77 protein-coding genes, 3 tRNA genes and 4 pseudogenes are annotated in these 96,945 nt (G+C 67.7%); 51 read left to right on the plus strand and 33 right to left on the minus strand.

Translation table 11 applies throughout. From position 1 onward, the window contains the following. The first annotated feature begins 93 nt into the window (after window positions 1–93). The 3 genes from ACV229_RS33030 to ACV229_RS33040 all read left to right on the plus strand — a co-directional run bounded on the left by ACV229_RS33030 (window position 94) and on the right by ACV229_RS33040 (window position 2,605). A complete protein-coding gene (locus ACV229_RS33030) occupies window positions 94–447 on the plus strand; it encodes a DUF4212 domain-containing protein (RefSeq protein WP_448087292.1) in 354 nt (117 codons plus the stop codon). Next, the gene (locus ACV229_RS33035) at window positions 441–2,456 is read left to right on the plus strand and encodes a sodium:solute symporter family protein (protein ID WP_448087293.1); all 2,016 of its coding nucleotides are present in this window, start codon (window positions 441–443) and stop codon (window positions 2,454–2,456) included. The genes ACV229_RS33030 and ACV229_RS33035 overlap by 7 nt, the downstream gene beginning before the upstream one ends. Window positions 2,457–2,515: 59 nt before the next feature. Next, window positions 2,516–2,605 (plus strand) — tRNA-Ser (locus ACV229_RS33040). Window positions 2,606–3,009: 404 nt separating this feature from the next. On the opposite strand, the gene ACV229_RS33045 is transcribed toward ACV229_RS33040, so the two are convergent. The 6 genes from ACV229_RS33045 to ACV229_RS33070 form a co-directional block, all read right to left on the minus strand. Further along, complete coding sequence (locus ACV229_RS33045) at window positions 3,010–3,546, minus strand: lipocalin-like domain-containing protein (protein WP_448087294.1); 537 nt, start codon at window positions 3,544–3,546, stop codon at window positions 3,010–3,012. Window positions 3,547–4,237: 691 nt separating this feature from the next. Then, a complete protein-coding gene (locus ACV229_RS33050; protein ID WP_448087295.1) occupies window positions 4,238–4,636 on the minus strand; it encodes a hypothetical protein in 399 nt (132 codons plus the stop codon). Between the two features lie 183 nt (window positions 4,637–4,819). Continuing rightward, entirely contained in the window at window positions 4,820–5,647 is an 828-nt protein-coding gene (locus ACV229_RS33055; RefSeq protein ID WP_448087296.1) for a YncE family protein, read from the minus strand. A gap of 146 nt (window positions 5,648–5,793) precedes the next feature. Next, window positions 5,794–6,123: a hypothetical protein gene (locus ACV229_RS33060; RefSeq protein WP_448087297.1), complete on the minus strand. Its 330-nt coding sequence runs from the start codon at window positions 6,121–6,123 to the stop codon at window positions 5,794–5,796. Window positions 6,124–7,212: 1,089 nt separating this feature from the next. Then, entirely contained in the window at window positions 7,213–8,025 is an 813-nt protein-coding gene (locus ACV229_RS33065) for an alpha/beta fold hydrolase (protein WP_448087298.1), read from the minus strand. 73 nt (window positions 8,026–8,098) lie between these two features. Continuing rightward, entirely contained in the window at window positions 8,099–8,695 is a 597-nt protein-coding gene (locus ACV229_RS33070; RefSeq protein ID WP_448087299.1) for a hypothetical protein, read from the minus strand. Window positions 8,696–8,918: 223 nt separating this feature from the next. On the opposite strand from ACV229_RS33070, the gene ACV229_RS33075 reads away from it, so the two are divergent. The 9 genes from ACV229_RS33075 to ACV229_RS33115 all read left to right on the plus strand — a co-directional run bounded on the left by ACV229_RS33075 (window position 8,919) and on the right by ACV229_RS33115 (window position 16,530). Continuing rightward, entirely contained in the window at window positions 8,919–9,497 is a 579-nt protein-coding gene (locus ACV229_RS33075) for a hypothetical protein (RefSeq protein ID WP_448087300.1), read from the plus strand. A gap of 46 nt (window positions 9,498–9,543) precedes the next feature. Next, entirely contained in the window at window positions 9,544–10,170 is a 627-nt protein-coding gene (locus tag ACV229_RS33080) for a LysE family translocator (RefSeq protein WP_448087301.1), read from the plus strand. Window positions 10,171–10,308: 138 nt separating this feature from the next. After that, window positions 10,309–10,743, plus strand: coding sequence for a hypothetical protein (locus ACV229_RS33085; RefSeq protein WP_448087302.1), 435 nt, complete (start codon window positions 10,309–10,311; stop codon window positions 10,741–10,743). A 431-nt stretch (window positions 10,744–11,174) separates the two neighbouring features. Next, a complete protein-coding gene (locus tag ACV229_RS33090; protein ID WP_448087303.1) occupies window positions 11,175–12,257 on the plus strand; it encodes a toxic anion resistance protein in 1,083 nt (360 codons plus the stop codon). A 10-nt stretch (window positions 12,258–12,267) separates the two neighbouring features. Beyond that, window positions 12,268–13,017, plus strand: coding sequence for a VWA domain-containing protein (locus tag ACV229_RS33095; protein WP_448087304.1), 750 nt, complete (start codon window positions 12,268–12,270; stop codon window positions 13,015–13,017). A gap of 45 nt (window positions 13,018–13,062) precedes the next feature. Continuing rightward, on the plus strand, window positions 13,063–14,079 hold the full coding sequence (locus tag ACV229_RS33100; RefSeq protein WP_448087305.1) for a DUF475 domain-containing protein: 1,017 nt from the start codon (window positions 13,063–13,065) through the stop codon (window positions 14,077–14,079). A 123-nt stretch (window positions 14,080–14,202) separates the two neighbouring features. Then, on the plus strand, window positions 14,203–14,859 hold the full coding sequence (locus ACV229_RS33105; RefSeq protein ID WP_448087306.1) for a TerD family protein: 657 nt from the start codon (window positions 14,203–14,205) through the stop codon (window positions 14,857–14,859). 60 nt (window positions 14,860–14,919) lie between these two features. Next, on the plus strand, window positions 14,920–15,777 hold the full coding sequence (locus ACV229_RS33110) for a hypothetical protein (RefSeq protein ID WP_448087307.1): 858 nt from the start codon (window positions 14,920–14,922) through the stop codon (window positions 15,775–15,777). Between the two features lie 132 nt (window positions 15,778–15,909). After that, a complete protein-coding gene (locus ACV229_RS33115) occupies window positions 15,910–16,530 on the plus strand; it encodes an HAD family hydrolase (protein WP_448087308.1) in 621 nt (206 codons plus the stop codon). 47 nt (window positions 16,531–16,577) lie between these two features. Here ACV229_RS33115 and pelG read toward each other — a convergent pair whose 3' ends face one another. From pelG to ACV229_RS33140, 5 genes are all read right to left on the minus strand, one after another. Continuing rightward, window positions 16,578–17,948, minus strand: a complete 1,371-nt coding sequence (pelG, locus tag ACV229_RS33120; RefSeq protein ID WP_448087309.1) for an exopolysaccharide Pel transporter PelG — start codon at window positions 17,946–17,948, stop codon at window positions 16,578–16,580. A 93-nt stretch (window positions 17,949–18,041) separates the two neighbouring features. Beyond that, window positions 18,042–19,703, minus strand: a complete 1,662-nt coding sequence (gene pelF / locus ACV229_RS33125) for a GT4 family glycosyltransferase PelF (protein WP_448087310.1) — start codon at window positions 19,701–19,703, stop codon at window positions 18,042–18,044. 15 nt (window positions 19,704–19,718) lie between these two features. Next, the gene (locus tag ACV229_RS33130; RefSeq protein ID WP_448087311.1) at window positions 19,719–20,624 is read right to left on the minus strand and encodes a tetratricopeptide repeat protein; all 906 of its coding nucleotides are present in this window, start codon (window positions 20,622–20,624) and stop codon (window positions 19,719–19,721) included. After that, window positions 20,611–22,065: a PelD GGDEF domain-containing protein gene (locus ACV229_RS33135; protein ID WP_448087312.1), complete on the minus strand. Its 1,455-nt coding sequence runs from the start codon at window positions 22,063–22,065 to the stop codon at window positions 20,611–20,613. The genes ACV229_RS33130 and ACV229_RS33135 overlap by 14 nt, the downstream gene beginning before the upstream one ends. Window positions 22,066–22,152: 87 nt before the next feature. Further along, window positions 22,153–22,974, minus strand: coding sequence for an Agd3-related carbohydrate-binding protein (locus ACV229_RS33140; protein WP_448087313.1), 822 nt, complete (start codon window positions 22,972–22,974; stop codon window positions 22,153–22,155). Window positions 22,975–24,007: 1,033 nt separating this feature from the next. On the opposite strand from ACV229_RS33140, the gene ACV229_RS33145 reads away from it, so the two are divergent. The 3 genes from ACV229_RS33145 to ACV229_RS33155 are packed head-to-tail and all read left to right on the plus strand — an operon-like array spanning window position 24,008 to window position 29,608. Then, window positions 24,008–25,033: an endo alpha-1,4 polygalactosaminidase gene (locus ACV229_RS33145; RefSeq protein ID WP_448087314.1), complete on the plus strand. Its 1,026-nt coding sequence runs from the start codon at window positions 24,008–24,010 to the stop codon at window positions 25,031–25,033. Further along, window positions 25,023–28,958, plus strand: coding sequence for a tetratricopeptide repeat protein (locus tag ACV229_RS33150; RefSeq protein WP_448087315.1), 3,936 nt, complete (start codon window positions 25,023–25,025; stop codon window positions 28,956–28,958). The genes ACV229_RS33145 and ACV229_RS33150 overlap by 11 nt, the downstream gene beginning before the upstream one ends. Window positions 28,959–28,981: 23 nt before the next feature. Beyond that, a complete protein-coding gene (locus ACV229_RS33155) occupies window positions 28,982–29,608 on the plus strand; it encodes a hypothetical protein (RefSeq protein WP_448087316.1) in 627 nt (208 codons plus the stop codon). A gap of 108 nt (window positions 29,609–29,716) precedes the next feature. Here the strand turns inward: ACV229_RS33155 and ACV229_RS33160 are convergent, their stop codons facing one another. From ACV229_RS33160 to ACV229_RS33170, 3 genes are all read right to left on the minus strand, one after another. After that, window positions 29,717–30,862, minus strand: coding sequence for an endo alpha-1,4 polygalactosaminidase (locus ACV229_RS33160; protein WP_448087317.1), 1,146 nt, complete (start codon window positions 30,860–30,862; stop codon window positions 29,717–29,719). 318 nt (window positions 30,863–31,180) lie between these two features. Continuing rightward, window positions 31,181–32,269 (minus strand): endo alpha-1,4 polygalactosaminidase, encoded by a 1,089-nt coding sequence (locus ACV229_RS33165; RefSeq protein WP_448087318.1) that lies wholly within the window; start codon window positions 32,267–32,269, stop codon window positions 31,181–31,183. 494 nt (window positions 32,270–32,763) lie between these two features. Next, entirely contained in the window at window positions 32,764–33,864 is a 1,101-nt protein-coding gene (locus ACV229_RS33170; RefSeq protein ID WP_448087319.1) for a fatty acid desaturase, read from the minus strand. 258 nt (window positions 33,865–34,122) lie between these two features. Between ACV229_RS33170 and ACV229_RS33175 the strand changes: the two genes are divergently transcribed. Next, entirely contained in the window at window positions 34,123–34,707 is a 585-nt protein-coding gene (locus tag ACV229_RS33175; protein WP_448087320.1) for a hypothetical protein, read from the plus strand. Window positions 34,708–34,821: 114 nt separating this feature from the next. Next, window positions 34,822–35,857, plus strand: a pseudogene (locus ACV229_RS33180) (AraC family transcriptional regulator). A 145-nt stretch (window positions 35,858–36,002) separates the two neighbouring features. Here the strand turns inward: ACV229_RS33180 and ACV229_RS33185 are convergent. From ACV229_RS33185 to cysD, 5 genes and pseudogenes are all read right to left on the minus strand, one after another. Further along, window positions 36,003–37,055: a lactonase family protein gene (locus ACV229_RS33185; RefSeq protein ID WP_448087321.1), complete on the minus strand. Its 1,053-nt coding sequence runs from the start codon at window positions 37,053–37,055 to the stop codon at window positions 36,003–36,005. After that, window positions 37,042–38,409: an MFS transporter gene (locus ACV229_RS33190; RefSeq protein ID WP_448087322.1), complete on the minus strand. Its 1,368-nt coding sequence runs from the start codon at window positions 38,407–38,409 to the stop codon at window positions 37,042–37,044. Before ACV229_RS33190 ends, ACV229_RS33185 begins: the two co-directional genes overlap by 14 nt. A 235-nt stretch (window positions 38,410–38,644) precedes the next feature. Further along, window positions 38,645–39,835, minus strand: coding sequence for a helix-turn-helix transcriptional regulator (locus ACV229_RS33195; RefSeq protein WP_448087323.1), 1,191 nt, complete (start codon window positions 39,833–39,835; stop codon window positions 38,645–38,647). 111 nt (window positions 39,836–39,946) lie between these two features. Further along, complete coding sequence (gene cysN / locus ACV229_RS33200) at window positions 39,947–41,854, minus strand: sulfate adenylyltransferase subunit CysN (RefSeq protein WP_448087324.1); 1,908 nt, start codon at window positions 41,852–41,854, stop codon at window positions 39,947–39,949. Beyond that, window positions 41,854–42,780 (minus strand): annotated as a pseudogene (cysD, locus tag ACV229_RS33205) (sulfate adenylyltransferase subunit CysD); the annotation flags it as partial. The pseudogene cysD and the gene cysN, both read right to left, overlap by 1 nt. A 184-nt stretch (window positions 42,781–42,964) precedes the next feature. On the opposite strand from cysD, the gene ACV229_RS33210 reads away from it, so the two are divergent. From ACV229_RS33210 to ACV229_RS33225, 4 genes are read left to right on the plus strand one after another with little or no spacing between them, the layout of a single operon-like run. Beyond that, the gene (locus tag ACV229_RS33210) at window positions 42,965–44,080 is read left to right on the plus strand and encodes a DUF1214 domain-containing protein (RefSeq protein WP_448087325.1); all 1,116 of its coding nucleotides are present in this window, start codon (window positions 42,965–42,967) and stop codon (window positions 44,078–44,080) included. Beyond that, window positions 44,077–45,249, plus strand: a complete 1,173-nt coding sequence (locus tag ACV229_RS33215) for a sulfotransferase family protein (RefSeq protein WP_448087326.1) — start codon at window positions 44,077–44,079, stop codon at window positions 45,247–45,249. The genes ACV229_RS33210 and ACV229_RS33215 overlap by 4 nt, the downstream gene beginning before the upstream one ends. A 37-nt stretch (window positions 45,250–45,286) precedes the next feature. Beyond that, window positions 45,287–46,078, plus strand: coding sequence for an SDR family oxidoreductase (locus ACV229_RS33220; protein ID WP_448087327.1), 792 nt, complete (start codon window positions 45,287–45,289; stop codon window positions 46,076–46,078). An 18-nt stretch (window positions 46,079–46,096) separates the two neighbouring features. Continuing rightward, on the plus strand, window positions 46,097–47,101 hold the full coding sequence (locus tag ACV229_RS33225; RefSeq protein ID WP_448087328.1) for an acetyltransferase: 1,005 nt from the start codon (window positions 46,097–46,099) through the stop codon (window positions 47,099–47,101). Between the two features lie 70 nt (window positions 47,102–47,171). Here ACV229_RS33225 and ACV229_RS33230 read toward each other — a convergent pair whose 3' ends face one another. Beyond that, window positions 47,172–47,651, minus strand: a complete 480-nt coding sequence (locus ACV229_RS33230) for an SRPBCC domain-containing protein (protein WP_448087329.1) — start codon at window positions 47,649–47,651, stop codon at window positions 47,172–47,174. 286 nt (window positions 47,652–47,937) lie between these two features. Here ACV229_RS33230 and ACV229_RS33235 point away from each other — a divergent pair. After that, window positions 47,938–48,096: pseudogene (locus ACV229_RS33235) on the plus strand (FAD-binding domain-containing protein); the annotation flags it as partial. 14 nt (window positions 48,097–48,110) lie between these two features. Here the strand turns inward: ACV229_RS33235 and ACV229_RS33240 are convergent. The 3 genes from ACV229_RS33240 to ACV229_RS33250 all read right to left on the minus strand — a co-directional run bounded on the left by ACV229_RS33240 (window position 48,111) and on the right by ACV229_RS33250 (window position 50,622). After that, window positions 48,111–48,233, minus strand: coding sequence for a hypothetical protein (locus ACV229_RS33240; RefSeq protein ID WP_448087330.1), 123 nt, complete (start codon window positions 48,231–48,233; stop codon window positions 48,111–48,113). Continuing rightward, window positions 48,224–49,453, minus strand: a complete 1,230-nt coding sequence (locus tag ACV229_RS33245; protein ID WP_448087331.1) for an MFS transporter — start codon at window positions 49,451–49,453, stop codon at window positions 48,224–48,226. Before ACV229_RS33245 ends, ACV229_RS33240 begins: the two co-directional genes overlap by 10 nt. A 227-nt stretch (window positions 49,454–49,680) precedes the next feature. Next, window positions 49,681–50,622: a LysR substrate-binding domain-containing protein gene (locus ACV229_RS33250; RefSeq protein ID WP_448087332.1), complete on the minus strand. Its 942-nt coding sequence runs from the start codon at window positions 50,620–50,622 to the stop codon at window positions 49,681–49,683. 144 nt (window positions 50,623–50,766) lie between these two features. Between ACV229_RS33250 and ACV229_RS33255 the strand changes: the two genes are divergently transcribed. Next, on the plus strand, window positions 50,767–51,798 hold the full coding sequence (locus ACV229_RS33255; protein ID WP_448087333.1) for an alpha/beta hydrolase family protein: 1,032 nt from the start codon (window positions 50,767–50,769) through the stop codon (window positions 51,796–51,798). A 189-nt stretch (window positions 51,799–51,987) separates the two neighbouring features. Further along, entirely contained in the window at window positions 51,988–52,779 is a 792-nt protein-coding gene (locus ACV229_RS33260; protein ID WP_448087334.1) for a 4'-phosphopantetheinyl transferase family protein, read from the plus strand. Window positions 52,780–52,810: 31 nt separating this feature from the next. Here ACV229_RS33260 and ACV229_RS33265 read toward each other — a convergent pair whose 3' ends face one another. Then, window positions 52,811–53,731 (minus strand): glutamate/aspartate ABC transporter substrate-binding protein, encoded by a 921-nt coding sequence (locus ACV229_RS33265; protein ID WP_448087335.1) that lies wholly within the window; start codon window positions 53,729–53,731, stop codon window positions 52,811–52,813. 223 nt (window positions 53,732–53,954) lie between these two features. Between ACV229_RS33265 and hutH the strand changes: the two genes are divergently transcribed. From hutH to ACV229_RS33315, 10 genes are all read left to right on the plus strand, one after another. Then, entirely contained in the window at window positions 53,955–55,478 is a 1,524-nt protein-coding gene (gene hutH / locus ACV229_RS33270) for a histidine ammonia-lyase (protein WP_448087336.1), read from the plus strand. 4 nt (window positions 55,479–55,482) lie between these two features. Further along, on the plus strand, window positions 55,483–56,178 hold the full coding sequence (gene hutC, locus ACV229_RS33275; RefSeq protein ID WP_448087337.1) for a histidine utilization repressor: 696 nt from the start codon (window positions 55,483–55,485) through the stop codon (window positions 56,176–56,178). Window positions 56,179–56,216: 38 nt separating this feature from the next. Next, entirely contained in the window at window positions 56,217–57,905 is a 1,689-nt protein-coding gene (gene hutU, locus ACV229_RS33280; RefSeq protein WP_448087338.1) for a urocanate hydratase, read from the plus strand. A gap of 2 nt (window positions 57,906–57,907) precedes the next feature. Further along, window positions 57,908–58,531 carry a HutD/Ves family protein gene (locus ACV229_RS33285; RefSeq protein WP_448087339.1) on the plus strand — a complete coding sequence of 208 codons (624 nt, stop codon included), beginning with the start codon at window positions 57,908–57,910 and terminating at the stop codon, window positions 58,529–58,531. A 4-nt stretch (window positions 58,532–58,535) separates the two neighbouring features. Further along, window positions 58,536–59,759 (plus strand): imidazolonepropionase, encoded by a 1,224-nt coding sequence (hutI, locus tag ACV229_RS33290; RefSeq protein WP_448087340.1) that lies wholly within the window; start codon window positions 58,536–58,538, stop codon window positions 59,757–59,759. 11 nt (window positions 59,760–59,770) lie between these two features. Further along, window positions 59,771–61,147: a formimidoylglutamate deiminase gene (locus ACV229_RS33295; RefSeq protein ID WP_448087341.1), complete on the plus strand. Its 1,377-nt coding sequence runs from the start codon at window positions 59,771–59,773 to the stop codon at window positions 61,145–61,147. A 60-nt stretch (window positions 61,148–61,207) separates the two neighbouring features. After that, window positions 61,208–62,005, plus strand: a complete 798-nt coding sequence (gene hutG / locus ACV229_RS33300; protein ID WP_448087342.1) for an N-formylglutamate deformylase — start codon at window positions 61,208–61,210, stop codon at window positions 62,003–62,005. Between the two features lie 635 nt (window positions 62,006–62,640). Continuing rightward, window positions 62,641–63,450: a gamma-glutamyl-gamma-aminobutyrate hydrolase family protein gene (locus ACV229_RS33305; protein WP_448087368.1), complete on the plus strand. Its 810-nt coding sequence runs from the start codon at window positions 62,641–62,643 to the stop codon at window positions 63,448–63,450. A gap of 12 nt (window positions 63,451–63,462) precedes the next feature. Beyond that, on the plus strand, window positions 63,463–64,800 hold the full coding sequence (locus ACV229_RS33310; protein ID WP_448087343.1) for a glutamine synthetase family protein: 1,338 nt from the start codon (window positions 63,463–63,465) through the stop codon (window positions 64,798–64,800). Window positions 64,801–64,851: 51 nt separating this feature from the next. Continuing rightward, complete coding sequence (locus tag ACV229_RS33315) at window positions 64,852–66,246, plus strand: aspartate aminotransferase family protein (RefSeq protein ID WP_448087344.1); 1,395 nt, start codon at window positions 64,852–64,854, stop codon at window positions 66,244–66,246. A 72-nt stretch (window positions 66,247–66,318) separates the two neighbouring features. Here ACV229_RS33315 and cysC read toward each other — a convergent pair whose 3' ends face one another. From cysC to ACV229_RS33335, 4 genes and pseudogenes are all read right to left on the minus strand, one after another. After that, complete coding sequence (gene cysC, locus ACV229_RS33320) at window positions 66,319–66,858, minus strand: adenylyl-sulfate kinase (RefSeq protein ID WP_448087345.1); 540 nt, start codon at window positions 66,856–66,858, stop codon at window positions 66,319–66,321. Window positions 66,859–67,188: 330 nt separating this feature from the next. Beyond that, window positions 67,189–67,425, minus strand: a pseudogene (locus ACV229_RS33325) (alpha-hydroxy-acid oxidizing protein); the annotation flags it as partial. 120 nt (window positions 67,426–67,545) lie between these two features. Further along, a tRNA-Val gene (locus tag ACV229_RS33330) sits at window positions 67,546–67,620 on the minus strand. An 83-nt stretch (window positions 67,621–67,703) separates the two neighbouring features. Further along, window positions 67,704–68,186 carry an Lrp/AsnC family transcriptional regulator gene (locus tag ACV229_RS33335; protein ID WP_448087346.1) on the minus strand — a complete coding sequence of 161 codons (483 nt, stop codon included), beginning with the start codon at window positions 68,184–68,186 and terminating at the stop codon, window positions 67,704–67,706. Window positions 68,187–68,432: 246 nt separating this feature from the next. On the opposite strand from ACV229_RS33335, the gene ACV229_RS33340 reads away from it, so the two are divergent. The 4 genes from ACV229_RS33340 (at window position 68,433) to ACV229_RS33355 (ending at window position 72,712) form a co-directional block, all read left to right on the plus strand. Then, window positions 68,433–69,644: an amino acid aminotransferase gene (locus tag ACV229_RS33340; RefSeq protein WP_448087347.1), complete on the plus strand. Its 1,212-nt coding sequence runs from the start codon at window positions 68,433–68,435 to the stop codon at window positions 69,642–69,644. A 33-nt stretch (window positions 69,645–69,677) separates the two neighbouring features. After that, on the plus strand, window positions 69,678–70,061 hold the full coding sequence (locus tag ACV229_RS33345; protein WP_448087348.1) for a RidA family protein: 384 nt from the start codon (window positions 69,678–69,680) through the stop codon (window positions 70,059–70,061). Between the two features lie 68 nt (window positions 70,062–70,129). Next, window positions 70,130–71,200 (plus strand): porin, encoded by a 1,071-nt coding sequence (locus tag ACV229_RS33350; protein ID WP_448087349.1) that lies wholly within the window; start codon window positions 70,130–70,132, stop codon window positions 71,198–71,200. 93 nt (window positions 71,201–71,293) lie between these two features. After that, window positions 71,294–72,712, plus strand: a complete 1,419-nt coding sequence (locus ACV229_RS33355) for an amino acid permease (protein ID WP_448087350.1) — start codon at window positions 71,294–71,296, stop codon at window positions 72,710–72,712. 7 nt (window positions 72,713–72,719) lie between these two features. Here the strand turns inward: ACV229_RS33355 and ACV229_RS33360 are convergent, their stop codons facing one another. Then, a complete protein-coding gene (locus ACV229_RS33360; RefSeq protein ID WP_448087351.1) occupies window positions 72,720–73,622 on the minus strand; it encodes a LysR family transcriptional regulator in 903 nt (300 codons plus the stop codon). A 161-nt stretch (window positions 73,623–73,783) separates the two neighbouring features. On the opposite strand from ACV229_RS33360, the gene ACV229_RS33365 reads away from it, so the two are divergent. From ACV229_RS33365 to ACV229_RS33375, 3 genes are all read left to right on the plus strand, one after another. Next, a complete protein-coding gene (locus ACV229_RS33365; protein ID WP_448087352.1) occupies window positions 73,784–75,535 on the plus strand; it encodes an acyl-CoA dehydrogenase family protein in 1,752 nt (583 codons plus the stop codon). Beyond that, window positions 75,532–76,728: a CaiB/BaiF CoA transferase family protein gene (locus ACV229_RS33370; RefSeq protein ID WP_448087353.1), complete on the plus strand. Its 1,197-nt coding sequence runs from the start codon at window positions 75,532–75,534 to the stop codon at window positions 76,726–76,728. The genes ACV229_RS33365 and ACV229_RS33370 overlap by 4 nt, the downstream gene beginning before the upstream one ends. Window positions 76,729–76,844: 116 nt before the next feature. Then, the gene (locus ACV229_RS33375) at window positions 76,845–78,248 is read left to right on the plus strand and encodes an MFS transporter (RefSeq protein ID WP_448087354.1); all 1,404 of its coding nucleotides are present in this window, start codon (window positions 76,845–76,847) and stop codon (window positions 78,246–78,248) included. A 134-nt stretch (window positions 78,249–78,382) separates the two neighbouring features. Here the strand turns inward: ACV229_RS33375 and ACV229_RS33380 are convergent, their stop codons facing one another. Both ACV229_RS33380 and argA read right to left on the minus strand, forming a co-directional pair. Then, window positions 78,383–78,658, minus strand: a complete 276-nt coding sequence (locus tag ACV229_RS33380) for an oxidative damage protection protein (RefSeq protein ID WP_448087355.1) — start codon at window positions 78,656–78,658, stop codon at window positions 78,383–78,385. 51 nt (window positions 78,659–78,709) lie between these two features. After that, on the minus strand, window positions 78,710–80,089 hold the full coding sequence (gene argA / locus ACV229_RS33385; RefSeq protein WP_448087356.1) for an amino-acid N-acetyltransferase: 1,380 nt from the start codon (window positions 80,087–80,089) through the stop codon (window positions 78,710–78,712). A 23-nt stretch (window positions 80,090–80,112) separates the two neighbouring features. On the opposite strand from argA, the gene hrpA reads away from it, so the two are divergent. From hrpA to ACV229_RS33410, 5 genes are all read left to right on the plus strand, one after another. Beyond that, a complete protein-coding gene (gene hrpA / locus ACV229_RS33390; protein WP_448087357.1) occupies window positions 80,113–84,339 on the plus strand; it encodes an ATP-dependent RNA helicase HrpA in 4,227 nt (1,408 codons plus the stop codon). Window positions 84,340–84,519: 180 nt separating this feature from the next. Next, window positions 84,520–85,509 (plus strand): YVTN family beta-propeller repeat protein, encoded by a 990-nt coding sequence (locus ACV229_RS33395; protein ID WP_448087358.1) that lies wholly within the window; start codon window positions 84,520–84,522, stop codon window positions 85,507–85,509. 16 nt (window positions 85,510–85,525) lie between these two features. Continuing rightward, a complete protein-coding gene (locus tag ACV229_RS33400; protein WP_448087359.1) occupies window positions 85,526–86,500 on the plus strand; it encodes a sterol desaturase family protein in 975 nt (324 codons plus the stop codon). 160 nt (window positions 86,501–86,660) lie between these two features. Beyond that, on the plus strand, window positions 86,661–87,488 hold the full coding sequence (locus ACV229_RS33405) for an EI24 domain-containing protein (protein ID WP_448087360.1): 828 nt from the start codon (window positions 86,661–86,663) through the stop codon (window positions 87,486–87,488). After that, window positions 87,485–88,300, plus strand: a complete 816-nt coding sequence (locus ACV229_RS33410) for a competence/damage-inducible protein A (RefSeq protein WP_448087361.1) — start codon at window positions 87,485–87,487, stop codon at window positions 88,298–88,300. Before ACV229_RS33405 ends, ACV229_RS33410 begins: the two co-directional genes overlap by 4 nt. A 149-nt stretch (window positions 88,301–88,449) precedes the next feature. Here ACV229_RS33410 and ACV229_RS33415 read toward each other — a convergent pair whose 3' ends face one another. After that, window positions 88,450–88,914, minus strand: a complete 465-nt coding sequence (locus ACV229_RS33415; protein ID WP_448087362.1) for a rhodanese-like domain-containing protein — start codon at window positions 88,912–88,914, stop codon at window positions 88,450–88,452. 406 nt (window positions 88,915–89,320) lie between these two features. On the opposite strand from ACV229_RS33415, the gene glnA reads away from it, so the two are divergent. From glnA to ACV229_RS33435, 4 genes are all read left to right on the plus strand, one after another. Next, window positions 89,321–90,736, plus strand: coding sequence for a type I glutamate--ammonia ligase (gene glnA, locus ACV229_RS33420; protein WP_448087363.1), 1,416 nt, complete (start codon window positions 89,321–89,323; stop codon window positions 90,734–90,736). Between the two features lie 177 nt (window positions 90,737–90,913). Next, window positions 90,914–92,056: a nitrogen regulation protein NR(II) gene (gene glnL / locus ACV229_RS33425; RefSeq protein ID WP_448087364.1), complete on the plus strand. Its 1,143-nt coding sequence runs from the start codon at window positions 90,914–90,916 to the stop codon at window positions 92,054–92,056. Window positions 92,057–92,094: 38 nt separating this feature from the next. Next, window positions 92,095–93,621: a nitrogen regulation protein NR(I) gene (gene ntrC, locus ACV229_RS33430; RefSeq protein WP_448087365.1), complete on the plus strand. Its 1,527-nt coding sequence runs from the start codon at window positions 92,095–92,097 to the stop codon at window positions 93,619–93,621. Between the two features lie 78 nt (window positions 93,622–93,699). Next, window positions 93,700–95,817: a prolyl oligopeptidase family serine peptidase gene (locus ACV229_RS33435; protein WP_448087366.1), complete on the plus strand. Its 2,118-nt coding sequence runs from the start codon at window positions 93,700–93,702 to the stop codon at window positions 95,815–95,817. Window positions 95,818–95,836: 19 nt separating this feature from the next. Here ACV229_RS33435 and xth read toward each other — a convergent pair whose 3' ends face one another. After that, the gene (xth, locus tag ACV229_RS33440) at window positions 95,837–96,613 is read right to left on the minus strand and encodes an exodeoxyribonuclease III (protein ID WP_448087367.1); all 777 of its coding nucleotides are present in this window, start codon (window positions 96,611–96,613) and stop codon (window positions 95,837–95,839) included. 178 nt (window positions 96,614–96,791) lie between these two features. Here xth and ACV229_RS33445 point away from each other — a divergent pair. Then, window positions 96,792–96,868 (plus strand) — tRNA-Met (locus tag ACV229_RS33445). The last annotated feature ends 77 nt before the right edge of the window (window positions 96,869–96,945 follow it).

A 96,945-nucleotide genomic window follows, 5' to 3' on the forward strand; every position in this document is an offset into this window, starting at 1 on the left:
CTCGCCGAAGCGCGCTGAGTTCGCGCGTCGCGGCATGCGCCCCTGCGCGGCGATCCCGATTGCCCGCGCAGGGGCTTTTTGCTACACAAGGGCATGACCGCTCCGTCCCGTCCGGCGCCTGCCGCGCCGCCGCCCGTGCCCGCGCCGCTTGCGCGTGCGCACGCGCGTTACTGGCGCTTCAACGTCGTGCTGATCGTCGTGCTGATGGCGATCGGCTTTTCGGTGTCGTTCGTCGTGCCGTTCTTCGCACCCGCGCTCGCAGGCGTGCACTTCGCCGGATTCAGCCTGCCGTTCTATGTTGGCGCGCAAGGCGCGATCCTTGTCTATCTCGTGCTGATCGCCGTCTACATCGGACTCATGCAGCGTGCCGACCGCATCCTGCGCCGCGCGTATGACGACCATGCGGCCGACGCGAACGCATCGCGCGGCGGCGCTGATTCATGCTGACACGCCGCCTGATCCGCGCATACGCGCTCTACACGCTCGGCTTCCTCGCGTTCGTGCTGCTGTTGTGGCGCATCGAGCGCGCGGCCGGCTCCGGCGTGTGGATCGGCTATGTGTTCCTGTTCGTGCCGATCGCCGTGTATGCGGTGATCGGGCTGCTGTCGCGCACGTCCGATCTCGTCGAGTACTACGTCGCCGGGCGGCGCGTGCCGTCCGCGTTCAACGGGATGGCGACCGCGGCGGACTGGCTGTCGGCCGCGTCGTTCATCGGTCTCGCCGGATCGCTGTACGCGACCGGCTACGACGCGCTGGCCTACCTGATGGGCTGGACAGGCGGTTTCTGCCTCGTCGCGTTCCTGCTCGCGCCGTACGTGCGCAAGCTCGCGCGCTACACGATTCCCGACTTTCTCGGCACGCGCTTTTCGAGCACCGCGGTGCGCGCGCTCGCGGCCGGCGCGGCGATCCTGTGCTCGTTCGTCTACCTGGTCGCGCAGATCCAGGGGATCGGGCTGATTGCGACGCGCTTCATCGGCGTCGACTTTGCGATCGGCATCTTCTGCGGGCTCGCGGGCATCCTCGTCTGTTCGTTCCTCGGCGGGATGCGCGCGGTCACGTGGACGCAGGTCGCGCAGTACATCATCCTGATCAGCGCGATCCTGATTCCGGTGTCGCTGATCGCGCTGAAGAACGGGCTCGGGCCGGTGCCGCAATTCAGTTACGGGAAGCTGATGGAGCGTGTCGCCGCGCGCGAGGCGCAGGTGCGCGACGCGCACGACGAGCAGCAGGTGCGCGACGCGTACCGCCATCAGGCTGCACGGATCCAGACGCAGCTCGACCGGCTGCCGGCGTCGTTCGGGGAAGAGCGGGCGCGGCTCGGTGACCAGCTCGCCGACCTGCGGCGCCACAACGGACCGCTGCGCGAGATCAGCCAGCGCGAGCGCGAGCTGGCGGAGTTTCCGCGCGACCCGGCGGCGGCGCGTGTCGTGTGGTCGCAGATGCGCGACGACCTGCTCGCGCGCGCGGAGCCGCCGGTGCCGATGCACGAGCCGTTTCCTGCGGCGAGCGACGACGAGCGGCGGCCGCGCGAGCGGAATTTCCTCGCGCTGCTGCTTTGCCTGTCGCTCGGCACCGCGAGCCTGCCGCACATCCTGACGCGCTACAACACGACGACGTCGGTGGCGTCCGCGCGCCGCTCGGTCGGCTGGACGCTGTTCTTCATCGCGCTGTTCTATCTGAGCGTGCCGGTGCTCGCGGTGATGATCAAGTACGAGATCCTTGCGAACCTGGTCGGGCGGCCGTTCGCGGAGCTGCCCGCGTGGGTCACGCAGTGGCATCACTTCGAGCCGGACCTGATCAGCGTCGTCGACGAGATCCGCGACGGCATCATCCACTGGTCCGAGATCCAGATGCAGCCGGACATGGTCGTGCTGGCCGCGCCGGAGATCGCCGGGCTGCCGTACGTGATATCGGGGTTGATCGCGGCCGGCGCGCTCGCGGCGGCGCTGTCGACCGCGGACGGGCTGCTGCTGACGATCGCGAATGCGCTGTCGCACGATGTGTACTACCACATGGTCGCGCCCGACGCGACGAGCCAGCGGCGGGTGACGATCTCGAAGGTGCTGCTGCTCGGCGTCGCGCTGTTCGCGTCGTACGTCGCGTCGCTCAATACCGGGAAGATCCTGTTCCTCGTCGGCGCGGCGTTTTCGCTCGCGGCGTCGAGTTTCTTCCCGGTGCTCGTGCTCGGCGTGTTCTGGAAGCGCACGACGACGCGCGGCGCGATCGCGGGGATGGTGACGGGGCTCGCGGTGTGCGTGTATTACATCGTGTCGACGTATCCGTACTTCTCGCAGCTCACCGGGTTCGCCGGGCCGACGTGGTTCGGGATCGAGCCGATCAGCTCAGGCGTATTCGGCGTGCCGGCCGGGTTCGCGGTCGCGATCGTCGTCAGCCTGCTGGACCGCCGGCCGGACGATTACACGCGCGCGCTCGTCGACTACATCCGCCATCCGTGACACTGCGAACGGGGGAGTGGCGCAGGGTCGCCAGAGTTTGCTATACTCTCGCTCTTCCCGGAGAGATGGATGAGTGGTTTAAGTCGCACGCCTGGAAAGCGTGTATAGGTGAAAGCCTATCGGGGGTTCGAATCCCCCTCTCTCCGCCAGAATTGGCGGAAAAGCCCCGTAAAATCAATGATTTGCGGGGCTTTTTGTTTTTCAGCCCATCGCGCAGCCCATCATTGGGTGCCGGCCTGTCCTGTCTGATATCGATTTGGCCCATCGCGCGAGCCTTCATGAGTAAGACCTAGCCTCTGAGCACGGTCAGTTCGGCTCGGGAGAGGACGTCGGATAATTCTCGCTCACTTATCCCCGGAGAAGGAACCAGCCACGGCGCGCCTGGGCGCGCGCCTGTTAGCGTTTCTCGAAGTAAGGAGTGCTCAAGCTTTGCGCCGCCTCCCGCTACGGCATCCGCTCTTGTGCCGTCCCTAGACGGCCCGCCCCGGCACTACCCGGTGGGCCGTATTGACGCCAAAATCGGGGCGGCACGCTAACCTCGATTGCGCAAGCCCTACTTGGCTCTTTTCCAAACGACTTGCGCGTCTCCGGCAATCGACGAAACGGGGTTGTGATATTTGAGTTCGTCCGCCGTGAGCGAGGTGATAATTCGCTTCTGGTCGGTCCCGACCAGATTCGGGAAAGAACATCCCTCGATGTGCGTAATTAGCGTTTTGTCGGCTTCGTTCACGGAATACGTGCCGAAATAGACAAGCATCCCTTTTACCACCGCTTTGTCTTCTTCCGCAGTGCCCTCGGTAGCGGAATTGGTCGCGAACTTGGGAATGTCCGACCGCGTAATGATGAACATATAACGGCCGTTGGCATCGAACATCAGACTGCCCTTGGGGTTGGCACCCCAGCGGTCTACCTTGGTCCCATCTTTTCGGGTCTCGTTCGCGGAGGCGAATGTCCAGGTTCCCACGAGTTGCTGTTTCAGCGACGGCCCTTTTTGCTGCGCCCAACCTGTCGAAGTTTCGAGCGGCATCAAACCGCCGATAAGCGAAACGGTCAGCCATGTGCGGGCTGTCTTGCCAATTGGAATCCTCACCGCACACCTCCTTGGTCGAGAAAATGATATCGGCCACCACGACCAGGTGCCGAGCAGCCGACCACGGGCTGGGCCTTGCTTCCGCGCGACCGCTCAGGTCACCCTCTAATCGGAATTGCGCCCAGTACATCGGTGTGGCGCCCTTCTGGAAGCGGGTCTCCTGGCTTAACGACAATGAGTCTTCCGCGCCCGGTGAGCAAGACAGTGAGCCCATCGCCGCCGCCAGCAATCAGATGAGCGCCCCCTCGCGGCCTGTACTTGAAGTGCGGCGTAATCCAGGCCGGTGGGGGGATTTGTCCCGCGCCAGACGCTGCGCCTTCGATGAGGAACTCAAATACACGAGCCTCGCCTTCGGACAGCGTTGAGTAGAGCGCCTCAAGCTTTTGCCCAAGCCCTTGGAAATCCTCGGCTGTTACCTTGATATCCTGTTCGTTTGCCACAATTCCCTCCGTTCTTTAAAGAGCCGCCGTGATTGGCCACGCGCCCATGGTGAATTCCCGTGCAGTCCCATTCGCCGCATGACCGAACGCTACTGCCACCTTTTCAATACCTGTCGATAGGTAATGGTTGCTTGCGTTCAAGGGAATCGAACGCGAACATTTCGTTTAAGGTTTCAACCGCGTGGTTGCCCCCGCGGTCAGGCCGGGCCGCCGGGGCATCCGCACCGCAGCATCGTCCCGTGAGCTTCAGCTCACGTTGCCAAGTTAATGACACGCATGATGCCGACGGTGGTGTCACTCCGGTTCTCGGTCGTTTCCGGCATGCCCTTCTTGCAAGACCAGACGTCCCCAGTCTTTGCGACCCACTTCCCCATCCCTTGGTCAATTAGCAACTCGCCTTCCAGGCACTGGCACACCATGTCATTCGGCATAGCCGGGTTCGCGTATTTCGATTTGGGCTGGAACACGACGTCCACCATCGACAGCGACTTGTAGGCAGGGATTTCCGATGGCCGCTTCGACAGCTCGACTCGCCTGACACCGGGCGCAAGTTCCTTCCCCTCGTCGACGCGGTAGCGCTCTGCACGCGCTAAAGTCGGTAGCAACAGCGCAGGGGATGCAGCTGCGCTCGTCAAGGCGAGGGTCAGCACAGACCGGCGCCTCGCGCTGTGTTCCTCGGACCTCGAGTTCACAACCGGTCCGACAGGAGCAGGGCGAAGGATGCGCTTGTCCAGCAACCTAGGTGGGAGCTTCATGGTGACCTCCTCAGACGCAATGCTTGTTGCAAACAGCGGGTGGCCCTGCGCGATGCCGCCCAATCACCGAATTTGCCATCACTGGCACCTACCGCTAACGCACTGATTGCTCTGGCAGTCAGCATTCACGTTGCACGATTTGAATTGAGCGCACTTCGGGCAGACCGGCCCGCCGCAGTCAACGTCAGTCTCCAAGTCGTCCTTCACGAGGTCGAACGAGCACATCGCGGGCGGAGTGACTATATCGAACGGTGTCATCCCGACGGCCGGTGTGGCCGTGACGGTATTGGAACTGGTATCGATGATGGATACCGAGTGGTCGCCCGCATTCGTCACCCACACGGACGCACCGTCCGGCGTAATGGAGAGCTTGTTCGGAAAGGGACCCACCGGCACGGTGACGACCACGGTTTGGGTGGCCGTGTCGATAACGGACACGGAGTTCGAGCGCGCGTTCGCAACGTACGCGTGTGTCCCGTCCGGCGTGATGGCTATGCTCACCGGGGTCAAGCCCACCCGAATCGTGGCAACCACGGTGAAGCTTGACACACCACGGGGTATCACATTGATGACGGACACGCTGTTCGAGCCACTGTTGGCGACATAGGCCCACCCCTCATTCGGGGTGACCGCGACGCTAACCGGAAGAGACCCGACCGTAACGGTGGCCTCGACCAAATTGGTTATCCTGTCGATGACGGTTATCGTGTTTGAACGGGTGTTGACGACAAAAGCTTGTGATGCCGCAACCGCCTCGTGGGCGGTGGAGCCAAGCGCGAGCAGCACCAGGATGATGTGAAGCATGGTCCTGAACATGTGCTGGGCCAACACCTCGCGGATAGCTGAGCATAAGGGGTTGTCGACCTTTGGCCGGGCGACCGTGAGTCGCCGAGACTTGCGGTTCATATTCACCTCCAAGAATAATCCCCCGGGTTGCCACGCCCGACTTGCGGCTCAATGAATTACTGGTCGAGGACTTGTAGGTCCTGCATAGTGTTTAAGGCGTGCAGCGACCATTCGACAGCGTGGATGCCCGCGTCGTCAGCGTGGTGTCATACCTGCGTTTTGGACCCGTCGCTCGCCAATTGAGGAAATGAATTGGCCGAGCCAGACGCTTCTTTGCGACCAAAGGCCATGCTTCCCAGCCGAACCGAGATGTCCTGACGCGCCACAAAGGGAAGCGAACACCTTGGCCGCGACGGGTTGGGCGGAGTCGTCGTGGGTGCGGCGATATTCGTGACGCACACGCGCACGGTCTCCCCGGCGACCATGCCGGCCATGCCGAACAGAGCAGCGTCGAAGTCGGCGCGCGCGGAAAGCGGCAGCGTGGCAGTGACGAACAGCGCGAGTGACGCCAATAGAGAACGATTCTTCTTGTTCACAACAACGCTCCTTCAAGGAATTCGAGACCCTCGACGTCAAGCAAAACCGAACCGCCGTGCCTCGTAGGCAGACGGCATAGAGTTCACCCCAGATGACTGAAAACCAGCGAAATGACGGACTGTTGGTGGAAGTATTTTTGTCTGGGCAGTCCGTCGGTTCACGCACCCGAAGTTGGGACGACGCGCGAACAGGTGTAGGGCTCGTGGCTGTCGGAATAGCGAGCGTGCACGCAGAGGACCATCGCAGTCCCCGGTGCCTGGACAGCATCGTCAAGCATGCGAAGACCGTGCCGAGATGCGGGGCCGCTTCTGGGGTCTCGCGCCCGCTCGCGTTACCCCGGGTGCGCCGCACCAAAGCAAGCCAAAACGTTACATGCCTGATACGCGTAGCGGCGCATGGCGCACTCCGAACCGTTACGCGGACCAGCGGTTCCGCACTTGAGCGACGCACAATCACCGAGGTGACCTGCCTGTTGAAAGCGAAAACCCCGCGTGGTCGCGGGGTTGGTGGGCGGTGTAAGCCCGGGGGCCGGCCTCAGCCTCGCGACGTCGCGAGGTAACGCGCGGTAATATGCCGTAACAAAACGATTCATTCTCGATACGGGTCTATTGGCGCATCAGAAGACGGATTGCGCACCGGTAGTAAAGTCCCCCAGGACGGGACCTGCGACTTACGTGGAAAGCCAGGTTACGCGGGAAGTCCGCTGAAGCCAGGAGGTTGCCCAAGATTCACCTCATGCGCGCCGGCTGATGCTCAAGATACTTTTGCAGCTTGCGGCACATGCATTTGCTTGCCTGGCAGATAGGGTTCGGGGAGCCATCACCAAGGCACTCGCTTGCCAGTTCGAGCACGGCACTATGACGGAATTACCTCTGGATTTTCTGGAGGGAGCAGCCTCGGATTCAGTGCGGGGGGCGTCGCTCGAAACCAGACACTCTCGGCCATGCACCGGGGCTCGGGCGACTCGCGTTTCGAATTTGTGGCGACAGTTTGTCGTGGCGGCCTTGTCCGCCGCTTTTACGCCACAAGAGGGCATTGAGGCGCGCTACGTACTGGGGCTAGGGAAGGTACGGATAATCGGTTCGTCACTAGTCCCGCACTCCGCCGAGAAACGCCAGCATCGCCGCATTGAATCGGGCAGGGCGCTGCAGCGGCGCGAAATGGCTCACGCCCGGCAGGATCGTCAACGTTGCGCCCGGAATGGAACGGGCGAGATACGCCGCATGCTCCGGGCGAATGAACTCGTCATGTTCGCCCAGCACGATCGCGACGGGCACCTCGATCGCACCGAGATCGCGCGCGGCGTAATCGGGCTGCGTCCGCATCATCTCGCTGACGGCCGCCACGAACGGCTCGAAGCCGTCCGGCGTGGCCGAGAGCCGCGCGTAATCCTCACGGTGTCGCGCGAAGCAGCGGTCGATCACCGCGCTCGGCTCTATCACCTTCGTGCCGCTCGGATCCATGTTGCATGCGAAGAAAAATACGCCCGCCGCACGGGCCGGGGCTCGGGCAGCCAGCACGAGCGCGATGCAGGCGCCGTCGCTCCAGCCGACGAAGCGGGCGCGGTCGACGCCGAGCGTATCCATCACCGCGAGCACGTCCGATGCCATCCGCTCGTAGGAATAGGGCCGGTCGTCGCGCGTGCTGCGGCCGTGGCCGCGGCTGTCGATCACGATCGCGCGATAGCCGGCTGAAACGACGGCCGGCACCTGATAGCCCCAATTGCCGGCATGGCCGAGGCCGCCGTGCAGCATGACCACCGGCGGACCGTCGCCGTAAGCGGCATGCCAGATGCGGGCGCCGTCGTGGTCCAGCCATCCTTCGAGATCGGCCTTCGGCAGGGGCGCGGCCCCATGTGCAGCGAACCGGCCGAGATCGTCGTCTTCAAACTCCGCACTCATCGTCCCTCCCTCCATGCGCAACGGCATGCGCGGCATGTCCGCGCGCGAGCGCGCGCTCGTCACGGGCGTCCGGTCAGTTGAGGATGCCCTCCAGCGCCTTGATCGCACTCTTCAGCGAGTTGCTGGAGTCGAGCTTGTCGTCGCCGAGGCGCGTGAAAACCTGCCGCAAGTCGGACATCGCCCACCACAGATTCACGTCATCCCAGACCTTGTCGAACTGCAGCCAGTAGTGCGTGCCCTTCATCTTCGAGCGCAGCTCGACGTGCATCTGGCCGTCCTGATACCTGACCCGGCAGCAGCGGATGTAGGTGGACGGGTAGTGGTAGTCCTTCTCATTCGGCGGATGCGCATTGATCGACACCAGGACCAGTTCGCCGAAGATCTTGACCTGGTCAACGATCTCTTCGAAGAGCGACCGGTTCCACTGCGCCCGATACTTGACCTCGACGAGAAATTTTTCCGTCTGGTCCGGAGTCATCACCGTGAAATCCGGCATGCGCCGCATCGCTTCCGGATAATCCAGCTTCGCATAATCCGCCGGATCCATATGGGCAAGCTCGCGCACGACCTTCTCGATGCCCGAGTCGATGACGCGGTATTGAGCATCTTCAAGGATGGCCTTGACGATTCCTTCGGACATTTCCTTCTTGATTCTGCTGTCGAAATCCATTGGCCGATCCCCGTCGTGCGGACCGGGAAAGCATAGCACCGCCACGCTTTAAATCAGTCGATTACGGCTGCACGCGGTGTGCGCATTGAAAGCAGACGGGCCAGGCGGCAGATATTCGAGGCGGACAAGCATGAATTGCCGTGAAGCCGGCGGGTAATATGGGAATATGTGCGGCCGGCAGATTTCGGCAACAGAAATCGCTGAAACATATTCTGGAACAATCATGAAAAATAAATCGTTCAACCATACGCTGACGCCCGTTGCCCTGATCGCGCTGCTGGCCGGCAGCGCATACGCGGCAACAGACGACGTGTCCCGCCTGAGCGACAACGTGCTGCAGACATCCGTGTCGTTTTGCTCGAACGTCGCGCCGTCCGCGCGCGCGGCATGCCAGGGCGACATGATCGCGGCAGGCAGCCGCGTGGTTGCGGCGATGTCCGGGCTGGCGCCGAAGGCCGCATCGGCCATCGAGGCGGCGGCGCGCGACAAGCTGCCGGCCGGCGAACGGACGCCGCCGGCATCGACGCCGACGAACGCCGACTTCAGGGACGACGACATTGCCGGTGTTGCCGGCATGGTTCGCTTGTGCGATGTCTACGAGCCGGAGCCCGCAGCCCGCAAACGGCATCACGCGGCGGTGGCAGCACAGGCTCCGGACGCGGCGCCGCGCGTCGAGGCGCTGCTGGCGGATTCGTCGGCGCCGGCGCGCGCGCGTGTGAGCATGGGGGTGTGGCAAATCCTTGCGGTTCAGGGCCCTGAGCTGGCCGCGGGCGCGTGCGCGCAGTTGGGCGCGGCACCCTGAGATCCGCCGAAAATCAACCCACAGACGACAGAAGGAATGCCGCGCCATGACTCTCGCTGCCCTCATTGCATTTGCACTGATCATCGGCGTTGGCGCCGCGACGCCCGGCCCGACGGTATTGCTCGCGCTGAGCAACGGCTCCCGGTATGGCCTTCGTCACGCAGCGTTCGGCATGGCGGGCGCGGCCGTCGCTGACGTCCTGCTCGTCGCGATGGTCGGGTTCGGACTCGGGGTGATCCTCAGCGCATCGGAAACCGCCTTCGTCACGCTGAAGTACGTGGGGGCTGCGTGGCTTGCCTACGTGGGCATCCGGATGCTGAGGTCCGGCGGACAATCGGGAATGTCGGAATTCGAGCGCGCGACGCCCACGCGGGCGGCTGCGTTTCTGAAGAGCTTCTTCGTCGCGATGAGCAATCCGAAGTACTACCTGCTGATGACCGCGCTGCTGCCGCAGTTCGTCGATCAGTCGCTTCCCGTCGCGCCGCAATACGCGATCCTCGCGGCGACGATCGTCGTGATCGACATTGTCGTGATGGTCGGCTATGCGTCGCTCGGCGTGCATTCGGTGAGCGTCTGGAAAGCGGCCGGGGAGAGGTGGCTGAACCGGGTCAGCGGCGCGCTGTTGCTGATGCTGTCGGGGTATATCGCGCTCTATCGGAAAGGCACTGCTTGAGTCGGCCTCGACGCGCTTCAGTTGCTGACGGCAGATTCGCATGCACAGCCTTCAGCGCTCGACAGTCGCGGAAAGCGTTGGCGTGACGGAACATGCCGGTTTCGCATCACGTGGCCGCATGGACTGACGGGCCGAACAATGAATCCGATCGACCGGTTTTCGCTCGAGACGCACGCGGGGCCCTATGAGTCGTGGCCCGCGCGTTCCCGCGTCATCGTGGACGGCAATCCGTCCGGTCTCGCCGTGTCGGGATACACGTTGTTGCGTCAGTACGAAACGCGTGCAGGCTATCTGCTCGTGACCGACTACGATTGCCCGTTCGAAGAGGCCGTGACCTTCTCGCTCGTATCGAAGAAACTGGACAAGGTGCTGTCGAAGCGAACGGTCGGCGGGGCGTACGCATCGTACTGGCTCGACGACGTGACGTGGACGGACGAGCGGAATTTCACGGCGACGTTTGTCGATACCGAAGGGCGTTGGGACTTCACGATACGCGACTGGTCATTGCCCTTCGTCCTGCCGACGTTGCACATGTCCTACGTCGCGCCACGCCACGGAGCACGGCGGCCGTAGCGGCATGCAACTTCTCCTTCGTGATTTCAGAAGCGTGCTGATCCGCCGGTTCCAAAAATCATGTCGCGCCGATCGAGAAAGCAGTCAATTCCCCGACTGCGTTAGGAGATTCGTAATATACAGGCGGCGTGTACCGTTCAATTGCTTTCACATTGCTTTCGTCAATACAAGCCGCTTCACACCGTCACGCCCGCACCGCAAGACCGCCAGCCATTCACGACATCGGAGGAATTTTCCGCTCCCTTACCATTGTTGACATTTCCGTTTGGAAATGAAGGCAATGTGAAGGCATTCCCTTGACGCCACCCGCCCGGCGCATTTATTGTCCGTCTGCCGCCACCGTGAGAGAGCACGGCCGGAAAAAACGCGAATGTCCGCCATTTGCGCACGACAACACATAGCAGAAGCAGAAAAGGAAACGTGGTAGCCACATGAAGCCGCTATTCGATGACAAGCAATCCGATGCGGTCAGCAGTCGTCCCTCCACTCCGTCTACGTCTCCCGTCGTCGCGTCGCCCGCAGCCGTCATCCCGGCAGCGGCCGACACCGCGCGCCTGATCACGGTCGACGAGATCGACCAGCTCGGCGCGGCGCAGGGCAGCCGGATCGCCGCGTTCTCGCAGCAGATTCTCGCGAGCGTCCGCGCGTCGGATGCCGATCAGTTCGGCGACAAGCTCAACCAACTGATTGCGACCGCGAAGGGGCTCGACCCGCGCGGCGCGGACAAAGGCGGCTTCCTCACGCAGGTCACGCGCCTGTTCCGCTCGACGAAGGAGAAGCTGCTCGCGCAATACGAGACGGTCAGCAAGCGGATGGACACGCTCGTCGTCGAACTCGAGAGCCATGCGCAGCGGCAGAAGGCCGGCATCGACGAGCTCGAGCGGATGTACACCGACAACTACGCGCTGCATCAGGCGCTCGCGCAGGCGAAGGCACGCGGCGAAGCCGCGCTCGCGGCGCTGCGCGCGAGTCTCGCGGACGGCCGGCAGCAGGCCGACGACGCGTTCGGCGCGCAGCGGCTGCTCGACGTAAAGCGCAAGGTCGACGCGCTCGAGAGCAAGCTCGACGATCTCGACCGCGCGATGCTGATGTCGAAGCAGCTCGCGCCGCAGATCCGGATGGAGCAGGACCAGAAGCGCACGCTGACGTCGAAGTTCACGACGATCAAGACCGTGCTGATCCCCGCGTGGACCAACGCGTTCGCGCTCTACCTCGAGCAGCTCAGCACCCGGCGCGCGGCGGCGCTCGCGAACGCGACGTACGACGCGGCCGACGAGGCGATCCGTGCGCAAGCGGACCTCAACCGCGCGAACGCGCAGGAAGTCGCGAAGCTCGGCCAGCGCCCGGTGATCTCGACGGACACGTTCGAATACGCGCAGCAGCAGCTGTTCGGCGCGTTCGACGACGTCTCGCAGATCATCGCGGAAGGCAAGCGCCAGCGCGAGCAGGACGCGCCGCAGCTGCGCCAGCTCGAACAGGACCTGATCACCCGTTTCGCTCCGAAGCACAACTGAGGTACTCCGCATGATTACGCTTGAGAAACGCGCGGCGAAGGTCGCGATCGTCCTCGAAAAACGCCAGATCCTGAAGCCGCCCGTCGTGCGCGTCGGCGCGGCGCTCGACATCTCCGGCTCCGCGAAGCCACTCTACGAGTCGGGCGTGATCCAGGACACGCACGACCGGATTCTCGGCATCGCACTGAAGTTCGACGACAACGGCGAAGTGGACACGTGGACCTTCACCGAAGGCTTCGACCGCCTGCCGACCGCGACACCCGAGAACTACGGCGCGTACATCACCGACTACGTGCTGAACGGCGACATCACCAGGTGGGGCGGCACGCAGTACGCACCGGTGATGAACGACATCGTCGACTTCTTCTTCCGGGCGCCGGAGCCGCAGCCCAGGCGCGAAGCGAAGCGCGGCTTCCTGAGCCGGCTGTTCGGCGGCGCGGACGATTCGCCCGCACCGGCGCCTGCGCCCGTCTCGGCCAACGGCCACCTGCCGGCCTGGGTGCTGTTCGTCACCGACGGCCAGAACCCGAAGAACGACCGCAAGCGCGTGCGCCAGCTGCTGACCGAATCGCAGCACTACCCGCTGTACTGGTCGCTCGTCGGCGTCGGCGATCCGAGCGAATTCGATTTCCTGTCGGAAGTCGCCGACGAGATGCCGAACGTCGGCTTCCTGCATCTCGAATCGCTCGACGTGAGCGACGAGCAGATCTACGACCGGCTGATCACGCAGGAATTCTGCGACTGGGTGCGCGCGAAATAAGCGCGCACCCGCATGGCATCCATTCGAACCCAGAGTCACCCCATCATGTTGAAAGACTTCAAGATTCCGTTATCGCTCACGGTGCTGGCGCTGATCGCCGCGTATCTGCTCGGCGGCGTGAAGGACATGCTGATCGTCGCCGTCCTGTGCGTGCTCGAGATTTCGCTGTCGCTCGACAACGCGGTCGTCAACGCGTCCGTGCTCAAGAACTGGTCGGAGAAGTGGCGCAACCGCTTCATGGTGTTCGGCCTGCCGGTCGCGGTGTTCGGCATGCGGCTCGTGTTCCCGCTGCTGATCGTCGCGGTGATCGGCCACATCGGAATGTGGGATGCACTGACGCTCGCGATCGAGTCGCCGGACAAGTACGCGGCGATCCTGACCTCCGCGCATCACCAGGTGTCCGCATTCGGCGGCGCGTTCCTGCTGATGGTGTTCTTCAAGTTCATGCTCGACACCGAGAAGGACGAGCACTGGATCGGTTTCCTCGAAGGCCCGATGCGCCATCTCGGCCGGATCACGGCGCTCGAGGTTGCGCTGACGCTCGCGATCATCATCATCGCGTCGCTGTATGTGCCGTCGGCCGAGCAGGTCAGCTTCCTGCTCGCGGGCTCGTTCGGCGTGATCAGCTTCGTGATCGCGCACGGGATCGGCGACCTGATCGGCGGCGACGACACGGGCTCGCGCGTCGTGCGCGAAGGCGTCGCGGGCTTCATGTATCTCGAGGTGCTCGATTCGTCGTTCAGCTTCGACGGCGTGATCGGCGCGTTCGCGCTGTCGAACAACATTTTCCTGATCGCGCTCGGCTTGGGCGTCGGCGCGGCCTACATCCGGGAGATGACGCTCGTGTTGCTGAAGAAGGGCACGCTCGCGCAGTACCGCTATCTCGAGCACGGCGCGTTCTGGGCGATCGGTGCGCTCGCGGCGATCATGTTCGTCGGCGTGAAGCTCGAGGTGCCCGAGGTGGTGACGGGCCTGATCGGTGCGGCGACGATCGGTGCGGCCGTCTGGTCGTCGATCATCGTGCAGCGCAGGGAAGAACGCACCGCAGTGGCAGGCAAGTAACTGGCAAGCGGCACGCAAGCAGCAGGCGAACTACGCCGCCGTGCCGGTTTCATTACCACGGGCCGCCGCCGGCGGCCCGCTTTGCCGCCGGTGGACCGGTGGCCTCCAGCAAGCGAGGTTCAGATGATCAATTTGTCGAAGGGCGGTCGCGTCAACCTGTCGAAAGAGGCGCCCGGCACGCAGAAATTCCGTATCGGTCTCGGTTGGGATGCGAACGCGACGGACACGGGCGCGGATTTCGATCTCGACGTGTCGGTGTTCCTGTGCAAATACGACGCGCAGAGCGACCCGAAGCTGATCTCGGACCAGCACTTCGTGTTCTACAACAGCGAAGTGCGGACGATGGACCGCAAGGACACCTTCATCCAGCCCGGCGACGATTTCCCGAAGCGCGGGATGCCGGCGTCGAAATGCCTCGGCGTCGTCCATAGCGGCGACAACCGCACGGGCAGCGGCGACGGCGACGACGAGGTGATCTTCATCGACGTCACGAAGCTCGCGAACGACATCGAGGAGATCTCGGTGGTCGTCACGATCGACCAGGCGGACGCGCGCCGCCAGAATTTCGGGCAGGTCCGCCACAGCTACATCCAGATCGCCGACGAGGTGTCGGGCGCGGTGATCGCGAAGTACGCGCTCGAAGAGGATTTCTCGATGGAGACGTCGGTGCAGGTCGGCAGCTTCTACCGCCGCGACGGCCACTTCATGTTCAAGGCGGTCGGCGCGGGCTACAACCGCGGCCTCGGCGATTTCGTCCGGGCCTATGGCGGCGCCGTCTGACTGGCGGCGGCCCGGCGCGCGCGTAGCCAGTGCCCCCGGCGCACCGGACAGGATGCACCGATGAACCGCCCGCCTGACGAGCCGAAGGCGCTCGACTTCGACGACGCACCCGCGCGCACGCCGGGCCGTCTTGCGTTCGATGCGCCGCCGGCCGGCGCAGCGCAACCGGCCGAGCGGCCGGCGCCGAAAGCGCTCGATCTCGGTCCCGCGCCCGTGAAGGGTGCGCGCGCGGCGCCCGCCGACGCGCCCGGCCGGGCGCTGTTCGGCGAATCGAACCATCCGCTGCTCGAGCAGTGCTTCCGCGCGGCGCAGGCCGGCTTTCCGAGCCTGTATCCCGATTACGCGCCGCGCATCGAGCGGCATATCCGGCAGCTCGTGCCGCTCAAGCTGGCGACGGTGGCGACGATCGGCGACGGCGCGCTCGAAACCGCCGGCAATCTCGTCGAAGCGGTCGCGGCGACGACGCGCGAGTTCAACGAACTCGGCGCGGCGGACCTGATGGCGGGCATGCTCGCGCAGCTCACGCGCAAGGCCGGCGTGCTCGAACGCTGGTTCGGGCCGTCGCCGGGCCATGTCGACTACCGCGCCGCGCTCGGCGCGCTCAAGCAGTCGCTCGGTTTCTTCCCGCGTCGCACCGAAGCGCTCGCGGCGAAGGTCCGTCACGCGGAGGAGCGCCTCGTGATCGCGCTCGCGGCGCTGAGCGCGGTCGCCGACGTCGTGCGCGTGCCCGACGACACGGGGCTCGAGCGCACGCTGTTCGACCGCCGCCAGATCGTCGGGCAGGCGGTGCAGCAGATCCGCATGCAGCCGGCGCAGCTGCGCGGGCTCGACGAGCGCGTGACCGACCTGCTGTCGCGCGCCGACCACCTGATGAACGTCGTGCTGCCCGCCGCGGTCGCGGCGCGGCCGAGGGGCTGAACCGGCCACCCGAACGAACGGGCGAGCGGGCGCCGGCATGCTTGCGCCGCTTGCCGAAGCGGCCCGTTTCGTGCGCACTGGCGCGAGTCTGCTATCTTCCCGGGCATTCCCGCGTTTTACGATCGATTCACCATGACCGACCGCATCGTCGCCGCCTTCGATTTCGACGGCACCATCACCACGTCAGACAGCTTTCGCCATTTTGTCCGGTATGCGATCGGCACGCCGCGCTTCGCATGGGCAGGGTTGTGCGCGCTGCCGTGGATCGTCGCGATGAAGGCGGGGCGGCTGTCGCGCGGCGACGCGAAGGCGAAATTCGCGTGGTTCGCACTCGGGCCGATGCGCGCGGACGCGCTCGACGACGTCGCGCGCCGTTTCGTCGACGGCTACCTGCCACGCCTCGTGCGTCCCGAGATGCTCGAGCGGATTCGCGAGCATCGTGCGCGCGGTCACGAAGTGGTGCTGGTGAGCGCGTCGCCGTCGCTGTACCTCGACAAGTGGGCGAAGACGGCCGGCTTCGATGCGGTGCTCGCGACGCGGCTCGCGTTCGAGCGCGGCGCGTTCGCGGGCCGGCTCGACGGCGACAACTGCTGGGGGCCGCAGAAAGTCGTGCGGCTGCGCGCATGGTGGGGCGATCGGCCGCCGACGACGTTGTACGCGTATGGCGACAGCCGCGGCGACCAGGAAATGGCGGAACTCGCGAACCGCGCGTGGATTCGCGGGCAGGGCGCACTGCCGCCGATCGACGGCTGACGCCGGCCATCTGACGCGGGCGGGCGGTGCATGCCCGCCCGCGCCGCTCACTGCAGCATGAAGATCTCGTATTCGAGCGTGTCGAGCTTCCGGTCGAGCCACGCCATCCCCGCGAGCACGACGACGAGCAGCGCGATCGCGAACCCGTAGCCGTAGAACACCGGCCCCGCAATCAGCGTCAGCGCCGTCAGGCCGCCGTTGAGCGCGCAGAACGCCGCAATCAGCAAGAGGGCCGGCCGCCGCCGGTCGAGATAGATGAAGCTGTTCATGATCGCGAGGAACACCATCTGCAGGCTCGTCGCGATCACCTGCACCGACAGCAGCGGCATGTAGAGCCGCGAGATGCCGATTGCATCGAGCAGCAGCGGACCCGTCGCGAGCACGACGAGCACGGTCAGCGTCTGCACCTTCACGATGTCGAACAGCGCGCTTCGCAGCGCCTGCGCCATCGCGTCGTGCGCGTGCTCGATCTGCTGCAGCGAGCCGCCTTCGCGGATCGCGGTGTTGAATGCACGGTAGTGCCGCGCGAACTCGGTCTCGACACGCAGCAGGAATACCGCCATCCCCGGCGTGATCGCCAGGTATGCGAGGAAAATCGGGATGTCGTAGATGACCGACGCATGCAGCGGCCCGAGCACCGCCTGCCCGGAACTCGGCGAATACCAGAACAACAGCTTGTCGATCCAGATGCCGACGTTGTACAGCAGCCCGATCGCCATCAGCGCCGGATAGCGGTTCGCGCGCCGGAACAGGTCGAACGAGATCACGCGCGTCGCGCTGAAGCCGCCGTAGATGCGGCTCAGCAGCATCAGCAGCAGCAGCGTCTGGCCGACCACGAAGCCGTAGAGCAGCCCCTCGAGGCCGAAGCGCTTGAGTCCGACCGCCGCGAGCGTCGTCACCCCGTAGCCGACGAAGAACGCGCGCAGGATCCCGCTGTACTGCTTGAGCCCCGCGAGGAAGACGCTCGCGATCCAGATGTCGCACAACAGCACGAACCCGGTGATCATCAGCGCGCGATACAGGCTGCTCTGCGCGTCGAACGCGAACCCCGTCACGAGTGCGCCGAGCGCGGCCGCGCCTGCCGTCATGACGATCAGCGCGCCGGAAAAGTTCGGCAGGATCGCGTCGAGCTGCTTGTCGAACAGGCGGTCGCTCGTGAAGCGGGTCAGCGCAAGCTGCATCGGCCCGGTGACGATCAGGCTCGCGGCGATCAGGTAGGTCGCGGAGACCTGGAAATCCGACACGATCGCGTTCGGCAGCAGCGGCGATGCGCCGAGCAGCCCGACGAGCAGCATGCCGACGATCGACCAGATCCACGGCCCGGCGCCGACGAGCCCCGCATACGCGTACGCGCGCATGATGCCGAGCAGCGAGTTGTGCCGCGCAAGCCTGCGCAGCTTGATTCCGATGGCGGCCATCGTTCGCTCCTTGGTCAGACTCGGGCCTGTTCCCGCAACCAAAAAAATTCATTCTGGCGGCCAGCGCAAGCCCGCTATTAGCGGGAACAGGCCTTAGCCGCGCGACGCGTACGGGCAAGTCCCGGCGCCGACGTGCGTGTGGCCGGCGTCGGGCAGGATCCGGTCCGGCGAGCCGGCGAGCATCGAGTAGAGCGCACGATACGCGCCGACCATCCGTTCCTGCGAGTAATACCGTTCGACGCGTGCGATGCCGGCGCGCTGCGCGGCGTGCCACGCGTTCCCGTCGGCGAGCAGGCCGAGCGCCTCGCGCGCGAGCGCGACCGGATCCGCGATCGGCACGACCCGGCCGGCCGAGCCGAGCGAGGCGTCCTCGGCGTCCGCGCCGTGGATCAGTTCGCAGCAGGCGCCGACATCGGTCGTGACGACCGGCACGCCGGCGGCGAACGCCTCGAGCACGGCAAGCGGCAGCGCCTCCGAGATCGAACTCAGCACGAGCACGCCGATCTTCGGCAGCAGGTCGTCGATCCGTTGCATGCCGAGCAGCTTCACCTTGCGCGCGAGACCGAGACGCTCGATCAGCTCCCGGCACTCGGCCGCATACGACGGATCCTCGTTTTCCGGGCCGGCGATCCAGGCCTCGGCGTCCGGCATTTCCCGCACGACGGTCAGCATCGCGCGGATGAAAGTCTTCACGTCCTTGATCGGCACGACGCGGCCGATCAGGCACACCACCTTCGGCACCTCCGCGGGCCGTTGCGCGCGCAGCGGCGCAAGGCGGCGCAGATCGACGCCGTTCGGGATCGTGCGGGTCTTCGGCGCGGGCGCACCGTCGAGCATCTGGCGGCGCCGGTTGCCTTCATACAGCGCGACGATGTCGTCGGCGGCCGCGTAGGTCATCCGGCCGATCGACTCGAAGAAGCGCGCCCACATCTCGTGGAAGTACCCGATGTGCGACGCGTCGTATTCGATCAGGTTGCGGTTGTCGTGGATCCACTGGCTCTGGAACAGCTCGATCTTGCGTTCCTTCGTGTAGATCCCGTGCTCGGAGATCAGCAGCGGCCGTCCCTGCCGGTGCCGCAGCAGCGCGCCGAGAAAACCCGCGTAGCCGGTCGACACCGCGTGATACAGGCGCATCGGGATCAACTGCTCGGCGATGCGCGCGAGCTGCCACAGCGGCCGGTGCATCAGGCGCACCGACCAGAAGTAGTCGGAGAACGACGGATCGCTGCAGTGCGCGCGATACTGGTCGGTCAGGAATGTCCACGCTTCCTGGCTGTACAGGAATTGCGCCTCGTCGAGCCGGTGATCGTCGGTCAGGTCGTCGACGACGCGCCGCACCAGCTTGTTGTCGAGCAGCATATCGTTGGGCCGCCGCAGCTGTTCATGCAGCAGCGCGACCCGCTCGAATGCTTCGCGGTCGATGTGCGTCTCGCGCGCATGCTCGGGCGGCGGGGTGCCGTCGTACAGGTAATGGTTCTCGAGGTGGACGACATTGGCGGGCAGCTGATACGCCATCTTCGGATAGTCGTCCGGCTTGCTGCCGAGAAAGCACAGGCCGAACGTGTATTCGGGAAACGCGTTGATGATGTCGTGCACCCACGACGACACGCCGCCACTGACATACGGATACGTGCCTTCGAGCAGCAGCCCGATGTCGGCGAAAGCGGCGCGCGGCAGCACGTTGCCGAGCGCGTCGGTGACGGTGTCCGGCCGATGCTTGGCCGGGCGCGTATCAAGACCAGTATCGCGCATCATGATGGACGTTCCTCGTCACGTGTTCCAGTAGTCGGCGATCGGCGCGAGCAGGTGCGGCGGCACCCGTGGCATGTCGTCGAGATAGCGCCGCACGGCCGCATAGTCGCGCCGCAGGTACGCGATCTCGGCGAGATAGGGCAGCACGCGCATGCGCGGAAAACCACAGGCAATCGCTTTCTTCAGCATGGCTTCGGCGTCGCCGAGACGGTCGGTCTCGAACGCGAGGCGGCCGCGCAGCCGCCAGAGCGCGCCGTCGGCCGGCTGGTGGTGTAGCGCGCGTGCCGCGTGCGCGTCCGCCTGCTCGAGCGCGTTGCGGTAGACGTCGCCGTCGACGAGACGCGCGTAGACGAGTTCGCCATACAGCTCGGCGAGCGTCTTGTCGACGCGGCAGCGTTCGTCGTCCGACAGGCGGCGCGTGAGCTTCGCGCGTTCGATGCCGATCTGCTGCGTTACGCGTTTCTCGCTCTTGTCGAGCATCCCGTACGCGAGCAGCCGCACATCGTCCGCCGGATCGTTCAGCAGCGCGTGCAGGATCGGGCTCGCCGCGCGCACCGGCATCGTCTGCATCGCGACGAGCGCCGTGACGCGATGGCGCACGGCGATCCGGCGATTCAGCAGGCCCTCCCTGACCTCGTGCTCGTGCGCATACGACAGCGTCGCGAGCAGGTGCGGCGCGAACTGCGGTTCGCGCACGAGCTCGATCAGCGCGCCTTCGTCGAGGCGCGGGAACGCGAGCGCGCGCACGCGGGTGGCCAGGCGCGCGATCGCGTCGGCGGCCGAGCGGCCGGCTTCGCGTGTCGCACGCAGCGTGCGCAGGCCCGGCCATGACACCTGCCGTCGGGACGGCGCAGGCACCGACGCGGCGCGGTTCGGGTGCGTATGCGCATCGCGCGACGCGCGGGCGGGTTTAGGCGGCTTCATCGCAGTCGGCCAGCAGTTGGCGCAGCGCGCCGTCGGACGGCGTGCCGGCGAGGGAAACCCGGCGCGCGACGACGCGCGCCTCCGTGAAGCCGATGCCGAACTGGTTGCGGACATCGGTCTCGATCCGTTGCACCTGCGCGTCGACGGTGGCGTCGCTGCTGAGCGGCATGATGAAGACCAGCCCGCGCTTGGCGCCGATGTGCACGACCCACTGCACGTGGAAGTCGAGATTCGTGCGCTCGACGTAATCGAACATCGCCTGGGCCTGCCTGCTCGCATCGAACAGCAGCATCACGACCGACGACGCGACGCCGCTCGTGCGCTGCAGGTCGGCGAGGCGCGCGTATTCGAGCGCGAAGTCGTACGGGCAGTCGGGGTACGACTGCAGCACGTCGCGGGTGATGGCCGCATGCCGCACGCCATTTGCGTAGTAGCTGCACATCACGAACATCAGCTGCAGATTGTCCGAGGTCAGTGCGAGGAACGGCAGTTCGGACACGACGAGCACCCCGACGACCGCGTCGTCCGCGCCGATCAGCGGCGCGCACGCGACATAGCGGGTGCGGGCGCGCTCGCGCACGTCGAGCGACTGCAGGTGCGCGAGCGCGAGTTCGTCGAGTGCGGTGGTGACGAGCGGATCGCCGGCGTCGAACTCGAACTGCCGGCCGATGCCCGCGATCGGCGTGGCGTCCAGCTCGCCGTCGTGCCATGCGTGGATCTGCGCGGCTTCGATCTGGCACGCCTGCGTGACGGCTTCGAGGAACGACTGCGCGCCGGGCAGCGGTACTGTCGTACCGCTGACGGACATGTCGCTGCCGGATGTGCCGCGCAGCGTGATGTCGCGCAGGCGCGCAAGCGCGTCGCGCAGCGTCGCCGGCCTGACGAGCAGATCCTGTTCGAGCTGGTCGTGCGACAGGCGCAGCAGGAACTGGTTGTTGGTCAGCACGGACAGCCGCTCGCTCAGGTACGTGTTCGATACGCGGGCCTGCGACAGTCGCGTCGCCCACGTGTCGCTGAACTGGCCGGCGACGAGCATCGTGATGAAGCCGCCGACGAAGAAATCGCGCGGGAACACATCGGCGAGCGGCAGTTGCGCGTAGAACACGACCCACGCGGCGAACAGCAGCGCGCCGCCGCCGAGGCCGGCGACGGTGCCGTAGCGCAGCGCGACGAACAGCGGCAGCAGCCACAGCCACGGAAACGCCTTGCCGATCAGCAGCGGATCGGCGGGCGACAGCACGCGGCATACGGCGAATACGGCAACGGACAGGACGAGCGTCTCGAGCGCGACGTACGACGCCGAGTGTTCGCGGGGCAGCAGCGACGCGAAGCGCGCCGCCGACGTGAGACGCAGGAAGCGCGAGCGCCGGCTCGCCTGCTGGACGTCAGGACGCGTGTCGATCCCCGCGTCGAATCGCGTCGATTTGGTGTCAATGGCCATCGAAAACCTCGCCCTTTCGTTGTTATTTCAACCTGCGCGGCCGCCACGCGGGCGGCGGCCGCGCCCCTGCTGTCATGCCAAGTCTCATCAGGCCGGACCGGGCACGGTGACCGTGCCGCCTGCCGGCATTGCAATGCTGGAAATCGGTTGGCCGCCGTACGTCTCGACGCTCGTGCCGCAGCTGATGCCGGTCACGGGCATGGTGACGGCGTTCGTCGTCGCGAGCCGGATGCGGTTGCCGGACGCGCCGAGCAGCAGCGTGCCGGCGGCGCCGGACGCGTTGTATGCCATGCGCGCCGCCATCGAGACACCGATGTCGTGCTCCGCGCGACGCGACACCGGCAGCGCGAACAGCGCGTTGTACCTGGCGAGCGTCGCCGCGATCAGGTCGCCGAGCTGCGTCGCCTGCATCGGCGTCGTGGTCGTATTCGCGCAGGTGATCAGCGTGAGGCCGTAGTTGTCGGGGAAGCCGGACGGATACGTGTAGAGCGTCGCCTGGCGCACGCGGAACGCCTGCTCGTAGTTCCACTGCGTCTGCCATTGCGCGGCGCTGAATGCGCTTTCGTACGTGCCGGTCGACGCATTCAGGTAGCCGAGGTTGCCGGTGCTCGGCAGCACGCCCTGGTAGCGGCCGTTGCCGAGACCGTCGGACAGCATCGTCGCGGTGAGCGGCGTCTTCGTCGCGATCAGCGCGTCATACGGCACGCCGACCTGGTTCAGCACCGACGTGATCGCGGCGAAACTCGGCTCGGTGCCGTCGGCGGACACGACGAGCAGTTTCATCGCGATCGACACGGGTGTTTCCGCGATTGCGCGCAGCGGCATCGCACCGAGCGCGATGACAAGCACCAGCGAGGTCAGCGAGAAAGCGGCGAGATCGCGCGTGACCCGGCATACGGCGGTATGCATGGCGGCTACGCATGCTCTGCGCAAGCGGGAAGCCGTGTTCGAATGCATGATGTTCCCCTCGACCGGGCGATCGGAAACGTGGCTCGTATGCGATGGCGATGTTGTTGGTCTGGTGGATCGTTAGCGTACCTTGCGGAGCTCCTGCTGTGGCTGCGTCGGGTAGGTCGTCGGCTCGACGGGACCACGTTTCACGTCGTGCCTGACCTTGATGACGAGCGGCGGCGCGCTCTTGTCGTTCGCGGGCGTCGAGGCCGTCTGCGCGAACGTGTGTGCCGGGCCTGCGATAAGCGCAGGCGCCGCACCGAGCGCGATGACAGTCTTTCGACCCGCTATGCGTGAAATTCCCGAAATCATGGTCCTGGCTCCGCGTTGGTTGGGCGGCTGCGAGCGAACACGCGCTGCCGATGCTGCACCCGTCGGAGATGCAAGGAACATACCAGTGCCCCGGCCTCCGTGCGCAAGGCGCGCCGGACCGTGCGACATGGGGATCAGCACGCCATGGAATGGGGGAAATACGCCCAATCGCGCGATATTTGTTTCATCGCTGATACATCGGCGACGCTATCGGCGTGCTGCGTGCCGACGCACGGACGGCCGCGCATGTGCGCGGGCGTCGGCAGCGTGCGCATGCGACGGGTCGCGCGACACCGATGACGGCCGGCGCCGTGATCTGTTGCACATGCAAGGTTGCGGCAGCGTGTAACAGTTGTGCAACGGCCCCCCATTCGCGGGCCGAACCTACGGGAAAATACGCCCCGACGTTTCGCGGTCCTGCACGGTTCGCCTGCTTGAACTTCGCGAGGGCATGGTCTATTCCTTCATCCAAGGATTCGCGCTTCCGATGCGCGGACGTTTCGATTGCCGACGCTGCGCTGAACATCGCATCGCGTGCGGCACCGAAACCAGTACAACGCTGGAATTTGCCATGCAGAGCCTAATGTCGAAAGGGCCGGGGGGCATGGTCATGTTGGGGAGGATCAGACGCTACATTGTCGGTGCGAGAGCGCTCGTTGCGTGTCTCGCACCGCTGTCAGTGTCTGCGCAGGCTGCCTCCGTCGACGCGACTCCGCTTCCCGCCGATTCCGCCGCCGCACTCGCGACGCCGCTTGCCACGGCCGACGCGGCTGCCGCACGCGCGGATCGCGCGGACGCTTCCCGCGCGGCCATCGTGCCGCTTCCCGCCTTCGCGTTCTTCTACGGCGCACACGTGCCGGTTGCCGCGCTGTCGACGTTCGCCAGCGTCGTCGTCGAACCCGACAGCGATTTCGATCCGCATGCGGCCGATACGCCGCACACCGCATGGCTCGCGTACGTGAGCGTCGGCGAGGTGAGCACGACGCGCGCGTACTTCGACGCGATTCCGAAGGCCTGGCTGAACGGCGAGAACCGCGCATGGGGCTCGCTGGTCGTCGACCAGGCGGCCCCGCAATGGCCTGCGTTCTACGTCGATCACGTGATCGCGCCGCTATGGGAGCGCGGCTTTCGCGGCTTTTTCCTCGATACGCTGGACTCGTACCAGATCGTCGCGAAGACCGATGCCGAGCGCGCGCGCCAGCAGGCGGGCGTCGTGGCGGTGATCGATGCGATCAAGGCGCGCTATCCGTCGGCGCGCCTGATGCTGAACCGCGGCTTCGAGCTGCTGTCACGCGTGCACGAGCTCGTGTATGCGGTTGCGTTCGAGTCGCTGTATCGCGGCTGGAACCAGGCGCAGCAGCGCTACACCGAAGTGTCGCCGGCCGATCGCGCGTGGCTGATGCTGCAGGTGGAGACGGCGAAGGCGTACGGCTTGCCGGTCGTGTCGATCGACTACTGTCCGCCTGCCGACGCCGCTTGCGCGCACGATACCGCCGCGCGCATCCGGGCGGCCGGCGTGATTCCGTACGTGACGGGGCCGGCGCTCGACGTCGTCGGCATCGGCGCGTTCGCGAAGCGCCTGCGTGCGCCGGCGTTCGCGTGGCGCGACGCCGCACCCGCGGCGCGCGAGGCGGTGGGGTGGTCGGGCGCGTATGCGGCCGGTCCTGTGCAACACGTCCACATGGAAGCCGACCGTGCAAGCTGACCGCAAAAGACTCGTATCGCCGCTCGGTATCGCTGGCTTCGGCGCAGCGGTCACGCTGTCGCTCGTCGCCGTGTTCCCGCGCGGCACGCTCGAACGCGCGCTGCTCGAAAGCCGCGAGGCCGATACGCTGACTGTCGCCTACCTGCGCGCGTGGCTGCGCGCCGATCCGAACAACGCGGGCGCGGTCGAGCACCTCGCGCGCGAATACATCGACGAAGGGCGCTACGACGATGCGGAGCGGCTCGTCGCGCAACTGCGCGCGTCGTCCGACGCCGACGTGAAGCAGCGCGCGATCCTGGCCGACATCGGAATCGCCGAGCGGCGCCTGTATTCGCTGCCCGAAGGCGCGCCCGAGCGCATCGGCCGCATCGCGAAGCTCGACGCGCTGCTGGGCGCCGCGGTCGACGTGCCGTGGCCGACGCTGCAGCTTCAGCTGCTGGCGGTCAAGGCGCTCGCGCTGAACGACGGTGGGCTCGCCGCGCGCTACTACCACCGGCTCGCGTCGCGCGAACCGATGCGTGCGACGTACTGGCTCGGCAAGGAGTCGGCCGCGCAGCTCGCGAGCGGGCACTACCGCGAGGCGGCGGACGCGTCGTTCGCCGCGAGCGCGCGCGCGGCGTCGAAAGGCGAACGGCGCGCGTTCTTCTTCGCGGGGCTGCGCGCGCTGCAGGGCGGCAACCTGCTCGGCGATGCGATGCTGGCCGCGCGCCAGCACATCGGCGAACTCGCGAACGACGCGCACACGCTGCGGTTCCTGATCTCGCTGGCGCTTGCGGCGGGCCGCCCCGATCTCGCCGCCGACTACACGAGCCAGCTCGTGAAGCTGCATGGCGCATCGAAGCACGCCGACGCGGCGCCGTCGGCCGAGCATCACGCGGCTGACACACCGCGTCTCACGTTCGCGGTGTGGCGCTGGAGCGACCGGGCGCGCATCGTGCGCGTCGCGCAGGCAGCGGATGAGCAGGACGACGCGCAGGACGATGCGCAGGACAACAAGGCCGCGCCGGAACCGGGCAAGGCGGCCGGCAAGGCAGCGGGCAATGCAGCGGCGAGCGTGGCCGGGAAGGCAGGCGATGAGGCCGCGCCGTCGGACGACGAGCTCGCGTACAAGGTGTACCTGCAGAACAGCAAGCTGCGCGAAGCGGAGGAGGTGGCGCGCAACGCGCTCGCGCGCGATCCGGGTTCGGTGCCGTGGCACGAACGGCTCGCGCAGGTCGCGATCTGGAACAACAGGCCGCGCGTCGCGCTCGACGCGTACATGTGGCTCGCGAAGACGCGCAACGACGAAGCGTCATGGCAGCAGGTGCTGCGGCTCGCGCCCGCGCTGCGCGATGATCGTGCGCTGCTGGCCGCGATGCAGCACGAACTCGACCGGAGCGGCGGGAAGGTCGACCGCCGCAAGCAGCTCGAATGGATCGACGCGTACGTCGCGATCGAAGAAGGGCGCGCCGATCCGGGCGCCGCGATCCGCTTCCTCGCGTTGCAGTCGCACGGCGCGCTGCGGCAGCCGGTGCTGGAACGCACCGCGGCGGTCGCGGAGCGCACCGGCGACGACGCGCTCGCGCTGCGCACGTGGCAGACGCTCGAACACGACTACGGCCCGAATTCCGCGTATGCGACGAAGATCGCGGTGGCGCTCTACGGCCAGCATCGCTATGCGGACGCGCTTGCCGCGCTCGAGAAGGCGAAGCCTGCGAAGGAGGACGGAGCTGAAACCGTCCAGTACTGGCGCCTCTACGCGACGCTCGGCAAGCTCGCGGGCAAGCCGGACGTCGTCGTCGAAGGCTCGCGGCACGTGCTGAAGAGCGGCCGCGAAACGCCGACCGATCTCGAGCAGATGATCGACGCGCTCGACACGCAGCCGCTCGACGCGGGCCGCGTCGCCGAATTCGCGTACCGCCGCACGGGTGAGCTGCGCGACCTGCGGCGCGCGGTGTACTACTACACCCGCGCGCGGGCGTACGAGCGGATCAAGACGCTGCTCGACTCGCTGACGCCCGCGCAGGCCGCGGCCGCGGAGCGCGATCCCGACTACCTGATGGCGCGCTCGCAGTACTGGCGGCTGGTCGGCGAACCGGCACGCGCGCTCGACGACGTGCGCGCGGTGCTGCGGATCCAGCCGGACAACGCGAACGCGCAGGTCGCACTGATCTGGCTGCTGAACGACTCGGGCAGCGATTCCGACCTGCGCGCGGCGCTGCGCACCTACCGCTCGCACGCGACGGGCGACACGCCGCTGACCGCGGCGTATGCGGCCGCGTACCTGCGGCTCGGCGATGCGCGCGCGGCATTGCATTTCCTGCGCCAGAACCTGCCGTCGCATCGCGACGACGTGCTGTGGCGACTGACGGTTGCCGACGCGCTCGAGCTGTCCGGGCAGACCGACGAGGCGTGGCAGATCCGGCGTACCGCTTGGAAGATGCTGCACCGGGAACGGATCGACGCACGCCGGCCGTCGCGGATGACCCCCGACGAATACGACATGGCGCGCGTGCGCTTCATCGCGCTGACCGACCGCTTCGCCGGCGGCGACGCATCGAAGCGGCTGTTGATCGAGCTGCTGCGCAAGGACGAGCAGGCGAATGCCGCACCGGCGTCGAAGGCCGAGACGGATCTCGGCGACCTGTCGATGCTGCCGCCGGCGACCGCGGAGTCGCTGGCCCGTCGCAACGCACACTATTCGGCGGCCGCGCGCGAGGCGATGCTCGCGTGGAGCCAGTCGCACGATGCGTACGACTTCGAGCGCGACTGGCTCGCGTGGCACTACACCGAGCGCCTGTCCCAGCCGTACTATGCGAACGCAGCCCTCGCGCTCGCGGACGGCAACAACGCGAAGCTGTCGCAGATGCTCGACGATCCGGCCGATCCGTTGCCGACGTCGGAAAAGATAGCTGCCGAGCAAGGCGCCGGCCGCGTCGAAGCCGCGCAGCAGGACGCCGCGGAGGCGCAGAACCTGCTGCCGGACAACGACGCGATGCACGCGACGTACGTCGACTCGGTGCTGCCGACCGCGCAGGCGATCGCGCCGGGCTTCCGGTATCTGCATACAGGGCCGCTGCTGTTCTACGAGACCAGCATCGGCGCGGGCGTGCGCATCACGCCGACGCTCGCGTTCGCGTTCCGCTATGTCGACCGTGCGCAGCACGGCGACAGCTCGCTGCCCGGTGTGCCCGGCAAGGACCGGAACTTCGAGGGCGTGTTTCGCCGCTACGGCACGATCGACCGCGAAGCGCTCGTGATCGGCCGCCGCGATGCGCTGCGCGACTTCACGACGGTGCGCATCGAGGGCTCGCTGTTCGACGGCCGGCCGCTGAGCTTTACCTATTCGATCGGGCGCAACCAGGAGGCGACGGAATCCGCGCAGCTGCAGGTCGGCGGCGTGAAGGACAATGTCGCCGCCGCAGTCGCGTTCCAGCCGGACCCGCACATCTTCACGCGGGCGCGCATCGAATACGCGCGCTTCCTTGGCCAGGACCGCTCGTATCTCGGGCACGGCACGCTGATCACCGCGGATGGCGGCTACAAGCTGCGCATCGCGTATCCGGACTTCACGGTGCGCGTCGCCGTCACGCACGGCGAATACACCGCGAACGGTTCGCCGGGCGCATTGCTGCAGCAGCTGGTGCCGAGTGGCGAGCCGTTGACGGCGTCGCAGTTCGTGCCGAACACGTTCACGCAGGTCGCGTTGCTCGCCGGCTTCGGCAACGGGCTCATCGACGGCTATTCACGCCGCTGGCGGCCCTTTCTCGAGGTCGGCCCGCTGTACGACTCGCACGCGAAGTGGGGCGAGCGCGTGACGGCGGGCGTTGTCGGCAGCGTGATCGGCAACGACCAGGCCGGCCTCTATATCACCCATGCCAGCGCGTCGGCGAACCATTCGACGCCCTTCACCGAAGTCGGGATCCGCTATCGCTGGATGTATTGACCCCGGAAACCAAGGAGAGCGAAATGAACGAGAGCGCAACGCCGCGTGCGGCGGACAAGCCGGTGCGGCACGGATGGACGGCCCGCCGCTGGTGCATCGCGCTGGCGGCGGCGAGCGCGCTGCTCGCCGGCTGCGCGCAGGTGGACAGCGGCCCCGTGTCGCCGTTCGAGGCGAGCGGCGGCAACAGCGACTTGCGGATGGCGAACACCGGCTGGGCGATCCTGCCGATCGAGAACAACACCGAGACCGCGAACGCGGGGCAGCGCGCCGCGTCGATCGTCGCCGGCTTCCTGCGCGCGCAGGGCTACGCCGACGTGCGCGAGTACCGCGCGCCGGGCGACGACGGGATGTTCACGGACTGGACCGGGAGCGACATCGGCAAGGCGAAGAAGTGGGCGACCGACAATCACCTGCGCTACGGGCTGACGGGCGCGGTGAACGAATGGCGCTACAAGGTCGGCGTCGACGGCGAGCCGGCGATCGGCATCGCGCTGCAGATCATCGATCTGCAGACCGGCGCGGTGGTGTGGAGCGGCACCGCGAGCCGCACGGGCTGGAGCCGCGATGCGGCAACGAGTGTCGCGCAGGGGCTGGTGCGTCAGCTGCTGGCACCCGTCGTCGGATCCGGCAACAGGCACGCGAGTTCGTAGCGTGTGTGCGGCGCCTGCGGGGGCGCCGCGCAGCGTGGCGCCGGAGGCGGGCAGCGCGCCCGGCCTCCGGCCGTCGCGCGCTCGGAGCGCGCGGCGTGAGGCGAGGCGTCAGAGGCCCCAGTAGCAGACGGTGCCCTGGCCGGCGCTCGCATCCGGCGCGTACGGCGAGAAGCCGTGCGACCGGCTCGACGCGTACGCACTCGATGCATCGGCCGTGTTCGTGCACGAACCGACATAGTCGACGGTCGCGATCCAGAACGGATGGCCGCCCGGCGCGAGGTTCATCGCCTTCCAGTTCAGCAGCTCCTGTTCCGCGCTCGCGTCGTAGGTCGGCTTGTAGACCTCCTCGTGCGCGACGCCGTCGAGCAGGCTCGCGAATGCGACGCCGCCCGTCGTGCCGTTGCGCGTCACGTTGCTGGTTGCGTTCTGCATCACGATCAGCAGGTTCGGGTACTTCTGGCGCAGCTTGCGCATGAGATCGAGGCCGCCCTGGCTGCAGGCTGCGTCGCATGGGCCGTTGGTGGTCGACGTGCCGTGCTCGACGATCTCGAGGTTGTCGAGGTAGAAGCCGTCCGCACCCTGCGCGACGAGCTGCGGTGCGATGACGTTGAGGATCAGGTTCTGGTAGTCGGCGTTGCCGGGGTTCATCCACGTCTCGTCCGAGTAGCCCTGGTACGCGCCGAGTTGCGCGGCGGTGTTCGCGCCGCACGACACGTAGCCGCTCGGCGCGGTGTTCCAGTAGCTGCGCCAGTGCTCGCACGAGCCGAGGTTCAGGTAGCTCAGCACCTTGTTCTGGCCGTTGTTTTTCAACGTCGCGACGTTGGCCGGCGTGAAGTTGCCGGTGCCCGGATCGAGGTCGATGTCCATGATCCGGAACGTGCTCGCGGCGCGATTCAGGTCGAGGCTCGACGCGGGGCCGTAGTACGTCATCCACGGAGCCGCGAAAGGAAAGCCGGGGCCGCTCGACGCGGTGGCGTTCGAAGTGGACGTCGAGGTGGGCGTCGGCGTCGACGAGGAGGTCGATGCCGGGGGCGTGGTCGACGACGGCGTGGCAGTCGTGCCGGAGGTCGTCGTGGTCGACGACGGCGTAGCGGTGGTGCCCGAGGTCGTCGTGGTCGACCCGGTGGTCGCGGTCGTCGTGCCGGTCTTGCTGTTCAGCGTGGCGCCGGTCTGCTCGCCGCCGCCGTCGCCGCCGCAGGCGGTCAGCATCACGGGAACGATCAGGGCAAGGGCTAACGGTGCAATGCTTCGCATCGGGGATTCCTGGTCAGGTTCGGGTTGCGTCGCAACCGGTCGTTGTCCGACGGCGCTTGCGCGGCTGCGGCGACCGGTCGGTCGCGGCGCGCGGCGCGCGGCGCAGGGCCGGGCGTCAGGTCCGGCAACCGGCGAACGGGCCGGTAGCGGAGGGCTGGTGGCGGACGGCCGGTGGCGGATGGCCGGTAGCGGACAAACGGCGCCCAGGCGGGCGCCGCGTGAAAGTTCGAAAAGTCCGGAATCGGAGGCGGGCGATGCGCCCGGCCTCCGGCCGTCACGCGCGCGGGGCGCGCGACGTTGGGCGGACAGCGGGGGGAATTACAGGCCCCAGTAGCAGACTTCGTTCTGGCCGGCGCTCGCATCCGACACGTACGGCGTGAAGCCGTGCGAGCGGCTCGACGTGTACGCGCTCGACGCGTTGGCCGTGTCGGTGCACGAGCCGACGTAGTCGAGCGTCGCGATCCAGAACGGGTGGCCGCCCGGCGTCAGGTTCATGCCCTTCCAGTTCAGCAGTTCCTGCTGCGCCTGGCTGTCGAAGGTCGGCTTGTAGACCTCCTCGTGCGCGATGCCGTCGAGCAGGCTCGCGAACTTCACGCCGCCGGTGGTGCCGAGGCGCGTGACGTCGCTGGTCGCGTTCTGCATCACGATCAGCAGCTTCGGATACTTCTGGCGCAGCTTGCGCACGAGGTCGAGGCCGCCCTGGCTGCAGGCCGCGTCGCACGGGCCGTTGGTGGTCGACGTGCCGTGCTCGACGATCTCGAGGTTGTCGAGGTAGAAGCCGTCGGCGCCCTGCGCGACGAGACGCGGCGCGACGAAGTTGAGGATCAGGTTCTGGTAGTCCGCGTTGCCGACGTTCATCCACGTCTCGTCGGAGTAGCCCTGGTACGAACCGAGCTGCGCGGCCTTGTTCGCGCCGCACGACACGAAGCCGCTCGGCACGCTGTTCCAGTAGTCACGCCAGTGTTCGCACGAGCCGAGGTTCAGGTAGCTCAGCACCTTGTTCTGGCCGTTGTTCTTCAGCGTCACGATGTCGCTCGGCACGAAGTTGCCGACGCCCGGATCGAGATCGACGTCCATGATCCGGAACGTGCTGGCCGAGCGGTTCAGGTCGATGGTCGTGTCGTCGCCGTAGTACGACATCCACGGCGACTGGACCGCGAAGCCGGGGCCGCTCGACGCGGTCGTCGTCGTGGTCGTATTGGGCGTGCTGCTGCTGGAGGTCGTGCTCGACGAGCTCGACGACGTGCCCGAGCCCGTCGACGACGAGGAGGTCGAGCCGTTACGGCTGCCCCAGCCGCCGTTCCAGCTCAGGGCGCTCGCGGATTGGGTGCTGCCGTCGTCGCCGCCGCAGGCGGCAAGCATTACGGGGACGATGAGGGATAGGACCAACGGGGCAATTCTTCGCATCGGATTATTCCTGTTCAGTTCAGTTCGATTGGGCGGTTGCATGGCAACCCGGGACACCCCCCCACGCCACGCCGCAACGCACCGGGGCGCGCAGAGGCAGCGCCCGCATGTGTGTCCGGAACCGTAATCGAGGGGATCAGCAAACGACGTCCGGCCGGTCTGCCGTGGCACCGGCGAGGCCGAACGTGTGGCGGTTTTGGACGCCGCCAACTCTCCGCCGCGCGTGCGCTTCGCGCGCGCCGGCTCGATGGAGAGACTGAGGTTGTTATTGATTAGACCAATTGATATTTAAATCTGATGATTTAAATTAATTGGAAACCGACTTTAACCGAGCCGGGTTTTTGCAAAGGTAACGAGATGTGTATCGGGTAACAACGCGTAAGGACAGAGGAATGCGACGGCAAACGCGTGACGCCACGCGGTGCTGGTGCCTCGCGCGGCGAGCTTCAGGTATCGCGTGAACAGGAAAGGATTACCGCTGGTTACGGTTTCTGTTACAAGTCGGCCTGGCGGCCTTGCATGGAACGATACGACCCCCAGCGATTCGCGCGTGCGAAGGTGCCGACGTCGTTGAAGCGCACGCCGACTTCGCGCAGCGCCGCATGCGCGGTTTTCGCGGTGAGCTGGCGGATATAGAAGGGGTCGCGCACCACGAAGTGATGGATCGCGTGCGTGCTGCCGAAGTTGAAGCAGAACAGCTGGAACGGCAGCATCCACCACGGGTTGAGCACCTGCGTCTGCTGGATCACGTTGCGCGGGTCGATGTCGCCGAAGTAGTGCATGTTCGAGCTGACGAAATTGATGCAGAAGCTGCGCACGAAGTTCGGCCCGAGCCACACCACCGCGAGAAAGTCGACGACCTGCATCACGCGTTCGACGACGGCCGGCACGGCGACCGGGTAGCCGAACGCGTGCAGCGCGAACAGGCCGGCGTGATAGACGATGAACGCATGCCACAGCGCGTAGTACAGGTGGCCGACCGGCATGTACGACGACATCTGCTCGACGCGCAGCTGCGTGCGCTCGGCCGCGTCCTGCATGGGCTGCGCGGCGACGTACTGCTTCACCTTGCGGCGCATCGCATCCGGGCGCAGCACCACCGCGAGCATCCCGTCGGCGAGCATCAGCAGGCGCTTCACGCCCCAGCGCTCGCCGTTCGTGATGCCGAATTCCTCGAGATCCGATTCGCCGCCCGACACCTTGTGGTGGTGCAGGTGCATGCGCCGCCGCGTCCACGGATTGATCGTGCCGGGCCGCGTGAGCCAGCACAGCGCCATCATCAGGTGGTACGCCCACGGCGTCTTCCTGAAGTACATCAGGTGGATCAGGTCGTGTTCGAGTTCGTGGATCAGCGACGTCGCGAACGCGGCAAGCGGCAGCGCGACGTACCATGCGAGCGTGCCGCGCGCATACGCCCACGCGATCGCGAGCATGGCGGCGACGCAGACGGCCATCACGCTCGCGCCGACGAGGTTCTGGTTGTCGAGCAGCGGAACGCGCGCGCGGATCGCGTCGCTCGCCGCGTTGACTTCGCGGCGCACGTACGCGACTTTCTCCGCGTCGTTGCGGAACGTGACTCGGGCTCGCTGGATCATCGACCGGGTTTCCTGCACAAGGGTGGGGCGCAATGCCGATGTGACAAGCATAGGCGCGTGCCGCGCCGCGTGCGAGGTTCGCCGGTGCCAATGACGGTGTCATTTCGGGCCATCGCGTCCGGGGCGCGTGATGCGTGCCGCACAAATTCGGGCAAGATGGCGGGATGGCATGCCGCGGCCTGATCCACGCGAAGCGATGCGGGCGACGCGTCGTCGTTCGGCGCGCGTCATCCGGCTCCAGCGTCCAGGAGGTTTGCGATGCATTACCAGCCCGACGACGTCTCCCGCCTGCTGTTGCACGTTCCGTCGCTGACGTTGAACCGGGCCCGTTCGGCTGAACGGTTCCTGACGGATGTCGTCGACGCCGGCGACGAACTCGGGCATCTGCTGCACGACTATCCGCAAGTGCGGTACGAGCCCCTGGAGTTCCATTACGTGTGCCAGCAAAGCCTGTCCGCGTTGACGGATGCGCTGCTGGCCGACCTGACCCGGCATGACGGATGGCGGGGTATCCATTGGGCCGCGCTGCTGGTTGCGCTGTCAGGGGATGCGCGCTATCTGCCGCACCTCGACGTGCCCGGGGACATCCCGGCGCTCAGGTGGGTGACCGAACTCGCCAAGGCTGCGTTGAACCCTGAAGCGCCGTTGGCAGAGTCTCCGTGCTGCCGGTTGATCGTTCGCCTGCGGGCGCAACTCGCACCGTTGCCGCGCGTCGTCGTGCGGTTGCGCGTGCTTCCCGCGCCGGAAGACATCGAGGCAGGGCTGGCGGCCGTTCGCGCCGCCTATCGCAGCGGCGGTGCGGAAGCGGCGCTGGCGATGGCGCGTCATTGGCGCCTGTCCTGACGTCGCGACGGGCCGGCGCGACACGTCGCGATGATGCGCGGCTAGAGTCCTGCCCACGTGTCTCCGCGGGCCAGCGGCCGCTACAATCCGCGAAAACCGCTCCGGAGTCGACGCATGGCCCTGTCCGTCCAGGATGCCGCACGCCAGTTGAACAAGGCGACGGTATCGTCCGCGTATGCGCTGTTCATGCTGATGCTCGCCGAAGAGCGCGGGATCGTCGTGGACCGGATCCTCGCCGGTTCCGGCGTCGCGCGAGCGGCTCGCGCAGCCCGACGCGCGGATCACGCCGCTGCAGCAGGCGGCGATCGTCTTCAACCTGCTCGACGCGACGGGCGACCCGTCGATCGCGATCGAGATCGGGCTGCGCAGCAGCCTCACGAAGTCGGGGCTGATCGGTTTCGGGCTGATGAGCTGCGCGACGCTCGGCGAGGCGATCCAGCTCGGCATCCGCTACCTGCCGACTCGCGTGCCGTTCTTCTCGGTGCGCCTCACGCAATTCGACGACACCGCGCAGATCGACGTGCTCGAAGCGTTTCCGCTCGGCCGGCTGCGCCAGTTCGCGGTCGAGAACTTCATGGTCGAGACGGCGATGCTGTTCAACTCGCTGCTCGAGCCGGCGCCCGGCCGCACGCTCAAGTCGCGCGCCGAGCTGCATTTCGCATGGCCCGAGCCGCCGTGGTTCGCGGGCTATCGCGCGCGGCTGCCGCGCTGCCACTTCGATGCGAGCGCGAACCGGATCCGCTGCGACGCCGCGCTGCTCGACGAGCCGATCGGCACCGCGAACGCGCAGACCGCGCAGATGATCGTCCAGCAGTGCGAGGCCGAGCTCGCGCGGCTCGGCTATGCGGAGAGCGTCGTCGAGCGGGTGCGCAACCTGCTGATCTGCGGGATGCACGGCTACCCGTCGCTCGACGACCTCGCGCGCGAGCTGCACATGTCGGCGCGCACGCTGAAGCGCAAGCTCGCGGAATACGGCGCGACCTATTCGGCACTGCTCGACGAGATCCGCCTGCGCGATGCGCTGCGGCTGCTCGAAGGCACGCGGCTGCCGGTCGACGAGATCGCGGCGCGCGTCGGTTATACGGATCGCGCGAATTTCACGCGCGCGTTCAAGCGCTGGACCGGGGTTGCGCCGAGCGAGCGGCGCTGAGCGGTAAGCGGGGAGAGGCGGGGCGGCAGTGCGTACTGCGCGGATCTCATGCGTGCGCTCGGGCGTCGGCCTGGCGTCGCATCGAGCGAACGGCGGTGACGGGAGGCGGCAAGCGCAATCGCGCAGACCCGCCAGCCGCCTTGCGTCAGACGAACTCGACCCAGTTCGCGCCGCGCCCGCCGTTCGCGCGTGCAATGAGCGACAGCGTGCCGTCGTCGGGCGCGATCGCATAGACCGACACCTGTTCCGACTGTTCGCCGCATGCGACGAGATACCGCCCCGACGGATCGATCGCGAAGCCGCGCGGCTGCGTTTCGGTCGCCGTCGCGTGCACGGGGTCGAACGTGCCGTCCGCGTTGCGGCGAAAGCAGATGAGCTGGCTCGTCGTGCGCTCGGAGACGTACCCGAAGCGTTCGTCCGGGCTCAGGTGCAGGTCGGCGGCCCAGACGGCCGGTTCGGCCGGCGCCGGCGGCCGCGCATGGCCGGGCGCGAGCTGCGCGAGCGTGGCGGGGCGCACCGAGATGCGGGCGTCGCCGAGCCGGCCGCTGTCCGGATCGCGCGCGAACACGGCGAGCGTGGCCTCGAACTCGCTGACGGCGACGAGCGCGCGGCCGTCGCGGGTCAGCCGCAGATGGCGCGGCCCGAAGCCGCGTTCGACGCGCGCTTCGCCGTGCTCGATCGCGCGGATGCCGCGCATGTCGTTGATGAGTTCGAAACAGAAAATCCGGTCCGAACCGAGCGAGCTCACGTACGCGAAACGGTCGTCCGGCGACACGATTACCGCGTGCGCGTTCGGGATGCCGCCGATCACCTGCAGCGGCACGCCGTCGCCGGCGCGCACGCGTGCGGCGTCGTAGAGGCTCAGCGAATGCCCGCCGTACGACGCGCCGAGCAGCCACCGGCCGCTGCTGTCGAGCGTCAGGTAGGCGAGGCTCGCGTCGATCGCGGTGGAGGCGACGCGCGCGAGCGCGCCGGTGTCCGGTTCGATGTCGAACGCGACGATCGCGGGCCGCTCGCCGCGCGTCGCTGCATACAGCCGCGTGCGGTCGGCGGAGCGCGCGAGCGGCATCACGACGTCGCCTGCCGGATGGAGGCCGAGCGGCGCAAGCGTGCCGCTGCCGGCATCGACGGAGAAGGTCGAGAGATCGCCGTCGATCGCGTTCGAGACGACGACGGTGAGGCGTTCAGTGTTCGGCATGGCGGAGCATCGTGGCACGCGTGAAGGACTCGTCGGCCGGCAGGCCGCGCGGCGGATCGCTGCGCCGGTGCGTGCGGGCGAACAGCGCGGCGACCGCGGCGACGAGGGACGCGATCGCGAGCGCATACAGGCCGCCCGTGATCGAACCCGTATGTTGCTTCAGATAGCCGAATGCCGTCGGCGCGACGAAGCCGCCGAGGTTGCCGATCGAGTTGATCAGCGCGATCACGGCCGCGGCGACGCGCGTGTCGAGATAGCCCTGCGGGATCGGCCAGAACAGCGACGACGCGGCCTTGAAGCCGAGCGCCGCGAAGCAGATCGACGCGAACGACCACACCGGATCGTGCGACGTCGACGCGAACAGCCCGCATGCGGCCAGCACGAGCGCGAACGCGAGCCAGCGCTGCGGATGCTTCCATTTCGCGGACAGCACCGCGAAGCCGTACATCGCGCCGATCGCGATCATCCACGGAATCGTGTTGTAGAGCCCGACCTGGAAGTCGGTGAGGCCGCCCATCTTGCGGATGATCGTCGGCAGCCAGAAGGTCGCCGCGTAGATCGTCAGCTGGATCGAGAAGTACAGGAAGCAGAACAGCACGATCTGCGGATCCTTCAGCAGCGCGACGCTCGGCACGTGCACGTGCGAACGCATGTCGCGCTTCGCCCGTTCTTCGTCGAGCGCGCTCTGGAGCGCGGTGCGCTCGTCCGGCGTGAGCCACGTCGCGTCGCGGATGTGCGACTTCAGCAGCAGCCAGCTCACGCCGCACAGCACGACCGAGAACATGCCTTCGATCAGGAACATCCACTGCCAGCCCTGCAGGCCGAGCCCGTGGATCGACAGCAGCGCGCCCGTGACGGGCCCGGACAGCACCGACGCGAACGCCGAGCCGCCGAGGAAGATCGCCATCGCCTTGCCGCGTTCCTGCGGCGGCAGCCATTGCGTCAGGTAGAGCACGACGCCGGGGAAGAAGCCGGCCTCGGCCGCGCCGAGCAGGAAGCGCAGCACATAGAACGACGTGTCGTTCCACACGAACGCCATCGCAGCCGCGACGATGCCCCACGTCGCCATGATCCGCGCGAGCCAGACGCGTGCGCCGTAGCGCTGCATCAGCAGGTTCGACGGCACCTCGAACAGCGCGTAGCCGACGAAGAACAGCCCGGCGCCGAGCCCGTAGGCCGCGGCGCCGATCCCGATCGACGCCTCGAGATGGCGGTCGACGAAGCCGACGTTCACGCGGTCGATGTAGTTGGCGATGAACATGATCAGCACGAGCGGCAGCACGTGCCATTTCACTTTCGAGACGGCGGACGCGAGCGGGTCGCGGCCAGCCAGGGCGGGCGAGGGCGTGGTCAAGGGTGTCTCCGGGCGGGATGCGTCAGGCGGTTCGGATGCCGGGCTGGTCGCGTCTAGTAGTATGTCGTCGTACGACATGTTACGCGTTGCCGGATCACATGACGCCACGGGTTTACCCGAAAATCCGCGATTTATTGGAAATGACGCCGACGAGAGCGATGGAGAATGAATGGTTTGATATCAGATGACGTATGACATCGCTGAGCGGTCGGCCGTGCCAGGCCCCCCGCCTGCGTCACGCCATCGACACGACACTGTTGAGCAGCGTCTTCACGAGCACGGCCTGGCGCGTCGCGCCCGTCTTCGCGAAGATCCCGCGCAGGTGAGCGCGCGCGGTGTTCTTCGTGATCCCGGTGGCCGCGGCGGCCTCGTCGAGCGTGAGGCCGTCGACGAGCAGCAATGCGATCTCGGTCTCCATCGGCGTGAGGCGGAACAGCTTGTGCAGCATGTCGCGCGACGTCTGCGGCGACGACGTCGGATCGCGGACGAACACGGCGATCGCCGGCCGGTGCCGCCGGTCCTCCGCGCCGCGATAGGGCGCGAGCGGCCGCAACAGCACGTTGAGCGGCATCGCGCCGCCGGGGCGCGACAGCGTGGTCGCCTCGATGCGGCCGAGCGCGCCGGCGCGGAAGTGGTCGAGCGCCGCCTGGATCGCCTTCTGCAGCCGGCGCTCGTCGAGCGGACACGATGCGTGCAGCCGGTCCTGGCGCACGCACAGGCCGTCCTGCCGGTCGAACAGGCGCTCGGCGATGCGGTTGCGCTTCATCACGCGGCCTTCGTCGTCGAGGATCGCGGTGCCGACGTCGAGGCGGTCGATCGTGCCCGCATACAGCGCGCGCTCGGCGTCCACGACGTCGAGCGTCGCGTGCAGCTCGACCGCGCGCTGCAGGTGCGGCAGCAGCACCGCGACCCGCGCGCGCTCGGCCGCGTCGAAATCGCGGCAGCCGTGCGCGCGGCTCACGAAGAACGCGCATTCGACGCCGCGCTCGCCGCGCAGGTTCGCGCCGAGGACGTAGCGCAGGTCGAGCGGCTGCAGGTATTGCCGGTAGAAATCGTGCGCGCACCACGCCGCTTCGCCGAACAGCGTGTCGGCGGTGAACACGCGGCCGGCGGGCTCGTCGAGAAACGGGCAGAGCGCGTAGAACTGCTCGCTGTACGACGGCTCGCCGGGCAGCAGCGGACCGTGCGCCGACGCGTTGATGATGAGGCCGCGCCGCGTGCCGCCCGGGCTGCGCAGCACGAGCGTCGTGAAGCTCGCGTCGAGCTGCGCGCGGATCGCTTCGAGAAAGCCGGCCCACGGCGTCGCCTCGGTCGCACCGCGATAGACGAGCGCGAGCCACGCATCCAGGTCGCGCGCGGTCCACGCGGCATCGTCGAAGCAGTCGTGGGTGGCGTCGCCGCCGCAGGACGGAACAGCGATCCGCATGCTCGCAATCTCCTTGAACGGAATCAGGGGGGCCCGTTCGAGCATACGGATCCGGCGGCGGCCCGCGTCATCCGAACGGAGTAGGCGACGCGGGCCGGGTTCAGGCCGCGTTCAGGCCGTGCGCGCATGCAGCAGGTACGCGACGATGCGCGCGGCGGCGTCCTCCGGCGATTCGGCCACCGTGTCGACGCGCAGCTCCGGATGCGCCGGCGCTTCGTACGGCGAATCGATGCCGGTGAAGTGCTTCAGCTCGCCGCGCCGGGCCTTCTTGTACAGCCCCTTCGGATCGCGTTCTTCCGCGACCGCGAGCGGCGTGTCGACGAACACCTCGACGAACTCGCCGGGCCCGACGAGCGCGCGCGCCATGTCGCGTTCGGCGCGGAACGGCGAGATGAACGACACGAGCGCGATCAGGCCCGCGTCGACCATCAGCCGCGCGACCTCGGCGACGCGCCGGATGTTCTCGACGCGATCGGCTTCGGTAAAGCCGAGATCGCGGTTCAGCCCGTGCCGCACGTTGTCGCCGTCGAGCAGGTAGGTGTGCTTGCCGAGCGCGTGGAGCTGCTTCTCGACGAGGTTCGCGATCGTCGACTTGCCGGCGCCGGACAGCCCGGTCAGCCACACGATGCGCGGCGTCTGGCGATTCTGTGCAGCACGCGCGTGCCGGTCGACGTCGATTGCCTGCCAGTGCACGTTATGCGCGCGGCGCAGCGCGAAGTGCAGCATCCCCGCGCCGACCGTGTCGTTCGTGTAGCGGTCGATCACGATGAAGCCGCCCGTGTGGCGGTTCTGCGTGTACGGATCGAACGCGACCGGCCGGTCGAAGCTCAGGTTGCACACGCCGATCTCGTTCAGCGCGAGCGTGCGCGCGGCGAGCGGCTCGCGCGTGTTCACGTCGATCTTGTGCTTCGGCGTCGCGCAGGTCGCGCCGACCGTCTGCGCGCCGAGCTTGACGAGATACGGCCGGCCCGGCAGCAGCGGCTCGTCGTGCATCCACACGAGCGTCGCCTCGAACTGGTCGGCGACCTCGGGTGGCGCGTCGGCGTGCGCGATCATGTCGCCGCGGCTGATGTCGATGTCGTCCGCGAGCGTGAGCGTGACGGCTTCGCCGGCGCGCGCGACGTCGGCCACGCCCGCCGGCGTGATGACCGACGCGACGCGGCTCGCCTTGCCGGACGGCAGCACGCGGACACGCTCGCCGACGCGGACTTCGCCCGACGCGATGCTGCCCGCGTAGCCGCGGAAGTTCAGGTGCGGCCGGTTGACCCACTGGACCGGCAGCCGGAACGGCTCGTCCTGCGTGACGCGCGCGGCGAGCGGCAGCGTCTCGAGGTGCAGCATCAGCGTCGGGCCGCTGTACCACGGCATCTGCGTGCTCGGAACGATCACGTTGTCGCCGCGCAGTGCGGACAGAGGAATGCTGACGATCTCCCGCAGGCCGAGCTCCGTGGCGAACGCGCGGTAGTCCGCATCGATGCGCTCGAACACCGCGCGGTCGTAGCCGACGAGATCCATCTTGTTGATCGCGAGCACGACGCGCCGGATGCCGATCAGCGCGACGAGATGGCTGTGGCGGCGGGTCTGCGTGAGCAACCCCTTGCGCGCGTCGACCAGGATCACCGCGAGGTCGGCGGTCGACGCGCCGGTGATCATGTTGCGCGTGTACTGCTCGTGGCCGGGCGTGTCGGCGACGATGAACTTGCGCTGCGCGGTCGCGAAGAAACGGTACGCGACGTCGATCGTGATCCCTTGCTCGCGCTCGGCCGACAGCCCGTCGACGAGCAGCGCGAAGTCGAGGTCGCCGCCCTGCGTGCCGAGCTTCTTCGAATCGGCTTCGAGCTGGCTCAGCTGATCGTCGAACAGCATGTTCGATTCGTAGAGCAGGCGGCCGATCAGCGTGCTCTTGCCGTCGTCGACGCTGCCGCAGGTGATGAAGCGCAGCAGGTCTTGCGTCTGCGGGTCCTGGATGCGTTGTGCTTGGCGCGTGACATCGTCGCGCGCAGTGAGAATGTGTGCCATCAGAAATAGCCCTCCTGCTTCTTCTTTTCCATCGATCCGGCCGAATCGCTGTCGATCAGCCGCCCCTGGCGCTCCGACGTGCGCGTGTCGCGCATTTCGCGCAGGATGTCGTCGAGCGACGTCGCGTCGCTGTCGATCGCCGCCGTCAGCGGATAGCAGCCCAGCGTGCGGAACCGCACCTTGCGCATCTGCGGCACTTCGCCTTTGCGTAGCGGCAGACGATCGTCGTCGACCATGATCAGCGCGCCGTCGCGTTCGACGACGGGCCGCTCCTTCGCGAAGTAGAGCGGCACGATCGGGATGTCGTGCAAGCGGATGTACTGCCAGATGTCGAGCTCGGTCCAGTTCGAGATCGGGAACACGCGCAGGCTTTCGCCCTTGCGCTTGCGCGCGTTGTACAGCGACCAGAGTTCCGGGCGCTGCCGCTTCGGGTCCCAGCGGTGCTGTTCGGAGCGCAGCGACACGATGCGTTCCTTCGCGCGCGATTTTTCCTCGTCGCGGCGGCCGCCGCCGAACGCCGCGTCGAAGCCGTACTGATCGAGTGCCTGCTTCAGGCCCTGGGTCTTCCAGACGTCGGTGTGCAGCGCCGAGCCGTGCGTGAACGGGTTGATGTTCTGCGCGACGCCGTCGGGGTTCACGTGCACGCGCAGGTCGAGGCCGAGCCGCTCGGCGGTCGCGTCGCGAAACGCGATCATCTCGCGGAATTTCCAGGTGGTATCGACGTGCAGCAGCGGGAAGGGCGGCTTCGCGGGGTAGAACGCCTTCATCGCGAGATGCAGCATGACCGAGCTGTCCTTGCCGATCGAATACAGCATCACCGGGTTGTCGCTCTCCGCCACCACCTCGCGCATGATGTGGATGCTCTCGGCCTCCAGCCGCTCCAAGTGGGTCAACATCGTTCGTCTCCTTGTTCCATGCCGGCGCCGCGCGACGTGTGCGGCGAATCGTGCATGACGCCAAAGGTAGCGAGCACGGGCCGTGCGGCTCTTCGTCCGGGTGGACTAAGGCGCGGTGCGCTCGCGGAGCGGATCTTTCCTTAGTCCACCCGGACGAAGAGGCGGGCCGTGCGGACGTTTAACGTGGGCGCTCGACCATCGGCGGAGACGACACATGACGGACGACACACGTGCCACGCAATTGCTTTCGGGCCAGACCTGGGCCGATTTCTGCGACACCCTGAAACGCAGCGGCCAGCAGATCCTGCGCGCCGAAGCGCCGGACGATCCGCTCACGCGCGCGGAAGGGTTCCGCTACCTGAGCCGGCTGATGCGCATCGCGCTCGAGATGCACGTCGAGTTCGCCGACGGCGCGTGGCCGGGCTTCTTCTCGCCGTCGCACGAGACCGCGAAGATCGGCGCGGACAACCCCGACAACCTGTACCAGTACGCGCGCATCGACGGCCGCTTCGACTATCGCGTGACGGGGCGGCGCGGCACGGTCGCGTACCTGAGCTTCGGCACGCAGAAGGGCGGCTACGAGAGCGACGGCAAGATGCTGCAGACCGGCTTTCTCGACGCGAAGCAGCTCGAGACCGCACCGGACGGCAGCGTCGAGATCGTGCTGAGCCAGACGCCGCGCGCGGGCAACTGGCTGCGCATGGAGCCCGGCACGAACGCGCTGCTCGTGCGGCAGACGTTCCTCGACCGGCGCGGCGAGACGCCCGCGCAACTGAAGATCGAACGCGTCGACGCGCAGGACCGTCCCGCGCCGCTCGATCCCGTCGCGCTGCACGGCGGCCTCACGCGCGCCGCGCAGTTCGTCGAGCAGACCGCGCGGCTGTTCGCCGACTGGGCCGCGAGCTACCGGCCGCACGCGAACGCGCTGCCGCCCGCGGACCAGGCGCTGTGCCAGTCGGTCGGCGGCGATCCGAACATCTATTACTACCACTCGTGCTGGTCGCTCGCGGACGACGAGGCGCTCGTGATCGACGTCGAGCGCGTGCCCGACTGCGATTTCTGGAACGTGCAGCTGAACAACTACTGGATGGAATCGCTCGACTACCGTCATTTCGACGTGTGCGTGAACAAGCATCGCGTGCGCCTGAATGCGCACGGCGGCGTGACGGTGATCGTCGCCGCCGCGAATCCCGATCCCGGCCGCGCGAACTGGCTCGACACGGCCGGGCATCGCACCGGCACGATCTGCTGGCGCTGGGTCGGCGCGGCCGAACCCGTGCATCCGCGCACCCGCGTGGTCAAGCTCGCGACGCTGAAGGAGGCGGTATGAGTGCGCCACTCGACGTCGAAAGCCTGATCGCTGAAGCCATAACGCGCGCGGGCGGCCTCACCGCGTTCGGCGACGGACCGTATCGCGAAGTGCTCGACGTGCTGTGCGCGTCGCTCGTGAATGAAGCGAACCTGTCCGTGCGCGGCGCGGCCATGATGCGCGAGAAGCTCGTCGGGCAGCTCGTCAACCGGCTCATCGTCGAGGAATACTGCCGGCGCCGTCCGGAGATCGAGGCGATCGCGATCGACGATCCGCTCGTGATCGTCGGCCTGCCGCGCACGGGCACCACGCTGCTGCAGCGGATGCTGGCGGTCGACCCGCGCTTTCACTCGGCCGCGTGGTGGGAAACCCGCTACCCGGCGCCGCTCGCCGGCGAGACGCCCGACGCGCCGACCGTGCGCATCGCGCGTGCGCAGGCCGAGGTCGCGCAGATGATCGATTGCATTCCGCAGATCCTGTCGATCCATCCGCTCGATGCGTTGCTCGCGGACGAGGAGTTCATGCTGATGGAGCATTCGTTCGTCTGCGCGATGGATTCGTATGCGAACGTGCCGAGTTATACGGCGTGGCTCGCGCGGCAGGATCTCACGCCCGTCTATGCGTACCTGAAGCGGATGCTGCAGTTCCTGCAGTGGCAGAAGGCGCAGCGTGGCGTCGCGCCGGCCGCGCGCTGGCTGCTGAAGACGCCGCAGCACCTGCATGCGCTTGACGTGCTGTGCCGCGTGTTCCCGCGCGCGCAGGTCGTGCTCACACATCGCGATCCGGCGCAGACGATTCCGTCGATGGCGAGCATGGCGCACACGCTGTGGCAGATGTACGCGGACGATCCGGATCCGCGCGTCGTCGGCGCGCAATGGAACGCCGGGATGGCGCGCGCGATCGGCGCCGCGATGGCCGCGCGCGACGCGCTGCCGGCGGACCGGTTTCTCGACGTGCGTTTCGAGGACACCGTCGCGAACCCGCTCGGCGTCGCCGAAGCCGTGTACCGCTTCGCGGGGATGCCGCTCGACGCCGGCGCGCGCGCGGCGATGCAGGACTGGCTCGCGCGCAACGGCCGGGAAAAGCGCGCCGCGCACGACTATTCGATCGCGCGTTTCGGCTTCACCGACGCGCAGCTCGCGCACGATTTCGCCGCGTATCGCGCGCGCCACTTGCAGGCGGGCGGCTGATCGCACCGCACTTTCCATACACACTAGGAGACAAGCCATGTTGCTGAAGGACAAGATCGTCGTGATTTCCGGCATCGGACCAGGGCTCGGCGTGAAGCTCGCGGTCGAGGCGGCGCGCGAGGGCGCGCGAGGCGTCGTCGTCGCCGCGCGCACGGCCGCGAAGCTCGACGACGCGGCGCAACGCATTCGCGAACTCGGCGTCGATTGCGAGGTGCTGAAGCAGGTGACCGACATCACCGACCGCGCGCAGTGCCGGCAGCTCGCGGACGCGGCCGTCGCGCAGTTCGGCCGGATCGACGCGCTCGTGAACAGCGCGTTCGTGCACGGCGCGTTTCCGGAGCCGGTCGACGCCGCGGACCTCGACGGCTGGCGCGCGGTGTTCGACACCAACGTGTTCGGCACGATGACGCTCACGCAGGAAATCGTGCCGCACATGAAGCGGCAGCGGCGCGGCGCGATCGTGATGATCAACACGCAGGCGACCAGAAAGCCGTTTGCAGGCGAAGCCGGCTACGCTGTATCGAAGGGGGCGCTCGCGGTTGCGGCAAAATACCTGGCGCGCGAACTCGGCGCGCACGGGATCCGCGCGAACAGCATCCACATGGGGTGGATGTGGGGCGTGCCGACCCAGACCTACTTTCGCCAGGCGGCGGCCGAGTACGGTGTGACCGACGACGAGATCATCGCGCCGATCGCGTCGAACATCGCGCTCGCGCGCCTGCCGACCGACGACGACTGCGCACGGGCCGCGTTGTTCCTCGCGTCCGACTACGCGAACGCGGTGACGGGCGCGACGCTCGACGCGAACGGCGGCGATTTCATGCCCTGACGAATGGAGAGGCAGAGGATGCAGGCAAACGATCAGGCAAATGATCACGCAAACGGCGGCGGGCAGCACTTCTTCGCGTTCAACGGCGACGCGGACGGCCTGTGCGCGCTTCAGCAACTTCGGCTCGCCGAGGGCGGGCGCGGCACGCTCGTCACCGGCGTGAAGCGCGACGTGCGCCTCGTCGCGCGGATCGACGCGCGCGCGGGCGACCGGATCACCGTGCTGGACGTGTCGCACGACCAGAATCGCGAGGCCGTCGCGAGGCTGCTGAACGACGGCGTCGCGATCCGCTATTTCGACCATCACTTCGCGGGAAACCTGCCGGACGATCCGCGATTCGACGCGCACATCGACACCGCGGCGGACGTGTGCACGAGCATGCTCGTGAACCGTCGCCTCGGCGGCCGGCACGTGCGCTGGGCGATCGTCGCGACGTTCGGCGACGAGCTGCCGGCGCTTGGCGACGCGCTCGCGCGCGCGCACGGGATCGGCGAAGCGGACACGCGCACGTTCGCGGAACTCGGGCATTACCTGAACTACAACGCGTACGGCGACTGCGTCGGCGATCTGCACTTCGATCCGGCGGTGCTTGCCGACGCGATGCTGCCGTGCGCGGATCCGCTCGACTTCGTGCGCGGTACGCCGGTGTTCACGGCGCTGCGCGACGGTTACCGCGACGACATGGCGCGCGCAAGCGCGCTCGCGCCGCTGCGTGAAGTGCCCGGCGCGACGCTGATCCGGATGCCCGATTACGCGTGGGCGCGGCGCGCGACGGGGATGCTCGCGAACGAGCGGATGCGCAGCCAGCCGGGCGCCGCGCTCGCGGTGCTGTCGCCGCGCGCGGACGGCGGGCTCGTCGTCAGCGTGCGCGTGCCCGACGGCCGGCCGCTCGGCGCCGACGATTTCTGCCGCGGCTTCGCGACGGGCGGCGGCCGCAAGCGGGCGGGCGGCATCAACCACCTGCCGGAAACGGAGTTCGACGCGTTCGTCGCCTGTTTCGAGGCAGCGTTCCGGATCGACTGACGTTCCATCGCGTCACGTCGGGTCGCGTTGCGCCGCGCGGTTTCCCGCGCGGGCAATCGCATATCTCCGCTTACGCGCGCTTGCGGCTGCGCGCCGCGTGCAGCGCTTCGGCGCGCGCCTTCACGTCGAGCGCGCACTGGTCGAAGCCGCGCTTCACCCACGCGCCGTGATTGCGCATGATCGTGTCCGCGTTGACGCCGAGGAACTGGTCGGTCGTGAAATAGCGGCAGCGCCCGGGGCCGTCTGCGTCGATGTACTGGTCGCGGCGCGCGGCGTCCTTGTTGTCGTCGGTCGGGCGCTGTTCCCATGACAGCAGGCGCTCGGGCTCGTACGCGACGAGGGTTTCGTTGACCGGGATCACGTCGCCGGTGTCCGGAATCCGGACCTGCATGCAGACGAGATCGCCGAGGCGGCCGGTCGTTTCGAGGCCGACGCAGAAGGTGTTCCATTCGGCATAGCGCGGGAAGTCGGTCAGCACTTCCCAGACGACCGACGCAGGGGCGTCGATGTCGACGGTGATCGAGGTGACGAGATTGGCGGCTTTGGTCATGGCGGCGTGATGGGACGGGTTGGGTCGCGGCAGTGGCGCGGAAACGGTACGGAATTGGCGCGTGCTGCCACGACAGTCGGGATCGAATGCGCGGGTGCGGCGGGCAGCGTGTGCATGCCGCCGGCGCCGGCGCGCCTGGCGGGCAAGTGCAGGGTGCGGCGCGCGGCATTGGCCGGTGCGCGCCGCGCGTCGCGACATGCCCGACGTCGAGCGTAGGCGGTCGCGCGCCGCGAAAAATCGTCGGAATGGACTAAGGCGTTTTACGGGGGACGGGGGCGTGGCCCACGACGACGCGGCGATCCACGCGCCGTGGACCGCGTCGCCGTCGATGCTCGCAGCGGCCGGCATCCGGCTCGGCGTCGACTATCCGGCGCCGCTCGTCGACCACGACGCCGCACGGCTGCGCGCGCTGGACGCGCTGGCCACGCTGAAGAAGGGCCGCTGACGCCGCTTCGGTTTTCAGTTGCAGAACGCGACGTGCTCGAGCATCGCGAACGCGACGCCTGGCTCGAAGTACGCGGCGCCACACCATGCGACGAACGCGAGCGCGCCGGCCGCGAGTGCGGCGCGGATCATGCCCATGCGGGCTTCCCCTGCGCCGGGCGGGCGACGCGCGCATCGTCGATCGGCAGGTGCAGCAGGGCGGCGAGCACGCCGAGCGCGATCGAGCCGATCCATAGCGGCAGGTACGAATGCGCCGAGTCGTAGACGACGGCGCCCAGCCATACGCCGAAGAAGCTGCCGAGCTGGTGCCCGAAGAACACGAAACCGAACAGCGTCGCGATGTAGCGCACGCCGAACACCTGCGAGACGACGCCGTTCGTCAGCGGCACCGTGCCGAGCCACGTGAATCCCATCACGGCCGCGAACGCATAGACGCTCGCCGGCGACAGCGGCACCGCGACGAACGCGGCCATCGCGAGCGCGCGCACGAGGTACAGCACGGACAGCACGTACTTGCGGCGCAGCAGCCCGCCGAGATGGCCGCACGCATAGGTGCCGGCGACGTTGGTCAGCGCGATCAGCGCGAGCGCGACGCTCGCGTGGCGGGCCGGCAGCCCGTGATCGAGCAGATACGCGGGCAGGTGCGTCGCGATGAAGGCGAGCTGGAAGCCGCACGCGAAGAAGCCGGCGTTGAGCAGCCAGAATCCGCGGTGCGAGAACGCCTCGCGCACCGCATCGGCGATCGACTGGTCGTGCTCCTGCGCGCCGGCCGCATGCGCGGGACGGTCGCGCAGGAGCACTGCGAGCGGCGCGAGCACGACGGCGACGAGCGCGAGCACGATGAACGCATGCATCCAGCCGACGCCGCCGATCAGGCTCTGCGCGGCGGGCACCATGCAGAACTGGCCGAGCCCGCCGATCGCGCCCGCGACGCCGAGCGCCCAGCCGCGCTGCTCGGCCGGGAACAGGCGGCTCAGCGCGCCGTAGATCGCGGCGAACGCGGAGCCGGACAGCGCGATGCCGATCACGAGCCCCGCGCCGGCCGTGAAGACGCCGGGCGATGCCGCGTGCGCCATCGTCACGAGCCCGAGCGCATACAGCAGCATGCCGACGACGATCACGCGCGCCGAGCCGAAGCGGTCGGCGATCATCCCGGTGAACGGCTGTGCAATGCCCCAGACCAGGTTCTGCAGCGCGAGCGCGAGGCCGAACGTTTCGCGCGACCAGCCGTGATCGAGCGTGACGGGCGTGAGGAACAGGCCCTGCACGTGGCGGATGCCGAGCGCCGCGCCCATGATCAGGCCGCCGGCAAGGACGGGCAGCCAGCGGTAGCGGAACTCGTGCGTGAGCGGGGTCATCGGGCGTCTCCGGAAGGTCGGCGGCGCGCGGCGGAAAGGGCGCGCGAACGGTTCGATTAGACGGCGCGCCCGCAGCGACGCTCAAGCGATCATTCGGTCAGGTTCGCATGCGCGCGGCGCATGTGACGGGCGTGCGGCGGCAGAACGCTTGGCGATGTGGCGTGAGGTCGGACATACGGCGGCAGCGCGTCGTTCGCGCGTACCTTTGCGGATGGTTGCTTGCCCGCTCAGCCCCGTGCCGCATCGTGCGCGCGCATCACCGCATCGCATTCGGCGGCCTCCGCGCAGATCCAGTCGCGCACGTCGGCGACCTCGCGCCGCGGCGCGGGATCGCGCTGGAACAGCCAGTAGCCGTAGCTGTTCTGCGGCACCGGCGCGCGCGGGCCGAGCACCGCGAGGCGCCCGTCCGCGAGCATCGGCGCGACGAGCGCGAGCCGCCCGAGCGCGATGCCCTGGCCGGCGATGGCCGCCTGGATCACCTGGTCGTACTGGTTGAAGCGCAGCACGCCTTTCGGGCGCGCGTCGCCGAGCCCGGCCGCGCGCAGGTGGTCGAGCCAGCGCAGTTGCGTGAGCGGCGGCCCGTCGAATTCGAGCAGCACGTGGCCCGCCAGCGCGGCGGCGTCCACGATCGGCCGCGCGGCGAGCGCCGGGTGCGCGACCGGCAGCACGGTCTCGTCGAACAGGTGCCGGGCGCCCGCCGGCGCGCGATCGCGCGGACAGTAGCGGATCCCGAGGTCGATGCCTTCGGCGCGCAAATCGAGTACCTTGTCATTCGCGGCGACGCGCAGGTCGACGTCCGGCAGGCGCGCCTGCAGCCGGCCGAGCCGCGGCAGCAGCCACAGCGCGGTGACGCCGATGCTCGCGGTGATCGTGACGGGCTGGCGTTCGCGCGCGGCGGCGAGCGTGCCGACGGTGTCCTGCAGGCTGCGCAGCGCCGCGTCGGCGACGCGGAACAGGCGTTCGCCCTCGGGCGTGAACGCGATCTTCCGGTAGCCGCGCTCGAGCAGCGCGACGCCGAGATGCGCCTCGAGCGCATGCACCTGGCGGCTGACGGCGGACTGGGTCACGCACAGATCCTGCGCGGCGAGCGTGATGCTCATGCGGCGGCCGACCGCGACGAAGCCGCGCACGAGATCCAGCGACGGGAGACGGACGAGAGGCGTTGACATGCGTCGGACTCATGCGAACGGAGCAGGAAGATTGGTTGAGATCGCGCGGCGCGTCAAGTTCAATGGAGGCGCACGGGGTCGCGCGCGCAGGCGACCGACGGCAGTCACGATGAGCCGGGCAACCGGCCCGAGCCTGGAGGCAAGATGACGAATTCGAACCAGACGGTCCGCGAACGGCGCGGCGACCGCGCCGCGGACCCGCTGCCGCCGGAGCCGGTGACGCTGCGTGCGGCGGACGGTTATGCGCTGCGCGGCTACGTATGGCGGCATCGCGCAGGTGCGGCCGGGCGGCCGGTCACGGTCGTGAACTGCGCGACGTCGGTACGCTGCGACTATTACTTCCGCTTTGCCGCGTGGCTGTATGCGCACGGGCATGACGTGCTCGTCTACGACTATCGCGGCATCGGCGGGTCGCGTCCCGCGCGCCTCGCGCGCCTGCGCGCGAACTGGCTCGACTGGGGGCGGCTCGACTGCGAGGCCGCGCTGCAGCATGCGCGCGACATGTTTCCCGGCCAGCCGATCGATGTCGTCGCGCACAGCATCGGCGGCTTCGTGCTCGGGCTTGCGCCGTCGAACGTGTACGTGCGGCGCGTGCTGACGGTCGGCGCGCAATACGCGTACTGGCGCGATTACCTGCCGCTCGAGCGACGGCGCATGTGGTGGAAGTGGCACGTCGCGATGCCGGCGCTCGCGGCGGTCTGCGGGTATGTGCCCGCGAAGCGTCTCGGCTGGATGGAAGACACGCCGCGCGGCGTTGCGCTGTCGTGGGCGCGCTCGCAGCCGCGTTTCGAAGAGGGCTACACGCGCGGCCCGCATGCGGAGAGCGCTGCGAGCCGCGCGGAACTGCCCGCGCGCTTCGCGGCGCTGACCGCGCCGATGCTCGCGATCGGGCTCGACGACGACGCGTTCGGCACCGTTGCCGCGATCGAGCGGCTGATCGGCTACTACACGGGCAGCGACGTCACGCATCTGCGGATCGCGCCGCGCGATATCGGCGTCGACGCGATCGGGCATTTCGCGTTCTTTCACAGCCGCTTCACCGCGACGCTCTGGCCCGTGGCGCTGCACTGGCTGCAGCACGGCGCGCTGCCGGTCGATGCGCCGGGTGTCGTCCATGCACGCCATGACGCGGCGCGCACACGGCATGCGCACGGCGGTGCGGCGGCGAACGGCTGAATGGTCGAACGACTGAATGGTCGAAAAGGGCTAAACGGCTAAACGGCTACACGACTACACGACTACACGACTACACGAATACGCGGCGATAAGGCGGGCGTCGCGAGCTTCTGCGCCGCAGACCGCACGGCGCCCACACCCGTGGCGATCGATTAACATCGGACATTTCGCTCCGCAGGCTACGCGTCGATGTCCATCCCGTCCGCTCCCGCTCCCGCTCCCGATTCCGATTCCGATTCCGGCTCCGCCACGCAGCGCGCATACTGCGCGCATGCGCTCGACGTGCCGCCGGCCGCGCGCCGCGCGGGCGTTCAGGTCGTGCGTATCGATTTCGACTGGCGCGTGCCGCTCGCGTCGCGTGCGTACGCGGCGCTGAGCGACGCCGAGCGCGCGCGGGCCGGCCGGTTCCTGCGCCGGGAGGACACCGTGCGCAGCGCCGCGACGCGTGCCGCGCTGCGCGACGTGCTCGGTCCGCAACTCGGCGTCGCGCCGCACGCGGTGGCGCTCGTCGTCGGCGAGTCCGGCCGTCCGGCGCTCGATCCCGCGCATCGCGCGCATCGCGCGCCGCTCGATTTCAACGTGTCGCATGCGGGCGATCACGCGCTGATCGCGTGGTCGCCGGCCTGCCGCGTCGGCGTCGACATCGAGCGCTGCGGCCGCACATCCGACTGGCGCGCGCTGACCCGGGAGGTCTGCACGCGCGCCGAAGCCGCGTACCTGGACAGCCTGCCGGCCCCCGCGCGCGCCGACGCGTTCATGCGCGTATGGGCCGCGAAGGAAGCGCTGCTGAAGGCGCTCGGCACCGGCATCGTCGGCGGGCTGAGCGCGTTCGCGGTGGTGCCGCCGCGCGCTGCGGCGACACCGTCGATACAGGTCGTCGCGCCCGCGGCGCCCGCGGCCGGCGTCGCCGCGTTCGACGCCGCGTGGCTCGACGCGGCGCCCGGCTACGCGGCGTGCGTCGCGTGGACGCGCAGCGGCTGATTCGCGAGCCTGTGCCCGGACCGATGCCCGCTCATTCGAGCGGCGTGTCGTTCGGCGCCGCGTAGCGCGCCTTGATCACGTCGCTCATCGGGAAATCGAACGACAGCCCCTTCGGCGGCACGGGCTTCATGAACCACTTGTCGTACAGCGCGTTGATCTCGCCGCTTTTCATCGCCTGCGTGAGCACGCCGTCGACGAGCGCCTTGAACTGCGGATCGTCCTTGCGCAGCATGAAGCCGTATGCCTCCGACGATTGCGGCGTGCCGACGATTACCCAGTCGGCCGGCTTCGCGGACAGCTGACGCACGCCCGCGAGCAGCACGTCGTCCATCATGTACGCGGCCGCGCGGCCCGATTCGAGCGTGAGGCGCCCCTCGCCGTAGTCCTTCGCGCTGATGATCTGCATGTTCATCTTCTTTTCCTCGTTCATCTTGCGCAGCAGGCGCTCGGACGTCGTGCCCTGGTTGGTCACGACGGTCTTGCCGGCCAGGTCGGGGAAGTCGCGGATGCCCGACGTCGTGCGCGTGAGCAGGCGCGTCGTCGCGACGAAGAAGGTGGTCGAGAACGCGACCTGCGCATGACGCGCGGCGAGATTCGTCGTCACGCCGCATTCGAGGTCGACGGTGCCGTTCTGCACGAGCGGAATGCGGTTCTGCGACGTGACCGGAATGAAGCGTACCTGCAGGTCCGGCTTGCCGGTGCGCGCCTTGACCGCGGCGATCACGCGGTCGCACAGGTCCTGCGAGAAGCCGATCACCTTGCTGTTCGCATCGACGTACGAGAACGGCACCGACGTTTCGCGATGGCCGATCGCGATCAGGTTGCTTTGCTGGATCTTCGCGAGCGTGCCGGTGAGCGGCTCCGCGGCGAGCGGCGCGCAGGAGGCCGCGGCGCAGGCGGCGACGAACGTGCAGCGGGCGAGCAGGGCGGCGAACCGCGGCGGGGTATTCATGGCAGGGTCTCCAGAGCACATGGCGTGCGGGGTGATTCGTATGTTGCCAAAGACAAAATAATTGCAACATCTGATAAATACGGAGCCGGGCAGCGCGATCCGGCAGGGGATTCCGGACATCAGGGAAACTCCTGAGTCGAAATCGGTGAAAAACGGGTTGTCTATACAAGTTGGGATGGCTACACTGCATCCATTCCGAACTTGTCTAGACAGGATTGCTCACATGATTACGCTCACCCCCGGCCACCTGACCCTCCCGCAACTGCGCAAGATCGCCCGCGAACCCGTCCAGCTCGCGCTCGACCCGGCGAGCTTCGCGAAGATCGACGCAGGCGCGAAGGCCGTCGCCGACATCGCCGCGAAGGGCGAGCCGGCATACGGCATCAACACGGGCTTCGGCCGCCTGGCCAGCACGCACATCCCGCACGACCAGCTCGAACTGCTGCAGAAGAACCTCGTGCTGTCGCACGCGGTCGGCGTCGGCGAGCCGATGGCGCGCTCGTCGGTACGTCTGCTGATGGCGCTGAAGCTGTCGAGCCTCGGCCGCGGCCACTCGGGCATCCGCCGCGAAGTGATGGACGCGCTGATCAAGCTGTTCAACGCGGACGTGCTGCCGCTGATCCCGGTGAAGGGCTCGGTCGGCGCATCGGGCGACCTCGCGCCGCTCGCGCACATGTCGGCGGTGCTGCTCGGCGTCGGCGAAGTGTTCATCCGCGGCGAGCGTGCGAGCGCGGTCGACGGCCTGCGCGTCGCGGGCCTCGCGCCGATGACGCTGCAGGCGAAGGAAGGCCTGGCGCTGCTGAACGGCACGCAGGCATCGACGGCGCTGGCGCTCGACAACATGTTCGCGATCGAAGACCTGTACCGCACCGCGCTCGTCGCGGGCGCGCTGTCGGTCGACGCGGCTGCCGGCTCGGTGAAGCCGTTCGACGCACGCATTCACGAACTGCGCGGCCACCAGGGCCAGATGGATGCGGCCGAGGCATACCGCGCGCTGCTCGAGGGCTCGGCGATCAACCTGTCGCACCGCGACTGCGGCAAGGTGCAGGACCCGTACAGCCTGCGCTGCCAGCCGCAGGTGATGGGCGCGTGCCTGGACCAGATGCGCCATGCGGCCGACGTGCTGCTGGTCGAAGCGAACGCGGTGTCGGACAACCCGCTGATTTTCCCGGACACCGGCGAAGTGCTGTCGGGCGGCAACTTCCACGCTGAGCCGGTCGCGTTCGCGGCGGACAACCTCGCGCTCGCCGCATCGGAAATCGGTGCGCTGGCCGAACGCCGCATCGCACTGCTGATCGACGCGACGCTGTCGGGCCTGCCGCCGTTCCTCGTGAAGGATGGCGGCGTGAACTCGGGCTTCATGATCGCGCACGTGACGGCCGCCGCGCTCGCGTCGGAAAACAAGACGCTCGCGCACCCGGCATCGGTCGACTCGCTGCCGACGTCGGCGAACCAGGAAGACCACGTGTCGATGGCGACGTTCGCCGCGCGCAAGCTCGCCGACATCGCGGACAACACGAAGCACATCCTCGCGATCGAACTGCTCGCCGCCGCACAGGGCGTCGACCTGCGCGCGCCGCACCACACGAGCCCGAAGCTCGCGCAAGTGATGGAAACGATCCGCGGCAAGGTCGCGCACTACGAACTCGACCACTACTTCGCGCCGGACATCGCGGTGATCGCGAAGCTGGTCGACGAGCGTGCGTTCGCGCAGCACAGCCCGTTCTCGTTCAAGTCGGAACAGTAAGCCGATGAGCGCACCGGTCTACCAGGAGATCAAGGATTTCATCCTGGCTCGCATTCATGCCGGCGAGTGGGCGGAGGGCGATCAGGTGCCGTCCGAGAACGAGCTGGCCCGCGAGTTCAAGGTCGCGCGCATGACCGTCAACCGCGCGCTGCGCGAGTTGACGGCCGAGCAGGTGATCACGCGCGTGCAAGGCGCGGGCACCTTCGTCGCGCGGCCGAAGTACGAGTCGACCCTGGTGGCGATCCGCAGCATTTCCGAGGAAGTCGCGGCGCGCGGGCATGCGTATCACGCCCGTGTGCTCGGCCTCGACACCGTGAAGGCCGACGAGGCGCTCGCGGACGAGATGCAGGTGGCGGTGCGCACGAAGCTGTTTCATTCGCAGGTGCTGCACTTCGAGAACGAAGAGCCGGTGCAGCTCGAAGAGCGGTGGGTGAATCCGGCGGTCGCGCCGGATTACGCCGAGCAGGATTTCACGAACACGACGCCGAACCAGTACCTGATGCGCGCGGCCCCGCTGCAGCGCGTCGAGTACCGGATCGAAGCGGCGGCTCCGGCGCCCGGGCGGCGCGAGCAGCTTCGGATGGACGACGTCGAACCGTGTCTGGTTTTACATCGGCGCACCTGGTCGCAGGGCGTCGTCGCCTCGGTGGCGAATCTGTGGCATCCCGGCAGCCGTTATCGCTTCACCGGGCATTTCTGAATCCTATTGATTTTTCATTTCCCTCGGGAGCAGTCGTCATGAACCATCCGAAACACATCGATCCCCGTCTCGACCCGACGCGCACGATCCGCGCACCCCGCGGCAGCGAGAAGACCTGCAAGACCTGGCTCGCGGAAGCCGCGTACCGGATGATCCAGAACAACCTGGATCCGGAAGTCGCCGAGCACCCGCACGCGCTCGTCGTGTACGGCGGCATCGGCCGCGCGGCGCGCAACTGGGAATGCTACGACCAGATTCTCGCGTCGCTGAAGGACCTGAACGAGGACGAGACGCTGCTGGTCCAGTCGGGCAAGCCGGTCGGTGTGTTCCGCACGCACAAGGATGCGCCGCGCGTGCTGCTCGCGAACTCGAACCTCGTGCCGCACTGGGCGACCTGGGACCACTTCAACGAGCTCGACCGCAAGGGCCTGATGATGTACGGCCAGATGACGGCCGGCAGCTGGATCTACATCGGCAGCCAGGGCATCGTGCAGGGCACCTATGAAACCTTCTTCGCGGTCGCGAACCAGCACTTCAACGGCGATCCGTCGGGCCGCTGGATCCTGACGGGCGGCCTGGGCGGCATGGGCGGCGCGCAGCCGCTCGCGGCGACGATGGCCGGCTTCTCGATGATCGCGGTCGAATGCGACGAGACGCGCATCGACTTCCGCCTGAAGACCCGCTACGTCGACAAGAAGGCGACGAGCCTCGACGAAGCGCTCGGCATGATCGAGGAAGCGAAGCGCACCGGCAAGCCGGTGTCGATCGGCCTGCTCGGCAACGCGGCCGACGTGTTCACCGAGTGCGTCGAGCGCGGCATCACGCCGGATTGCGTGACCGACCAGACGAGCGCGCACGACCCGATCAACGGCTACCTGCCGCAAGGCTGGACTGTCGCGCAATGGCGCGAGGCACAGAAGGTCGATCCGCAAAGCATCGTGAAGACCGCGAAGCAGTCGATGGCGGTGCAGGTGCGCGCGATGCTGACGCTGCAGGAACGCGGCGCGGCGACGCTCGACTACGGCAACAACATCCGTCAGATGGCGCTGGAAATGGGTGTCGAGAACGCGTTCGACTTCCCGGGCTTCGTGCCGGCGTACATCCGCCCGCTGTTCTGCGAAGGCAAGGGCCCGTTCCGCTGGGTCGCGCTGTCGGGCGATCCGGAAGACATCTACAAGACCGACCAGAAGGTCAAGGAACTGATCCCCGACGATCCGCACCTGCACAACTGGCTCGACATGGCGCGCGAACGCATCGCGTTCCAGGGCCTGCCGGCGCGGATCTGCTGGGTCGGCGTGAAGGATCGCTACCGCCTCGGCCAGGCGTTCAACGAGATGGTGAAGAACGGCGAACTGAAGGCGCCGATCGTGATCGGCCGCGATCACCTCGACACCGGCTCGGTCGCCAGCCCGAACCGCGAAACGGAATCGATGAAGGACGGCTCGGACGCAGTCAGCGACTGGCCGCTGCTGAACGCGCTGCTGAACACCGCAGGCGGTGCATCGTGGGTGTCGCTGCACCACGGCGGCGGCGTCGGCATGGGCTTCTCGCAGCACTCGGGCGTCGTGATCGTCGCGGACGGCACCGCTGAAGCGCACGAGCGCCTCGGCCGCGTGCTGCTGAACGACCCGGCGACGGGCGTGATGCGCCATGCGGATGCCGGCTACGAACTCGCGCAGCAGACGGCCCGCGAAGCCGGCCTGAAGCTGCCGATGCTCGGCCGCTGAGCATGACGGCGCTCGACCAGGCGCCGGTGGCCGCCGCGCTGATCCGCGCGGCGGATCTCGTTGCGTCGCCGTGGAAGAACGGCGGCGGCGTCACGCGCGAGATCGCCGCGTTCCCCCCCGGCGCCGCGCTCGACGCGTTCGCGTGGCGCGTGAGCGTCGCGGACGTCGCCGCGGCGGGGCCGTTTTCGCGCTTCGAAGGGATCGACCGCACGCTGGTGCTGCTGTCCGGCGCGGGCATGACGCTCGCGGCCGCCGACGGCGCGCGCCACGTGCTCGATGTGCCGCTCGCGCGTGCGGATTTCGCGGGCGAGACGGCGATCGACGCGACGCTGCACGACGGCCCGACGCGCGACTTCAACCTGATGACGCGCCGCGCGACGACGCGCGGGACGGTCGCCGCATGGCGTGCCGGCACGCATCGCGTGGCACGCGCCGACACGGTGCTGCTGTACTGCGCGACGGGCACGGTGCAGGTCGCGCTCGACGGCGCCACCGACGGCGCCACCTTTACGCTGGAAGAAATGGACACGCTGCGGCTCGACGGGCCGCAGCGTGCGTTTGACGTCGCGGTGAGCGGCGACGGCGCGCTGCTCGCCGTGTCGCTTGACGCTACCGATACGAACTGAACGCATGAAACCGACTGTCTGGCATCACCTGAGGCTGTGTCCGCACGGCCATCCCGACGAGACGATCGACGACGCGGCGATTGCCGTCGACGAAACCGGCACGATCGCCTGGCTCGGCGCGTTCTCCGCGCTGCCGCACGGCTATGCGCACTGGACGCGCGAAGACCTGCACGGCGCGTGGGTGACGCCGGGCCTCGTCGATTGCCACACGCACCTCGTGTACGGCGGCACGCGCGCGGACGAATTCGCGCAGCGCCTTGCGGGCGTCAGCTACGAGGAAATCGCGCGGCAGGGCGGCGGGATCGTGTCGACGGTGCGCGCGACGCGCGCGGCCGACGAAACGACGCTGTTCGTGCAGGCCGCCGCACGCCTGCAGCCGCTGCTCGCGGAAGGCGTGACCGCGATCGAGATCAAGTCGGGCTACGGGCTCGACCTCGCGAGCGAGCGCAAGATGCTGCGTGTCGCGCGCCAGCTCGGCGAGCGCTTTCCGGTGACGGTCTGCACGACGTTCCTCGGCGCGCACGCGCTGCCGCCCGAATACGCGGGGCGCGCAGATGCATACATCGACGAAGTGTGCGACCGGATGCTGCCGGCGCTGGCCGACGAAGGCCTCGTCGATGCGGTCGACGTGTTCTGCGAACGCATCGGCTTTTCGCTCGCGCAGACCGAGCGCGTGTTCGACGCAGCGACGCGGCGCGGATTGCCGGTCAAGCTGCATGCGGAACAGCTGTCGAACGCGGGCGGCACCGCGCTCGCCGCGCGCTACCGCGCGCTGTCCGCCGATCACCTCGAATTCCTCGACGAAGCCGGCATCGAAGCGATGAAGGCGGCCGGCACGGTCGCCGTGCTGCTGCCCGGCGCGTACTACTTCATTCGCGAGACGCAGTTGCCGCCGCTCGACCTGCTGCGCAAGCACCAGGTGCCGATCGCGCTCGCGACCGACCACAACCCCGGCACGTCGCCGCTCGAATCGCTGCTGCTGACGATGAACCTCGGCTGCACGCTGTTCCGCATGACGGTGCCTGAAGTGCTGCAGGGCGTCACGCGCCACGCGGCCGCGGCGCTCGGCCGCGCGGACCGGCACGGCGCGCTCGAAGTCGGCCGCCAGGCCGATTTCGCGGTGTGGCCGGTCGGCTCGCTTGCGGAACTCGCTTACTGGATCGGCCGCCCGCTGTGCGAGCAGGTCGTGCGCGGCGGGACGACCGTGTTTCGCCGCACGAACGGATGATGAGACTCACGATGACCGACACGACGTTGTTCGCGGACCATGCCTACCTGCCTGACGGCTGGCGCCGCAACGTGCTGCTGCGCTGGGATGCGACGGGCACGCTGACCGAAGTGACGCCCGACACCGACGCGCCGGCCGGCGTCGCGCGCGCGGCGGGGCCCGTGCTGCCCGGCATGCCGAACCTGCACTCGCACGCGTTCCAGCGGGCGATGGCGGGGCTGACCGAATACCGCGCGAACCCGTCCGACAGCTTCTGGAGCTGGCGCGACCTGATGTACCGCTTCGCGCTGAAGATCACGCCCGAAGCGCTTGCGGCGGTCGCGCGCTGGCTGTACGTCGAGATGCTGAAGTGCGGCTACACGTCGGTGTGCGAATTCCACTACGTGCATCACGCGCCGGACGGCTCGCGCTATCCGCAGATCGCCGAGCTCGGCACGCGCGTGATCGACGCGGCGCGCGCGGCCGGCATCGGCATCACGATGCTGCCGGTGTCGTACCAGTTCGCGGGCTTCGGCAACAAGCCGCCGCGCGACGACCAGCGCCGCTTCATCAACACGCCCGACGGCCTGCTCGAATTGCTCGACGCGATGCGCCGCGTGGCGCCCGAGAACGGCGCGCTGCGCTACGGCGTCGCGCCGCATTCGCTGCGCGCGGTGTCCGAAGCCGGGCTGCGCACGCTGCTCGACGGGCTGCCCGACGATGCGCCCGTGCATATCCATATCGCCGAACAGACGGCCGAGGTCGACGACTGCGTGCGCACGCATGGCGCGCGGCCCGTGCAATGGCTGCTCGATCGCTTCGACGTCGATGCGCGCTGGTGCCTCGTGCACGCGACGCATGTCGACGCGGCCGAGACCCAGGCGCTCGCGAAGCGCCGCGCGGTCGCGGGCCTGTGCCTGACGACGGAAGCGAACCTCGGCGACGGCGTGTTCCCGGCCGTCGACTATCTCGCGCAAGGCGGCGTGATCGGCGTCGGCTCCGACAGCCATGCGTCGGTCGACTGGCGTGCGGAGCTGCGCCTGCTCGAATACGGGCAGCGCCTTGTGCATCGCGCGCGCAACGTGCTCGCGAGCGACACGCAGCCCTACGTCGCGGATCGCCTGTTCGACGCGTCGCTTGCAGGCGGCGCGCAGGCGAGCGGGCGGCGCATCGGCGCGCTGCGCGCCGGCTGCCGGGCCGACTGGCTCGTGCTCGACCCCGATCATCCGGCGATCGCCGAGCACGACAGCGCCGCGTGGCTGTCCGGCGCGGTGTTCGCCGAGCACGGCGACACGCCGGTGCGCGACGTCTATACGGGCGGCGAGTGCGTCGTGCGCGAACGCCGCCATCGCGACGAAGCCGCCGCGTATGCCGATTACCGCGCCGCGCTGGCGCAACTGCTGCGCTGACGCGCGGCACCCGGCGCGTGCCGCGGGGCACGTGCCGTCCGACCGACACGGTGAACCGACATGACCGACCAACCGGCTGTATTCACGCTGAAGCAGGGCACGCTGCCGCTGCTGATCTCGATTCCGCATGCGGGCACGTTCATTCCCGACGACATCGCGGCGATGATGACGCCCGACGCGCGCTTCGTCGACGACTGCGACTGGCACCTCGAACGCCTGTACGGCTTTGCCGTCGCGCTCGGCGCATCGGTGCTCGTGCCGTCGCACGCGCGCTACGTCGTCGACCTGAACCGCCCGCCCGACAACGAGAACCTGTATCCGGGGCAGGACACGACCGGGCTCGTGCCGGTCGACACGTTCGACAAGGCACCGCTCTATCCGGCGGGCGCGTTGCCCGGCAACGACGAGATCATGCGCCGCCGCGACCGCTACTGGCGGCCGTACCACGACGCGCTGCAGGGCGAGGTCGCGCGACTGAAGCGCGAGCACGGCCGCGCGCTCGTGTGGGAGGCGCACTCGATCCGTTCGCACGTGCCGCGCTTCTTCGACGGGCGGCTGCCGGACTTCAACTTCGGCACCGCGAACGGCGCGAGCGCGGCGTCCGGCCTGGCTGAAGCGCTGGCCGAGCGCGTGATCGCGCACGGCGGCTTTACGGCGGTCGCGAACGGCCGCTTCAAGGGCGGCTACATCACGCGTCACTACGGCGTGCCCGACACGGGCGTGCAGGCCGTGCAGCTCGAGCTCGCGCAGATCACCTACATGGACGAGACGCGCCGGTACGCGTACGACGAAGCGCGCGCCGCGCGGGTGTCGCCGCTGTTGCAGACACTCGTCGAAACCGCGCTCGCCTATCGCTGAACGCACGAACGGCGGCACGCGGCGCCGCGCTCCGTATCGCATCGCGTGGCACCGCAACGGGCGGCATCGATTCTGCAGATCGATGCCGCTTTTGCTTTGTTCAGGGTTAATACCGACGCCGACACCGGAAATTTGACGCAATTTCCAGGTGATATAAGCTGAATGTCAGGTAGTGGTCACATCTGCCTACGTCAATCAGTCAGTCGAGTACGATCGTGAAAGCCGCAAGCCCTTCGAAACGCCGGACGCGAAGTCCGTCGGCGGGCGCGCCGCATCGCACCGGTGTTGTCCGGCATGCCGATCGCGGTGCGCGGTCCGCCCAATCCAGCCCGCCTCGCGTCATCGCCATGTCCCGCCGCGGCCTGCGCCGCTTCAATCTCGTGGCCACACGTGCGTTCAGCGCGCTTCAGTGCGACGGTAGCGCGTCGTTGTTGCCCTAGCGTCCTTTGCTTCGTCCGTTCCGGGTCGTACCAGCGTGCCGCACAGCGTCGTGCGTGCGGCGGGGTGGCACACGTGTGTGCGTCGGCGGTACGTGGCGGTTCGCGTGAGCAGCGTTGCGTGCGCTCGCGCACGGGCGCGGCATCGCGTCGCCTGTCGCTGCGAGTCGGCGCTCCGACGCGGGAGGAGGGGCGATGATGCGTCCGCGTCCTGTCGTCGCCGTGACCGCCGATCGCACGATGAGCGGCGCGCATCCGAGCCATGCGGCGGGCGAGAAGTACCTTGCCGCGCTCGTCGATGGCGCTGGCGTGCTCGCCCTCGTGCTGCCCGCGCTCGGCGTGCGCCAGCCGATCGATGCGCTCGTCGCCGCGGTCGACGGGCTGCTGTTTACGGGCAGCTATTCGAACGTCGAGCCGCATCGTTACGGCGGGGCCGCGAGCGCGCCCGGCACGCTGCACGATCCGGCGCGCGATGCGACCGCGCTGCCGCTGATGCGCGCGGCGATCGACGCCGGCGTGCCCGTGCTCGCGATCTGCCGCGGCATGCAGGAGATGAACGTCGTCTACGGCGGCACGCTGCATCAACGGCTGCATGCGACCGAGGGTTTCGCCGACCATCGCGAGCGGCCGTCCGATCCGCTCGAGTCGCAGTACGGCCCCGCGCACGTCGTGCGCTTTGCGGCCAACGGCGTGCTGCAGCGGATCGCGCGCGGCGCGCAGGAAGCGACGGTGAATTCGCTGCACGACCAGGGCATCGCGCGGCTCGGCGCGGGCCTGATCGTCGAGGCGAGCGCGCCCGACGGGCTGATCGAGGCGATCAGCGTGCGCGGGGCACGCGCGTTCGCGCTCGGCGTGCAATGGCATCCGGAATGGCGGTACGCCGAGCAGCCGCTGTCGCGCGACATCTTCGCGGCATTCGGCGCGGCGTGCCGCGCGCGCATGACGCATCGCATCCATGCGGCCTGGCACGGCGACATCGCGCCGCCGGCCGCACCTGACTTCGACTGAGAGAGGCCGATCATGCAACCCGAACTGGGCGAATTCCTGAGGCAGCATCGCATCACCGAGGTCGAGGCGATCATTCCGGACATGGCCGGCATTGCGCGCGGCAAGATCATTCCGCGCAACAAGTTCGAGTCCGGCGAATCGATGCGCCTGCCGCAGGCCGTGATGGTGCAGACCGTCACCGGCGACTACCCGGAAGACGGCACGCTGACCGGCGTCACCGATCCGGACATGGTGTGCGTGCCGGACCCGTCGACGATCTGCCTGGTCCCGTGGGCCGTCGAGCCGACCGCGCAGGTGATTCACGACTGCGTGCACTTCGACGGCTCACCCGTCGAGATCTCGCCGCGCTACGTGCTGCGCCGCGTGCTCGACCTGTACAGGGCGAAAGGCTGGCAGCCGGTCGTCGCGCCCGAGCTCGAGTTCTACCTGGTCGACATGAACGCCGACCCCGACCTACCGCTGCGTCCGCCCGTCGGCCGCACCGGGCGCGCGGAGACGGGGCGCCAGTCGTACTCGATCGAGGCCGTCAACGAGTTCGATCCGCTGTTCGAGGATATCTACGAGTACTGCGACATGCAGGGGCTCGACATCGAAACGCTGATCCACGAAGTCGGTGCCGCGCAGATGGAGATCAACTTCGTGCACGGCGATGCGATGTCGCTCGCGGACCAGGTGTTCCTGTTCAAGCGCACGGTGCGCGAGGCCGCGCTGCGCCACAACATGTACGCGACGTTCATGGCCAAGCCGATGGAGCACGAGCCCGGCTCCGCGATGCACATTCATCAGAGCCTCGCGGATCCGCAGACCGGCATGAACCTGTTCTCCGACGCGAACGGCGACGCGACGCCGCTGTTCCGCAGCTATCTCGCGGGGCTGCAGAAGTACACGCCGGCCTTGATGCCGATCTTCGCGCCGTACATCAATTCGTATCGCCGGCTGTCGCGTTTCATGGCCGCGCCGATCAACGTGCAGTGGGGCTACGACAACCGCACGGTCGGCTTCCGCATCCCGCAGTCGAGCCCCGTCGCGCGGCGCATCGAGAACCGCATTCCGGGCGTTGACTGCAACCCGTACCTCGCGTTCGCGGCGACGCTCGCGGCCGGCTATCTCGGCATCACGCAGCGGCTGGATCCGACCGAGCCGCTCGCGTCGGACGGCTACGACCTGCCGTACCAGCTGCCGCGCAACCTGGAGGAGGGGATCTCGCTGATGGCGGCATGCACGCCGCTCGCCGCGATTCTCGGCGAGAAGTTCGTGAAGGCGTATCTCGCGTTGAAGGAAACCGAGTACGAAGCGTTCTTCCGCGTGATCAGCTCGTGGGAGCGCAGGCATCTGCTGCTGCACGTATGACGCGCGGCGCAGGCCGCGTCGCCCACCCATTCAGGAACCCGGGAGGACAGCATGACCGACCGCCTTGCACATTCGAGCGCCGCGCCGCGCACGACCGCGCAATATCGCGCACTCGACGCCGCGCACCATATCCATCCGTTCTCCGACATGGGCGCGCTCAACCGCGCGGGCAGCCGCGTGATCGTGAAGGCGGACGGCGTCTACCTGTGGGATTCGGACGGCAACCGGATCATCGACGGGATGGCGGGCCTGTGGTGCGTGAACGTCGGCTACGGCCGTGCGGAGCTGATCGACGCCGCGGCGAGCCAGATGCGCGAACTGTCGTTCTACAACACGTTCTTCAAGACGACGCACCCGCCGGTGATCGAACTCTCCGCGCTGCTCGCCGACGTGGCACCTGACGGCTTCAGCCGCTTCTTCTATTGCAACAGCGGCTCGGAAGGCAACGACACCGTGCTGCGCGTCGTGCACCAGTACTGGCGCGTGCAGGGGCAGCCGCGAAAGAAATACGTGATCTCGCGCAGGAACGGCTACCACGGCTCGACGATCGCGGGCGCGACGCTCGGCGGGATGGACTACATGCACGAGCAGATGTCGTCGAAGGTCGAGCATGTCGTGCACATCGACCAGCCGTACTTCTTCGGCGAAGCGGAAGCGGGCATGACGCCCGATGCGTTCGGTCTTGCACGCGCGCGGCAGCTCGAGGCGAAGATCGTCGAGCTCGGCGCGGAGAACGTGGCCGCGTTCATCGGCGAGCCGTTCCAGGGCGCGGGCGGCGTGATCTTCCCGCCGTCGACGTACTGGCCGGAGATCCAGCGGATCTGCCGCCAGTACGACATCCTGCTCGTCGCGGACGAAGTGATCGGCGGCTTCGGCCGTACCGGCGAGTGGTTCGCGCACCAGCACTTCGGCTTCGAGCCTGACCTGATGACGCTCGCGAAAGGACTGACGAGCGGCTATGTGCCGATGGGGGCGGTCGCGCTGCACGACCGGGTCGCGCAGGCGCTGATCGAGCACGGCGAATTCAATCACGGGATGACGTATTCGGGTCACCCGGTCGCGGCGGCGGTCGCGATCGCGAACCTGAAGCTGCTGCGCGACGAAGGGATCGTCGCGCGCGTGAAGCGCGACATCGGGCCGTATTTCCAGCGCCGGCTGCGCGACGCGCTTGGGCGTCATCCGCTCGTCGGCGAGATCGCCGGCGAGGGACTCGTCGCGGGCGTTCAGCTTGCGCGCGATCCGGCGCGGCGCGTGCGATTCGACAACGGCGGCGAAGTCGGCATGATCTGCCGCGACTTCTGTTTCAACGGCAACCTGATCATGCGCGCGACCGGCGACCGGATGCTGCTGTCGCCGCCGCTCGTGATCGGCGAGGGCGAGGTCGACGAGATCGTCGAGAAGGCGACGCGCGCGTTCGATGCGACGGCGCAGCGGCTGGGCGTCTGAAGCGCATGCGGCGCGGTCATGCGTTTGCCGCGACGGACCGGGCCACGCCGCAAACGATTACGCGATCGGGAATCACGCGAGCGCGAAATGCTCTTGCTCGAATGCCATCACGAGTTCGACCGACGATGCGACGTCGATCTGGCCGGTTTCGATGACGATGTCCGGATTGACGGGCACCTCGTAGGGATCCGAGATGCCGGTGAACCGGCTCGTCTGGCCGGTGATCGCCTTGGCGTAGAGCTGCTTGGGATCGCGCGCGGAACACGTCGCGATATCGATCTTCAGGTAGATCTCGACAAAGCGGTCAGGGCCGATGATCTGACGCGCCCGCTGCCGGTCGGCTTCATAAGGCGAGATCAGCGCGACGATCGCCGTGATGCCCTGCGCATTGAGCAATTTCGCGATTTCGGCGGTGCGCCGGCAGTTTTCGGCGCGCCCTTCGCGCGTGAATCCGAGGTCGGGCGAGACGCCGGCGCGCAACTCGTCGCCGTCGAGGATGCACGCGGGAATGTTGCGCGCGCGCAGGCGCGCGGCGATTTCCTGCGAGAGCGTGGACTTGCCTGAGCCGCTCAGACCGGTGAGCCACAAGGTATGGGAACTGGGTGTTGTCATGTGTATGTCAGTCCGAATCCGTGCCGGTCACGACGAAACGCGTTCGTGCAAGTTGAAAGGACGGCGGCGCAGCTTCGGTCGGCCGGTATTGTCGGCCGATTCTATGCATCCGGATTCCGGCGAATGTTACACAACAATTACCGATCATTACATGACGGGCTGAATATCTTGAAATTCGAAAGAATTACCGTGGTCGACATGAAATATTTGCCGGGTCGGCGCTGCTGGCACAGGCTGCCGCGACTGTCGTGATGTCGACGAACTTTCGATGATCGCACAACAGGCATGACAAACGTCGCGTCGAGCGGGGGATAGCGTTCGACACGCTCCGCGTTTGCGGATCAGCCATTCGGGTGTGAGCTGGCTGCAGCTGCTGGCGCCCGTCATGGCCATGTTGCGGTCGACTTCCTCGCGCAGCAGACGGATTGCGTGCGCGACACCCGCTTCGCCTGCCACGGCCGCGGCGTAATTGAAGGGCCGTCCGATGAACACCATGCGGGCGCCCAGCGCCAGCGACTTCAGCAGATCCGCGCCTCGGCGAAAGCCGCGGTCGATCATCACCGGGTAATGTTCGAAGTGAGGTTCTCGGGGCCGAGAAATGGCCGAGAAATGGCTGAGAAAAGAAAAAGGCCCTCGGCTTGCGCCTGAGGGCCTTTGTTCTTTCGGGCTTCACACACCGATGAATCCTGGTGGGCGGTACTGGGATCGAACCAGTGACCCCTGCCGTGTGAAGGCAGTGCTCTACCGCTGAGCTAACCGCCCGAAGAAGATGAAATTATGTCAGAGCTTTTCGGGTTCGTAAAGCACTTTCTGCAAATTTTTTTACTGACCTTCGCACAAGTCCGTCAGCTGCCCGCGGACGGCTCGATCAGGTCGAGGATCGACCCGTCGCGCTTGAGCGTCGCGAGCACGATGCTCGAATTGATCGACATCACGCCCGTCGCGCGGTGCAGCTTGTTGATCACGAAATCGGAATAGTGGTCGAGGTCGCGTGCCCGCACCATCAGCACGTAGTTCGATCCCCCCGTGACGATCTGCGCGGACACCACCTCCGGCCACTGCCGGATCGCGTCGACGAAGCGGTCGTGCCACTCGGGCTCGTCCGGCCGCATCGACACGTGCACGAGCGCCTCGAACGCGACCCCGACCGCCTTCGGCTCGATCGCGCAGCGGTAGCCCGAAATCGCGCCGCGCTCCTCGAGCAGTTTCACGCGCCGCAGGCACGCGGACGGCGACAGCGCGACGGCGTTCGCGAGGTCCTGGTTGCTGATCCGTCCGTCCCGCTCGAGCTGCCGCAGGATCCGCATGTCGGTTCGGTCGAGGTGCATATCGCAGATTCCGTGGAATTTTCAGATGGGTCCCGCAGACTCTACTGCAAACGGCGCGAATCGTCACCGAAATGTGAAGCTCATTCTATTTCGTCCTCGATAACATGCCGCCAATACGTCAGCTGCGTGCCGACCGCGCGTCGACCGCGCCGCCGGATGAGCGAGTGTCGCCGGCCGGTCACGCCGAATGCTGCGACACCCGCGGCAAAACGCGCGACGCCTTCCAACCCCAATCGTCATTCCGTCATGTTCGATCACATTCCCGCCTATCCGGGCGATCCGATCCTGTCGCTGTTCCAGGCATTCCAGCAGGACGCGCATCCGCACAAGGTCAATCTCAGCATCGGCCTCTATTACGACGATGCGGGCAAGATCCCCGTGCTCGACAGCACGCGGATCGCGGCCGAGCGCTTGCGCGCCGCCGGCGCGCCGCACACCTACCTGCCGATGGAAGGGCTCGCCGCTTACCGGCAGGGCGTGCAGCGCCTCGTGTTCGGCGCCGACTGCGCGGCGCTGGCGCAAGGGCGCATCGCGACGCTGCAGACGCTCGGCGGGTCCGGCGCGATCCGGCTCGGCGCGGAGTTCATCAAGCGTTATTTCCCGGACAGCGCGATCTGGATCAGCGATCCGACCTGGGACAACCACCGCGTGATCTTCGCGGCGGCGGGTCTCGACGTGCACACGTATCCGTACTATGACGCGCAGACCAACGGCCTTTGCTTCGACGCGATGCTCGCGACGCTCGACGCGCTGCCCGCGCGCAGCGTCGTGCTGCTGCAGCCGTGCTGTCACAACCCGACGGGCCTCGACCTGAGCCGCGACGCGTGGCGCGCGGTGATCGACGTGCTCGCGCGGCGCCGGCTGATTCCGTTCCTCGACATGGCCTACCAGGGCTTCGGCGACGGTCTCGCCGACGACGCATGGGCCGTGCGCGCGCTGACCGACGCCGGGCTGCCGGTGATCGTCGGCAACTCGTTCTCGAAGAACTTCTCGCTGTATGGCGAGCGCGTCGGCGGCCTGTCGGTCGTCTGCGCGAGCGCGGGCGAGGCGGCGACCGTACTGAGCCAGATGCAGGCCGGCGTGCGCCGCACCTATTCGAGCCCGCCGCTGTTCGGCGCGCAGCTGGTCGCGACGGTGCTGAACGACGACGCGCTGCGCGCGCGCTGGGAAGACGAGGTCGCCGGCGTGCGCGCGCGCATCAAGCGGATGCGCGGCGCGCTGAAGGCGCGGCTCGATGCGCGGCTGCCTGGCCGCGCGTTCGACGCGCTCGTCACGCAGCGCGGGATGTTCAGCTACACGGGCATCGGCGCGGCCGACGTCGACCGGCTGCGTGAAGTGCACGGCGTGTATCTGCTGCGCTCGGGCCGCATGTGCATCGCGGGCCTGAACGACGCGAACGTCGACCACGTCGCGAACGCGATCGCCGACGTGCTCGGCGCCATGCGCGATGCGGCCTGACCGGATCGCTCGACACCAGAAACGGAGCACACGATGCCAGAACTGATTCCGGTCGACCTGCCGAAGCTCGGCCAGCCGTTTTCATGGGCGACCCGCGCGGGCGGCCTGATGTTTACGGGCCACGGCCCGGTCGACGCGGCCGGCGCGATTGCCGGCGACACGATGAGCGATCAGGCGCGCCTCACGTTGTCGAACCTCGCGAAGGCGGTGGCGGCCGCCGGCGCGACGATGGACGACATCGCGCAGGTGCTCGTCTACCTGTCCGACGTGAAGGACATGCCCGAATTCGATGCCGAATACCGGCGTCATTTCCGCGAGCCGTACCCGAACCGTACGTGCGTCGGCGTGCAGGGCTTCGCGCATCCGGCGATGCGCGTCGAGCTCGTCGCCTACGTCGCGCTGCCGCAACGCGCCTGACCGTCGCGCGCCGATCGCGCCGACATCACCACGAGATCACCACCACAACAAGAGGTTTGGAGGAGTACATGAAGAAGCAGCATCAATTCGCACTGCATATGATGGCGGGCCTGTTCGCATCAGGCGGCGCGATGGCGCAAAGCAGCGTCACGCTGTACGGGATCGTCGACCAGAGCGTCCGCTACACGACACACGCGGACGCGTCGAACGACGCGAGCGTGCAGATGACCAACGGCGCGATCACGAACAGCCGCTGGGGCCTGAAGGGCAGCGAGGCGCTCGGCGGCGGGCTGAAGGCGATTTTCCAGCTCGAAAGCGGCTTCGAGCCGCAGAACGGGCAGCTCGACGGTGCGCTGTTCGGCCGCTATGCGTACGTGGGCCTGTCGAGCGACTGGGGAACGGTCAAGCTCGGCCGGCAGGCGACCGAGGCATTCAACCTGTTCGGCGATCTCGATCCGCTGACGGTCGGCAACTACACGGCGAACATGTGGCCGTACTTCCTCACGCAGGGCCGCGCGAGCAACGCCGTCAGCTACGACGGCACGTTCGGCGGGCTGAACGTCGGCGCGAGCTACGGCTTCGGCGGCGTCGCGGGCAGCATGAGCGCGAACGCATACTGGGGTACGCACGTGTCGTACACGCTGGGCGGGCTGATGGTCGGCGCGACCTATCAGCAGGTGCGGGACGCGAACAGCCGCGCGCAGCAGGCGTGGGGCGCGGGCGCGCGCTACGCGTTCGGCGCGGCGACGCTGTACGCGGGCTATCTCGGCGGCATCGACCGTACGGGCGTGCTCGACGAGGCGCTGCTGAACGCGCCGAACCGGCAGGTGGCCTACGGCTCGTTCGCCGACAACCCGCGCCGCGACCGGATCTTCTACACGGGCGCGAATTATCAGTTCACGCCTGCCGTATCGGTGACGGGCGTGGTCTACTACGACGACATCAGGGACGTGAACGGCGTCGCCGGCAACGGTGGCAAGCGCTACACGGGCGTGCTGGAAGCCGAGTATGCGCTGTCGAAGGCGACGCAGGTCTATGCGACGGTCGACTACAACAAGGTGTCGGGCGGCGCGTTCACCGAGATGCCGGGCCGCGGCAACCAGACGGGCGTCGCACTCGGCCTGCGCCACATGTTCTGAACGCGCGGTGCGTGGCGCATGGCGGCCGGTCCGTCAGGCGTCGCGCGCCGCGACGGTTTCGCGACGACAATCGATTTCGAACGAGGTCATTCGATGAATTCAGAAGGGCAATTCCAGCACATCGCGGCGCGCGAGCAGGGCCTGCGCCGCACGCTTTCCGCGCGCCAGATGGCGATGATCGCGATCGGCGGCGCGATCGGCACCGGGCTCTTTCTCGGCAGCGGCTTCGCGATCGGCTTCGCCGGTCCGAGCGTGCTCGTCAGCTATGCGATCGGCGCGTTCATCTCGCTGCTGCTGATGGGCTGCCTCGCCGAGATGACGGTTGCGCACCCGACGTCCGGTTCGTTCGGCGCGTATGCCGAGCATTACGTGAGCCCGTGGGCGGGCTTTCTCGTGCGCTACGCGTACTGGGCGTGCATCGTGCTCGCGGTCGGCACCGAAGTGACCGCGATCGCGCTGTACATGAAGTACTGGTTCCCGGGCGTGCCGGGCTGGCTGTGGATCGTCGGCTTCTCGGCGCTGCTCGTGTTCGTCAACGCGCGCAGCGTCGACGTGTTCGGCTCCGTCGAATACACGTTCTCGGTGGTGAAGATCGCGGCGATCGTCGGCTTCATCCTGCTCGGCGTGTACGTCGTGTTCGGCAATCCGGAACTGGTCGGCGGCGGCGCGGCGCGCGCGGGCTTTCATCATTACGTCGATCACGGCGGCTTCTTCCCGAAGGGCCTTTGGGGGATGTGGGTGGCCGTCATCGTGTCGATCTTCAGCTACCTGAGCATCGAGATGATCGCGGTGGCCGCCGGCGAAGCGCAGGACCCCGAACGCGCGGTCACGCAAGCGTTCCGCTCGACGATCGTGCGGCTCGTGCTGTTCTATCTGGTCACGCTCGCGCTGATGCTCGCGATCGTGCCGTGGACGGCGGCCGGGCGCGACGAGAGCCCGTTCGTCAAGGTGATGGACGCGATCCATCTGCCGGGCGCCGCCGGGCTGATCAACTTCGTCGTGCTGATCGCCGCGCTGTCCGCGATGAACAGCCAGCTCTACATCACGACACGGATGATGTTCAGCCTGTCGCGCGCGGGCCACGCGCCGAAGGCGCTCGGCGCAGTGAACGCGCGCGGCGTGCCGCTCGGCGCGCTGATGCTGTCGACGCTCGGCATCGCGCTCGCGACTGTCCTGAGCGTGCTGTATCCGGATGCGTCGTTCACGATCATGATGGCGGTGTCGATGTTCGGCGCGCTGTTCACGTGGATGATGATCTTCGTCACGCATTACTTCTTCCGGCGCCGCCGGACCGCGAACGGCCTGCCGCCGCCCGCATTCCGGATGCGCGGCTTTCCGCTGCTGACGCTGCTCGGCGCGGGGCTGATGCTTGCGGTGATGGTGACGACGTATTTCACGCCGGAATTCCACATGACGCTGATCTTCGGCATTCCGTTCCTCGCCGTGCTGTCCGTCGTGTACGGCGTCTGGTATCGGCGCGCGCAGCCGGTGCTGCAGCCCGGCACGGAGTAGCGGGCGGTCAGCCCGCGAGCGCGGGCAGCGCGTCGATCGACGCGCGCAGGAAGTCGGCAAAGCGCAGCGCGACCGGTTCCGCGGTCCCGCTGCGCTTCAGCTCGAACGTGCGCGATTCGAGCGACGCATCCTTCAACGGCCGGAATGCGAGCCGTTCGCTCTTCACCTGCTGCAGCACGCGCGGCACGAGCGCGACGCCCATCCCGAACTCGATCATCGACAGGATGGTTTGCCACAGCCGCGCCTCGTGGCGGATCAGCGGGCTGAAGCCCGCGTTCACGCATTGCGCGATGATCAGGTCGTGATAGTGCGGCGCCGCGTCGCGCGGAAACAGGATGAACGGTTCGTCGGCGAGCATGGCGAGCGCGACCTGCCGGCGCCGCGCGAGCCGGTGCGCGACGGGCATGCAGCAGACGAACGGCTCCGCGTAGATCGGCGTTGAATCGACTTCGGGCGGGAAGTGCCCCCAGTGCGCGTAACCGAGGTCGATCTGGCCGCGCTGGACTGCCTGCATCTGCGCCTGCGTGTTCATTTCCGACAGCACGATCTCGACGCCCGGATAGTCGGCCTCGAAGCGCCGCACCGCATCGGGCAACCCGCGGTACAGCATCGAATGGACGAAGCCGATCCGCAGCCGGCCCGCGAGGCCGGACGCCGAGCGGACCGTCAGGCGTTCGGCCTCGGCCGCCTGAAGCAGCAGCCGGCGCGCTTCGCCGAGCAGCACTTCGCCGGCGTTGGTCAGCGCGACCGACTTGCTGGTGCGCGCGAACAGTTGCACGCCGAGCGCCTCCTCGAACTTGCGGATGTCGAAGCTCAGCGCCGGCTGCGAGATGAACAGGCGCTTGGCCGCGCGTCCGAAATGCAGCTCTTCGGCCACCGCGACGAAGTAGCGAAGCTGCTTCAGTTCCATCGTGTCTCCTCCTGCCATCGGCATCGATAAGCATTGTCTATCGTACCGAATAAATCCTGTATTGGACGCTTATCGATCGTGCGCCTACGCTGGGTGGACCGCTTTGCACGGAGCCGGAGCAAGCGCTGAAGCGCTGACTCCGGCCGACCACGGAGACACGCATGAACGACACCGATCGCACGCCGGCCGCCGGCGCATCCAACATCCCCGACAGCCGGGGCGTCAATTTCTTCATCGCCGATCCCGACCTGGGCAAGCTGCTGAGGCTCCATCTCGGCGACGCGCGTTATGCCGAGCTCGAGCCGCAACTGCACGCGCTCGGCGCGCGCGTGTCGGGCGAGCTCGACGAATGGGCGTCGCGCGCGGACAAGCATCCGCCCGAGCTCGAGCATCGCAACCGGCGCGGCGAACCCGTGCAGCGCATCGACAAGCATCCGGACTACGTCGCGCTCGAACGCGTCGCGTATGCGGAACTCGGGCTCGCGTCGCTGAGCCACCAGCCGGCGCCCGTGCCGCCGCTCGTCAAGTACGCGCTGACGTTCCTGTTCGTGCAGGCGGAATTCGGGCTGTGCTGCCCGGTCAGCATGACCGATTCGCTGACCCGCACGCTGCGCCGCTTCGGCGATCCGGAACTCGTCGCACGCTACCTGCCGATGCTCGCGTCACGCGATTTCGACACGCTGTACCAGGGCGCGATGTTCATGACCGAGCAGGCGGCCGGCTCCGACGTCGGCCGGATCGCGACGCGCGCGGCGCGCGAGACCGACGCGCAGGGCAACGTGGTGTGGCGCCTGTACGGCGACAAGTGGTTCTGCTCGAACGCCGACGCCGATCTCGCGATGGTGCTCGCGCGGCCCGATGGCGCGCCGGTCGGCATCAAGGGGCTCGCGCTGTTCCTGCTGCCGAAGACGCTGCCGGACGGCACGCGCAACCGCTACCGGATCGTGAGGCTGAAGGACAAGCTCGGCAGCCGCTCGATGGCGAGCGGCGAGATCACGCTCGAAGGCGCGCACGCGTACCTGATCGGCGAGATCGGCCGCGGCTTCCACCAGATGGCGGACATGATCAACATGTCGCGGCTGTCGAACGGCGTGCGTGCGGCCGGGCTGATGCGGCGCGCGGTGAACGAGGCGCGCCACGTCGCCGCCAATCGCGACGCGTTCGGCCGCAAGCTGATCGAGATGCCGCTGATGCAGCGCCAGCTGATGAAGATGCTGCTGCCCGCCGAGGCCGCGCGCGCGATGTTCATGCAGATCGCGCTGCTGCTGCCGCAGGCCGATGCGGGCGATACGCAGGCGGCGCGCTGCGTGCGGATCCTGACGCCGCTCGTCAAGTTCCGCGCGTGCCGCGATGCGCGCCGCGTGACGGGCGACGCGATGGAGGTGCGCGGCGGCACGGGCTATATCGAGGAATGGAGCGATGCGCGGCTCGTGCGCGATGCGCATCTCGGGTCGATCTGGGAGGGTACAAGCAACATCGTCGCGCTCGACGTCGCGCGCGCCGCGCAGCGCGAGCAGGCGCTCGACGCGCTGCGCACGTTCCTCGCGGACCGGCTGGGCGAAGCGCCGCTGCCCGATGCGAGCCGTACCGCGCTGCGGCGCATCCTCGCGCGTGCGTGCGACGCGCTCGCACAGGTCGCGGCGGACGGCGACGACGCGAGCGTGCGCCAGGCGGCGTCCGCGCTGTACTACGCGAGCGCGGCGATCCTGATCGCATGCGAGGGCGCGCGGCTCGCGCCCGATTACCGCCGTCTCGCGCTCGCGCACCTGCTGGTGCGCTACAAGCTGCTGCCGGTCGATCCGCTGGCGCCGTCCGCGGGCGGCGACGACGCGGCGACGTTCGGTGCGCTGCTGCGCGATGCGCCGGTGTCGCTCGACGCCGCGCTCGACCTGCTGCCGGAGGTCGACCGATGAGCGCACCGCGTGGCGCACTGGACGGCCTGAAGGTCGTCGACCTGAGCCGCGTGCTCGGCGGCCCGTACTGCACGCAGGCGCTGGCCGACCACGGCGCGCAGGTGCTCAAGGTCGAGCCGCCGGATGGCGACGAAACGCGCGGCTGGGGGCCGCCGTTCCTGGACGACACCGCGTGGTACTTCATGGGCGTCAACCGCAACAAGGAGGGGATCGCGCTCGACCTGTCGCGCGACGAAGGCCGCGCGATCCTGTGGCGCCTGCTCGAGGACGCCGACGTGCTGGTCGAGAACTTCAAGCCGGGCACGCTCGCGCGCTGGGGCATGGACTATGCGCGCGACCTGCGCCCGCGCTTTCCGCGCCTGATCCACTGCGCGGTGACGGGCTTCGGCGCGGACGGCCCGCTCGGCGGGCTGCCCGGCTACGACGCGGTGATCCAGGCGATGGCGGGGCTGATGAGCGTCAACGGCGAGCGCGACGGCGATGCGACCCGCATCGGCCTGCCGATCGTCGACATGGTGACGGGGCTCAACGCGCTCGCAGGCATCCTGCTCGCGCTGGCAGAGCGCGACAGGAGCGGAGAGGGGCAGTCGATCGACATCGCACTGTACGACTGCGGCGTGTCGCTGCTGCATCCGCATCTGCCGAATTTCTTCGGCTCCGGGCGCGTGCCCGAACGCAGCGGCAATGCACATCCGAACATCGCGCCGTACGACAGCTACCGGACGGCGACCGTGCCGATCTTCCTCGCGATCGGCAACGACCGGCAGTTCGCGCGGCTCGCCGCGCATCTCGGCGCGCCGGGCCTCGCGAGCGAGCCGCGTTTCGTCGACAACCGCAGCCGCTGCGCGCACCGGCCCGAGCTGAAGGCCGCGCTGGAGGCGTTGCTGGCGCAGCATGCATGCGAGCCGCTCGCGTGCGACCTGATGGCGGCCGGCGTGCCATGCGGGCCGGTGCGGACCGTCGCCGACGTCACGCGCGACCCGCATGCGCTGCACCGGAACCTGTTGGTCGAGATCGGCGCGTATCGCGGCACCGCGTCGCCCGTGAAGCTGTCGCGCACGCCGGCCACCTACCGAACGCCCCCGCCCGCGCTCGGCCGCGACACGCACGCGGTGCTCGATCGCCTCGGCGTCGATCCCGCGCTTCAGCAGCAACTGCTCGACGCCGGTGTGTTGAAGACCGCGCCTGGCTAGGCGCCCCCGGCTAGACGCCCCCGCCGATGCAACACCGCCGGCCGGCGGCGCAATGCCGGCCACCCCGGGCAAGGCGCGCGACAGTCGCGCCACCGATCATGAACATGGAGACATCGATGAACCGTCCGCAATCCCCGTCAGCCGTGCAACCTCCACCGCGGCCCGGCCGCGCCGCCCTCGCGGCGTTCGTCGGCACCACGATCGAGTGGTATGACTTCTACATCTACGGCACCGCCGCTGCACTCGTGTTCGGCAAGGTGTTCTTTTCGAGCAGCATGGATCCCGGCGTCGCGACCTTGCTCGCATTCGTCACGTTCTGGGCCGGCTTCGCCGCGCGGCCGCTCGGCGGGATCGTGTTCGGGCATCTCGGCGACCGCGTCGGCCGCAAGACCGCGCTCGTGATCACGCTGGTGATGATGGGGCTCGCGACGACCGGCATCGGCCTGTTGCCGACCTACGCGCAGATCGGCGTGTGGGCGCCGGCCGGGCTCGTCGTGCTGCGCGTGCTGCAGGGCATCGCGGTCGGCGGCGAGTGGGGCGGCGCGGTGCTGATCGCGAGCGAGAACGCGCCGAAGCACAAGCGCATCCTGTACGCGGCGTTCGCGCAGCAGGGCTCGCCCACCGGCAACCTGCTCGCGACGGCCGCGTTCTTCGCGCTGAGCGCACTGCCGACACCGGATTTCCTGATGTGGGGCTGGCGCCTGCCGTTCCTGCTGTCGGCCGTACTCGTGATCGTCGGCATGGTGATCCGGCTGAAGCTCGAGGAGTCGGCCGACATGCAGCGCGTGCTCGCGCGCAAGCGCACGGTGAAGCTGCCGCTGCGCGACGTCGTGCGCGATCACTGGCTCGTCGTGCTGCTCGCGGCCGGCACGCTGCCCGTGATCAACGTCACGTATTTCCGCAGCACGTTCGCGCTGTCGTGGGCGACCAAGGAGCTCGGCTATGCGCAGGGCACGTTCCTCGGCATCCTGTCGATCTCGCTCGTCGTGCAGTTCCTGATGCAGCCGGTCGGCGCGTGGTTCGTGTCGAAGATCGACATGCGGCGCGCGATGTGCTGGATCCTGATTCCCGAGATCGTGCTGATGCCGGTGATGTTCCATGCGCTCGCGACGCGCTCGTACTGGGTGGCCGTCGCGGGCATGTGCATCTCGACGATCCCGTCGGCGATGTTCTACGGCGCGGTGGGCGGCGTGCTCGCGCGCGTGTTTCCGGCGAACATCCGCTATACGGGGCTGTCGCTCGCGTACCAGTTGAGCGCGCTCGTCGTCGGCGGCGGCACGCCGGTGCTCGCGCAGGCGATCCTCAACGCGACGGGCAGCATCGTCGGCGTCGCGATCGCGTCGGGGCTCTACGCGTTCGTGTCGCTCGTGTGCATGCTGGCGCTGCTGAACCGCACGGGCCATCGCGCGGACGAGCTGTCGACGGCCGAGCGCAGCGACGCGGCGCAATGGCGTGCCGACGATGCGAGGGCCGAACCGGAGCGGGCAGGCGACGACGGCGCGCTGAAGCCGGCGGCGTGAGCTGCGCGCGCCGTCCTTCGCCACGAACCGGCACGCTGTCGGCCGCACAAGCGAAAACGGCATCGTGCGCGCACGATGCCGTTTCTGCTTCATCGCAAGACCGGCCTGCGGCCGGCTGCGCTGCGCGTATCGTGTCAGCCTTCCGACGGCGGCACGTAGCCGGACGCCTGGTCGGCGCCTTCGCCGAAGAAGTATTTCTCGGTCTGCTTCATCAGGTACTGGCGCGCGCGCGGGTCAGCCATGTTCAGGCGGTTCTCGTTGATCAGCATCGTCTGCTGCTTGAGCCAGCCCTGCCATGCTTCCTTCGAGACGCTTTCATAGATGCGCTTGCCGAGCTCGCCCGGCAGCGGCGGGAAATCGAGACCTTCGGCTTCCTTGCCGAGCTTCGCGCATTGAATCATACGGGCCATCGTGTACTTCTCCTGTAATCGGACTGGGGGAGGGCGGGCGTCTTGCGCCGCTCAGAGCTGCTTCATCAGCACGAGCGACTTGCGCTGCCAGTTATAGAGTTTGCGGCGGTCTTCCGGCAGGTCGTCGACGGTCGCCTTGACGAAGCCGCGCTTCAGGAACCAGTGCTCGGTGCGCGTCGTGAGCACGAAGATGTGCGTGAGGCCGCGCGCCCGCGCACGCTGCTCGACGCGCTTGAGCAGCCGCTCGCCGTCGCCGGAGCCTTGCGCCTCGGGCGCGACGGTCAGGCACGCCATCTCGCCGATCTTCTCCTGCTGGTACGGATACAGCGCCGCGCAGCCGAACAGCACGCCGTCGTGTTCGATCACCGAGAAGTGGTCGATGTCGCGTTCGATCTGGTGGCGGCCGCGGCGTACCAGCGTGCCGTCCGTCTCGAGCGGCTCGATCAGCGACAGGATGCCGCCGACGTCGTCCGGCGTCGCCTCGCGCAGGCTCTCGAGGTTCTCGTACGAGATCATCGTGCCGACGCCGTCGTGCAGGAACAGTTCGAGCAGCATGCTGCCGTCGAGCGACTGCGGAATCAGGTGCGCGCGGGTCACGCCGCCGCGGCACGCGCGGATCGAGTGCTTCAGGAAGAACGCGTCGTCGCCCTGGACATTGCCGGAGTCGAGCAGATCGGCCGCCGCGTCGAGCGACATTTCGCGGATCAGCTCGCCTTCGTCGTCGACGATGCCGGGCCCGTCGGTCAGGAACACGATCTTGTCCGCGCGCAGCGCGATCGCCGCAGCCGACGCGACGTCTTCCATCGACAGGTTGAATGCCTCGCCCGTCGGCGAGAAGCCGAGCGGCGACAGCAGCACGAGCTTGCGGCTGGCGAGCGAATGGCGGATCGATTCGGCGTCGATCTTGCGCACGATGCCCGTGTGCGCGAAATCGACCCCGTCGAGGATCCCGACCGGCCGTGCCGTCACGAAGTTGCCGGACACGACGCTGATGTGCGCGTGCGCCATCGGCGAGTTCGGCAGGCCCTGGCTGATCGCGGCCTCGATGTCGAGGCGCACTTCGCCGGCCGCTTCCTTCGCGGATTCGAGCGCGCGCGCATCGGTGATGCGCAGCCCGTGCGAAAACTCGGATTCGACGCCGTGCAGGTTCAGCTGCTCCTCGACCTGCGGCCGCGAACCGTGCACGAGCACGATCTGGATGCCCATCGCCTGCAGCAGCGCGATGTCGGACACCAGCGCGTTGAGCAGCCCTTGCTGGACGACCTCGCCGCCGAACCCGACGACGAACGTGTTGTTGCGAAACTTGTGAATATAGGGCGCGACGGATCGCATCCAGTCCACGAACTGGGCGTGGCTGGCGTCCGAATCGTCGGGGGCCGCGGGGTTCGCGGCGCCGGACTGGGCGGGGGGGAGGTCGGTTTGGGAATTCATGGCCGGGATTATAATGCGCCCCCATGTCGAATGTACCTAAAAGTCCCGCGCCGACGCGGGCCAACGCGCCGTCGGGCCGGCACCCGGATGGTGCGGCCGACGCGCGCCAGCCTGAGGGCCAGACGCCACGCGCACCGCAGGGCCAGCCGCCACGCGACCGACGTAGCGAGTCGCAGGGCCAGCCGCCACGCGAGCGACGCAGCGAGTCGCAGGCCCAGCCGCAGCGCGAGCCGCAACGAGAACGGCGTGACGCACCGCGCGAGTCCGCCGCGCCGCGCCGCGAGCGCGCGCCGCGTGCAACCGTCACACCTAAGCCGGCCGCACCGAACCCCGTCCCGCCGATCACGTTCCCGGAAAGCCTGCCGGTGTCGGGCAAGCGCGACGACATCGCGCGCGCGATCGCCGGTCATCAGGTTGTCATCGTCTGTGGCGAGACGGGCTCCGGCAAGACCACGCAGTTGCCGAAGATCTGCCTCGCGCTCGGCCGCGGCCTCGGCGCGGGCGGCACGGGCCTGATCGGCCATACGCAGCCGCGCCGGCTCGCCGCATCGTCGACCGGCCGCCGCATCGCCGAGGAACTCGGCACGCCGTTCGGCGAAGTGGTCGGCTACAAGGTGCGGTTCACCGACAATCTCGCGCCGGGCGCGTCCGTCAAGCTGATGACGGACGGGATCCTGCTGGCCGAGACGCAGACCGATCCGCTGCTCAAAGCGTACGACACGCTGATCATCGACGAGGCGCACGAGCGCAGCCTGAACATCGACTTCCTGCTCGGCTACCTGAAGCAGATCCTGCCGAAGCGCCCGGACCTGAAGCTGATCGTGACGTCCGCGACGATCGACGCCGACCGCTTCGCGCGCCATTTCGGCAGCGAAGAACGGCCGGCGCCGGTGATCGAGGTGAGCGGGCGCCTGTATCCGGTCGAGGTGCGCTACCGCCCGGTGGCCGAGGACCGCCCGGCCGTGAAGAATGCCGAGGGCACCGCGAGCCGGGACCGCGTGAAGACCGCGCGCGAAGCCGAGCGCGACCTGATGGACGCCATCGTCGATGCGGTCGACGAGCTGTGCCGCGAAGGCTCGGGCGACGTGCTCGTGTTCCTGCCCGGCGAACGCGAGATCCGCGACGCGGCCGAGGCGCTGCGCAAGCACCACCCGCCGCACACCGAGATCCTGCCGCTGTTCGCGCGGCTGTCCGCGGCCGAGCAGGACAAGGTGTTCAAGCCGTCGAACGCGCGGCGCATCGTGCTCGCGACGAACGTCGCCGAGACGTCGCTGACGGTGCCGGGCATCCGCTACGTCGTCGATACGGGCCTAGCGCGCGTGAAGCGCTATTCGTACCGGAACAAGGTCGAGCAGCTGCAGGTCGAGTCGATCTCGCAGGCCGCCGCGAACCAGCGTGCGGGCCGCTGCGGCCGGGTTGCGGACGGCATCTGCATCCGTCTGTATGAAGAAACGGATTACCAGGCGCGCGCGCGCTTCACCGATCCGGAAATCCTGCGCTCGTCGCTCGCGTCGGTGATCCTGCGGATGAAGTCGCTGCACCTGACGGCGATCGAGGCATTCCCGTTCCTCGAGCCGCCGCCGGGCCGCGCGGTCGCGGACGGCTACCAGCTGCTGAACGAACTCGGCGCGGTCGACGACGACAACGCGCTGACGCCGCTCGGCCGCGAGCTCGCGCGCTTGCCGCTCGATCCGCGGGTCGGCCGGATGATCCTCGGCGCGCGCGACCAGCAGGCGTTGCGCGAAGTGCTGATCATCGCGAGCGCGCTGTCCGTGCAGGACCCGCGCGACCGGCCGATCGACGCGCAGGAGCAGGCCGACCAGGCGCACCGCCGGTTCGCCGACGAGCGTTCCGAGTTCCTGCAGTGGCTGAAGATCTGGGCGTGGTTCGAGGAAGCGGTTGCGCACAAGAAGTCGAACCGCCAGCTGATCGACGCATGCCGGCAGAATTTCCTGTCGCACTTGCGCCTGCGCGAATGGCGCGACGTGCATTCGCAGCTGCTGACCGTCGTGCGCGAGCATGGCTGGCGCCTGAACGAGGCCGACGCGACCTACGAGCAGGTCCATCTGGCCCTGTTGACGGGCCTGCTCGGCAACCTCGGCCTGAAGGCCGAGGACGAGCCGCACTACCTCGGCGCGCGCGGGATCAAGTTCTTCCTGTGGCCGGGCTCGGCGCTCGCGAAGAAGGCGGGGCGCTGGGTGATGGCGGCCGAACTCGTCGAGACGAGCCGGCTGTACGCGCGCTGCCTCGCGAAGATCGAGCCTGAATGGATCGAGAAGGTCGGTGCGCACCTGCTGAAGAAATCGCTGTCCGAGCCGCACTGGGAAAAGCGTCCGGCGCAGGTGAGCGCGTTCGAGCGCGCCGCGCTGTACGGACTGCCCGTCTACCACCGGCGGCGTGTCGCGTTCGGCAAGCAGGATCCGGCGCGCGCACGCGAGCTGTTCATCCGTGGCGCGCTCGTCGACGGCGAGTTCGACACGAAGCTCGCGTTCTTCGCGCACAACCGCAAGCTGCTCGCCGATATCGAGCAGCTCGAGCACAAGTCGCGCCGGCAGGACGTGCTGGTCGACGACGAGCTGATCCACGCGTTCTACGACCAGGCGATTCCGGAAGGGATCCACACGGGCGCCGCGTTCGAGCGCTGGTATCGCGACGAGGTGAAGCAGTCGGGCCAGCCGGAAGACAAGCCGCGCCTCCTGTACCTGTCGCGCGACGACCTGATGCGCCACGAGGCGGCGGGCGTGACGACCGAGCTGTTCCCGAAGCGCGCGACGATGGCGGGCGTCGAGATGGCGCTCACGTACCACTTCGAGCCGGGCGCGCCGCGCGACGGCGTGACGCTCGCGGTGCCGCTCTACGCGCTGAACCAGGTCGATGCGCGCCGCTGCGAGTGGCTCGTGCCGGGGATGCTGAAGGAAAAGGTCCAGCTGCTGCTGAAATCGTTGCCGCAGAAGCTGCGCCGGCACTGCGTGCCGCTGCCCGAATACGCGGCGGGCTTCGTCGAGCGCACGGGGCGCGAGCGGTTTGGTGCCGGCGGGCTCGTCGAGGCGCTGATCGCCGACGTGCGCAACGAGACGCAGATCGCGATGAAGACGAGCGACTTCAAGCTCGAGACGCTGCCCGCGCACCTGTTCATGAACTTCAAGGTGATCGACGAGCACGGCCGCCAGCTCGCGATGGGGCGCAATCTCGCGCAGCTGCGCAGCGAACTCGGCGCGCAGGCGCAGCAGCAGTTCCAGAAGATCGCCGCGGCGGCGACGATCACGGCCGGCGGCGATGCCGATGCGGCCCCGTCTGCTGCGTCGTCGGCTGCCGCCGGTGCCGGAAAGGGTGCCGGCAAGAGCGGGAAGGGCGTGCCGCCGCCCGCGGCTGCGCCGGCCGACGCGGGCGCGACGGCGCTGTACGAGAACCTGACGACGTGGAACTTCGGCAAGCTGCCCGAGCTGCTGGAAATCCGCCGGCGCGGGCAGACGCTCTACGGCTACCCGGCGCTCGTCGACCGCGGCACGCATTGCGACGTCGAGGTGTTCGATTCGCCGGAGGAGGCCGCGCGCATCCATCGCGCGGGGTTGCGGCGGCTGTTCGCGCTGCAGCTGAAGGAGCCGATCAAGTATCTGGAGAAGAACCTGCCGGGCCTGCGCGAGATGGCGATGCAGTACATGTCGCTTGGCACGCAGGACGAGCTGCGCGACCAGCTGATCGACACCGCGCTCGACCGCGCTTGCCTGCAGGATCCGCTGCCCGACGACGACGCGAGCTTCCACGCGCGCCGCGACGAGGGCCGCAGCCGTCTGAACCTGCTCGCGCAGGAAATCGCGCGGCTCGTCGGGCAGATCCTCGCTGAATATGCGGGGCTCGCAAAGAAGCTCGCGCAGGCGAAGCCGTTCGCGTCCGCGCATGCGGACCTGCAGCAGCAGCTCGCCGCGCTCGTCGGCAAGCGCTTCGTGATCGATACGCCTTACGCGCAGCTTGCGCATTTTCCGCGCTACCTGAAGGGGATCGCGCTGCGAATCGACAAGCTGAAGGCCGATCCGGCCCGCGACGCAAAGCAGTTCGCGGAGCTGCAGCCGCTCGTGCAGCAATACCAGCGCGCGGTGTCGCAGCGCGGCGGTGTCGCCGATGCGCGGCTCGCGGAATTCCGCTGGCTGCTCGAGGAGCTGCGGATCTCGCTGTTCGCGCAGGAACTGCGCACGCCGATGCCGGTGTCGGTGAAGCGGCTGTACAAGGTCTGGGAGTCGATGCAGCGCTAGCGGCGGGGCGCGGGGCGCGGGGCGCGGCCGCCGCCGCGCGCCGCGGATGCAAATAAAGATGCGGGCGGCGGGAACGCGGCGCTCGGACCCTGCGTCCAAGTGGCGCAATTTCCATTCCCGTCAACCGGCGGGGCGGGTCGTCCGTTCTACAATGACGCCTGTTTCACGACGTGAGTCTTCATGCGCACTTTCCTTTCCCTCGGCCGCACGCTCGTGCTGGCCGCAGCCGTGCTGGCGCCTGCCGCCCACGCGAATAACGTCATCATCCTCAATTCGGCGGAAGCCACCCTGTCCCTGATCGATCAGCAGACCCGCGAAGTCATCGCGACGATGCCGACGGGGAAGGAGCCGCACCACCTGATGGCGACGCCCGACAATTCGTCGCTGATCGTCGCGAATTCGGTCTCGAACAGCCTGATGTTCCTCGACCCGAAGACGGGCAAGCTGCAGCGCACCGTCGAAGGCATCGACGATCCGTACCAGCTCGGCTTCTCGCCGGACCGCAAGTGGTTCGCGGCGGCCGGCCTGCGGCTCGACCGCGTCGACATCTACAGCTACGACGGCCGCGACCTGCATCTCGCGAAACGCGTGCCGCTGGCGGTGATGCCGAGCCACCTTGCGTTCACGAAGGACAGCAAGACGGTGCTCGTGTCGCTGCAGGTGTCCGGCGAGATCGCCGCGATCGACCTCGCGACGCAGACGGTCAAGTGGAAGATGCCGGTCGGCAAGGTGCCGGCGGGCCTGTGGCTGACGCCGGACGACAAGTACCTGCTCGTCGGGATGACGGGCGCCGATTACGTCGCGGTCGTCGACTGGCGCAACCAGAAGGTCGTGAAGACGATCCAGACGGGCAAGGGCGCGCACAACTTCCGCTCGCTCGCCGACGGCACGCACGTCGCGGTCACGAACCGGGTCGCGAACACGATCAGCATCATCGACGAGAACACGCTCACGAACGTCGGCGACATCACGGGCCTGTTGCCCGGCCCCGACGACATGGAGCTGTCGGCCGACAAGAAGACGCTGTGGGTGACGTTCCGCTTCGCGAAAAAGGTCGGCATCATCGACCTGCCGTCGCGCAAGCTGGTGCAGACGATTTCCGTCGGCCGCTCGCCGCACGGGATCTACTTCTACGACCGCGCGCCGTGGAAGGCGGCGAACGGCGCGTGACGGGCGGGGGCGAACGATGCTGCACCTGATCGATGCGTTCGTGTCGAACATCCAGACCTGGCTGTACGTCGATATCGTGCAGCCGCTGCTGTTCAAGTTCGACATGATGGACTACGACGAAGACACCTACGACGCGCTGTACTGGGTGATCGTCGGCGCGCTGCAGGTCGTCGTGATGTATGCGCTGCTGCGCCCGCTCGAGGCGCTGCGGCCGGTCGAGCAGTGGGAGAACCGCAAGGAGGCGCGGGTCGACGTGATCTATACGCTGATCGCGAAGCTCGGCATCTTCACGCTGTTCTTCTTCTTCGCGCTGCAGCCGCTGTTCGACAACTTCCAGGCGTGGCTGCGCCTGAAGGGGGTCGCGAACTACAACCTCGACTACCTGTGGCCGGGCATCACGTCGAAGCCGATCGTCACGTTCGCGATCTATCTCGTCGTGCTCGACTTCGCCGGCTACTGGTATCACCGCTGGCAGCACAAGATCGGCATCTGGTGGGAACTGCACGCGGTTCACCACAGCCAGCGGCAGATGTCGCTGTGGTGCGACGACCGCAACCACCTGCTCGACGACGTGATCCAGTCGTGCTTCTTCGCGGCGATCGCGCTCGTGATCGGCGTGTCGCCGTCGCAGTTCGTCGTGCTGACCGCGCTCACCAACTTCGCGCAGAGCATTCAGCACACCAACGCGCGGCTGTCGTTCGGCTGGCTCGGCGAGCGCCTGCTCGTCAGCCCGATCTTCCACCGCCGCCACCACGCGGTCGGCTACGGCCACGAAGGCACCAAGTATGGCTGCAATTTCGGCGTGCTGTTCCCGTGGTGGGACATGATGTTCGGCACCGCGTCGTGGAACCGCACGGTCGAGCCGACCGGCATCCGCGAGCAGATCGAGGGCGTGTCGTACGGCGACGGCTTCTGGGCGCAGCACGGGCTTGCGTTCGTGCGGATCTTCCGGCGTCTGTTCCCCGCAAAGCGCGGCGCGGCATCCGCCTGAGCGCGGCGACCGCCATCCCGGCCATTCCCGCCATCCGTCCCGGCCTGCCGATGTCCGATCCGGCGCCGGGCGCCTCTCTCCCACGGCCCGCATGCGTTTTGGCGCATGCGGGCCGTGTGGTTTATCCTTTCCCCGTTTTTCTCCGTCGAAACAGGCCTGCATGAACGATTTGCTGCGTTCCTTCGTCCGCGCGTTCGCGAGCGCCCTGCACCCGCGCATGCTGTGGCTCACGCTGATGCCGTTCGTCGTGTCGGCCGTGTTCTGGGGCGTTCTGCTGTGGTTCTCGTGGCAGGCGCTCGTCGACGCCACGCGCGGCGCGCTCGACGGCTTCGCGCTGACGGCGGCACTCTACAGGGCGTTCGACGTGGTCGGCATGTCCCAACTGCATGCAGTCGTCGCGCCGTTCGTCGTCGTGTCGCTCGCGATTCCGCTGATCGTGCTGACGGTGCTGCTGCTGATCGCATCGATCTCGATGCCGGTCGTCGTCAAGCACCTGTCGAACCGCCAGTTCGCCGCGCTCGAGATGAAGCGGGGCGGCACGTTCTTCGGCAGCGTGTTCAATTCGCTGTGGACGGCGATCGTCGGCATCGTGCTGCTCGTCGTCACGCTGCCGCTGTGGCTGATCCCGCCGTTCTTCGCGCTGCTGCCGCCCGTGATCTGGGGCTGGCTCACCTATCGCGTGATGACCTACGACGCGCTCGCGCAGCATGCAAGCCGCGACGAGCGCCGCGCGCTCGTGCGGCAGCACCGCTGGCCGCTCGTCGGCATCGGCATCGCGACCGGGCTGCTCGGCACGGTACCGACCTTCATCTGGGTGTCGTCGGTCTGGATGATGGTGCTGTTTCCGTTCGTCGCGGCGGCGATGATCTGGGTTTATGCGTTCATTCTGGTGTTCTCGGCGCTGTGGTTCGGCCATTATTGCCTGCGTGCGCTCGAGGACCTGCGCGCGACGCCGCGCGCCACCACAATCGACATGGGGCAGGCATGAGTATCGGCATCATCATCATCGGCGACGAAATCCTTTCGGGCCGCCGGCAGGACAAGCATCTGGCGAAGGTCGTCGAATTGCTCGGCGCGCGCGGCCTTGCGCTCGACTGGGCCGAGTACGTCGGCGACGATCCCGCGCGCATCACCGCGACGCTCGCGCGTGCGCTCGCATCGGGCGACATCGTGTTCTCGACGGGCGGGATCGGCGCGACGCCGGACGACCACACGCGGCAGTGCGCGGCTGCCGCGCTCGGCGTGCCGCTCGAACTGCATCCCGAAGCGAAGCTGCTGATCGAGGAGCGCATCCGCGAGACGCACACCGATCCGGACAAGCCGGTCGACTTCGCTTCGCCCGAGAACCAGCACCGCTTCAACATGGGCGTGTTCCCGCGCGGCGCGACGATCATCCCGAACGGCTACAACCGGATTCCGGGCTTCTCGGTCGGTGATCTCCACTTCGTGCCGGGCTTCCCGGTGATGGCGTGGCCGATGATCGAATGGGTGCTCGACACGAAGTACGCGCACCTGCATCACGCGACGCCGCACGCGGAGCGGTCGCTGTATGTGTTCGAGCTGCCGGAATCGACGCTCACACCGCTGATGGAGAAGATCGAGCACGATTTTCCGGGCGTGCGGGTGTTCAGCCTGCCGAGCGTCGGCGATGCGGAGCGGGGCGGGATCTACGCGCGCCGCCATATCGACCTCGGCGTGAAGGGCGAGCCGGAGGCGGTCGCGGCCGCGTTCGTGAAGCTGCGCGAAGGCGTGCACCTGCTCGGCGGCGACATCGTCGAGCCCGACGCGCCGCGCGCCTGAGCGCGACGCTTCCAGCTTCCAGCTTGCCGGAAAAGGATTTCCCAAAAAGCAAAACGGGCCGCGGCCGTTCACAACGGGCGGCCCGTCATCGGCATGTCATCGCGCGGCTCGACGATGGCGCAACGCCCAAGCGCGGCGCGCGGGCGCCGTCATGCGCCGATCCACGGCAGTTTGCGGAAGCACCAGCCGTCGACGGTCTTGCGGTGGCCTTCCGCGTCCTTCGCGCCCTCGAAGCCTTCGAGCAGGTCGTACGCGTGCGTGAAGCCGGCCTGCGCGGCGGCGACCGCGGCGAGTTTCGAGCGCGCGGCGCTGCGGCACAGGAACAGCACGGGTGCGCCGGGTTCGATCGCCGCTTTCAGCTGGTCGACGAATTCGGCGTTCGGCACGCCGCCTGGGTAGCGCGTCCATTCGAGATGCAGGTACTGGCCGTCGCCGACGAGCGGGCGGCCGACCCAGTCGAGCTCGGCGCGGGTGCGCACGTCCACGAGGCGCGCCGACGGATCGAGTTGCAGCAGTTCGAATGCCTCGGCCGGCAGCAGCGCGCCGGCGTAGTTGAGCGAGCCTTGCGCGCGGCGTTCGCCGGCCTTCGCGTAAAGCTGTTCGAGCGTACTCATGGCAGGAGGTCTCCGTATCGATCAAACAAATATTCTAGCGCGCTGCCTGCCGCCCGATGCCTGTGCGCGGAGCGGCGCGCGCACCGCACACGCGCTCACCAAAAAGGTGCAGAATGGCGCGAGTGCACCAAAACGATTCCTTCCGAACGCCTGACAACGTGGATTGCACCATCGAGGTGCGCGCGCCGGATCGCCCGTCGCGCACGAGGCCCCGAAATTGCGCGGCGAAGCCCTGTCGCGGCGAGCGTCGGCGCGATCCGCGCCAACCTTGCGCATGTCTGGCACGGAAGCTGCTTTAAAGAATTCGGTCGAATCGGGGCGCGCTGCGCCAAAGCCTGACCCCGAGCAGCTCGATAAACGAGGCGGTTCCCAGTCCGCCGGAATTGTTCAATCAGGAGAAGAGGTTATGAGTAAAACCGTCGCCGACGTCATGCAGCTCGTGAAGGACGAGGACGTCAAGTTTGTCGATTTCCGCTTCACGGATACGCGCGGCAAGGAGCAGCACGTGTCGGTGCCGGTTTCGGCATTTGACGAAGACAAGTTCGAGAACGGCCATGCGTTCGACGGCTCGTCGATCGCGGGCTGGAAGGGCATCGAGGCGTCGGACATGCTGCTCATGCCGGATCCGACCGCCGCGTTCGTCGACCCGTTCTATGAAGAGTCGACGCTCGTGCTGACCTGCGACGTGGTCGAGCCGGCCGACGGCAAGGGCTACGAGCGCGATCCGCGTTCGCTCGCGAAGCGCGGCGAAGCGTACCTGAAGAGCACGGGCATCGGCGACACGGCGTACTTCGGTCCGGAACCGGAATTCTTCATTTTCGACTCGGTCCAGTGGAACACGGACATGTCGGGCTGCTTCGTGAAGATCAACTCGGAAGAAGCACCGTGGTCGGCCGGCAAGGAATTCGAAGGCGGCAACACGGGTCACCGTCCGGGCACGAAGGGCGGCTACTTCCCGGTCGCGCCGGTCGACACGTTCCAGGACATGCGTTCGGAAATGTGCCTGCTGCTCGAACAGCTCGGCATCCCGGTCGAAGTGCACCACCACGAAGTGGCGGGCCAGGGCCAGAACGAAATCGGCACGAAGTTCTCGACGCTCGTGCAGCGCGCCGACTGGACGCAATGGTCGAAGTACATCATCCACAACGTCGCGCACTCGTACGGCAAGACGGCGACGTTCATGCCGAAGCCGGTCGTCGGCGACAACGGTTCGGGCATGCACGTTCACCAGTCGATCTGGAAGGACGGCCAGAACCTGTTCGCGGGTAACGGCTACGCCGGCCTGTCGGAACTGGCGCTGTTCTACATCGGCGGCATCATCAAGCACGCCCGTGCGCTGAACGCGATCACGAACCCGACGACGAACTCGTACAAGCGTCTGGTCCCGCACTTCGAGGCACCGGTCAAGCTCGCCTACTCGGCGCGCAACCGTTCGGCGTCGATCCGCATTCCGCACGTGTCGAACCCGAAGGGCCGCCGCATCGAAACGCGCTTCCCGGACCCGATGGCGAACCCGTACCTGTGCTTCACGGCACTGATGATGGCCGGTCTCGACGGGATCCAGAACAAGATCCACCCGGGCGAAGCTGCCGACAAGAACCTGTACGACCTGCCGCCGGAAGAGGATGCAAAGATCCCGACCGTCTGCGCGGGCCTCGACCAGGCACTCGAAGCGCTCGACAAGGATCGCGAGTTCCTGACCCGCGGCGGCGTGTTCACGGACGGCATGATCGATGCGTACCTCGCGCTGAAGGAGCAAGAGCTCGCGAAGTTCCGCATGACGACGCACCCGATCGAGTTCGAAATGTACTACTCGCTGTAAGCGGCGATGGCGCTTCGACGCTTCAGCGGGCGAAGCGCCGCCACGCCGGTTGGTTTGCTCCGCGCAACTCCCGGCGCAGGCAGCGGAATCTGAAAAGGGGACGGCGCCCAGCCGTCCCCTTTTTGTTCCGCGGAATTCATCATTTTTTGCGCATTCTGGTCACGACACGCACGCAAGATGGTTCTGAAAAATCTGATCAAGGCGAAGACGGGGCAGCCTGAGCGTCTGACGGATGACGACAGGCTCGCACGCTCGGGGCTGCTCGCCGGACTGGAAGCGTTGCCGACGGTCGTGCTGGTGCTCGACCGCAAGACGCTCAGGATCGCGTTCGCGAATCCGTCCGCGGAGGCGATGCTCGACATCTCGCGCCGGCAGCTCGCGCAGCGGCCGTGGGGCGAGATCTTCCCGAACGCGAACGAGCTCGCGTCGACGATCACCGCGATCGGCGAAGAGCGCTTTCACGCGACGCACCTCGACACGGTACTCGACCGGCCCGGCCGCGAGCCGCTGCACGTGCATGCGATCGTCGGCTTTCTCGAGAGCGCGCCGGACTTCGTGCTCGTCGAGCTGTTCGAGAACGAGCGTCAGTCGCGCACCGACCGCGAGGAGCGGATCCACGACCTGACCGCGGTCAACAAGCAGCTGATCCGCAATCTCGCGCACGAGATCAAGAACCCGCTCGGCGGGATCCGCGGCGCCGCGCAGCTGCTCGAATTCGAGCTCGGCGAGCGCGAGCGCGGCGAGCTGCGCGAATACACGCAGGTGATCATCAAGGAATCCGACCGCCTGCAGACGCTCGTCGACCGGCTGCTCGAGCCGCACCGGCACCCGCACATCGTCGGCGACGTGAACATCCATGAAGTGTGCGAGCGCGTGCGCGCGGTGATGCTCGCCGAGTTTCCGCGCGGGCTGTCGATCGAGCGCGACTACGACGTCAGCGTGCCGGACTTGCGCGGCGACAAGGAGCAGCTGATCCAGGCGCTGCTGAACATCGTGCGCAATGCAGCGCAGGCGCTGCGCGAACGGATCGCGCAAGGCGACGCGAAGATCGAGCTGCGCACGCGCGTCGCGCGCAAGATCACGATCGCGAAGCGCCTGTACAAGCTGGCACTGGACTTGCACGTGATCGACAACGGGCCCGGCATACCGGAAGAGATCCGCGACCGGATCTTCTATCCGCTCGTGTCCGGGCGCGAGGACGGCAGCGGCCTCGGCCTCACGCTCGCGCAGACGTTCGTGCAGCAGCACGACGGGATGATCGAGGTCGAAAGCCGGCCCGGCCGCACCGAATTTCAGATTCTGCTGCCGCTCGATCACTGAGCGGCGACACGCGATTCACCGATACTTCTGACCGACCTATGAAGCCGATCTGGATAGTTGACGACGACCAATCGATCCGCTGGGTGCTCGAAAAGGCGCTCGCCCGCGACAGTTTCGCGACGAAAAGTTTCGCGAACGTGCGCGATGCGCTCAGTGCGCTCGATCACGAGACGCCGCAGGTGCTGGTGTCCGACATCCGGATGCCCGGCGGCTCGGGCCTCGAGCTGCTGCAGGCCATGCACGAGCGGATGCCGGGGCTGCCCGTGATCATCATGACCGCGTTCTCCGACCTCGACAGCGCCGTCGCGGCGTTCCAGGGCGGCGCGTTCGAGTATCTCGCGAAGCCGTTCGACGTCGACAAGGCGGTCGAGCTGATCCGCCGCGCGGTCGAGGAGAGCCTGCGCGGCGGCGTGCCGGAGGACGACCGCGTCGCCGAGGCGCCCGAGATGCTCGGCCAGGCGCCCGCGATGCAGGACATGTTCCGCGCGATCGGCCGGCTGTCGCATTCGGCCGCGACCGTGCTGATCACCGGCGAATCGGGGACCGGCAAGGAGCTCGTCGCGCGCGCGTTGCACCGTCACAGCCCGCGGGCGAACGGGCCGTTCATCGCGCTCAACACCGCGGCGATTCCGAAGGACCTGCTCGAATCCGAGTTGTTCGGCCACGAGCGCGGCGCGTTCACCGGCGCGCAGACGACGCGTCAGGGCCGCTTCGAGCAGGCCGAGAACGGCACGCTGTTCCTCGATGAAATCGGCGACATGCCGTTCGATCTGCAGACACGCCTGCTGCGCGTGCTGTCGGACGGGCAGTTCTACCGTGTCGGCGGCCACAGCCCGCTGCGCGCGAACGTGCGCGTGATTGCAGCGACGCACCAGAACCTCGAATCGCGCGTGCGGCAGGGGCTGTTCCGCGAGGATCTGTATCACCGGCTGAACGTGATCCGGCTGCGCCTGCCGCCGCTGCGTGAACGCAGCGAAGACATTGCGCTGCTCACGCGCCACTTCCTGCAGAAGAGCGCGCGCGATCTCGGCGTCGAGCCGAAGCGGGTGTCGGACGAAGCGCTGGGGTACCTGACGTCGCTGCCGTTTCCCGGCAACGTGCGGCAGCTCGAGAACCTCGCGAACTGGCTGACCGTGATGGCGCCTGCGCAAACGGTCGAGATCAAGGACCTGCCGCCCGATCTCGTGCCGTCCGGCGCGGCGGTCGCGGCGACCGCCGATGGCGCTGACTTGCACGGTCACGCGGCGGGCGGCGAAGCGATGGCGCCGGTTGCGGCAGGCGCGGCGAGTGCGATGACTGCGATGGGCGTGCCCGTCGCGGCTGCGCCGAGCAGCGGCCCGGCCGGTTATCCGATGTGGGAGCACGGACTGCGCACCGAAGTCGCGCGGTTGCTGCGCGAGAACTCGGCGGACGTGATGGACGAGCTCGCGCGCCGCTTCGAGGCCGCGGTGATCCGCGAGGCGCTCGACTTCACGCGCGGCCGCAAGGTCGAGGCGGCGGAGCGGCTCGGCATCGGCCGCAACACGATCACGCGCAAGATCCAGGAACTGCATCTGGAGCCCTGAGCACGATTCGCGGCATGCGCGGGCATCGCGCATGCCGCGATCGGACATAATCGCGGTTTGCCGTCACGCTGATCCGCAATGTCCGATTCCTTCCGCTGGCCCGCCGGGGCCGACCCGTTCCGTTTCCTCGAAGCGCTCGACAGCAAGCGCGCCCGCACGTGGGTCGACGAGCAGAATGCGCGCACGCGCGCCGCGCTGCGCGACGACGACGCGTATCGCGCGCTCACGGCGCGTCTCGCGAAAGCGTATCTGCCGCGCGAACGCCCGGTGATTCCGACCCGCTGGCGCGACTGGGCCTACGACCTGTGGCAGGACGACCTCCATCCGAAGGGACTGTGGCGCCGCACGCGCTGGGACGACTGGCGCGCCGGCCAACCGGCGTGGGAAACGTTGCTCGACGTCGACGCGCTCGGTGCCGAGGAGGGCGAGTCATGGGTGTTCGAGCAGGACGCGATCCTGTATCCGGACGGCGATCGCGCGCTGCTGTCGCTGTCGCCGGGCGGTGCCGATGCGGTGGTCGTGCGCGAATTCGATCTGGTCGAGCGCCGTTTCGTCGACGGCGGTTTCACGATCGACGAACCGGGGCATCACACGGTTGGCTGGATCGATCGCGATACCGTGTACGTGAGCTGGGATCGCGGCGAAGCGCATGCGACCGCGGCCGGCTATCCGTATGAAGCACGGCGCTGGGTGCGCGGCACGCGGCTCGCCGACGCGCCCGTCGTATTTCGCGGCGAACCCGACGACATCAGCGCGGGCGCGTGGTTCGATCCGATCGACGGGCGCCACGTCGCATGGCGCAGCGTCGATTTCTTCGACGCGCATGCGTACCGGCTGACGGACGCGGGCGAGTGGGCGCGCTACGACGTGCCGACGCATGTCGAGGTCGGGTTCTGGGAAGGCTGGCTCGTGCTGGAGCCGCGTCTCGACTGGGACTGCGGCGGCGTGCACCATGCGGGCGGCTCGCTGCTCGCGATTCGCGAGCAGGCGTTCCTGGCCGGGTCGCGCGACTTCACGACGCTGTTCGCGCCACAACCGTCGACGTCCGCCTGCACGTGGACGCACACGCGCACGACGCTGATCGCGAGCTGGCTCGTCGACGTGCACAACCGCACGATGCTGTGGCAGCCGCGGCAGGCCGACGACGGCACGTGGACGTGGGACGCGCGGCCGTTCGACTGGCCGGGCGACGCGCAGATCGACGTCGAGCCCGTCGAGTCGACGCTGAATGACGAGATCTACGTGGACGTCGACACCTATCTCGATCCGCCCGAATGCTGGCTGGCTGATCTGGCCGATCGCGCGGCCGATGCGCCGTCGCGCCGCGTGCTGCTCGACCGGCCGCCGGTGCAGTTCGATGCGGCCGGGCTCGTCGTGCGTCGGGCAAGCGCGCGCTCGCGCGACGGCACGGTGGTGCCGTACACGCTGATCGGGCCGCGCGATGCACTGGACACGTCCGATGCGCCCGGCGGCGCCGCGCGCGTTGCGCGGCCGTGCCTGCTGTCGGGCTACGGCGGCTTTGCGATCCCGAACCTGCCGGGCTACAGCGATGCGTTCGGCATCGCATGGCTCGAACGCGGCGGTGTCATGGCGTTCGCGCACATCCGCGGCGGCGGCGAGTTCGGGCCGCGCTGGCACGTCGATGCACAGCGCGAACACCGGCAGCGTTCGTTCGACGACTTCATCGCGGTGGCCGAGGATCTGGTCGCGACCGGCGTGACGACCGCCGCGCAGCTCGGGATCGAGGGCGGCAGCAACGGCGGGCTGCTGGTCGCCGCGTGCATGGCGCAGCGGCCGGAGCTGTTCGGCGCAGTGCTGTGCCGCGTGCCGCTGCTCGACATGCGGCGCTATCCGAAGCTGCACGCGGGCGCCGCGTGGCTCGACGAATACGGCGACCCGGACGATCCGCGCGAGGGCGCGGCGCTGGCCGCGTATTCGCCGTATCACCGCGTGCGCGAAGGCGTCGCGTATCCGCCGCTGCTGCTGACGACGTCAACGCGCGACGATCGCGTGCATCCCGCGCATGCGCGCAAGATGGCCGCGCGCATGCATGCGCTCGGTCACGAACGCGTGTGGTACTGGGAGAATACCGACGGCGGCCACGGCAGCGCCGACGATCTGGAACGCGCCGAATCCGACGCGGCCGAATTCGGGTTCCTGTGGGCCCATCTCGGGCCGGCGCCCGCGCGGCGCTGAATGCGCGCGGGCGGTGCGATCAGCTGACGACCGCGATGACGGGCGTGTGGTCGGACGGCTGTTCCCACGTGCGCGGCGTGCGGTCGACTTCGCACGACGTGCAGGTTGCGGCGAGCGCCGGCGACAGCAGGATGTGGTCGATGCGCAGCCCCGCGTTGCGGCGGAACGCCATCATCCGGTAGTCCCACCACGTGAAGGTCTTCTCGGGCTGTTCGAAGTGGCGGAACGCATCGACGAAGCCGAGCTCGATCAGCTTCGCGAAATGCGCGCGCTCCTGCGGCGATACGAGGTTCTGGCCTTCCCATTTCGCGGGATCGTGCACGTCGCGGTCTTCCGGCGCGATGTTGTAGTCGCCGAGCAGCGCGAGCTTCGGGTAGCGCTGCAGCTCGGTGTTCAGCCACGCGTGCAGTGCGTCGAGCCACTGCATCTTGTAGACGAACTTGTCGGAGTCGGGCGCCTGGCCGTTCGGGAAATAGGCGGACACGATGCGCACGCCGTCGACGGTCGCGGCGACCACGCGCTGCTGCGGATCGTCGAAGCCCGGGATGTTGCGGATCACGTCGGATTCGTCGAACGGCAGCGTATCGCGCGCGAGGATCGCGACGCCGTTGTAGGTCTTCTGGCCCGTGAACCAGCTACGGTAGCCGGCCGCTTCGAGATCGGCGCGCGGGAATTTCTCGTCCGGCAACTTCAGCTCCTGCAGGCACAGCACGTCGGTTTCGCTTTGCGCGAGCCAGTCGAGCACGTGCTGTTTGCGGACGTTGAGCGAGTTGACGTTCCAGGTGGCAATCTTCATGGACGGGTGCGAGAGCGGCGTGAATGCAAAGGCCGTCATCTTACCGCGTGCAAGGTGTGCGGTCGTGCGATGCCGGGCTCGACGATGCCGGTGCGATGGTGACGATGCGCGAACAAGAAAATATCGTGACAAAGTTGTTGACGTGAATGCTTAACAACCCTATAATTTATTTCTCTGACGCGGGGTGGAGCAGTCTGGCAGCTCGTCGGGCTCATAACCCGAAGGTCGTAGGTTCAAATCCTACCCCCGCAACCAAGCACATCTGGCGATGTGCAGCGCAAGTGACCGATGCGCACCTCGCCAACAAGAACCCGGCCCAGGCCGGGTTTTTT

Source organism: Burkholderia sp. MR1-5-21 (assembly GCF_053427715.1).

What these genes read in the sequence shown, in the direction of transcription:
- ACV229_RS33030 (WP_448087292.1), top strand. Translation starts at nt 94, where the DNA reads ATGACCGCTCCGTCCCGTCCGGCGCCTGCCGCGCCGCCGCCCGTGCCC.
- ACV229_RS33035 (WP_448087293.1), top strand. Translation starts at nt 441, where the DNA reads ATGCTGACACGCCGCCTGATCCGCGCATACGCGCTCTACACGCTCGGC.
- ACV229_RS33055 (WP_448087296.1), bottom strand. Translation starts at nt 5,647, where the DNA reads ATGAACCGCAAGTCTCGGCGACTCACGGTCGCCCGGCCAAAGGTCGAC.
- ACV229_RS33065 (WP_448087298.1), bottom strand. Translation starts at nt 8,025, where the DNA reads ATGAGTGCGGAGTTTGAAGACGACGATCTCGGCCGGTTCGCTGCACAT.
- ACV229_RS33070 (WP_448087299.1), bottom strand. Translation starts at nt 8,695, where the DNA reads ATGGATTTCGACAGCAGAATCAAGAAGGAAATGTCCGAAGGAATCGTC.
- ACV229_RS33075 (WP_448087300.1), top strand. Translation starts at nt 8,919, where the DNA reads ATGAAAAATAAATCGTTCAACCATACGCTGACGCCCGTTGCCCTGATC.
- ACV229_RS33080 (WP_448087301.1), top strand. Translation starts at nt 9,544, where the DNA reads ATGACTCTCGCTGCCCTCATTGCATTTGCACTGATCATCGGCGTTGGC.
- ACV229_RS33085 (WP_448087302.1), top strand. Translation starts at nt 10,309, where the DNA reads ATGAATCCGATCGACCGGTTTTCGCTCGAGACGCACGCGGGGCCCTAT.
- ACV229_RS33090 (WP_448087303.1), top strand. Translation starts at nt 11,175, where the DNA reads ATGAAGCCGCTATTCGATGACAAGCAATCCGATGCGGTCAGCAGTCGT.
- ACV229_RS33095 (WP_448087304.1), top strand. Translation starts at nt 12,268, where the DNA reads ATGATTACGCTTGAGAAACGCGCGGCGAAGGTCGCGATCGTCCTCGAA.
- ACV229_RS33100 (WP_448087305.1), top strand. Translation starts at nt 13,063, where the DNA reads ATGTTGAAAGACTTCAAGATTCCGTTATCGCTCACGGTGCTGGCGCTG.
- ACV229_RS33105 (WP_448087306.1), top strand. Translation starts at nt 14,203, where the DNA reads ATGATCAATTTGTCGAAGGGCGGTCGCGTCAACCTGTCGAAAGAGGCG.
- ACV229_RS33110 (WP_448087307.1), top strand. Translation starts at nt 14,920, where the DNA reads ATGAACCGCCCGCCTGACGAGCCGAAGGCGCTCGACTTCGACGACGCA.
- ACV229_RS33115 (WP_448087308.1), top strand. Translation starts at nt 15,910, where the DNA reads ATGACCGACCGCATCGTCGCCGCCTTCGATTTCGACGGCACCATCACC.
- pelG (WP_448087309.1), bottom strand. Translation starts at nt 17,948, where the DNA reads ATGGCCGCCATCGGAATCAAGCTGCGCAGGCTTGCGCGGCACAACTCG.
- pelF (WP_448087310.1), bottom strand. Translation starts at nt 19,703, where the DNA reads ATGATGCGCGATACTGGTCTTGATACGCGCCCGGCCAAGCATCGGCCG.
- ACV229_RS33130 (WP_448087311.1), bottom strand. Translation starts at nt 20,624, where the DNA reads ATGAAGCCGCCTAAACCCGCCCGCGCGTCGCGCGATGCGCATACGCAC.
- ACV229_RS33135 (WP_448087312.1), bottom strand. Translation starts at nt 22,065, where the DNA reads ATGGCCATTGACACCAAATCGACGCGATTCGACGCGGGGATCGACACG.
- ACV229_RS33140 (WP_448087313.1), bottom strand. Translation starts at nt 22,974, where the DNA reads ATGCATACCGCCGTATGCCGGGTCACGCGCGATCTCGCCGCTTTCTCG.
- ACV229_RS33155 (WP_448087316.1), top strand. Translation starts at nt 28,982, where the DNA reads ATGAACGAGAGCGCAACGCCGCGTGCGGCGGACAAGCCGGTGCGGCAC.
- ACV229_RS33160 (WP_448087317.1), bottom strand. Translation starts at nt 30,862, where the DNA reads ATGCGAAGCATTGCACCGTTAGCCCTTGCCCTGATCGTTCCCGTGATG.
- ACV229_RS33165 (WP_448087318.1), bottom strand. Translation starts at nt 32,269, where the DNA reads ATGCGAAGAATTGCCCCGTTGGTCCTATCCCTCATCGTCCCCGTAATG.
- ACV229_RS33170 (WP_448087319.1), bottom strand. Translation starts at nt 33,864, where the DNA reads ATGATCCAGCGAGCCCGAGTCACGTTCCGCAACGACGCGGAGAAAGTC.
- ACV229_RS33175 (WP_448087320.1), top strand. Translation starts at nt 34,123, where the DNA reads ATGCATTACCAGCCCGACGACGTCTCCCGCCTGCTGTTGCACGTTCCG.
- ACV229_RS33185 (WP_448087321.1), bottom strand. Translation starts at nt 37,055, where the DNA reads ATGCCGAACACTGAACGCCTCACCGTCGTCGTCTCGAACGCGATCGAC.
- ACV229_RS33195 (WP_448087323.1), bottom strand. Translation starts at nt 39,835, where the DNA reads ATGCGGATCGCTGTTCCGTCCTGCGGCGGCGACGCCACCCACGACTGC.
- cysN (WP_448087324.1), bottom strand. Translation starts at nt 41,854, where the DNA reads ATGGCACACATTCTCACTGCGCGCGACGATGTCACGCGCCAAGCACAA.
- ACV229_RS33210 (WP_448087325.1), top strand. Translation starts at nt 42,965, where the DNA reads ATGACGGACGACACACGTGCCACGCAATTGCTTTCGGGCCAGACCTGG.
- ACV229_RS33215 (WP_448087326.1), top strand. Translation starts at nt 44,077, where the DNA reads ATGAGTGCGCCACTCGACGTCGAAAGCCTGATCGCTGAAGCCATAACG.
- ACV229_RS33220 (WP_448087327.1), top strand. Translation starts at nt 45,287, where the DNA reads ATGTTGCTGAAGGACAAGATCGTCGTGATTTCCGGCATCGGACCAGGG.
- ACV229_RS33225 (WP_448087328.1), top strand. Translation starts at nt 46,097, where the DNA reads ATGCAGGCAAACGATCAGGCAAATGATCACGCAAACGGCGGCGGGCAG.
- ACV229_RS33230 (WP_448087329.1), bottom strand. Translation starts at nt 47,651, where the DNA reads ATGACCAAAGCCGCCAATCTCGTCACCTCGATCACCGTCGACATCGAC.
- ACV229_RS33240 (WP_448087330.1), bottom strand. Translation starts at nt 48,233, where the DNA reads ATGGGCATGATCCGCGCCGCACTCGCGGCCGGCGCGCTCGCGTTCGTC.
- ACV229_RS33245 (WP_448087331.1), bottom strand. Translation starts at nt 49,453, where the DNA reads ATGACCCCGCTCACGCACGAGTTCCGCTACCGCTGGCTGCCCGTCCTT.
- ACV229_RS33250 (WP_448087332.1), bottom strand. Translation starts at nt 50,622, where the DNA reads ATGTCAACGCCTCTCGTCCGTCTCCCGTCGCTGGATCTCGTGCGCGGC.
- ACV229_RS33255 (WP_448087333.1), top strand. Translation starts at nt 50,767, where the DNA reads ATGACGAATTCGAACCAGACGGTCCGCGAACGGCGCGGCGACCGCGCC.
- ACV229_RS33260 (WP_448087334.1), top strand. Translation starts at nt 51,988, where the DNA reads ATGTCCATCCCGTCCGCTCCCGCTCCCGCTCCCGATTCCGATTCCGAT.
- ACV229_RS33265 (WP_448087335.1), bottom strand. Translation starts at nt 53,731, where the DNA reads ATGAATACCCCGCCGCGGTTCGCCGCCCTGCTCGCCCGCTGCACGTTC.
- hutH (WP_448087336.1), top strand. Translation starts at nt 53,955, where the DNA reads ATGATTACGCTCACCCCCGGCCACCTGACCCTCCCGCAACTGCGCAAG.
- hutC (WP_448087337.1), top strand. Translation starts at nt 55,483, where the DNA reads ATGAGCGCACCGGTCTACCAGGAGATCAAGGATTTCATCCTGGCTCGC.
- hutU (WP_448087338.1), top strand. Translation starts at nt 56,217, where the DNA reads ATGAACCATCCGAAACACATCGATCCCCGTCTCGACCCGACGCGCACG.
- ACV229_RS33285 (WP_448087339.1), top strand. Translation starts at nt 57,908, where the DNA reads ATGACGGCGCTCGACCAGGCGCCGGTGGCCGCCGCGCTGATCCGCGCG.
- hutI (WP_448087340.1), top strand. Translation starts at nt 58,536, where the DNA reads ATGAAACCGACTGTCTGGCATCACCTGAGGCTGTGTCCGCACGGCCAT.
- ACV229_RS33295 (WP_448087341.1), top strand. Translation starts at nt 59,771, where the DNA reads ATGACCGACACGACGTTGTTCGCGGACCATGCCTACCTGCCTGACGGC.
- hutG (WP_448087342.1), top strand. Translation starts at nt 61,208, where the DNA reads ATGACCGACCAACCGGCTGTATTCACGCTGAAGCAGGGCACGCTGCCG.
- ACV229_RS33305 (WP_448087368.1), top strand. Translation starts at nt 62,641, where the DNA reads ATGCGTCCGCGTCCTGTCGTCGCCGTGACCGCCGATCGCACGATGAGC.
- ACV229_RS33310 (WP_448087343.1), top strand. Translation starts at nt 63,463, where the DNA reads ATGCAACCCGAACTGGGCGAATTCCTGAGGCAGCATCGCATCACCGAG.
- ACV229_RS33315 (WP_448087344.1), top strand. Translation starts at nt 64,852, where the DNA reads ATGACCGACCGCCTTGCACATTCGAGCGCCGCGCCGCGCACGACCGCG.
- cysC (WP_448087345.1), bottom strand. Translation starts at nt 66,858, where the DNA reads ATGACAACACCCAGTTCCCATACCTTGTGGCTCACCGGTCTGAGCGGC.
- ACV229_RS33335 (WP_448087346.1), bottom strand. Translation starts at nt 68,186, where the DNA reads ATGCACCTCGACCGAACCGACATGCGGATCCTGCGGCAGCTCGAGCGG.
- ACV229_RS33340 (WP_448087347.1), top strand. Translation starts at nt 68,433, where the DNA reads ATGTTCGATCACATTCCCGCCTATCCGGGCGATCCGATCCTGTCGCTG.
- ACV229_RS33345 (WP_448087348.1), top strand. Translation starts at nt 69,678, where the DNA reads ATGCCAGAACTGATTCCGGTCGACCTGCCGAAGCTCGGCCAGCCGTTT.
- ACV229_RS33350 (WP_448087349.1), top strand. Translation starts at nt 70,130, where the DNA reads ATGAAGAAGCAGCATCAATTCGCACTGCATATGATGGCGGGCCTGTTC.
- ACV229_RS33355 (WP_448087350.1), top strand. Translation starts at nt 71,294, where the DNA reads ATGAATTCAGAAGGGCAATTCCAGCACATCGCGGCGCGCGAGCAGGGC.
- ACV229_RS33360 (WP_448087351.1), bottom strand. Translation starts at nt 73,622, where the DNA reads ATGGAACTGAAGCAGCTTCGCTACTTCGTCGCGGTGGCCGAAGAGCTG.
- ACV229_RS33365 (WP_448087352.1), top strand. Translation starts at nt 73,784, where the DNA reads ATGAACGACACCGATCGCACGCCGGCCGCCGGCGCATCCAACATCCCC.
- ACV229_RS33370 (WP_448087353.1), top strand. Translation starts at nt 75,532, where the DNA reads ATGAGCGCACCGCGTGGCGCACTGGACGGCCTGAAGGTCGTCGACCTG.
- ACV229_RS33375 (WP_448087354.1), top strand. Translation starts at nt 76,845, where the DNA reads ATGAACCGTCCGCAATCCCCGTCAGCCGTGCAACCTCCACCGCGGCCC.
- ACV229_RS33380 (WP_448087355.1), bottom strand. Translation starts at nt 78,658, where the DNA reads ATGGCCCGTATGATTCAATGCGCGAAGCTCGGCAAGGAAGCCGAAGGT.
- argA (WP_448087356.1), bottom strand. Translation starts at nt 80,089, where the DNA reads ATGAATTCCCAAACCGACCTCCCCCCCGCCCAGTCCGGCGCCGCGAAC.
- hrpA (WP_448087357.1), top strand. Translation starts at nt 80,113, where the DNA reads ATGTCGAATGTACCTAAAAGTCCCGCGCCGACGCGGGCCAACGCGCCG.
- ACV229_RS33395 (WP_448087358.1), top strand. Translation starts at nt 84,520, where the DNA reads ATGCGCACTTTCCTTTCCCTCGGCCGCACGCTCGTGCTGGCCGCAGCC.
- ACV229_RS33400 (WP_448087359.1), top strand. Translation starts at nt 85,526, where the DNA reads ATGCTGCACCTGATCGATGCGTTCGTGTCGAACATCCAGACCTGGCTG.
- ACV229_RS33405 (WP_448087360.1), top strand. Translation starts at nt 86,661, where the DNA reads ATGAACGATTTGCTGCGTTCCTTCGTCCGCGCGTTCGCGAGCGCCCTG.
- ACV229_RS33410 (WP_448087361.1), top strand. Translation starts at nt 87,485, where the DNA reads ATGAGTATCGGCATCATCATCATCGGCGACGAAATCCTTTCGGGCCGC.
- ACV229_RS33415 (WP_448087362.1), bottom strand. Translation starts at nt 88,914, where the DNA reads ATGAGTACGCTCGAACAGCTTTACGCGAAGGCCGGCGAACGCCGCGCG.
- glnA (WP_448087363.1), top strand. Translation starts at nt 89,321, where the DNA reads ATGAGTAAAACCGTCGCCGACGTCATGCAGCTCGTGAAGGACGAGGAC.
- glnL (WP_448087364.1), top strand. Translation starts at nt 90,914, where the DNA reads ATGGTTCTGAAAAATCTGATCAAGGCGAAGACGGGGCAGCCTGAGCGT.
- ntrC (WP_448087365.1), top strand. Translation starts at nt 92,095, where the DNA reads ATGAAGCCGATCTGGATAGTTGACGACGACCAATCGATCCGCTGGGTG.
- ACV229_RS33435 (WP_448087366.1), top strand. Translation starts at nt 93,700, where the DNA reads ATGTCCGATTCCTTCCGCTGGCCCGCCGGGGCCGACCCGTTCCGTTTC.
- xth (WP_448087367.1), bottom strand. Translation starts at nt 96,613, where the DNA reads ATGAAGATTGCCACCTGGAACGTCAACTCGCTCAACGTCCGCAAACAG.